Annotated in this window: 113 protein-coding genes (2 of these 113 cut by a window edge); 23 read left to right on the top strand and 90 right to left on the bottom strand. The window is 38.7% G+C overall.

Annotation, left to right across the window (positions count from 1 at the left end; translation table 11 throughout):
* The 28 genes from secY to rpsL form a co-directional block, all read right to left on the bottom strand.
* Positions 1-153 carry the beginning of a preprotein translocase subunit SecY gene (gene secY / locus IGL37_RS00810; RefSeq protein WP_002359350.1) on the bottom strand. The gene continues 1,146 nt to the left of window position 1, outside the view, so the window shows 153 of its 1,299 coding nt (coding positions 1-153); its start codon is at positions 151-153; the stop codon falls past the left edge of the window.
* The gene (gene rplO / locus IGL37_RS00805) at positions 154-594 is read right to left on the bottom strand and encodes a 50S ribosomal protein L15 (RefSeq protein ID WP_002356221.1); all 441 of its coding nucleotides are present in this window, start codon (positions 592-594) and stop codon (positions 154-156) included.
* 47 nt (positions 595-641) lie between these two features.
* Positions 642-821, bottom strand: coding sequence for a 50S ribosomal protein L30 (gene rpmD / locus IGL37_RS00800; protein ID WP_002356220.1), 180 nt, complete (start codon positions 819-821; stop codon positions 642-644).
* 14 nt (positions 822-835) lie between these two features.
* Positions 836-1,336: a 30S ribosomal protein S5 gene (gene rpsE, locus IGL37_RS00795; RefSeq protein ID WP_002356219.1), complete on the bottom strand. Its 501-nt coding sequence runs from the start codon at positions 1,334-1,336 to the stop codon at positions 836-838.
* A 20-nt stretch (positions 1,337-1,356) separates the two neighbouring features.
* Positions 1,357-1,713, bottom strand: a complete 357-nt coding sequence (rplR, locus tag IGL37_RS00790) for a 50S ribosomal protein L18 (protein WP_002356218.1) — start codon at positions 1,711-1,713, stop codon at positions 1,357-1,359.
* Positions 1,714-1,873: 160 nt separating this feature from the next.
* A complete protein-coding gene (gene rplF / locus IGL37_RS00785) occupies positions 1,874-2,410 on the bottom strand; it encodes a 50S ribosomal protein L6 (RefSeq protein ID WP_002356217.1) in 537 nt (178 codons plus the stop codon).
* Between the two features lie 31 nt (positions 2,411-2,441).
* A complete protein-coding gene (gene rpsH, locus IGL37_RS00780; protein WP_002356215.1) occupies positions 2,442-2,840 on the bottom strand; it encodes a 30S ribosomal protein S8 in 399 nt (132 codons plus the stop codon).
* 35 nt (positions 2,841-2,875) lie between these two features.
* Positions 2,876-3,061, bottom strand: coding sequence for a type Z 30S ribosomal protein S14 (locus IGL37_RS00775; RefSeq protein ID WP_002356214.1), 186 nt, complete (start codon positions 3,059-3,061; stop codon positions 2,876-2,878).
* 18 nt (positions 3,062-3,079) lie between these two features.
* The gene (rplE, locus tag IGL37_RS00770; protein ID WP_002356213.1) at positions 3,080-3,619 is read right to left on the bottom strand and encodes a 50S ribosomal protein L5; all 540 of its coding nucleotides are present in this window, start codon (positions 3,617-3,619) and stop codon (positions 3,080-3,082) included.
* A gap of 25 nt (positions 3,620-3,644) precedes the next feature.
* Positions 3,645-3,956, bottom strand: coding sequence for a 50S ribosomal protein L24 (gene rplX / locus IGL37_RS00765; protein ID WP_002356212.1), 312 nt, complete (start codon positions 3,954-3,956; stop codon positions 3,645-3,647).
* Positions 3,957-3,991: 35 nt separating this feature from the next.
* Positions 3,992-4,360, bottom strand: coding sequence for a 50S ribosomal protein L14 (gene rplN, locus IGL37_RS00760; RefSeq protein ID WP_002356211.1), 369 nt, complete (start codon positions 4,358-4,360; stop codon positions 3,992-3,994).
* A 57-nt stretch (positions 4,361-4,417) separates the two neighbouring features.
* Positions 4,418-4,684: a 30S ribosomal protein S17 gene (gene rpsQ / locus IGL37_RS00755; protein WP_002359348.1), complete on the bottom strand. Its 267-nt coding sequence runs from the start codon at positions 4,682-4,684 to the stop codon at positions 4,418-4,420.
* Positions 4,685-4,707: 23 nt separating this feature from the next.
* Positions 4,708-4,896, bottom strand: a complete 189-nt coding sequence (gene rpmC / locus IGL37_RS00750) for a 50S ribosomal protein L29 (protein WP_002383858.1) — start codon at positions 4,894-4,896, stop codon at positions 4,708-4,710.
* Positions 4,886-5,320, bottom strand: coding sequence for a 50S ribosomal protein L16 (gene rplP, locus IGL37_RS00745; RefSeq protein ID WP_002356208.1), 435 nt, complete (start codon positions 5,318-5,320; stop codon positions 4,886-4,888). The genes rpmC and rplP overlap by 11 nt, the downstream gene beginning before the upstream one ends.
* A gap of 2 nt (positions 5,321-5,322) precedes the next feature.
* A complete protein-coding gene (rpsC, locus tag IGL37_RS00740; RefSeq protein ID WP_002356207.1) occupies positions 5,323-5,979 on the bottom strand; it encodes a 30S ribosomal protein S3 in 657 nt (218 codons plus the stop codon).
* A 66-nt stretch (positions 5,980-6,045) separates the two neighbouring features.
* Entirely contained in the window at positions 6,046-6,393 is a 348-nt protein-coding gene (rplV, locus tag IGL37_RS00735; RefSeq protein ID WP_002356206.1) for a 50S ribosomal protein L22, read from the bottom strand.
* Between the two features lie 21 nt (positions 6,394-6,414).
* A complete protein-coding gene (gene rpsS, locus IGL37_RS00730) occupies positions 6,415-6,693 on the bottom strand; it encodes a 30S ribosomal protein S19 (protein ID WP_002356205.1) in 279 nt (92 codons plus the stop codon).
* A 42-nt stretch (positions 6,694-6,735) separates the two neighbouring features.
* A complete protein-coding gene (rplB, locus tag IGL37_RS00725; protein ID WP_002356204.1) occupies positions 6,736-7,566 on the bottom strand; it encodes a 50S ribosomal protein L2 in 831 nt (276 codons plus the stop codon).
* A gap of 39 nt (positions 7,567-7,605) precedes the next feature.
* Positions 7,606-7,896, bottom strand: a complete 291-nt coding sequence (locus IGL37_RS00720; protein WP_002356203.1) for a 50S ribosomal protein L23 — start codon at positions 7,894-7,896, stop codon at positions 7,606-7,608.
* On the bottom strand, positions 7,896-8,519 hold the full coding sequence (gene rplD, locus IGL37_RS00715; RefSeq protein WP_002356200.1) for a 50S ribosomal protein L4: 624 nt from the start codon (positions 8,517-8,519) through the stop codon (positions 7,896-7,898). Before rplD ends, IGL37_RS00720 begins: the two co-directional genes overlap by 1 nt.
* A gap of 25 nt (positions 8,520-8,544) precedes the next feature.
* Entirely contained in the window at positions 8,545-9,174 is a 630-nt protein-coding gene (gene rplC, locus IGL37_RS00710) for a 50S ribosomal protein L3 (protein WP_002356199.1), read from the bottom strand.
* A gap of 21 nt (positions 9,175-9,195) precedes the next feature.
* Positions 9,196-9,504, bottom strand: coding sequence for a 30S ribosomal protein S10 (rpsJ, locus tag IGL37_RS00705; protein WP_002389727.1), 309 nt, complete (start codon positions 9,502-9,504; stop codon positions 9,196-9,198).
* 348 nt (positions 9,505-9,852) lie between these two features.
* The gene (locus tag IGL37_RS00700; RefSeq protein WP_002389616.1) at positions 9,853-11,019 is read right to left on the bottom strand and encodes an SAM-dependent methyltransferase; all 1,167 of its coding nucleotides are present in this window, start codon (positions 11,017-11,019) and stop codon (positions 9,853-9,855) included.
* A gap of 271 nt (positions 11,020-11,290) precedes the next feature.
* A complete protein-coding gene (gene thiD, locus IGL37_RS00695) occupies positions 11,291-12,115 on the bottom strand; it encodes a bifunctional hydroxymethylpyrimidine kinase/phosphomethylpyrimidine kinase (protein WP_033918136.1) in 825 nt (274 codons plus the stop codon).
* Positions 12,116-12,297: 182 nt separating this feature from the next.
* Complete coding sequence (tuf, locus tag IGL37_RS00690; RefSeq protein WP_002356194.1) at positions 12,298-13,485, bottom strand: elongation factor Tu; 1,188 nt, start codon at positions 13,483-13,485, stop codon at positions 12,298-12,300.
* Between the two features lie 150 nt (positions 13,486-13,635).
* A complete protein-coding gene (gene fusA, locus IGL37_RS00685; RefSeq protein WP_002356192.1) occupies positions 13,636-15,717 on the bottom strand; it encodes an elongation factor G in 2,082 nt (693 codons plus the stop codon).
* Positions 15,718-15,800: 83 nt separating this feature from the next.
* Positions 15,801-16,271, bottom strand: coding sequence for a 30S ribosomal protein S7 (gene rpsG, locus IGL37_RS00680; protein WP_002356191.1), 471 nt, complete (start codon positions 16,269-16,271; stop codon positions 15,801-15,803).
* A 55-nt stretch (positions 16,272-16,326) separates the two neighbouring features.
* Positions 16,327-16,740, bottom strand: coding sequence for a 30S ribosomal protein S12 (gene rpsL / locus IGL37_RS00675; RefSeq protein ID WP_002356190.1), 414 nt, complete (start codon positions 16,738-16,740; stop codon positions 16,327-16,329).
* 344 nt (positions 16,741-17,084) lie between these two features.
* Between rpsL and rpiA the strand changes: the two genes are divergently transcribed.
* The 3 genes from rpiA to gpmA all read left to right on the top strand — a co-directional run bounded on the left by rpiA (position 17,085) and on the right by gpmA (position 19,243).
* Complete coding sequence (gene rpiA / locus IGL37_RS00670; RefSeq protein WP_002364531.1) at positions 17,085-17,765, top strand: ribose-5-phosphate isomerase RpiA; 681 nt, start codon at positions 17,085-17,087, stop codon at positions 17,763-17,765.
* 41 nt (positions 17,766-17,806) lie between these two features.
* Positions 17,807-18,382, top strand: a complete 576-nt coding sequence (locus IGL37_RS00665) for a recombinase family protein (protein ID WP_002356188.1) — start codon at positions 17,807-17,809, stop codon at positions 18,380-18,382.
* A gap of 174 nt (positions 18,383-18,556) precedes the next feature.
* Positions 18,557-19,243: a 2,3-diphosphoglycerate-dependent phosphoglycerate mutase gene (gpmA, locus tag IGL37_RS00660; RefSeq protein WP_002359343.1), complete on the top strand. Its 687-nt coding sequence runs from the start codon at positions 18,557-18,559 to the stop codon at positions 19,241-19,243.
* A 56-nt stretch (positions 19,244-19,299) separates the two neighbouring features.
* On the opposite strand, the gene IGL37_RS00655 is transcribed toward gpmA, so the two are convergent.
* The 4 genes from IGL37_RS00655 to IGL37_RS00640 form a co-directional block, all read right to left on the bottom strand.
* Complete coding sequence (locus tag IGL37_RS00655; RefSeq protein ID WP_033918137.1) at positions 19,300-20,502, bottom strand: iron-containing alcohol dehydrogenase; 1,203 nt, start codon at positions 20,500-20,502, stop codon at positions 19,300-19,302.
* A gap of 113 nt (positions 20,503-20,615) precedes the next feature.
* A complete protein-coding gene (locus tag IGL37_RS00650) occupies positions 20,616-21,620 on the bottom strand; it encodes a FecCD family ABC transporter permease (RefSeq protein ID WP_002363471.1) in 1,005 nt (334 codons plus the stop codon).
* The gene (locus tag IGL37_RS00645) at positions 21,617-22,627 is read right to left on the bottom strand and encodes a FecCD family ABC transporter permease (RefSeq protein WP_033918138.1); all 1,011 of its coding nucleotides are present in this window, start codon (positions 22,625-22,627) and stop codon (positions 21,617-21,619) included. Before IGL37_RS00645 ends, IGL37_RS00650 begins: the two co-directional genes overlap by 4 nt.
* Positions 22,624-23,430, bottom strand: a complete 807-nt coding sequence (locus IGL37_RS00640; protein WP_195757645.1) for an ABC transporter ATP-binding protein — start codon at positions 23,428-23,430, stop codon at positions 22,624-22,626. The genes IGL37_RS00645 and IGL37_RS00640 overlap by 4 nt, the downstream gene beginning before the upstream one ends.
* Before the next feature lie 232 nt (positions 23,431-23,662).
* Here IGL37_RS00640 and IGL37_RS00635 point away from each other — a divergent pair, with 232 nt between their 5' ends.
* Positions 23,663-24,601, top strand: coding sequence for an iron-hydroxamate ABC transporter substrate-binding protein (locus tag IGL37_RS00635; RefSeq protein ID WP_033918140.1), 939 nt, complete (start codon positions 23,663-23,665; stop codon positions 24,599-24,601).
* Between the two features lie 38 nt (positions 24,602-24,639).
* Here the strand turns inward: IGL37_RS00635 and deoD are convergent, their stop codons facing one another.
* The 13 genes from deoD to IGL37_RS00570 all read right to left on the bottom strand — a co-directional run bounded on the left by deoD (position 24,640) and on the right by IGL37_RS00570 (position 38,270).
* Positions 24,640-25,347 (bottom strand): purine-nucleoside phosphorylase, encoded by a 708-nt coding sequence (gene deoD / locus IGL37_RS00630; protein WP_002359338.1) that lies wholly within the window; start codon positions 25,345-25,347, stop codon positions 24,640-24,642.
* A gap of 17 nt (positions 25,348-25,364) precedes the next feature.
* On the bottom strand, positions 25,365-26,183 hold the full coding sequence (locus IGL37_RS00625) for a purine-nucleoside phosphorylase (RefSeq protein ID WP_002356180.1): 819 nt from the start codon (positions 26,181-26,183) through the stop codon (positions 25,365-25,367).
* A gap of 16 nt (positions 26,184-26,199) precedes the next feature.
* A complete protein-coding gene (gene deoB, locus IGL37_RS00620; RefSeq protein ID WP_002356179.1) occupies positions 26,200-27,366 on the bottom strand; it encodes a phosphopentomutase in 1,167 nt (388 codons plus the stop codon).
* Positions 27,367-27,667: 301 nt separating this feature from the next.
* Positions 27,668-28,261 (bottom strand): TMEM175 family protein, encoded by a 594-nt coding sequence (locus IGL37_RS00615; RefSeq protein WP_002359336.1) that lies wholly within the window; start codon positions 28,259-28,261, stop codon positions 27,668-27,670.
* A gap of 275 nt (positions 28,262-28,536) precedes the next feature.
* Entirely contained in the window at positions 28,537-29,490 is a 954-nt protein-coding gene (locus IGL37_RS00610; RefSeq protein ID WP_002356172.1) for an ABC transporter permease, read from the bottom strand.
* Positions 29,490-30,623 (bottom strand): ABC transporter permease, encoded by a 1,134-nt coding sequence (locus tag IGL37_RS00605; RefSeq protein ID WP_010820604.1) that lies wholly within the window; start codon positions 30,621-30,623, stop codon positions 29,490-29,492. The genes IGL37_RS00610 and IGL37_RS00605 overlap by 1 nt, the downstream gene beginning before the upstream one ends.
* Positions 30,616-32,184: an ABC transporter ATP-binding protein gene (locus IGL37_RS00600; RefSeq protein ID WP_002381361.1), complete on the bottom strand. Its 1,569-nt coding sequence runs from the start codon at positions 32,182-32,184 to the stop codon at positions 30,616-30,618. The genes IGL37_RS00605 and IGL37_RS00600 overlap by 8 nt, the downstream gene beginning before the upstream one ends.
* A 205-nt stretch (positions 32,185-32,389) precedes the next feature.
* Positions 32,390-33,475, bottom strand: coding sequence for a BMP family lipoprotein (locus IGL37_RS00595; protein WP_002356169.1), 1,086 nt, complete (start codon positions 33,473-33,475; stop codon positions 32,390-32,392).
* 53 nt (positions 33,476-33,528) lie between these two features.
* The gene (locus IGL37_RS00590) at positions 33,529-34,602 is read right to left on the bottom strand and encodes a BMP family lipoprotein (RefSeq protein WP_033918141.1); all 1,074 of its coding nucleotides are present in this window, start codon (positions 34,600-34,602) and stop codon (positions 33,529-33,531) included.
* Between the two features lie 95 nt (positions 34,603-34,697).
* Positions 34,698-35,162, bottom strand: a complete 465-nt coding sequence (locus IGL37_RS00585) for a cytidine deaminase (RefSeq protein WP_002383839.1) — start codon at positions 35,160-35,162, stop codon at positions 34,698-34,700.
* Entirely contained in the window at positions 35,131-35,793 is a 663-nt protein-coding gene (gene deoC / locus IGL37_RS00580; protein WP_033918142.1) for a deoxyribose-phosphate aldolase, read from the bottom strand. The genes IGL37_RS00585 and deoC overlap by 32 nt, the downstream gene beginning before the upstream one ends.
* A gap of 27 nt (positions 35,794-35,820) precedes the next feature.
* Positions 35,821-37,122 (bottom strand): pyrimidine-nucleoside phosphorylase, encoded by a 1,302-nt coding sequence (locus IGL37_RS00575; RefSeq protein WP_002356165.1) that lies wholly within the window; start codon positions 37,120-37,122, stop codon positions 35,821-35,823.
* A 140-nt stretch (positions 37,123-37,262) separates the two neighbouring features.
* A complete protein-coding gene (locus IGL37_RS00570) occupies positions 37,263-38,270 on the bottom strand; it encodes a substrate-binding domain-containing protein (protein WP_033918143.1) in 1,008 nt (335 codons plus the stop codon).
* A gap of 141 nt (positions 38,271-38,411) precedes the next feature.
* On the opposite strand from IGL37_RS00570, the gene add reads away from it, so the two are divergent.
* Complete coding sequence (gene add / locus IGL37_RS00565) at positions 38,412-39,443, top strand: adenosine deaminase (protein WP_002356163.1); 1,032 nt, start codon at positions 38,412-38,414, stop codon at positions 39,441-39,443.
* A gap of 32 nt (positions 39,444-39,475) precedes the next feature.
* Here the strand turns inward: add and IGL37_RS00560 are convergent, their stop codons facing one another.
* Positions 39,476-40,084, bottom strand: coding sequence for a class I SAM-dependent methyltransferase (locus IGL37_RS00560; RefSeq protein WP_033918144.1), 609 nt, complete (start codon positions 40,082-40,084; stop codon positions 39,476-39,478).
* A 14-nt stretch (positions 40,085-40,098) separates the two neighbouring features.
* Positions 40,099-40,686 (bottom strand): SGNH/GDSL hydrolase family protein, encoded by a 588-nt coding sequence (locus IGL37_RS00555; RefSeq protein WP_002356161.1) that lies wholly within the window; start codon positions 40,684-40,686, stop codon positions 40,099-40,101.
* 154 nt (positions 40,687-40,840) lie between these two features.
* On the opposite strand from IGL37_RS00555, the gene coaA reads away from it, so the two are divergent.
* The 3 genes from coaA (at position 40,841) to IGL37_RS00540 (ending at position 45,518) form a co-directional block, all read left to right on the top strand.
* On the top strand, positions 40,841-41,764 hold the full coding sequence (gene coaA, locus IGL37_RS00550; RefSeq protein ID WP_002356160.1) for a type I pantothenate kinase: 924 nt from the start codon (positions 40,841-40,843) through the stop codon (positions 41,762-41,764).
* Between the two features lie 311 nt (positions 41,765-42,075).
* Positions 42,076-43,638, top strand: a complete 1,563-nt coding sequence (guaA, locus tag IGL37_RS00545; protein WP_002356158.1) for a glutamine-hydrolyzing GMP synthase — start codon at positions 42,076-42,078, stop codon at positions 43,636-43,638.
* A 359-nt stretch (positions 43,639-43,997) separates the two neighbouring features.
* On the top strand, positions 43,998-45,518 hold the full coding sequence (locus tag IGL37_RS00540; protein WP_033918145.1) for a hypothetical protein: 1,521 nt from the start codon (positions 43,998-44,000) through the stop codon (positions 45,516-45,518).
* 517 nt (positions 45,519-46,035) lie between these two features.
* Here IGL37_RS00540 and IGL37_RS00535 read toward each other — a convergent pair.
* From IGL37_RS00535 to IGL37_RS00525, 3 genes are all read right to left on the bottom strand, one after another.
* Positions 46,036-46,686, bottom strand: a complete 651-nt coding sequence (locus IGL37_RS00535; protein WP_016626267.1) for a hypothetical protein — start codon at positions 46,684-46,686, stop codon at positions 46,036-46,038.
* 622 nt (positions 46,687-47,308) lie between these two features.
* The gene (locus IGL37_RS00530; protein WP_016626265.1) at positions 47,309-47,713 is read right to left on the bottom strand and encodes a hypothetical protein; all 405 of its coding nucleotides are present in this window, start codon (positions 47,711-47,713) and stop codon (positions 47,309-47,311) included.
* 456 nt (positions 47,714-48,169) lie between these two features.
* Positions 48,170-48,712: a hypothetical protein gene (locus IGL37_RS00525; protein WP_025193791.1), complete on the bottom strand. Its 543-nt coding sequence runs from the start codon at positions 48,710-48,712 to the stop codon at positions 48,170-48,172.
* A gap of 83 nt (positions 48,713-48,795) precedes the next feature.
* On the opposite strand from IGL37_RS00525, the gene IGL37_RS00520 reads away from it, so the two are divergent.
* The 3 genes from IGL37_RS00520 to IGL37_RS00510 all read left to right on the top strand — a co-directional run bounded on the left by IGL37_RS00520 (position 48,796) and on the right by IGL37_RS00510 (position 50,585).
* Positions 48,796-49,281 carry a thioredoxin domain-containing protein gene (locus tag IGL37_RS00520; RefSeq protein ID WP_025193790.1) on the top strand — a complete coding sequence of 162 codons (486 nt, stop codon included), beginning with the start codon at positions 48,796-48,798 and terminating at the stop codon, positions 49,279-49,281.
* Between the two features lie 265 nt (positions 49,282-49,546).
* Positions 49,547-49,888 carry a hypothetical protein gene (locus tag IGL37_RS00515; RefSeq protein WP_016622153.1) on the top strand — a complete coding sequence of 114 codons (342 nt, stop codon included), beginning with the start codon at positions 49,547-49,549 and terminating at the stop codon, positions 49,886-49,888.
* 151 nt (positions 49,889-50,039) lie between these two features.
* A complete protein-coding gene (locus IGL37_RS00510) occupies positions 50,040-50,585 on the top strand; it encodes an ATP:cob(I)alamin adenosyltransferase (protein WP_002387479.1) in 546 nt (181 codons plus the stop codon).
* Positions 50,586-50,633: 48 nt separating this feature from the next.
* Here the strand turns inward: IGL37_RS00510 and IGL37_RS00505 are convergent, their stop codons facing one another.
* Positions 50,634-51,422 carry a PhzF family phenazine biosynthesis protein gene (locus IGL37_RS00505; protein WP_002410409.1) on the bottom strand — a complete coding sequence of 263 codons (789 nt, stop codon included), beginning with the start codon at positions 51,420-51,422 and terminating at the stop codon, positions 50,634-50,636.
* A gap of 1 nt (position 51,423) precedes the next feature.
* The gene (locus tag IGL37_RS00500; protein WP_002408186.1) at positions 51,424-52,389 is read right to left on the bottom strand and encodes an ornithine cyclodeaminase family protein; all 966 of its coding nucleotides are present in this window, start codon (positions 52,387-52,389) and stop codon (positions 51,424-51,426) included.
* Between the two features lie 97 nt (positions 52,390-52,486).
* Between IGL37_RS00500 and IGL37_RS00495 the strand changes: the two genes are divergently transcribed.
* Both IGL37_RS00495 and IGL37_RS00490 read left to right on the top strand, forming a co-directional pair.
* Positions 52,487-53,899 (top strand): PLP-dependent aminotransferase family protein, encoded by a 1,413-nt coding sequence (locus tag IGL37_RS00495; protein ID WP_033918147.1) that lies wholly within the window; start codon positions 52,487-52,489, stop codon positions 53,897-53,899.
* Entirely contained in the window at positions 53,896-54,339 is a 444-nt protein-coding gene (locus IGL37_RS00490) for a MepB family protein (protein ID WP_033918148.1), read from the top strand. Before IGL37_RS00495 ends, IGL37_RS00490 begins: the two co-directional genes overlap by 4 nt.
* 49 nt (positions 54,340-54,388) lie before the next feature.
* On the opposite strand, the gene IGL37_RS00485 is transcribed toward IGL37_RS00490, so the two are convergent.
* The 3 genes from IGL37_RS00485 to IGL37_RS00475 form a co-directional block, all read right to left on the bottom strand.
* Positions 54,389-55,657 (bottom strand): RidA family protein, encoded by a 1,269-nt coding sequence (locus IGL37_RS00485; RefSeq protein WP_033918149.1) that lies wholly within the window; start codon positions 55,655-55,657, stop codon positions 54,389-54,391.
* 428 nt (positions 55,658-56,085) lie between these two features.
* Positions 56,086-58,593: an EndoS/ChiA family endoglycosidase gene (locus tag IGL37_RS00480; RefSeq protein WP_033918150.1), complete on the bottom strand. Its 2,508-nt coding sequence runs from the start codon at positions 58,591-58,593 to the stop codon at positions 56,086-56,088.
* 210 nt (positions 58,594-58,803) lie between these two features.
* Entirely contained in the window at positions 58,804-59,820 is a 1,017-nt protein-coding gene (locus IGL37_RS00475; RefSeq protein WP_033918151.1) for an NADP-dependent oxidoreductase, read from the bottom strand.
* Positions 59,821-59,999: 179 nt separating this feature from the next.
* On the opposite strand from IGL37_RS00475, the gene IGL37_RS00470 reads away from it, so the two are divergent.
* The gene (locus IGL37_RS00470; protein ID WP_002356136.1) at positions 60,000-60,335 is read left to right on the top strand and encodes an ArsR/SmtB family transcription factor; all 336 of its coding nucleotides are present in this window, start codon (positions 60,000-60,002) and stop codon (positions 60,333-60,335) included.
* A complete protein-coding gene (locus tag IGL37_RS00465; RefSeq protein WP_002367611.1) occupies positions 60,332-61,012 on the top strand; it encodes a type 1 glutamine amidotransferase domain-containing protein in 681 nt (226 codons plus the stop codon). The genes IGL37_RS00470 and IGL37_RS00465 overlap by 4 nt, the downstream gene beginning before the upstream one ends.
* A gap of 90 nt (positions 61,013-61,102) precedes the next feature.
* On the opposite strand, the gene IGL37_RS00460 is transcribed toward IGL37_RS00465, so the two are convergent.
* From IGL37_RS00460 to IGL37_RS00435, 6 genes are all read right to left on the bottom strand, one after another.
* Complete coding sequence (locus IGL37_RS00460; protein ID WP_033918152.1) at positions 61,103-62,554, bottom strand: YfcC family protein; 1,452 nt, start codon at positions 62,552-62,554, stop codon at positions 61,103-61,105.
* Positions 62,555-62,601: 47 nt separating this feature from the next.
* Entirely contained in the window at positions 62,602-63,294 is a 693-nt protein-coding gene (locus tag IGL37_RS00455; protein WP_002356133.1) for a Crp/Fnr family transcriptional regulator, read from the bottom strand.
* Between the two features lie 24 nt (positions 63,295-63,318).
* On the bottom strand, positions 63,319-64,251 hold the full coding sequence (gene arcC / locus IGL37_RS00450; protein ID WP_002356132.1) for a carbamate kinase: 933 nt from the start codon (positions 64,249-64,251) through the stop codon (positions 63,319-63,321).
* Positions 64,252-64,356: 105 nt separating this feature from the next.
* Complete coding sequence (gene argF, locus IGL37_RS00445; RefSeq protein ID WP_161299076.1) at positions 64,357-65,379, bottom strand: ornithine carbamoyltransferase; 1,023 nt, start codon at positions 65,377-65,379, stop codon at positions 64,357-64,359.
* A 26-nt stretch (positions 65,380-65,405) separates the two neighbouring features.
* Positions 65,406-66,632 carry an arginine deiminase gene (gene arcA, locus IGL37_RS00440; protein WP_002356129.1) on the bottom strand — a complete coding sequence of 409 codons (1,227 nt, stop codon included), beginning with the start codon at positions 66,630-66,632 and terminating at the stop codon, positions 65,406-65,408.
* Between the two features lie 296 nt (positions 66,633-66,928).
* Positions 66,929-67,441, bottom strand: coding sequence for an arginine repressor (locus tag IGL37_RS00435; protein WP_002392583.1), 513 nt, complete (start codon positions 67,439-67,441; stop codon positions 66,929-66,931).
* 218 nt (positions 67,442-67,659) lie between these two features.
* Here IGL37_RS00435 and IGL37_RS00430 point away from each other — a divergent pair, with 218 nt between their 5' ends.
* A complete protein-coding gene (locus tag IGL37_RS00430) occupies positions 67,660-68,139 on the top strand; it encodes an arginine repressor (protein WP_002356125.1) in 480 nt (159 codons plus the stop codon).
* A gap of 130 nt (positions 68,140-68,269) precedes the next feature.
* On the top strand, positions 68,270-69,241 hold the full coding sequence (locus IGL37_RS00425; RefSeq protein WP_002390352.1) for an alpha/beta hydrolase: 972 nt from the start codon (positions 68,270-68,272) through the stop codon (positions 69,239-69,241).
* Positions 69,242-69,256: 15 nt separating this feature from the next.
* Here IGL37_RS00425 and serS read toward each other — a convergent pair whose 3' ends face one another.
* From serS to IGL37_RS00405, 4 genes are read right to left on the bottom strand one after another with little or no spacing between them, the layout of a single operon-like run.
* Positions 69,257-70,528, bottom strand: a complete 1,272-nt coding sequence (gene serS / locus IGL37_RS00420) for a serine--tRNA ligase (RefSeq protein ID WP_002356123.1) — start codon at positions 70,526-70,528, stop codon at positions 69,257-69,259.
* 26 nt (positions 70,529-70,554) lie between these two features.
* Complete coding sequence (gene sdaAA / locus IGL37_RS00415; RefSeq protein ID WP_002356122.1) at positions 70,555-71,448, bottom strand: L-serine ammonia-lyase, iron-sulfur-dependent, subunit alpha; 894 nt, start codon at positions 71,446-71,448, stop codon at positions 70,555-70,557.
* 14 nt (positions 71,449-71,462) lie between these two features.
* Positions 71,463-72,158: an L-serine ammonia-lyase, iron-sulfur-dependent subunit beta gene (sdaAB, locus tag IGL37_RS00410; RefSeq protein ID WP_002387470.1), complete on the bottom strand. Its 696-nt coding sequence runs from the start codon at positions 72,156-72,158 to the stop codon at positions 71,463-71,465.
* The gene (locus IGL37_RS00405; protein ID WP_002368593.1) at positions 72,145-73,245 is read right to left on the bottom strand and encodes a PTS sugar transporter subunit IIC; all 1,101 of its coding nucleotides are present in this window, start codon (positions 73,243-73,245) and stop codon (positions 72,145-72,147) included. Before IGL37_RS00405 ends, sdaAB begins: the two co-directional genes overlap by 14 nt.
* Positions 73,246-73,561: 316 nt before the next feature.
* Between IGL37_RS00405 and IGL37_RS00400 the strand changes: the two genes are divergently transcribed.
* Positions 73,562-74,182: a helix-turn-helix transcriptional regulator gene (locus IGL37_RS00400; protein ID WP_025187198.1), complete on the top strand. Its 621-nt coding sequence runs from the start codon at positions 73,562-73,564 to the stop codon at positions 74,180-74,182.
* A gap of 58 nt (positions 74,183-74,240) precedes the next feature.
* On the opposite strand, the gene IGL37_RS00395 is transcribed toward IGL37_RS00400, so the two are convergent.
* The 7 genes from IGL37_RS00395 to fss1 all read right to left on the bottom strand — a co-directional run bounded on the left by IGL37_RS00395 (position 74,241) and on the right by fss1 (position 88,581).
* Complete coding sequence (locus IGL37_RS00395) at positions 74,241-75,026, bottom strand: lipoprotein (protein ID WP_002356118.1); 786 nt, start codon at positions 75,024-75,026, stop codon at positions 74,241-74,243.
* A 155-nt stretch (positions 75,027-75,181) separates the two neighbouring features.
* Positions 75,182-75,943 (bottom strand): formate/nitrite transporter family protein, encoded by a 762-nt coding sequence (locus IGL37_RS00390; RefSeq protein ID WP_002389593.1) that lies wholly within the window; start codon positions 75,941-75,943, stop codon positions 75,182-75,184.
* 176 nt (positions 75,944-76,119) lie between these two features.
* Positions 76,120-79,125 carry a glycosyl hydrolase family 28-related protein gene (locus IGL37_RS00385; protein ID WP_281517335.1) on the bottom strand — a complete coding sequence of 1,002 codons (3,006 nt, stop codon included), beginning with the start codon at positions 79,123-79,125 and terminating at the stop codon, positions 76,120-76,122.
* The gene (locus tag IGL37_RS00380) at positions 79,122-79,361 is read right to left on the bottom strand and encodes a hypothetical protein (RefSeq protein ID WP_002356115.1); all 240 of its coding nucleotides are present in this window, start codon (positions 79,359-79,361) and stop codon (positions 79,122-79,124) included. Before IGL37_RS00380 ends, IGL37_RS00385 begins: the two co-directional genes overlap by 4 nt.
* 344 nt (positions 79,362-79,705) lie before the next feature.
* A complete protein-coding gene (locus IGL37_RS00375; RefSeq protein ID WP_002385450.1) occupies positions 79,706-81,211 on the bottom strand; it encodes a helix-turn-helix domain-containing protein in 1,506 nt (501 codons plus the stop codon).
* A gap of 81 nt (positions 81,212-81,292) precedes the next feature.
* Entirely contained in the window at positions 81,293-82,207 is a 915-nt protein-coding gene (locus IGL37_RS00370; protein ID WP_033918154.1) for a diacylglycerol/lipid kinase family protein, read from the bottom strand.
* Positions 82,208-82,482: 275 nt separating this feature from the next.
* Complete coding sequence (gene fss1 / locus IGL37_RS00365) at positions 82,483-88,581, bottom strand: fibrinogen-binding MSCRAMM adhesin Fss1 (RefSeq protein WP_010815759.1); 6,099 nt, start codon at positions 88,579-88,581, stop codon at positions 82,483-82,485.
* 710 nt (positions 88,582-89,291) lie between these two features.
* On the opposite strand from fss1, the gene IGL37_RS00360 reads away from it, so the two are divergent.
* On the top strand, positions 89,292-90,779 hold the full coding sequence (locus IGL37_RS00360; protein ID WP_002381348.1) for a helix-turn-helix domain-containing protein: 1,488 nt from the start codon (positions 89,292-89,294) through the stop codon (positions 90,777-90,779).
* Positions 90,773-92,257, top strand: a complete 1,485-nt coding sequence (locus tag IGL37_RS00355; protein WP_002359246.1) for a helix-turn-helix domain-containing protein — start codon at positions 90,773-90,775, stop codon at positions 92,255-92,257. Before IGL37_RS00360 ends, IGL37_RS00355 begins: the two co-directional genes overlap by 7 nt.
* A 155-nt stretch (positions 92,258-92,412) precedes the next feature.
* On the opposite strand, the gene IGL37_RS00350 is transcribed toward IGL37_RS00355, so the two are convergent.
* The 8 genes from IGL37_RS00350 to IGL37_RS00315 all read right to left on the bottom strand — a co-directional run bounded on the left by IGL37_RS00350 (position 92,413) and on the right by IGL37_RS00315 (position 97,307).
* Complete coding sequence (locus tag IGL37_RS00350) at positions 92,413-92,592, bottom strand: hypothetical protein (RefSeq protein WP_002381345.1); 180 nt, start codon at positions 92,590-92,592, stop codon at positions 92,413-92,415.
* Positions 92,593-92,612: 20 nt separating this feature from the next.
* Positions 92,613-93,848: an MFS transporter gene (locus IGL37_RS00345; RefSeq protein ID WP_002356101.1), complete on the bottom strand. Its 1,236-nt coding sequence runs from the start codon at positions 93,846-93,848 to the stop codon at positions 92,613-92,615.
* Positions 93,849-94,214: 366 nt separating this feature from the next.
* Entirely contained in the window at positions 94,215-94,457 is a 243-nt protein-coding gene (locus tag IGL37_RS00340) for a GlsB/YeaQ/YmgE family stress response membrane protein (RefSeq protein ID WP_002356092.1), read from the bottom strand.
* A 23-nt stretch (positions 94,458-94,480) separates the two neighbouring features.
* Complete coding sequence (locus tag IGL37_RS00335; protein ID WP_002356090.1) at positions 94,481-95,041, bottom strand: Asp23/Gls24 family envelope stress response protein; 561 nt, start codon at positions 95,039-95,041, stop codon at positions 94,481-94,483.
* 58 nt (positions 95,042-95,099) lie between these two features.
* Complete coding sequence (locus IGL37_RS00330; RefSeq protein ID WP_002383483.1) at positions 95,100-95,612, bottom strand: Asp23/Gls24 family envelope stress response protein; 513 nt, start codon at positions 95,610-95,612, stop codon at positions 95,100-95,102.
* Between the two features lie 12 nt (positions 95,613-95,624).
* Positions 95,625-95,816 carry a DUF2273 domain-containing protein gene (locus IGL37_RS00325; protein ID WP_002356087.1) on the bottom strand — a complete coding sequence of 64 codons (192 nt, stop codon included), beginning with the start codon at positions 95,814-95,816 and terminating at the stop codon, positions 95,625-95,627.
* A gap of 12 nt (positions 95,817-95,828) precedes the next feature.
* Positions 95,829-96,401 carry an alkaline shock response membrane anchor protein AmaP gene (amaP, locus tag IGL37_RS00320; protein ID WP_002381343.1) on the bottom strand — a complete coding sequence of 191 codons (573 nt, stop codon included), beginning with the start codon at positions 96,399-96,401 and terminating at the stop codon, positions 95,829-95,831.
* Between the two features lie 12 nt (positions 96,402-96,413).
* Positions 96,414-97,307, bottom strand: a complete 894-nt coding sequence (locus tag IGL37_RS00315; protein WP_002361496.1) for an SDR family oxidoreductase — start codon at positions 97,305-97,307, stop codon at positions 96,414-96,416.
* Between the two features lie 273 nt (positions 97,308-97,580).
* On the opposite strand from IGL37_RS00315, the gene IGL37_RS00310 reads away from it, so the two are divergent.
* Complete coding sequence (locus IGL37_RS00310) at positions 97,581-98,234, top strand: Crp/Fnr family transcriptional regulator (RefSeq protein WP_002356081.1); 654 nt, start codon at positions 97,581-97,583, stop codon at positions 98,232-98,234.
* Between the two features lie 42 nt (positions 98,235-98,276).
* Here IGL37_RS00310 and IGL37_RS00305 read toward each other — a convergent pair whose 3' ends face one another.
* The 5 genes from IGL37_RS00305 to ruvA form a co-directional block, all read right to left on the bottom strand.
* On the bottom strand, positions 98,277-99,194 hold the full coding sequence (locus IGL37_RS00305) for a helix-turn-helix domain-containing protein (protein WP_002370616.1): 918 nt from the start codon (positions 99,192-99,194) through the stop codon (positions 98,277-98,279).
* Positions 99,195-99,741: 547 nt separating this feature from the next.
* Positions 99,742-102,081: an alpha-glucosidase gene (gene ygjK / locus IGL37_RS00300; protein WP_002401632.1), complete on the bottom strand. Its 2,340-nt coding sequence runs from the start codon at positions 102,079-102,081 to the stop codon at positions 99,742-99,744.
* 178 nt (positions 102,082-102,259) lie between these two features.
* The gene (locus IGL37_RS00295; protein WP_002370615.1) at positions 102,260-102,958 is read right to left on the bottom strand and encodes an N-acetylmannosamine-6-phosphate 2-epimerase; all 699 of its coding nucleotides are present in this window, start codon (positions 102,956-102,958) and stop codon (positions 102,260-102,262) included.
* A 141-nt stretch (positions 102,959-103,099) separates the two neighbouring features.
* Complete coding sequence (ruvB, locus tag IGL37_RS00290) at positions 103,100-104,116, bottom strand: Holliday junction branch migration DNA helicase RuvB (protein ID WP_002381340.1); 1,017 nt, start codon at positions 104,114-104,116, stop codon at positions 103,100-103,102.
* A gap of 12 nt (positions 104,117-104,128) precedes the next feature.
* Positions 104,129-104,743, bottom strand: a complete 615-nt coding sequence (gene ruvA / locus IGL37_RS00285) for a Holliday junction branch migration protein RuvA (RefSeq protein ID WP_002359241.1) — start codon at positions 104,741-104,743, stop codon at positions 104,129-104,131.
* Between the two features lie 218 nt (positions 104,744-104,961).
* Here ruvA and IGL37_RS00280 point away from each other — a divergent pair, with 218 nt between their 5' ends.
* Together IGL37_RS00280 and IGL37_RS00275 are read left to right on the top strand one after the other, a co-directional pair.
* A complete protein-coding gene (locus IGL37_RS00280) occupies positions 104,962-105,948 on the top strand; it encodes an LLM class flavin-dependent oxidoreductase (protein ID WP_033918155.1) in 987 nt (328 codons plus the stop codon).
* Between the two features lie 14 nt (positions 105,949-105,962).
* Positions 105,963-106,187: a DUF896 domain-containing protein gene (locus tag IGL37_RS00275; RefSeq protein ID WP_033918156.1), complete on the top strand. Its 225-nt coding sequence runs from the start codon at positions 105,963-105,965 to the stop codon at positions 106,185-106,187.
* A 46-nt stretch (positions 106,188-106,233) separates the two neighbouring features.
* Here the strand turns inward: IGL37_RS00275 and IGL37_RS00270 are convergent, their stop codons facing one another.
* The 5 genes from IGL37_RS00270 to IGL37_RS00250 form a co-directional block, all read right to left on the bottom strand.
* Positions 106,234-107,913, bottom strand: coding sequence for a peptide ABC transporter substrate-binding protein (locus IGL37_RS00270; protein WP_033918157.1), 1,680 nt, complete (start codon positions 107,911-107,913; stop codon positions 106,234-106,236).
* A 135-nt stretch (positions 107,914-108,048) separates the two neighbouring features.
* Positions 108,049-112,113 (bottom strand): 5'-nucleotidase C-terminal domain-containing protein, encoded by a 4,065-nt coding sequence (locus IGL37_RS00265; protein ID WP_033918158.1) that lies wholly within the window; start codon positions 112,111-112,113, stop codon positions 108,049-108,051.
* A gap of 440 nt (positions 112,114-112,553) precedes the next feature.
* Positions 112,554-113,939: a bifunctional UDP-N-acetylglucosamine diphosphorylase/glucosamine-1-phosphate N-acetyltransferase GlmU gene (gene glmU, locus IGL37_RS00260; protein WP_002356067.1), complete on the bottom strand. Its 1,386-nt coding sequence runs from the start codon at positions 113,937-113,939 to the stop codon at positions 112,554-112,556.
* Positions 113,940-114,140: 201 nt separating this feature from the next.
* Positions 114,141-114,962: a pur operon repressor gene (purR, locus tag IGL37_RS00255; protein ID WP_002381336.1), complete on the bottom strand. Its 822-nt coding sequence runs from the start codon at positions 114,960-114,962 to the stop codon at positions 114,141-114,143.
* 143 nt (positions 114,963-115,105) lie between these two features.
* Positions 115,106-115,343, bottom strand: partial view of a metal ABC transporter permease gene (locus tag IGL37_RS00250; protein WP_002383493.1) — the 3' portion only. Its footprint extends 602 nt past the window's final position; only the last 238 of its 840 coding nucleotides appear in the window; its start codon lies off the right edge, out of view — the gene reads right to left on this strand; its stop codon occupies positions 115,106-115,108.

Genomic DNA, 115,343 nt, shown 5'->3' with positions numbered 1-115,343 from the left:
GGGTAAGCTACTTAAATCAGACAATCCCTTTGCATTCACCCCGGGCACAGTAATGTGCGCACCTAGGCGAAATACAAACAAGATTAAAACTGTAAATAAGATTTTTGATCTAATGTCTTTGACTTTAAAGGCGTTCTTTAATAGCTTGAACAATTAGATCACCTCGATTGAACCACCAGCAGCTTCGATAGCTTCTTGTGCTGATTTCGAGAATTTAGCTGCTTTCACAGTTAATTTTTTCGTTAACTCACCATCTGCAAGAACTTTGATTCCCGCTTTTTCGTTTTTAACGATTCCTGCTTCTTTTAGGACAACAGGAGTTACTTCTGTTCCATCTTCAAAACGGTTTAAAGTATCTAAGTTCACAACAGCGTAATCTTTACGATTAATGTTTGTAAACCCACGTTTTGGTAAACGACGGAATAATGGAGTTTGACCCCCTTCAAATCCTAAACGAACACCACCGCCTGAACGGGCTTTTTGCCCTTTTTGTCCACGGCCAGCTGTTTTACCATTACCAGATGAAGTACCACGTCCAACACGGTTACGTACTTGGCGTGAGCCCTCAGCAGGTTTTAATTCATGAAGTTTCATAGGTTTGGCACCTCCTTAAGCAATCTTCTATTACAAATCTATAAATCTTAAACTTCTTCTACGTCCACTAAATGTGAAATAGTGTTAACCATACCTTTGATTGCTTCATTGGCAGGTTTTGTAACAGTACTATTCACTTTACCTAAACCTAACGCTTTAACTGTAGCACGTTGGTTTTGAGGACGTCCGATAACACTGCGTTTTAAAGTAATTTTTAATTCAGCCATTATTTTTGTCCTCCTTAACCGATAATTTCTTCTACAGATTTACCGCGAAGTGCTGCCACTTCTTCGGCACGTTTTAATTGTTTTAGACCTTCAACAGTTGCGCGAACAACGTTAATAGGTGTGTTTGAACCTAGTGATTTAGATGTAATATCTGCTACACCAGCTAATTCCAATACGGCACGAACTGGTCCACCAGCAGCTACCCCAGAACCTTCTACTGCAGGTTTCATAAGGATACGGCCGCCACCGAATACGCCAATTACTTCGTGCGGGATAGTAGAACCAACCATAGGCACTTCAACTAAGTTTTTCTTCGCGTCTTCGATTGCTTTACGGATAGCTTCAGGTACTTCTTGTGCTTTACCAGTACCGAAACCAACGTGTCCGTTTTTGTCACCGACAACAACTAAAGCTGCGAAACGTAAACGACGTCCACCTTTAACAACTTTTGTTACACGGTTGATCGCTACAACGCGGTCTTCTAATTCCAAATGTTTTGGATCAATATAAACCATGAATGGTGTTCCTCCTTCTCCTAAAATTCTAGTCCATTTTCACGAGCAGCTTCAGCTAAAGCTTGCACGCGGCCATGGTAAAGGTATCCACCACGGTCGAAGACTACTTTTTTGATGCCTTTTTCAGCGGCACGTTCAGCAACTAGTTTACCAACAGCTGCAGCTGTTTCTGTTTTTGTTCCACCTGAAATTTCTTTATCCAAGGCAGAGGCACTTGCTAGCGTCACACCCGCTACGTCATCAATGACTTGCGCGTAGATGTTTTTGTTAGAACGGAAAATGTTCAAGCGTGGGCACTCAGCAGTACCAGAGATTTTGTTACGTACACGACGATGTCTCTTTTGACGTGTTTTGTTTTTATCTGGTTTTGTAATCACAATTTTCACCTCTTTGATTTAATGTTTACTACTAATATTTCAAGCAGTCAGCAGATTACGGAAAAGAGAAGCTGGCAGACAAGACAAAAGCATTTTATTGGAAAAATCCCATAAAATGACAGTTGCTTGTTGTTGACTTCTGTTTTCTACACAGCTGTTATTATTTACCAGTTTTACCTTCTTTACGGCGTACAAATTCACCAACATAGCGAATCCCTTTGCCTTTATAAGGTTCTGGAGGACGAACGCCACGGATGTTAGCAGCTAATTCACCAACAACTTCTTTGTTGATGCCTTTAACGATAACTTGTGTGTTCGCAGGTACTTCAAATGTTACGCCTTCTGGTGCTGTCATTTCGACAGGATGAGAATAACCAACGTTTAAAGTTAATTTGTTGCCTTGTACTTGGGCACGGTATCCGACCCCGATAAGTTCAAGTGCTTTTTGGAAACCTTCAGAAACACCAACAACCATGTTGTTGAAGTTTGCACGAGTTGTTCCGTGGATTGTTTTCATTTCTTTTGAATCGTTTGGACGAGTGAATGTCACTTCGTTTCCTTCGATGTTCATTTTGATATCAGAAGAAAATTCGCGTGTTAATTCACCTTTAGGTCCTTTAACTGTAATGTTGTTTCCGTCTTGCTTGATTTCAACACCAGCAGGAAGAACAACAACTTTATTACCAATACGGCTCACTTAGAGACACCTCCTTGTGTATTTTTTAGAATTACCATACGTAGGCGATTACTTCGCCGCCGATATTTTTCGCTCTAGCTTCTTTGTCAGTAATTACACCCTCTGATGTAGAGATGATTGCAATTCCTAGACCGTTTAATACTTTTGGTACTTCGTCAGCTTTTACGTATGCACGTAAACCTGGTTTAGAAATACGTTTTAAGTTTGTGATAACACGTTCTTCGTTTTTACCATATTTTAGGAAAACACGGATTACGCCTTGTTTGTCATCTTCGATGTATTCTACGTCGCGGATAAATCCTTCACGTTTCAGGATTTCTGCGATATCACGTTTGATTTTTGAAGCAGGTACTTCTAAAGTTTCATGTTTAACCATGTTCGCATTACGAATGCGAGTTAGAAAATCTGCAATTGGATCTGTCATGACCATTGAACTATTTACCTCCTTTATGCGAGTTTACTTGTTTACCAGCTAGCTTTCTTCACGCCGGGAATTTGACCTTTATAGGCAAGTTCGCGGAAGCAAATACGGCAAAGATGAAATTTACGATAAACTGAATGTGGACGTCCACAACGTTCACAACGAGTATAAGCTTGTGTTGAATGTTTAGCAGGACGTTTGTTTTTAGCAATCATTGATTTTTTAGCCACGTAGTTCGCCTCCTTATATTATTTTTGGAATGGCATACCTAATTGTGCCAACAATTCGCGAGACTCTTCGTCAGTGTTCGCTGTTGTAACAATTACGATGTCCATACCGCGTACTTTATCTACTAAATCATAATCAACTTCTGGGAAGATTAATTGTTCTTTAATACCTAAAGTATAGTTACCACGACCATCGAAAGCTTTTTTGCTGACACCGTGGAAGTCACGTACACGAGGTAAAGAAACTGTTACTAATTTATCTAAAAATTCGTACATTCTTTCGCCGCGTAGCGTTACTTTCGCACCGATTGGCATTCCTTCACGTAAACGGAATCCAGCGATAGATTTTTTAGCTTTTGTGATAAGTGGTTTTTGACCAGTGATTAATGCTAATTCTTCAACAGCTTTGTCTAAGTTTTTAGCATTTGATACTGCATCACCCACACCCATGTTGATAACGATTTTATCAACTTTAGGTGTTTGCATAACTGAGCTGTAATTAAATTTTTCCACCAATGATGGTGTTACTTCTTTAATATATTTTTCTTTCAGGCGGTTCATTCAGTAAGCCCTCCTTCCGCAATTTTTATTTATCTAAAACTTCACCTGTTTTTTTAGAAACGCGGACTTTTTTGCCGTCGACTTCTTTAAACGCAACTTTAGTAGCTTCTCCGTTTGAAGGATCAATCACCATTACATTAGAAACATGAATTGGCGCTTCCACTTCAAGGATTCCACCTTGTGGGGCTGCTTGGTTTGGTTTTTGGTGTTTTTTAACGACGTTGACACCTTCAACGATAACTTTATCTTGTTTAGGAAACGCTGCTAAGACAACGCCTTCTTTGTTTTTATCTTTACCAGTGATAACTTTTACTTTATCGCCTTTTTTAACAAACATTACTGTTTCGCACCTCCTTTAACGTGGGCTCGAGATTATAATACTTCTGGTGCTAGAGAAACGATCTTCATGAAGTTGTTTTCACGTAATTCACGTGCAACTGGTCCGAAGATACGTGTTCCGCGTGGGCTTTTATCGTCACGGATAATTACCGCAGCATTTTCATCAAATTTGATGTAAGAACCGTCAGCACGACGAGCGCCAGATTTTGTACGAACGATAACGGCTTTAACTACTTCACCTTTTTTAACAACCCCACCTGGCGTTGCTTGTTTGACAGTAGCAACAATAACGTCACCGATGTTAGCAGTTTTACGACCAGATCCGCCTAGGACTTTGATCGTTAAAATTTCACGTGCGCCAGAATTGTCAGCGACTCTTAAACGACTTTCTTGTTGGATCACGATGTGTATCCCCCTTTCAGATTTTGTGCTTCAATCTATTAGGAAATTCTCGTTTTATTAGATAATAACTGCTTCTTCGACTACCTCTAGTAAACGGAAACGTTTTGTAGCTGATAATGGACGAGTTTCCATGATTTTTACGATGTCTCCAACTTTCGCTGTGTTGTTTTCATCATGCGCTTTATATTTTTTAGAATATTTCATACGTTTGCCATAGATAGGGTGGTTTTTCTTTGTTTCAACGACAACTGTGATTGTTTTATCCATTTTGTCTGATACCACGCGACCTTGGTAAACTTTACGTTGATTTCTTTCTTCAGTCATACGCGTTTGGCCTCCTTCCACTATTAGTTAGCTTGTTCACGCAATACTGTTTTGATGCGTGCAATCGATTGACGTACTTCTTTAATACGTGCAGTGTTTTCTAATTGACCTGTTGCTAATTGGAATCTTAAGTTGAACAATTCTTCTTTTAATTGTTTTTCTTTATCTAGCATTTCGGCAGTGGTTAATTCTCTGATTTCTTTAACCTTCATTCGATTCACCACCCATTTCCTCACGTTTTACGATCTTAGTTTTTACCGGCAATTTGTGAGATGCAAGACGAAGAGCTTCACGAGCTACTTCTTCAGGAACGCCTGCGATTTCAAACATGATTTTACCACGTTTAACTGGTGATACCCAGCCTTCTGGTGCCCCTTTACCTTTACCCATACGTACGCCGATAGCTTTACTTGTGTAAGACTTGTGAGGGAAAATTTTAATCCATACTTTCCCGCCACGTTTCATGTAACGAGTCATTGCAATACGGGCTGCTTCGATTTGACGGTTAGTAATCCAGTGAGATTCAGTTGCTTGTAAACCCCATTCACCAAATGCTACTTCTTTTCCGCCTTTAGCTTCACCGCGCATTTTTCCGCGGAATTCACGACGGTGTTTTACACGTTTAGGTACTAACATGATTATTTCCCTCCTTTCTCAGTGTTTTTTTTCGTTGGAAGAATTTCTCCACGATAGATCCACACTTTAACTCCTAGTTTTCCGTAAGTAGTGTCCGCTTCTTCCCATGCGTAATCAATGTCCGCACGTAATGTGTGAAGTGGTACAGTTCCTTCAGAGTATCCTTCTGAACGAGCGATATCCGCACCGTTTAGACGACCTGATACTTGAGTTTTGATTCCTTTAGCGCCAGCACGCATTGCGCGTTGGATGGCTTGTTTTTGAGCACGACGGAAAGCAACACGGTTTTCTAATTGACGTGCAATTCCTTCGCCTACTAATTTTGCATCTAAATCTGGTTTTTTGATTTCAACGATGTTGATGTGAACTCGTTTGCCAGTTAATTTGTTTAATTCTTTTCTTAGGTTTTCGACTTCAGATCCGCCTTTACCGATAACCATACCTGGTTTAGCTGTGTGAATTGAAATGTTAACACGGTTTGCAGCGCGTTCGATTTCAATTGTAGATACAGCAGCATCAGCAAGTTTTGTTGCGATAAATTTACGGATTCTTAAATCTTCGTGTAAGAATTCAGCATACTCTTTTTCAGCATACCATTTCGCATCCCAGTCGCGGATGATGCCTACACGCATTCCAATTGGATGTACTTTTTGACCCACTGATTGTCCCTCCTCTTAAATGTTTAAGCTCTGTTTTCATAAAGAAAACAGCCTATTTCATGAGACTTATTTCTCTGTTACAACTACTGTGATGTGACTAGTACGTTTGTTGATTGGTGAAGCTGAACCTTTTGCACGAGGACGGAAACGTTTCATTGTTGGTCCTTCGTTAACAAATGCTTCAGATACGACTAAGCTTTCAACGTCTAAGTCAAAGTTGTTTTCTGCGTTAGCAACTGCTGACATTAAAACTTTTTCAATGATTCCAGCAGACTTGTTCGGTGTGAATTTCAAGATTGAAATTGCATCCGCAACGCTTTTCCCTCTGATAAGATCGATTACTAAACGTGCTTTACGAGGTGAAGTGCGAACTGTTTTTGCAGTTGCTTTAGCTGATGTAATTTGTTCTGACATTTGCATATCCTCCCCTCAAAATTAGCGTTTAGTTTTTTTATCGTCAGCAACGTGGCCACGATAAGTTCTAGTTGGTGCAAATTCACCTAATTTATGTCCTACCATGTCTTCTTGAATGTAAACAGGGACATGTTTCCGTCCATCATATACAGCGATTGTGAAACCTACGAATGATGGAAAAATTGTAGAGCGGCGAGACCAAGTTTTAATTACTTTTTTCTTTTCGGCACCTTGTTGTGCTTCGACCTTTTTCATCAAATGATCATCGACGAAAGGTCCTTTTTTTAAACTACGACCCATGGTGAACCTCCTCTCAAAATGTACGACACATGGTCAAAAAAATTATTTAGTACGACGACGAACGATAAGTTTGTCTGATTTAGCTTTTTTATTACGTGTTTTGTATCCAATTGCTGGTTGACCCCATGGAGATACTGGCGCTTTACGTCCAATTGGTGTTTTACCTTCACCACCACCGTGTGGGTGATCGTTAGGGTTCATTACGCTACCACGAACAGTTGGGCGTTTACGCATCCAACGAGAGCGGCCAGCTTTACCAATGTTGATTAATTCGTGTTGTTCGTTACCAACTGAACCGATTGTTGCACGGCAAGTTGCTAAAATCATACGAACTTCGCCAGAGTTTAAGCGGATTAATACGTATTTGCCTTCTTTACCAAGTACTTGCGCGCTTGTTCCAGCTGAACGGATTAATTGTCCACCTTTACCAGGTTTCATTTCAATGTTGTGGATAACTGTACCAACTGGAATGTTTTCCAATGGTAATGCGTTACCTACTTTAATATCTGCTTCTGGACCAGATACTAGGCGCATGCCTACTTCTAATCCTTTTGGTGCTAAGATGTATGCCTTAACCCCGTCTTCGTAATGAACTAACGCGATGTTAGCAGAACGGTTTGGATCGTACTCGATCGTTTTAACAACCGCTGCGACGTTATCTTTATTACGTTTGAAGTCAATCACACGGTATTGACGTTTGTGACCGCCACCTTGGTGACGAACCGTAATGCGACCGTTGTTGTTACGACCGGCATTGTTTTTTAATGGCTGTAACAATGATTTTTCTGGTGTTGAAGTTGTGATTTCAGCGAAATCAGAACTTGTCATGTTACGACGGCCATTTGTGGTAGGTTTGTACTTTTTAATCGCCACGTCTTATTTCCCTCCTACGTTGATATTGTTCAGGACTGCTTATTCAGCAGCTTCGAATAATTGAATTTCTTTTGAATCTTCAGTTAATGTAACGATCGCTTTGCGACGTTTTTTTGTATAACCTGCATATTTACCCATGCGTTTGAATTTTGGACGCACGTTTAAGATGTTTACGTTTGCTACTTTAACATCGAATGCTGATTCAACAGCTTGTTTTACTAAAGTTTTGTTTGCGCGAGTGTCCACTTCGAAAGTATATTTCTTTTCGTCCATAGCTAACATGGATTTTTCAGTGATCACTGGGCGTTTGATTACGTCTAGTAATTCCATTATGCAAGCACCTCCTCAATTTGAGTAAGAGCTGTTTGTGTTGCCAAGACTTTGTTAGCTGACACAACATCTAACACACTAACGTTATCAGAAGTTACTACAGAAACGTTTGGTAAGTTACGAGCTGATAAAGCTGCAAAGTCGTTACCATTTTCTAAAACAACTAATACTTTAGTATCGATAGACAAGTTAGCAAGAACTTGTTTGAATTCTTTTGTTTTTGGTGCATCGAAGCTTAAACCTTCTACTGCTACCAAGTTATTTTCAGCAACTTTATCTGATAATACAGATTTCATTGCTAAGCGACGAACTTTTTTAGGAAGTTTGTAGCTGTATGAACGCGGTGTTGGTCCAAAGACTACGCCACCTCCACGCCATTGTGGTGAACGGATTGAACCTTGACGAGCACGACCAGTTCCTTTTTGACGCCATGGTTTGCGGCCACCGCCACGAACAGCGCTACGGTTTTTAACTGCGTGTGTTCCTTGTCTTAATGAAGCACGTTGCATGATGATTGCATCATAGACAACACTTTCATTAGGTTCGATTCCGAAGATTTCTTCATTTAAAGTGATTTCACCGTTTTGAGTTCCATCTTGTTTGAATAATGCTACATTCGGCATTCCTTAGTTCCTCCTTTCCCTACACTTATTTAGCTTTCACAGCTGATTTGATTGTGATTAAAGATTTTTTCGCTCCAGGAATGTTTCCTTTGATTAAGATAACATTTCTTTCTACGTCCACTTTAACAACTTCAAGGTTTTGAATTGTTACGCGGTCGCCACCCATACGGCCGGCTAGTCGTTTATTTTTAAATACACGGTTAGGCGCTACTGGACCCATTGACCCAGGACGACGATGATAACGAGAACCATGAGACATAGGTCCGCGGCTTTGGCCGTGACGTTTGATTGCCCCTTGGAATCCTTTACCTTTCGTAGTACCTGTAACATCAACAACGTCTCCTGCTTGGAAAACATCTACTTTGATTTCTTTACCTACTTCATATTCTCCTAGCTCAACATTCTTGAATTCTTTAATGAAGCGCTTAGGAGCCGTGTTTGCTTTTGCAACATGACCTTTCGCAGGTTTGTTTGATAAAACTTCACGTTTGTCTTGGTAACCAACTTGGATAGCTTCGTATCCGTCAGTTTCAACAGTTTTTACTTGTAAAACTACGTTTGGCGTAGCTTCAACTACTGTTACTGGAATTAATTCACCAGACTCAGTAAAGATTTGTGTCATTCCCACTTTTTTCCCTAAGATTCCTTTGGTCATGAGTACACCTCCATCTTAATTTTATAGTTTGATTTCAATATTAACACCAGACGGTAAGTCAAGCTTCATTAAAGCGTCAACTGTTTTTGGTGTTGGGTTCACAATGTCAATTAGACGTTTGTGAGTACGCATTTCGAATTGTTCGCGAGAATCTTTGTATTTATGAGTCGCACGAATAACTGTGTAAAGTGAGCGTTCTGTTGGTAATGGAATCGGACCTGATACGTCAGCTCCAGTTCTTTTTGCTGTTTCCACAATTTTATCCGCTGATTGATCTAAAATACGGTGTTCATACGCTTTTAAACGGATACGAATTTTTTGTTTTGCCATCTTGTTCCCTCCTTCGCCTATTTTAAAAGTAGACATAGCTCCACGAAAATTTATCCGGCATGCTCGTTCATGGCAAAGCGTCCGAGCGTGTCGCAACCTCTCGCTTCACAGCCGGCAAATCAAATCGTTGATCTACCAATGCTTTTTACACTCCTGTAAACAGCACCTTTTTGATTATACTATGAAAGGATAGTGTTAGCAAGGATTTTCTGCGTTTTTTTGAAAGAATTTTTTCTTGTTTTGAAAAGCATTTGTTTTGTTTTTCAATTCTTTTCATTCTATTTTTATAAAAAAAGAATTTGAGATTCCTTTTTTACCAGAATCTCAAATTCTTTCTTTTTTATTCTATTAACCAATCCGGCGCATTGGAATATCATTGTTATCTGGATGAACCAATAAATATTGAATAACATCAATATTACTTGCTTGGAATGAGGCTGCACATGCTTGCAAATATAAGTCCCACATTCGATAGAAGCGCTCGCCTTTTTCGTCAACAATTTCTGTTTCTATATTATGGAAGTTTTTTGTCCAATGTTCCAGCGTCAATTGATAATCTCTGCGCAAACTTTCCAAGTCAATCACTTGCAAGTCGTTTTCTGTCATATGGCCGACTAGCTCAGTGACACCAGGAATATAGCCACCTGGGAAAATATAACGATTGATCCAAGCATTTTTAGCCCCACCTTGTTGGCGACTGATCCCATGAATCAACGCCGTACCTTTAGGCGCTAAATTTCGCTGAACGACATCAAAATATTCATGTAGATTTTCCGCACCGACATGTTCAAACATCCCAACACTCGTAATATGGTCAAAAGACTCTCCTTTTAAATCACGATAATCCATCAATTTGACAGTCATTCGATCTTGTAGACCTTCTTTTTCTATAATATGGCGAATATGATGAAATTGCTCTTCACTTAATGTAATCCCAGTTGCTTTGGCTCCATATTCTTTCACCGCAGTTAAAATTAACGTGCCCCAGCCGCAGCCAATATCCAGTAAAGTGTCGCCCTCTTTGATAAACAATTTATCTAAAATATGATGAACTTTATTCACTTGCGCTTGTTCTAATGTATCTTCAGGCGTTTTAAAATAAGCACATGAATACGTCATTGTTTGGTCAAGCCATTTTTTGTAAAAATCATTTCCTAGATCGTAATGGCTGTGAATATCCTCTTGCGAGCGTTTTTTTGAATGACTTTCTTTAGGAAGCCATTTAATAAATTTAGCATTGTGTAAAAAGCTATCCTTTTGGTTATACACATCATAAATCAGCGCTTGGATATCGCCTTCGATTTCAATTTTGCGATCCATGTAGGCTTCCCCTAAAGTTAACGAAGCGTTATTCAGTAAATCCTTCACAGGAATTTTTTCATTGAATACAATTTTAAAAACCGGATCCCCCGACCCTTGCCCATACTCTTTGACGGTACCATCCCAGTATGTGACTTGTGTCTTTTTTGAAAAAGACCATTTAAACAGTTGACTGTACGTTTCTTTTTCTAACATTGCATTCCCTCCATTAAATACCATTTGAAGCCAAAACAAAAAGAAGTCGCTTTCCGGTAGTTCGTCAAAACAAACACCACAGTCCGTTCTAAACTGAAGCACAGAAAAGTTATCACCCCTTCTATGTTCCGCTTCTTTTTTTGCAATTACAGTTCTATTCTACTCCTCTTTTAAAAATTTGAACATTCTTTTAACGTAATACCTACTATTGTTATTCTTTATCACAAAAAAACTAGAGCCAGTCCTTGACAGACTCCTCTAGTTCTAAACATTATGCTTTCTTACGCATCCGTTGTTCCGCATGAGTGTAAGCGCCATGCCACACGTGCCCCACATAAGGATTAACTTGAATACCGTGTTTAATCGCCGCTGCTACAAATTTTTTCGCTAAAGTTACTGCTTCTAACACCGAATAACCTTTCGCCAAGCCAGCTGTGATTGCCGCTGAAAAAGTACAACCTGCACCATGATTATAATCAGTTGGATATAATTCATTTTCCAAAAGATGCGCGGTGTGACCATCGTAAAACAAGTCCAGTGCTTTTTCACCAGCTAAGCGATGTCCCCCTTTAACCACGACATGCTCGGCTCCCATTTGTACAATTCGTTTTGCCGCTTCTTCCATCTCCGCCACGGAAGAAATTTCGCCTAAACCAGATAAGATGCCCGCTTCAATTAAATTAGGCGTGGCCACTAATGCTAATGGCAGTAAATCGTTTTTTAGGCCTTCCACACTTTTGGGTTGCAGAATTTGTGCCGTGCCCTTACAAGCAATGACTGGGTCAATCACGACTTTTTGAATTTTCTCTTGTTTAATGTATTTGCTAGCCATTTTAATATTTTGTTCATTGCCCATCATCCCTGTTTTCAAGGCCGCTACTGGACCGCCTGCAAAAACCGAAATCAATTGTTTTTCTAAGAGCGTTTCTGGCAATTCAGTTACTTCATGTGACCAGCCTGTCGTAGGATCCATCGTCACAATCGAGGTTAAACTTGAAAATCCAAAAACTCCATACTCTTCAAATGTTTTTAAATCTGCTTGAATCCCTGCCCCTCCAGTTGAATCGGAGCCTGCAATCGTCAATACTTTTTCCATTAAATCACCTAACCTTTTTCTCCAAGTATACCGAAGAAACAAGTCTGCTAAAACAGCCAATTGGCTTATTTTTTAGCCAGCCAATTTCTAAACAAAAAAAAAGACCAGAGAATAAATTCTCTGGTCTTACGTCCGAATACCCCAGTTTTTCACGCTGGTTAAAACTATAGTTAAAAAGTTAATTATTTAACGATTTCAGTAACAACGCCTGAACCTACAGTACGTCCGCCTTCACGAATAGAGAAACGAGTTCCGTCTTCGATAGCGATTGGGTGAATTAATTCAACGTCCATAGCAACGTTATCACCAGGCATTACCATTTCAGTACCTTCTGGCAATTCTACAACACCAGTAACGTCTGTTGTACGGAAGTAGAATTGAGGACGGTAGTTAGTGAAGAATGGAGTGTGACGTCCGCCTTCTTCTTTTGATAATACGTATACTTCAGCTTTGAATTTTGTGTGTGGAGTGATTGTAGCTGGTTTAGCTAATACTTGTCCACGTTCGATATCTTCACGTGCTACACCACGTAATAAAGCACCGATGTTGTCGCCTGCTTCAGCGTAGTCTAATAATTTACGGAACATTTCAACACCTGTAACAGTTGTTTTAGATGTTTCGTCTTTAATACCAACGATTTCAACTTCGTCACCAACGCGAACTTCACCACGTTCAACACGGCCTGTAGCAACAGTACCACGTCCAGTGATTGAGAATACGTCTTCGACTGGCATCATGAATGGTTTGTCAGTATCACGTTCTGGAGTTGGGATATATTCGTCAACTGCAGCCATTAATTCTAAGATTTTTTCTTCATAAGACTCGTCGCCTTCTAAAGCTTTCAAAGCAGAACCTGCGATAACTGGAACATCATCGCCTGGGAAATCGTATTCTGATAATAAGTCACGAACTTCCATTTCTACTAATTCTAATAATTCTTCGTCATCAACCATATCCATTTTGTTTAAGAATACAACGATGTATGGTACACCAACGTTACGTGATAATAAGATATGTTCACGTGTTTGAGGCATAGGACCATCAGCAGCAGAAACTACTAAGATAGCTCCGTCCATTTGAGCAGCACCAGTGATCATGTTTTTAACGTAGTCCGCGTGTCCTGGGCAGTCAACGTGTGCATAGTGACGAGTTTCAGTTTCATATTCGATATGAGAAGTGTTGATTGTGATTCCACGTTCTTTTTCTTCTGGAGCGTTATCGATAGAATCGTAGCTTTGTGCTTCCCCGCCACCGTGTTTTGATAATACAGTAGCAATTGCAGCTGTTAATGTAGTTTTACCATGGTCAACGTGTCCGATAGTACCAATGTTAACATGGGATTTAGAACGGTCAAATTTTTCTTTTGCCATTTTGAATGTTCCTCCTAAAAATATAAATTTTATTGTTTGTTTTATATGTGATAGACGTTACTAAAAATCGTCTGATCATCATAAGCTATTTTACACGAAATCTTGAAAAAAGGATAGTTCTAAAAACAAACCTTTTATTCTCAAGGAAAATTATGCGTTGCCGCCGTTTTTCTTGATGATTTCTTCTTGAACAGACTTAGGTACGTCTTCATAGTGGTCAAATACCATCATAAATGTACCGCGTCCTTGTGTTGCTGAACGTAATGTTGTAGCATAACCAAACATTTCAGCTAAAGGTACCATCGCATTAACGATTTGAGAGTTACCGTGTGCTTCCATACCTTCAACACGTCCACGACGACTTGTTACGTGTCCCATGATATCACCTAAGTAATCTTCAGGAACAGTAATTGTAACTTTCATCATTGGTTCTAAAATAACTGGGTTTGCATTTTTAGCCGCAGCTTTCAATGCCATAGAAGCAGCTACACGGAAGGCTGTTTCATTTGAATCGACATCGTGGTATGAACCATCGTAAAGTTTTGCTTTGATATCAACTAATGGATAACCAGCAAGAACACCGTTGTTCATAGAGTCTTCTAACCCTTTTTCAACTGCTGGGATGTATTCACGAGGAACCACACCACCGACAATTGCGTTTTCAAACTCGAAGCCTTTACCTTCTTCATTTGGTGTAAATTCAACCCATACGTGACCGTATTGTCCTTTACCACCAGACTGACGAACGAATTTACCTTCTGCTTTAGTCGCAGCACGGAATGTTTCGCGGTAAGATACTTGAGGAGCACCTACGTTAGCTTCAACTTTGAATTCACGTTTCATACGGTCTACTAAAACGTCTAAGTGCAATTCACCCATACCAGAGATAACTGTTTCACCAGTTTCAACGTTTGTTTCAACGCGGAATGATGGATCTTCTTCAGCAAGTTTTTGTAGAGCCACGCCCATTTTATCTTGGTCAGCTTTTGATTTAGGTTCAACAGCGACTTGGATAACTGGGTCAGGGAATTCAATAGATTCAAGAATAACTGGTGCATCTAATGCACATAATGTATCACCAGTTGTTGTGTCTTTTAGACCAACAGCAGCAGCGATATCACCAGAGTACACTTTGTCAATTTCTTGACGAGTGTTGGCGTGCATTTGTAGGATACGACCGATACGTTCTTTTTTGCCTTTTGAAGCGTTCAATACGTATGAACCACTTTCAAGGACACCAGAATAAACACGGAAGAAAGTTAAACGACCTACGAATGGGTCAGTCATAACTTTAAATGCTAATGAAGCGAAAGGTGCTTCGTCATCAGCTGGACGAGTTGTTTCTTCGTCTGTTTTAGTATCGATCCCTTTGATAGCATCGATATCTAATGGAGATGGTAAGTAATCAAGAACAGCGTCCAACATTAATTGAACCCCTTTATTCTTGAATGCTGAACCAGCTAATACAGGGAAGAACTCAACGTTGATTGTTGCTTGACGGATACCAGCGACTAATTCTTCTTCAGTGATTTCTTCACCTTCAAGATATTTCATCATTAAGTCTTCGTCAGTTTCAGCAACAGCTTCAACTAATTTTTCGCGCCATTCTTGCGCTTTTTCTAAATAATCTTCAGGAATATCAGTTTCTTGAATATCTGTTCCCAAATCATTTGTGTAGATTTCAGCTTTCATTTTAATCAAGTCAATGATTCCAGTGAAGTCTTCTTCAGCTCCGATTGGAATTTGAATTGGATGAGCGTTTGCTTGTAAACGATCATGTAATGATTCTACTGAATAGAAGAAGTCCGCACCGATTTTATCCATTTTGTTACAGAATACAATACGAGGAACTTTATATTCAGTCGCTTGACGCCAAACAGTTTCTGTTTGAGGTTCTACACCTGATTGAGAGTCAAGAACTGTTACCGCACCATCTAATACGCGTAGAGAACGTTGTACTTCAATTGTGAAGTCCACGTGTCCTGGAGTATCGATGATATTTACACGGTAGCCTTTCCACTGTGCAGTTGTCGCAGCGGATGTAATCGTGATACCACGTTCTTGTTCTTGTTCCATCCAGTCCATTTGTGAAGCACCTTCATGGGTTTCACCGATTTTATGGATTTTACCAGTGTAGTACAAGATACGCTCAGTTGTTGTTGTTTTACCAGCATCAACGTGGGCCATGATACCAATGTTACGAGTTTTTTCAAGTGAAAATTCTCTTGCCATTTTGTATGTTTACTCCTCTCTTTATTTAAATCGATTGTAAATTGACTTTCTGCTGCCACTTTACGCGACAGACAGAGAGGATCTTACCAACGATAATGAGCAAATGCGCGGTTTGCGTCTGCCATTTTGTGTGTGTCTTCGCGTTTTTTAACAGAAGCGCCAGTGTTGTTAGCAGCATCCATGATTTCTTTCGCTAGACGTTCTTCCATTGTGTGTTCACCACGTAGACGTGCGTAGTTAACTACCCAACGTAAACCTAAAGTTGTACGACGTTCTGGACGAACTTCAACTGGTACTTGGTAGTTAGAACCCCCAACACGACGTGCTTTAACTTCAAGAACAGGCATAACGTTTTTCATTGCTTGTTCAAAAACTTCCAATGGATCGTTACCTGTAGATTCTTTGATGATATCAAATGAATTATAGATAATGTTAGCAGCAATCCCGCGTTTACCGTCAACCATTACACGGTTGATTAAGCGAGTTACTAATTTTGAGTTATAAATTGGATCTGGTAAAACATCACGTTTTGCAACAGGACCTTTACGAGGCATCCGTAACTCCTCCTTCCGAAATATGATTTTTCAAGTTGTTATTGTCTTATTATAATTAAGCTTTAGGACGTTTTGTACCGTATTTAGAGCGGCTTTGTTTACGGTCGTTAACACCGGCAGTATCAAGCGCACCACGAACGATATGGTAACGTACCCCTGGTAAGTCTTTTACACGTCCACCACGTAATAATACCACGCTGTGTTCTTGTAAGTTGTGACCGATACCTGGGATATAAGCTGTAACTTCGATTAAGTTTGACAAACGAACACGGGCATATTTACGTAAAGCTGAGTTCGGTTTTTTAGGTGTCATCGTACCCACACGTGTACAAACTCCACGTTTTTGCGGAGAGTTAACGTTTGTTTGAGTTTTCTTAAAACTGTTATATCCTTTGTTTAAGGCTGGTGAATCAGATTTTTCTACTTTAGATTTACGAGGTTTACGTACTAATTGGTTAATTGTAGGCATTCCTTGTTCTCCTCCTTCCTTACTTCGCTTCTAGTTCCACACATCCAGGTGGTTCTTTTTTCGCGATAAAAAATAATGCAATCTCTGCACTCTTTATCAAATATGCTTTGATAGACAGTCAGCACGTCCCTATAAGGAACCTGTAGATAAAGCACCTTTGTTAGGATACCACGATAAGTATCAGCTGTCAACCCTCTTCTTTCGCCTTTCGAAAAAAAGCTTTTCCTTCTATTTAAACGTACTTTTCCTTTAAAAATTTTTATGACTTTTTCAAAAACTTTCTATCTTTTTTAGTTAAATAACGGTACAATATCTTTGACTATTGAAGGGGGCGGAAAACAGCGATGAATCTGAAACAAATGGTAGGAATCGAAGCTGCAAAATATGTAGAAGACGGCATGATTGTCGGTTTGGGTACTGGCTCAACAGCAAAATTTATGGTAGACGAAATTGGTCGTCGCGTAAAAGAAGAAGGATTGTCAATCGTAGGGGTTACTACTTCAAAAGAAACAGAGAAACAAGCCTTGGCCTTGGGCATTCCTTTAAAAAGTATTGATGAGGTTCCGTATGTGGATCTTACGATTGATGGCGCCGATGAAATCAGCGCTGATTTTCAAGGAATCAAAGGCGGTGGCGCTGCCTTACTTTTTGAAAAAATTGTGGCCACTTATTCAAAGAAATGTATTTGGATTGTGGATAAATCAAAAATGGTGGACGATTTAGGGGCTTTCCCACTTCCTGTTGAGGTTGTCCCTTATGGCAGCTGCCAACTAGTGCATTTATTTAAAGAAAAAGGCTATCACCCAGCACTTCGTCTAAACGCTGCTGGCGAAACATTAATAACAGATGGAGGCCACCATATCATCGATTTGCATTTAGAAAAAATTACAGATCCAGAAGCTTTAGGTTCTTATTTAGACAACTTGGTTGGCGTCGTTGAACACGGCTTATTTTTAAATATGGTTTCTATGGTAATCGTCGGTTATGAAGATGGACCGAAAACCTTACATGTTCCCGCACGTTAAGAATGTGTGAAAAAAGATTATTTATATAGGAAGGATAATATATGAAACGAATTGGTTATGCACGCACAACTATTATTGAAGACGATTTAAAAAATCAACTAACCACTCTCCAATCGTTTGGTTGTGATGATATTTTCCAAGAGACATTTGATCCTCAAGCGGAGATCAGTGTCTTAGACGAAGTCGAAAAACTTCTTTCTGCTGGGGATACACTTATTGTTTGTAAATTGCACCATTTAGGTAAAACAACCCGCCAATTAACAGACTTTATGAAAATGTTAAAGGAAAAACAAGTTGATTTTGTCAGCATTTCAGAAGGAATTGATACTCACCTTCCAACAGGTGAAGCCTATTTCCAATTAATGGAGAGCTTATCTGCGATGGAATGTGCACTAATTAAAGAACGAACACTCGTTGGGCTCCACAAAGCTCGTGAAAACGGAAAAGTAGGTGGACGTCCAAAAATCGATGGACGCACCGTCCGCAAAATCCGTGCATTATATTACGAAAACAAAGAAACCATCCAGTTTATTTCTAATAAATGCGGCGTTTCGGTGGGCACTTGTTATAAGTACATCAATTTACCTGAAACAGATGTCGAACGGCTGTATTCCTAAGAATAAAAAAGAAGTCCTTCAGATGGGGCTTCTTTTTTGATTCGATTTCACTCTAATTTTTCAGCAACTTTCACGTTTTTTTACTATTTTCCATTGGAAATCTTGCGCAAAACGGTGTACAATAAACGTGGAAATCTTATTTTCAGAAAACTAAACTCAAAGGAGAGCTTATACATGCCAAAATTAGTTTTTTCTCGTCATGGACTTAGCGAATGGAATGCCTTAAACCAATTTACTGGATGGGCTGACGTAGATTTAGCACCTGAAGGTGTTGAAGAAGCAAAAGAAGGCGGCCGTAAAATTAAAGAAGCAGGCATCGAATTCGACGTTGCTTATACTTCTGTTTTAACTCGTGCCATCAAAACTTGTAACTATTTACTAGAATACTCAGATCAATTATGGGTGCCTCAAATCAAATCTTGGCGCTTAAACGAACGTCACTATGGTAAATTACAAGGACTAAACAAAAAAGAAACTGCTGAAAAATACGGAGACGAACAAGTCCACATCTGGCGTCGTTCTTACGATACTCTTCCTCCATTAATGGAAGCAACAGATGAAGGTTCTGCAGCAAACGACCGTCGTTATGCAATGTTAGACCAACGCGATATTCCTGGTGGCGAAAACTTGAAAGTTACTTTGGAACGTGCATTACCATTCTGGCAAGATGAAATTGCGCCAGCTTTAAAAGACAACAAAACTGTCTTAGTAGCGGCTCATGGTAATTCATTACGTGCTTTAGCTAAACACATCGAAGGCATTTCTGATGAAGATATTATGGATCTTGAAATCCCAACAGGTAAACCATTAGTTTATGAATTAAACGATGATTTAACTGTGAAAGAAAAATACTACTTATAAGAACTTGTTTCTTATTAACAAAAGCGGTTTGCCAAGGCAAACCGCTTTTTTATGGATTAAATAAATTGACTTTCGGTTAAACAATCTTTATAAATCGCTACTATGTCCGCTACATCCAATGGTACATAAGCCTTTTCGGCAATTGCACTATGGGCCACAGCTTGTTGTGCCATTTCTTCAAATTTATCTGCTTCGATGCCAACTTCTGGTAATGTCATTGGAATGCCACAAGCCACAAAGTAATCATATAATGCTTGAATACCTTTTTTCGCTGCTACTTCCTCTTCTTGTTCGACTATTCCCCAAACATTTCGAGCAAACTGTGCAAACTTGCCTACAGTTTGTTCAGACAAAACGTAATTCATCCAACGAGGCGTTAAAATTGCTAAGCCAATCCCATGCGTAATGTCATAAAACGCACTTAATTCATGTTCCATTGGGTGACAAGACCAAACACCTTGTTTGCCGCGCCCTGTTAACCCATTTAAGGCTAAACTACTTGCCCACATTAAATTAGCACGTGCATCATAATCTTCTGGATTTTCTAAAGCAATAGGACAATTTTTGATAACCGTTCGCATTAAGCCTTCTGACACAAAATCTTGGACGTCCGTGCCTGTCGAAATACTAAAATAGTTTTCAATCAAATGACTGAAAATATCCGCTGAGCCAGCTGCTGTTTGATTTTGAGGAACCGTAAAAGTATTCGTTGGATCCAAGAACGAAACTTTTGGAATCATATTCGGACCACCAAAGCCTAACTTTTGATTGGTTTCTAAGTTAGAAATGACAGCACCTGCGTTCATTTCACTACCTGTCGCTGCTAAAGTCAAGATGGTCACGATTGGTAAAGCAGGACCAGTATACCCTTTTCTGGCTGCAATGACTGTCCAGATATCTTCTTCCGAATAAAAGCCCGCAGCTATTGCTTTGGAACAATCAATGGTTGAACCACCACCAACTGCTAAAATAACATCGACTTGGTTTTCTTTACACAACTCAATTCCTTTTCTAACGGTTTCAATGCGCGGGTTTGGTTCGACACCGCTCAACTCAATCAGTGTATGCCTGTTTTTTTGGGCCAAATCAGTAATTTGTTGGTACAAGCCATTACGTTTGATACTACCGCCACCATAAACAAGTAAGACATTTTTGCCAAATTGATCTAACACAGCAGGTAATTCGTCTAAACGATCTTTCCCAAAACGGATGTCTGTTGGTACATAAAAATTAAAGTTTTCCATTCTTTCATCCTCCATTCAATGCTCTTACGCATTTATCATACTATTTTTTCAAAAATCCGCCAATCAAAAAGCCGAGCAAATGACAGTTGCTTTCACAACGATCGCTTGACCCAGCTTTTGATTCTTTTTTATAACGAATCGCTTGTTTTGATTAACAAATAAAGAAAATAAGGCGCACCGATGATCGCAACAATAATCCCTGCAGGCATTTCTCCATTGCCAGGCAATAGCCGACCAATCGTGTCACTAACCAATAAAAGTAAACTCCCAAACAACGCCGCCAATGGCAATACCTGTTTTTGTTGCGTAAAACCACATTTGCGAGCAATATGTGGCGCAAGTAAACCTAAAAAATTAATTCCCCCTGTAACGGAAATCGCTGAAGCCGCCAACATCACCGCTAACAGCAACGAAACGATTCGTTCTTTTTTCACAGCAATACCTACAGAAATAGCTGTTTCGTCCCCCAATTGTAAAATATCCAACAGACGATGACGCTTCATCGCAAAAAAGAACCCGATGACTAGCCAAGGCAACAAAGCGCCCACAAAGAACCAATTACTGCCCCAGATACTGCCTGCTTGCCACATTGTAACAAAACGGTACTTTTCAGTGTCAATTTTTGATGTAATTAATAAGGTGAGTGCTGAAATACCCGTACTCAAAATGACACCCGCTAAGACCATTCGAACTGGCGTCAATCCTAAACGATGATGATACGCGATTACTAAAATCCCAACAGCCGCTAGCAAGCCGCCAACTAAGGCCACGAGTGGAAGTGCAAACGTTGTGATACTTGTCGTCTCAACAAAACTAATAAACAAAATCACTGCCAAACCCGCACCCGCATTAATGCCTAAAATCCCAGTATCTGCTAACGGATTCCGAGTAATCCCTTGAAGAATAGCGCCGCTTAAGCCTAAAGCTGCGCCCGCTAGGACCGCAAGCACAATCCGTGGTAACCGAAAATCCCAAACTAACAGTTGTTTGGCCTGACTTCCCTGTCCCAAAAGAAGGGCTTTTAAATCCATGACGGAAACAGATAATTCCCCTTGCGTTAAACTGATACAAGCAGTTAGGATAATCCCAACTATTAAGATAGCCACCCAACGAGACACTTTTTTCTGTGTCATCCTAGTTGCCCTCCTTTACGAAATAAATAAAGAAAGAATGGGATGCCAATTAAGGCCGTGATAATCCCAAATGGTGTTTCAAAAGGCGGATTCACCATTCGAGCGATTAAATCTGCCACCAAAACGAGGAGCGCACCGCCTAACGCTGAGAACGGAATCAAGCGCCGGTAATTTTCTCCAGAAACTGTTCGCATCACATGAGGCACCACCAAACCAACAAAACTGACCGAGCCAACTACCGCCACAGACAATCCTGATAAAAGCAAAATCGTTATACTGGCAAACAACCGAATACGCTGCGGATTTCGCCCCAAACCAATTGTTGCATCATCGCCAAACCGTAAAATAGTCACCGACGGACTAATCAGAATTGCTAATGCAAATGCGCCCAGAAAGATAGGGACGACTATTTTTAATTGTGCCCAAGAAATAACGCTGACACCGCCAAGAAACCAAAACGTTAACTCTTGACTCAAATTGAACTGAATGGCTAAGAATTGACTAAATGATAAAAAAAGGGCACTAATACCAGCTCCCACTAAGGTCAGACGCATGGGGCTTGCTCCTCGAATTGAATGATTAGAAAGATAATAAATCAGTGCCACACTCACGCCGGCACCAAGAAAAGAAACAACTAAAAGCCACCAATAACTTGCCTGAGGGAGGAAAGCAAAAACAAGCGCTAAGCCCAAGCCAGCCCCAGCATTGATACCCAGCAAGCCAGAATCTGCCAATGGGTTTTGCGTAATCCCTTGCGCTAACGCCCCACTCACCGCTAAACTTGCCCCCACAAAAGCGGCCCCTAAAATCCGCGGCAACCGAACCGTTTGGATGACTTGATGCGCTTGATTGGTCGCATCGAAGTGCGTAAATGATTCAATAATCGTTTGAATCGAAACCGACGTCGCACCAAACATCAATGACAGAAGCATTGTCCCCAGTAGCAAAAAAAGACAGACAAGCAACACTTGCCATTGGTGTCTATAAAATCCGCTTATGCCTTTCATCCATCCAGCTCCATTTCCATCAACTCATAAGAAAGCACTAGTGGCCGCTGTGTCTGACTATGATAACTAATTTCTGCTTGAATAGCGAAAACATCTGCTAAGCCAGTAACAGTAATCACTTCTTGCGGTGTTCCCTCATTGATAATCTTTCCCTCTTTCATCGCAATCACGCGATCAGAAAAACGAGAAGCTAAATTAATATCATGAATCGTCATCACGATAGTTTTCTGATGTTCTTGATTAATTCGTTTTAACACATTTAAAATTTCTAGCTGATGCGCTGGATCCAAATAGGTGGTCGGTTCATCTAAAATTAAAATATCTGTATCCTGCACTAGCGCCATAGCAATCCAAACCCGTTGACGTTGTCCACCTGATAAAATTGCCACAGACTCTCTAGCTAACTCAGTTAAGCCTGTTAATTCTAATGCCCATTGTATGTACTCTTGATCTTCTGTGGTGACACTTTTCCAGCCCGATTGATAAGGATATCGCCCGAAAGAGACGAGGTCAAAAACAGATAAATCGATTGTATTTTCTTGCGTTTGTGATAAGATCGCTAGTTCTTGTGCTACTTCTTTTGAAGAAAAATGTTGAAGTTCTTGGTTCTTAATGAACACCTTGCCTTTCTCAGCTGGCAAAATACGCGCAAGTGTTTTTAACAAGGTCGATTTGCCACAACCATTTGGTCCAATAATACTTGTAATAGTTCCCGCTTCAAATGAACAGTTCAGCGCTTCACTAATCACTTGACGACCATATCCTGTAGTTAAGTCCTCTGCCTCTAAATAATTCATAACCATTCCTCTTTAATTTTTCTGTCGTTATTTTACATTTATTGAGAATCGTTCTCACTCATTGTTCCTTGATTATAAAAGACCCTTCCTTAAAAAGCAATGTTTCTTCCAATCAAAAAAAAACGAATTATCTAAAAAATGCAACTTATTTGCTCAAAAAAGCAAGCGATGATTGACAAACGGTCGTTTTTAACTGATAATGAGAATCGTTATCAACTAAAAATAAAGGAGTTACACAATGAAACTTTTAAAAAAGACGGTCCTAATTGGTACAACCCTTCTTCTTGGTTCATTCTTACTCGCAGCTTGTGGTAATACGAATAAAGAAGCCAACAACGCTGACAAAACACATGAAGTAACAGATACCTTAGGCAATAAAGTAACCGTCCCCGCGAAACCCAAACGGATTATTGCGAGTTATTTAGAAGATTATCTAGTTGCATTAGGAGAAAAACCAGTGGCACAATGGACAGTTGGACAAGGCAGTATTCAAGATTATTTAGCGAAAGAATTGAAAGATGTCCCCACTATTTCCTATGACTTGCCATATGAAGCGGTTCTAAAATTTGAACCTGACTTATTATTAATCAGTTCATCTGCTCTAGTTGAAGGCGGTAAATACAAAGAATACAGTAAAATTGCGCCAACTTATGTAGTCAAAAACGGCGAAAATGTCACCTGGCGTGAGCAATTGGAAGATATTGCCACTGTTTTAGATAAAAAAGAACAAGCGAAAAAAGTGTTAGAAGATTATGATACCTTAACCAAAGGCGTCCAAGAAGACCTTGGCAAAAAGGATGCTGGCAAATCTGCGGCAGTCTTATGGGTAACCAACAACCAAGTCTTTATGGTTAGCGATAATCGCTCAAGCGGAACCGTGCTCTATCAAGACTTAGGCCTCCAAGTTCCAAAATTAGTGGAAGAAATTTCTAAAAACGCTACTGCGGATTGGAATCAAGTTTCTTTAGAAAAATTAGCTGAGCTTGACGCAGACCACATTTTCCTTGTAAACAGCGATGAATCAGCACCTCTTTTCCAAGAAGCAATTTGGAAGAACTTACCTGCTGTGAAAAATAACCAAGTTCATACCTATGATAAAAAAAGTAGTTGGTTATACAACGGACCTATTGCGAATACTCAAATTGTTGAAGATGTAAAAAAAGCGCTCTTAAATTAAAAAAATGCTTGGATGAAAATAATCATCCAAGCATTTTTTTAATTAGCAATTGCCGTTTCTAAACCAACTTCAATCATTTCATTAAACGTCGTTTGGCGTTCTTCTGCCGTTGTTTCTTCGCCTGTCACCAAGCTATCACTCACCGTCATAATCGCCAATGCTTCTACATCAAATTTTGCTGCTAAATAATATAACATTGCCGCTTCCATTTCAATCGCTAATACCCCGTATCGACCTAAACGAAAGACATCATCTAAGCTATCTTTGTAAAAAACATCATCTGACAATACGTTACCAACATGGGTAGTAAAGCCTTTTGCTTTAGCAATTTCGTAAGATTTGAGTAAAAGGTCGAAGCTCGCAATTTGTGGAAAATCATATTTAGGAAAATCATTGCGAATCGCGGAAGAAGGTGTCGCTGCTGCTTGTGCGATAACTAATTCACGAACGTTGACTTTTTCTGAAATAGAACCACACGTACCAACACGAATCAACTTCTTCACATCATAAGAGTTAATTAACTCATGGGCATAAATACCTGCTGAAGGCATCCCCATCCCTGTTCCTTGGACCGAAACACGCTGTCCCTTATATGTTCCTGTGTAACCTAACATCCCACGAACTTGATTATAGCAGACAGGATTCTCCAAAAAAGTTTCCGCAATATATTTTGCTCGGAGGGGATCCCCTGGTAGTAAAATTTTATCGGCAATTTCACCTGGTTTTGCTTCGATATGCACACTCATTCTGGTTTACTCCTTTTTTATAAAGCTGCTAGTGTTGCTTTCACTAACTCTTTGAATTGTCCTTTAACGCGTTCAGTTGTTTCAACTACTTCTGCATGATTTAAACTACTTTGCATACCAGCTGCTAAATTCGTAATACAAGAGATGCCTAGTACTTTCATGCCACTATGCACAGCTACAATGACCTCCGAAACAGTTGACATGCCAACTGCATCCGCACCCATCGTCCGTGACATCCGAATTTCTGCAGGCGTTTCATATGTCGGGCCAGAAAAGCCCATATATACGCCTTCTTTTAAATCAATATTTTGTTCCGCAGCCACTTTTTTTGCCACTTCCCGATATTCTTGCGTGTAAGCATGACTCATATCTGGAAAACGCGGCCCGATTTCTTCATCATTTTCACCAATTAACGGATTATCGCCTGTAAAATTAATGTGGTCATTGATTAACATCAAATTCCCCGGTGTATATGTTTCATTTACGCCACCAGCTGCGTTGGTTACAATCATTGAATGAATGCCTAAAGCAGCCATCACACGAACGGGATAAGTGACCGTTTGCATCGAATGTCCTTCATAATAATGAAAACGTCCTTGCATCGCCAAAACTTTTTTTCCAGAAAGCGTTCCGTAAACTAATTGTCCAGCATGTCCAACGACTGTTGAAACAGAAAAATGGGGAATTTCAGAGAAAGGAATAGCAATCGCATCGGTTATTTCATTAGCTAATTCACCTAACCCAGAACCTAAGATTAGACCGAAGTCTGCTTGTTGCACCCCTTTTTCTTTCAAAAACTCAGTTGTTTCGTTTAAATGGTTCGTTAACGTTGTCATGTGTTGCCTCCTCGAATTATTGTAATTGATTTAAAAAGCTTTGACCGTTTTCCGTTGCAGGAACTTCAAAGTTTTCAGCAATCGTTGCTGAAATATCTGAATAAAATCCTTGTGGCAAGCTGCCTTGTTTTGTCATTTTTTTACTATAAGCCAATAAAGGTACATATTCACGTGTGTGGTCTGTTCCTGGGAAAGTTGGGTCATTCCCGTGATCTGCTGTAATTAAAAGCAAATCATCTTCGGCCATAGCTGCCATAATCTCTGGCAAACGACCATCAAAATCTTCGATGGCTTTTGCATAGCCCTTTACATCACGACGGTGGCCATACAGCGCATCGAAATCCACTAAGTTAGTAAAACTTAAACCTGTGAAATCTTTGTTCATGACCGTTAATAATTGATCCACCCCATCCATATTGCTCTTCGTGCGGATAGCTTCAGTAATTCCTTGCCCATTAAAGATGTCGTTAATTTTCCCAACAGCGATCACATCATTGCCGTTTTCTTTCAACGAATCTAAAACAGTATGGCCAAAAGGATCTAGAGCATAGTCATGACGGTTACTGGTTCGAGTGAAATTACCTGGTTCACCAACATACGGGCGAGCGATAATCCGACCAATCATATAAGGTTCGTCTTTCGTAATGTCACGAACATATTGACAAATTTTATACAATTCTTCTAATGGAATAATGTCTTCATGCGCCGCAATTTGTAAAACAGGGTCTGCTGAAGTATAAACGATTAGATCCCCAGTTTTCATTTGATGTTCGCCATAATCATCAATGACTGCTGTCCCGCTATATGGTTTGTTACAAACAACTTTTCGCCCAGAAAAATCTTCAATTTGTTTCAGCAATTCTTCAGGAAATCCGTTTGGGAATACCCGAAAAGGTTTTTTGATGTTCAAGCCCATAATTTCCCAGTGACCGGTCATAGTATCTTTTCCAACAGAAATTTCTTCTAATTTGGTGGCATAGCCATCGTGGTCTGCCACTGCTTTGACACCTGTTAAAGGAGCAATAGTTCCCAATCCAAGTTTTTCTAAATGAGGAATGGTTAGTCCCGCTTCTTTGGCAATATGACCCAGTGTATCACTGCCGACATCTCCAAATTTTTCAGCATCTGGTGCTTCACCAATACCGACTGAATCTAGTACGATTAAATGAACACGTTTAAACACACTTGCTTCCTCCTCTAAGGTCGTAAATACGTCAAGAATGACAATTATTTTACGCTAGCCTTTTAAATAGTCTCGAGAATCAAACAGAATAATCTATTTATTCTCAGCTCTTCAATTATACCATGAATCCGCTATTATTGCCTGAAAGAGCATTAAAATTTTCACTGATTCCTTCGATTTTAGCAGGGCTTAAAAACTGAAAGAAAAAAAGTCTCCCACCGTAATTAGGAAACTTTTTTATTGTTTTTTTCGAATAGCCTGCTCCTTAAAAAGAACACGACTCTTTATCCAATCGAAACTTTTAACACTCCAAGCGGTCTCCCTCTTTTGGCACATTTAAATACCAGATAACCGCTTCTGATAAAATCACACCAATGCCAATGGGCGGATAAAAATAAATGCCGATATATCCGATTGCGAAAAGACAAAGATGAATGATTTTTGTTGCCTTACTATAAGATTTCGATTTTCTTAACTTAGCTGCACCTTGTGGATCTTTCACTGCATTGTCTTCATAAATGATCCTTGTTAGCAAGAAGTAAGCAAAATCCCAAACCGTATACACAACAAGATAAAAATAAACGGGTGCCCGCATCCACCAAAATTCACTCACCCAAGCAGTTGCTACCGGAATGAAGGCCATGGAGAATAACCAAAAATTATTTGCCCAAAACGCTTTTTTAGAAAACCAATGAGTTACGGACATTATGTAATGATGATTGTACCAAGCGATACAGATAAAAATAAAACTGACAATAAACGATAAAAAATAGGGGATATTTTCTATCAAACCTGCCAAAACACCCACTTGAGGAGTCTTAATTTCTAAAATCATGATGGTCATGATGATGGCAATGACTGCATCACTAAATGCTTCTACACGTGTTTTATTCATTGAACGTCCTCCACTTTTCCTATTCTTACTACAAACAAAAGTATAGCAGAAAAACCAACGATTTTTGAAAAAAAGCTGCTAGACCTGTTTGGTTTTTTTCAAAATTTCGACACTTCCTTCGAATTGTAAAAAACAGCCAAAGGAAAAAAGTTAAGTCTCCTTTATCAACTCGCTTTTTTGCAGTGAAGCAGTGCCTAATGCCGCTTGTGTTCAACTGATTATCCTAAGAAAAGAAATGGCCCCCCGTCGCTTTGACGGAGGGCCCATTTCTTTTCTTATTTCGTTTTGACGTAATTTTTCCCGTTCGCTTTTGGTCCCGATGATTTTCCGAAGAACACAACTAGGACTAAAATGGTCAATACGTATGGTGCTGCTTGTAGATAAACTTTTGGAATTTCTGAAATAATTGGTAGGTTTTCCCCAGCAATACTTAAGTTTTGTGCAAAGCCAAAGAATAAGGCTGCGCCCATTGCCCCAAGTGGATTCCATTTACCAAAGATCATTGCGGCCATTGAAATAAACCCTTGTCCTGCAATTGTGGTAATCCCAAAACGACCCGCAATACTTTGAGCAAAGACAGCTCCGCCCATACCGCCTAAGAAGCCGGATAGCAAGACGCCAGAATAACGCATTAAGTAGACATTAATTCCCAATGTATCTGCCGCTTGTGGATGTTCCCCCACAGAACGTAACCGTAAGCCAAAACGTGTTTTATAAATGACAAACCAAGCTAAAATCGCAATCAAAATTGCTACGAAAGCTGGCAAAGAGGTTTTTGCAAAGAATAGTTCACCAATCACTGGAATTTTTGACAATCCTGGGAAAGAAAAATAGCCAAATGATTGTGTAATCATATCTGTTTGTCCTTTTTGATAAATAACTTTTACTAGGAAAACCCCTAGCGCCGGTGCCATCAAGTTAATGACAGTACCACTGATAATATGATCTGCTCGTAAGTTAATAGTTGCAACGGCATGTAAGAGAGAAAAGACAATCCCAACAACGCCTCCTACTAAACAAGCAATCCATGGTGTCGCCGCGCCAAATGTATCAGCAAACGTCAAGTTAAAAACGACCGAACTGAAAGCGCCCATTACCATAATACCTTCCAAACCAACGTTAACCACACCACTTCGTTCTGAGAACGTTCCGCCTAATGCTGTCAAGATGAGCGGAGTTGCATACACTAATGTTTGCGTGATGATTGAGGAAATTGTTGCTAAATCCATTAGATGTCTCCCCCCTCTTGATTGTTTTTGTCTGGCGCCGCTTCAATTGTTTCTACAATCGCTACTTCTTTTTTACTACCAGACGCTTTTGCTAACAAGAAACGAATTAAATAACTAATTCCCACAAAGAAAATAATTGCTGCAATAACAACATCAACTAATTCGGTTGGTACACCAGCTATCAACGGCATTCCTTGTCCACCAAGTTTTAACATTCCAAACAGTAATGCGGAAAGTAAAATCCCGATTGAGCTACCTGCTCCTAATAGAGACACGGCCATACCATCGAACCCAATGCTCAACGATGTGTTTTGAATAAAGAAGTTTTGGAAAGTCCCCAATCCTTGGACCGCACCACCTAAACCAGCCAGCGTTCCTGAAATCATCATGGATAAAATAATCGTTCGCTTGCTGCTCATTCCAGCATATTCAGAAGCAAATGGGTTTAACCCCACCGACCGAATTTCAAAACCAAGCGTTGTTTTTTTCATCAAGAACCACACAAGAATAAGGAAAATGAAGGCCAAGAAAATGCCGATGTTCAAACGAGAGCCATCACTGATACTTGTTAAAAACGGTGAGCGTAATGATGCATTCGCACCAATCATTTTGGTAATCCCTTTATTCGCCATAATACTTGGTTTCATGACATTATTAGCAATATGATTTCCTGTGTATAATAAAATATAATTCAACATAATCGTAACAATAACTTCACTCGTCCCAAAATAGGCACGCAAGAAACCTGGAATGGCTGCTGCTAAAGCTCCTGCAACTGCCCCAACAATAATCGCCACCGGCAACGCAATCATCCGGGGTGTATCAGGCATGGATAAAGCGACCCAAATACTAGCCACCCAACCACATAAGGCTTGTCCAGAAAGCCCGATATTAAAGAATCCAGCCGAATTTGCCACCGAGAATCCTAAAGCGGTAAAAATCAACGGTGCTGCGGTGACAAAAATCTCACCAATACTTTTCTTTCCTTGGAAAGCTGTTTCAAACATCGCTTGATACCCAGCCACTGGGTCATAGCCAAAGATAACCATAATAATTGCCCCTAAGAGGAAACCCATAATAACAGATAACACAGGGACTAAAATATTTCTTATTTTTTCAGAACGATTATTCAACAGTTTCACCTGCCTCTACTTTTGATAACTCAGCACGGGCTTCTTCCAATGAGTAGCCAGCCATTAACAAGCCCAATTCATTTTCTGTCGTTTCTTTCGGATCAACAATTCCGACAATTTCCCCCGCATGAATAACAGCGATACGATCAGAAACATTTAAAATTTCGTCTAATTCAAAACTTACTAATAAAACAGCTTTATTTTTATCTCTTTGTTCAATTAGTCGACGATGAATGTATTCAATAGCTCCGACATCTAAACCGCGTGTTGGTTGAGAAACAATCAACAAATCTGGATCGCGGTCAACTTCTCGGGCAATAATTGCTTTTTGCTGATTCCCACCTGAAAGCGCCCGAGCTGGTACTAGTTCATTAGGAGTCCGTACATCATATTCTTCAATTAATTCACGGGCGTGTTTGTTAATCATTCGATAGTTTAAAATACCTGTTGAACTGTATGGTTTTTGGTAATACGTTTGTAGGCCAATATTTTCAGCCAATGTCATCTCTAATACCAAGCCATATTTATGTCGGTCTTCAGGAACGTGGGCGACACCCATTTCCGTAATTTCCCGAGGTTTGCGATTAGTAATCTCTTTTTCATTCAAATGAATGGACCCGTTTTCGACTTTGGTTAATCCTGCTAAGGCTTGGATTAATTCTGTTTGTCCATTGCCATCAATCCCCGCAATCCCAACAACTTCCCCTGCTCGGACATCTAAGCTAAGATTTTTCACTGCATCTAAGCCGCGGCTTTCTTTCACTACTAAATCTTTAATTGATAAAATTGTTTCTTTCGGTTGCGCTGGTTTTTTCTCTGTTTTGAAGGAAACAGAACGACCCACCATCATATCGGCTAACTGTTGCGAAGAAACGTCTTTCACATTGACGGTGCCAATACTTTGCCCCCGGCGAATAACCGTACAACGGTCTGCTACTTTTTTAATTTCATCTAACTTATGTGTAATTAAAATGATCGATTTGCCTTCATCGGTTAGTTCTTTCAAAATAATCATTAATTCATCAATTTCTTGTGGCGTTAATACTGCGGTTGGTTCGTCAAAAATTAAAACGTTCGCACCACGATATAAGGTCTTTAAAATTTCAACCCGTTGTTGCATACCTACAGAAATATCGCGAATATAGGCATTGGGATTTACATCCAACCCGTATTGCTTAGACACTTCTTCAATCTCTTTTTTCGCTTTTTTCCGGTCTAAAATACCGCCATGGGTAGGTTCACTACCTAAGATAATATTTTCAGTCACAGTAAAGGCTTCAACTAACATAAAATGCTGATGGACCATTCCGATTCCTAAACGATTGGCTGCAGTAGGACTTGTAATGTTGACTTTTTCGCCATTCATATAAATCTCACCTGAGGTCGGTTCCAATAGCCCTGATAAGATATTCATCAAGGTCGACTTGCCTGCACCATTTTCACCTAGCAGTGCGTGGATTTCACCAGGTTTTACTTGTAAATCAATTTGGTCGTTGGCTTTGAACGTCCCAAATTCTTTGGTGATTTTACGCATCTCAATTACGTTTTCTTCTTGAGACAAGGTCTATTCACTTCCTAACAAAATTATATTGGCAATACTTTAGAGGGTAATTTTGACCCTTAACTAAGTAGTTGAAGAACCTCAACTATTTAGTTAAAAATCCAAACATCATAAAGGGTTCCCTTGGCAGCCGTCGCTGCCAAGGACCACTTTATTTTTAGAAGGAACAATAATGAGCCCTTCTTTTTTCATTTAGGAGCTTAAATTATTCTGGTTTTTCTGGGACTTTTACGTCACCTGAGATTACTTTATCTTTTGCTGTTTTAACAGCTTCTTTTGTTTTGTCGTTTAAATAGCCGTCTGTTAAGTCAACGCCACCATCTTTTAATCCATAAACTAAATGTTCGCCACCAGGGAATTTGTCTTCTAACGCACGGTTGGCAATATCTTGAACCGCTGTGCCGACACCTTTAAGCGTTGAAGTTAACGTGAAGTTGTCTTCTTTGCCGTCTTTTGTTTTGTACTTGCCATCAGCATCTTGATCGCGGTCAACGCCGATTACCCAAACTTTGTCGCCAGAACCTGATTCATTCAAGTCTTTTGCTTCTTGGAAGACTCCTTGTCCAGTCGCACCAGAAGCATGGAAGATGATATCAACGCCGTTTTGGTACATTGCAGCAGCTAAAGCTTTCCCTTTGGCAGGATCAGCAAATGAAGCCGCATATTTTGTATCAACAGTAATTTCTTTACCTAATTCTTTCGCAGCATCAGCCACACCTTTTTCAAAACCAGCTTGGAAACGGTCAATTACGACCCCTTCTTCACCACCAACAAAACCGACTTTGTTCGTTTTTGTTTCGTTTGCAGCAGCAACACCGGCTAAGTAAGCTGCTTCATTATCTCTAAATGTTGCAGAAACGACATTCTTTTTGCCATCGATTTGATCATCGATTAAAACAAAGTTTGTATCAGGGTTGGCATCTGCTGCAGAAGAAATTGCATCTTTTAGCAAGTAGCCAATACCAAAGATTGTGTTGAATTTACTTGATACCGCTTGGTCAATATTTGTTGTATAGTCAGCTGCATCATTCGATTGAATATATGCATACCCTTTTGAACCTTCTGGTAAATCATGTTCTTTACCCCAAGCTTGCAATCCTTCCCAAGAAGATTGGTTGAACGACTTGTCATCCACGCCGCCTGTATCTGTAATGATTACAGCACTATGCGCTGCATCCCCTTTGCCACCGCCGCTTTCAGCGGTTTTTCCTTTGCCACCACCACATGCTGCAAGTGAAACTGATAAACCTAATGCAATCAAACTAAAACCGAATAATTTTGCTTTTTTCATTTCTGTAAAGCCTCCTAAAAATAGTTTAATGTATTTAAACAACTAAGTTGTTTCTAAGGTTGGTCTGGGACTTTTACGTCACCAGAGATGATTTGTTCTTTGGCTTCTTTAACTGCCGTTTTGGCTTGATTGCTTAAGGCTTCTGTTGTTAAATCAACACCGCCATCTTTCAATCCATAAGTTAAATGTTCACCGCCAGGGAATTTATCTTCTAATGCAAGATCAGAGATTTTTTTCACAGCAATATTTACACCTTTAATGGTTGAAGCTAACGTTAAGTTATCATCCTTGCCATCTTTGGTTGTATATTTACCGTCTTCGTTTTGGTCACGGTCAACACCAATCACCCAAACTTTATCTTTTGAACCTGTTTCATTTAGCGCTTTGGCTTCTTGGAAGATTCCTTGTCCTGTAGTCGCCGCTGCGTGATAAATAATGTCGGCACCTGCTTGATACATAGAAGAAGCTAAGGCCCGTCCTTTTGAAGCGTCTGCAAATGTCCCTGCATAAGTAGACGTAATTTGAATATCTTTGCCTAATTTTTTGCCAGCGTCTGCTACACCTTTTTCAAAACCAGCTTGGAAGCGGCCAATAACAGGTCCTTCAACCCCGCCGATAAATCCTACTTTGTTGGTTTTCGTAGTGTTAGCTGCTGCCACACCTGCTAAATACGCAGATTCATTATCTCTAAATGTTGCAGAAGCGACGTTGTTTTTCCCATTAACTGTATCGTCGATTAGAACGAAATTCGTTTCTGGGTTGGCGTCCGCTGCATCTACTACTGCATTTTTTAGTAAATAGCCAATGCCAAAAATCGTTTTAAATTGACTTGAAATGGCTTGGTCAATGTTTGATGTATAATCAGATGCTTCATTTGATTGAATATACGCATACCCTTGAGGTCCTTCTGGAAGTTTGTGCTCTTTGCCCCACTCTTGCATTCCTTCCCACGCAGATTGGTTAAAAGATTTGTCATCAATGCCGGCTGTATCTGTGACCATTACGACACTATGTTGTGGATCACCTTTTGTGTTGGCGTTCTTTTTGCTATTGCCGCCACATGCAGCTAACCCAATGGTTAAGGCAACTGCTGCCAATCCTAGACCTAAAAATTTTGCTTGTTTCACTTTCCGAAAAGCCCCCTACTATTTTATCTATTATTTCATTCGCATTTATGCTATTGAAATCTACTTTGAGCCCAACGAAACCTTATGTCCTTTTTTTAAAAATCTTTATCTGTAAATGAATAGGGCAATAATGCCTCAACTGTCATTGTTTTAGTCGCGCCATCTTTACCAACTAGCGTGACCGGCATTTGTGGATCAAAGAATTCAGCCATTACTTGACGACAAGCGCCACATGGAGAAATGGGTGCCTCTGTATTACCTGCTACAACTAAATGTTGGAAGGTCCGTTCATCTTCTGAAATGGCTTTAAAAATCGCCGTTCTTTCTGCACAATTTGTTAAACCAAAGGAGGCATTTTCAATGTTGACTCCTTGATACATTTTCCCGTCTGTAGTCACTAAGCAAGCGCCCACAGGAAAGTTAGAATACGGTACATAGGCGTGTGCCAATGCTTCTACGGCACAATCAAGCCATTCTTGTTTTACTGTCATCTTTTTCGCCACACCTTCGTTTAATTTGAAATACGAATTAATACCCTTCGCCAGTTGCGCCAGAAACAATTGCTACACCCGTACTTGCACCGATGCGTGTTGCCCCAGCTTCAATCATTGCTAACGCTTCTTCTGCATTATGCACGCCACCAGAAGCCTTAACGCCCATGTCAGGACCAACTGTCTCACGCATTAAACGAATATCTGCTACTTTAGCGCCGCCTGTTGAGAAGCCAGTAGATGTTTTAACGAAATCGGCACCTGCTTCTTTGGCTAATTCACAAGCTTTAACTTTTTCTTCGTCTGTTAATAATGCTGTTTCAATAATCACTTTGACTAACGCTTTTCCTTTGGCTGCATCTACTACGCGTTTAATGTCTTGACGTACGTAATCGTATTGTTGTGATTTTAATGCACCAATATTAATCACCATATCCACTTCATTCGCACCATTTTTAATTGCATCAGCTGCTTCGTATGCTTTAACTTCTGGTGTATTTGCCCCCAAAGGAAAGCCAATAACGGTACACACAGCGACGTCGGTATCTGCTAATTGCTCGCTAGCAAAAGCGACCCAACAAGGATTGATACATACAGAGAAAAAGTTGTACTCCTTAGCTTCGTCAATAATTTTTTGGACAGCGGCTTCTGTCGCTTCTGGTTTCAAAATAGTGTGGTCAATCATGCGGTTTAATTCCATGATGAGAATTCCTCTTTTCTTTTTGTTTTATTCCGTAATAATATCGTGAATCAAAATAGGCTCTTCGCCGGTTGGTCCAATTTCAATATTTTTATAAAGCAATTGTTCGACTTCTGTCACGTCTTCACGATTGGCATAAATGGTTAATAATGATTCGCCTTTTTCAACTGGGCTCCCTACTTTTTTGTGAAGTTTCAAGCCAACTGCAAAATCAATCGTATCTTCTTTCGTAGCCCGACCAGCGCCCAGCAACATTGCGGCAACGCCAATTTCATTGGCAACGATTTTTTGTACCACGCCTGTTTCTTTGGCAGGTAAATCAAATTGATAAGTTGCGGTTAATAATTTTTCTGGCTGGTCAACAACGGAACTGTCGCCGCCTTGATTTTCAATCATTTCTTTAAATTTTGCGAGCGCTCGACCGCTTGTTAATGCTTCTTCTAATAAAGCCCGTGCTTCGTCTAACGTCTCGGCTTTTTTAGCTAAAACGACCATCTGACTTCCTAAGACATAGCACATCTCCACTAAATCTTCTGGCCCATTTCCTTGCAAGGTCTCGATTGCTTCAACGATTTCTAAACTATTTCCGATAGCCTCCCCTAAAGGTTGTGACATGTCTGAAATTACTGCCATCGTTTGGCGATTTGCCAGTTTCCCAATGCGAACCATTGTTTCCGCTAATCGACGAGCACTTGCTAGGTCTTTCATAAAGGCCCCTTCACCAGTAGTCACGTCTAAGACAATCGCATCTGCCCCTGCGGCAATTTTTTTACTCATAATGGAACTTGCAATTAATGGAATTGAGTCAACAGTGGCGGTCACATCACGTAACGCATAAAGTTTTTTGTCTGCTGGTGCTAGATCACCTGACTGACCAATCACTGCCACTTTTGTATCGTTCACCAATTGAATAAAACGTTCTTCTGTCAATTCAACTTTAAAACCAGGAATCGCTTCTAATTTATCCAACGTACCGCCCGTGTAGCCTAAGCCACGACCAGACATTTTTGCTACATTGACCCCGACACTAGCAACTAATGGCGCTAAAATAAGCGTCGTAGTGTCGCCTACGCCACCTGTAGAATGCTTGTCGACTTTGATTCCTTCTATAGAAGAAAGATCCACAATTTCGCCTGAATGGACCATTGCTAACGTCATTTGTGTAATTTCTTCGTCTGTCATATCTTGGTAAAAAACAGCCATTAAAAAGGCACTTACCTGATAATCTGGAATTGAACCATCTGTGTATCCGTTGATAATAAATTGAATTTCTTCGCTTGTTAGTTGATGCCCGTCACGTTTCTTTTCAATAATGTCTACCATTCTCATGAATTCGTTCCCTCCGATTTCCCGATAATGTATTATACAACAAAATCGTTCAGCTTTAAACCATTTAGTAAACCAGTTTACTATTATTTTTTTCTTGTGAAAACGCAAACAACACGAACATTCTATTTCTAAGCTGTTTTTTAAATCGGTTTTGTGCTTTTTCTAGCAATAAACGTCGCATCAAAAACTTTATTTGGAACTTTCCCTGTTGGATCTGCAATAGCTTCCACCAAAAATTTTGCTGCATAATAGCCAATATCAAAACTCGGCTGATAGACGGTTGTTAAACTCGGCACCAAATATTCGGAAATTTCCAAGCCATCAAAGCCAACCACCGAAATATCGTCAGGAATTTTCTTGCCCGCTTCTTCAATGGCTTGATAAGCTCCCATCGCCATTTCATCATTGCCACAAAAAATTGCTGTGATTTCTTCATTTTTCAAAACTTCTTTCGCCGCAGCATAGCCGCCATGCAAGTTCAATTCCCCAGCACAAACATAATGCGGACGAAAAGGCAAATTGTTGTCCTGTAACGCATGCTGATACGCCGTCACTCGTTCCGTTAAACGATAATAGCCGGCACTTTCACGCAACATGCCAATATGCTGATGCCCTTGTTGAATCAAATGATGGACCGCTTGATAAGCACCTTCGTACTCTTTAACGATTAATCGTCCACTATCTCGTGGATTAATCCCACGATCGACAAGAATGACAGGAATCGGATGTTCTCGTCGGTCTTTTAAAATATGATTTTCTGGCAAAACATTCGGCGTGGCAAAAATAATGCCATCCACCGACCGATGAATCAACTCGCTAACATATTGCATCGCTTGCTCGGAATTATGCTTTGAATTGCATAACAAAATCATGTAGCCTAACGAATTTAAATATGTTTCTACACCTTCAATCACTTTTGAGAAAAAGAAATCCGTCACATCTGGCACAATCATACCAATGGTTTTGGAATGACGGTTGATTACATTCGAAGCAAAGTAATCTGGTTTGTAATGATTTTCAGCGACTACCGCCAACACCTTGTTGCGGGTTTTTTCACTGAAACGACTCCCTTTATTATTCAGAATTTGTGAGACGGTTGTGACAGAAACACCAGCCATATCAGCAATTTCTTTAATCGTTAGTTTCATCGCGCCCCTCCCAACGTCTCCTTTTGCATTGACAGACATTTGTAGACGTGTTACAGTCTTCAAAATACTTATCGAATCTTTTACATTTTAACAAAAAAAAGACAAAAGAAATAGACTAAAAAGATTAAAAAACAAAAGAAAATGGAGGCTATTTTTTTCATGGAAGAATCCCGTGTCCGTCAATTACCAAAAATCGAGCTGCACTGTCACTTAGATGGGTCGATTCGACCAACCACTTTACGCACCATTGCTGAAAAACAAAACATTCCATTACCCCAAGACGAACAAGCCTTGAAAGAGTTAGTGGTTGCCCCTGAAAAATGCACCGATTTGAATGATTATTTAACTCGGTTCGACTTCGTGCTAACCTGTCTACAAACGGCCGAAGCTTTGCAAGCAGCGGCGTATGACGTGATTAGCCAAGCTGCCGAAGATGGCGTGGCATACATAGAGGTGCGTTTTGCGCCTTCCCAACATACAGAAAAAGGCTTACGGTTACCTGAAATCGTGACTGCTGTTTTAACTGGCTTAAAACAAGGCGAAGAAGATTTTGGTGTAAAAAGCAATGCACTGTTATGCGGCATGCGGCATGACCAACAACAAGCCATAGAAAAAATCGTTCACTTAGCGCATGATTTCAGAGAGACAGGCGTTGTCGGCTTTGATTTAGCTGGCAATGAAGTCGATTTCCCTCCATACACATTTGAAGACGTATTAGCTTTAGCCAACCAATTGTCAATTCCATTAACACTCCACGCTGGGGAATGCGGCTGTGGCAAAAATGTCGCTGATGCTGTCACTTTAGGTGCTACTCGGATTGGCCACGGTATTGCTTTGAAAGATACACCCGAATACTTGGCGCTCTTAAAAGAAAAAAAGGTTCTTTTAGAAATGTGTCCAACTAGCAACTTCCAAACAGGCACCGTCAAAACATTGGCTGAATACCCTTTTCAACAATTTATAGAGGCTGGCTTAGCCGTCTGCATCAATACCGATAATCGCACTGTTTCAGATACTACGTTAACGAAAGAATTCATGAAATTGGCCACTTGGTATCAATTAAGTTATGACGAAATGAAGCAACTCACTAAAAATGCGCTTGCAGGTGCTTTTTTATCGCCAGACGAAAAAAAACTGTTGAACCAAAAAATTGATCAAGCATATCTATTCTAAAAAAGAACCTCCACTAAAGTGGAGGTTCTTTTTTACTCTGCTTCTTTAACACTTCGTAAAATATAATAGCCTTTGTCTTTTGTCACGATTTCAACATTGCCAAATACTTCAGCCATTTTCTTCTCTGCACTAGGTGCACCTTGTTTCTTTTGAATAACCACCGTTAGTGTGCCACCAACTTTCAACAACGGAAAAGCCCCTGTTAAAATGTCATGGACAACTTTTTTGCCTGCACGAATGGGCGGATTGCTAACAATCGCCGCGTAGGTCGTTTCGTTTAAGGTTTCATACACATTGGAAGAATGGATATCCACAGTAGTAATTTGGTTGCGTTGGGCGTTCATTTGAGCTAGCCCAACCGCCCGTTGGTTGACATCCACCATTTCCACCAGTCGACCAGTCGCCGCTGCTAAGGACAACCCAATTGGTCCATAGCCACAACCAACATCTAACAAACGGCCTGCTGGTAAATTTTCCCATTCAAAGGCATCAATCAACACACGAGAACCATAATCCACTGTTCCTCTTGAGAAGACCCCGCTATCGGTCGTAAACTGAAAGGTCCGACCACGTAATGGAAAAGACCAGCTTTCTAAATCATGTGCTAATTCTGGATTTTCTGTATAATAATGATTCGCCATTTTGTTCTTCCTATCTATGCTTGTTTTGGTTTTAGTCTACCTTTTATTTCTCGAACAATCAAGGCACCTAATAATTCATAGCCCACTTGTGAAAAATGCAAACCATCCGCTTGTAAAAATTCATCCGTTCCAGGATAAACAGTCATCGCTTTATACAAATCAATAACTGGCAAGTTATGTGCCGCTCCGACTTCTTGTGCAACCTTGACCAATTCCTTGATACGCGTTTGTGGACGTTCTGGACGTCTGCCACTATCCGCATATGGTGGTGTAATTAAAATCACCTTTTCTGAACCAATTTCGTGAATCATTGTTTCAAGGTTTTCTCTAAACGTGGCTACTGTTATATTTCGATCCAGTGACGCATCATTGGCGCCAAAGAAAATCACCACCTCATCAGGTTTCTCAATTAGCACTTCTTTATTTAATCGTTTTAAACCATCTTCTGTTGTATCGCCAGGCATTCCAGCATTAATGACAGCCACTTCTTCTAGACCCATCGCAGCAATATCCCGTTTCACTAAGTCAACAAGAACAGGTGAGACGGCTTCGTCTAAATAACCAGCAGTAATGCTATCACCAAATAATACAATTTTTCTCATGGCTTTTCCCCTCTTTTCTAACAGTTTTCTCTTTTCATGATACCATTTTCATCATAAATTGGCGAAGAAGGGAATTCTTTTGTAAAATCCTGTGTTTCCCTTGTGAAATTATGGTAAAATGTACAAAGATTGAACAGGGTTTGGTGGAGGAACAATGGACGATAAAATGAATTACTACCCAATTTCCAGAGAAGAATGGCATGGGTTTTATCATGACGGCAAAGCACCGTTAACCGAAGCAGAATTGGATAACATTAAAAGTGTGAACGACCAAATTTCACTAAAAGATGTACAAGAAATTTATGTACCCTTAACGCATCTTATTCATTTGTACATGAAAGAATTTGAATCGCTAACACTTAGCAAAGGATTATTCCTACATGAATATGTCTCTGTACCACCATTCATCATTGGAATTGCCGGCAGTGTCGCCGTTGGTAAAAGCACCACCGCTCGTCTTTTGCAAAGAATTCTGGCCCGAACGTTTAAACGAAGAAACGTTCAACTCATTACAACGGATGGATTTTTGTATCCCAATAAAGTGTTAGAAGAACAGGGAATTATGGACCGAAAAGGGTTTCCTGAAAGTTATGACATGGAGAAGCTAATTAATTTCTTAAACGAAGTCAAAAGCGGCAAAGACGAAATTAAAGCACCTGTCTATTCTCACAGTGTCTACGATGTTATCGAAGGCGAATATGAGTTGATACAACAACCAGATATTCTGATTGTTGAAGGCATTAACACATTACAGTTACCCGCCAATCAACAAATTTATGTGAGTGATTTTTTTGATTTTTCTATTTTTGTGGATGCCGATCCAGCCTTAATTGAAAAATGGTACCTAGAACGTTTTGGGGCCTTATTAGATACGGCTTTCTTAGATCCTAATAATTATTATTACCAATATGCAATTGGCAAACGAGAAGATGCTTTCGCCATGGCACGGAATGTTTGGAAAACCGTGAACTTACCGAACTTGGAGGAATATATCTTGCCAACGCGCGGACGTGCGGACATTATTTTGCATAAAACGGAAAATCATTTGATTGACCAAATCTATCTACGTAAATATTAAGGGTTGACGAGCTAAGAAATATCCTGTATCTTTTGTAGAAATATCCTTGAAAATTTTCAGCAGAATGCATGACTTTCAAGGAGTAAAATGTTTTAATAAGTATAGCTAGACAAAGAAGAGTACGGAACAAAAGTGAACCACTTTTTAACCGCCTGATTCTCGGCTGTTTAAAAGTAGCCCCTGCGGAATTAAGCCAAAATTTTCTAAAAATCGTAAAACAATTTTTGAAAATCCTTTCTTAATTCTTGGTGCTGACCACTTTTTAACCGCCTTTTCTTTAGATAAATTTAAATGGATAAGGGGTAATAGACGTGACTAACGTTGCCGATTTGACATCTGTCGAAAAAATTATTGTTTTAGACTTTGGTAGTCAGTTTAACCAATTGATTACTCGTCGTATTCGTGAATTTGGCGTATTCTCTGAGTTATTAAGCCACCGAACTACGGCAGAAGAAATTCGCAAAATCGCGCCTAAAGGAATCATCTTCTCAGGTGGACCAAACAGCGTGTATGACAAAGATGCTTTTAGCATTGATCCAGAAATTTATGAGTTAGGAATTCCCATTCTTGGCATCTGCTACGGTATGCAATTAATGACTCATAACTTAGGCGGAAAAGTAGAACCTGCCGCAAACCGTGAATACGGAAAAGCAGAATTAGAAATCCTTGGTGATGCGACATTATTCCAAGGAACACCTGCGAAACAAACCGTTTGGATGAGCCACGGTGATTTAGTAACAGAAATCGCTCCTGGATTCGAAAAAGTTGGGACAAGCAACGACTGTCCAATCGCTTCTATCGAAGATGCCAACCGCAAATTCTACGGCGTACAATTTCACCCAGAAGTTCGTCATTCAGAATATGGTAACGACTTATTACGTCACTTTGCTTTTGATGTGTGTGGCTGTACTGGTGACTGGAGCATGGAAAACTTCATCGATATGGAAGTCGCTAAAATCCGTGAACAAGTAGGCGATAAAAAAGTCTTACTTGGTTTATCAGGTGGCGTTGACTCAAGTGTTGTCGGCGTGCTTTTACAAAAAGCCATTGGCGACCAATTAACTTGTATCTTCGTTGACCATGGATTATTACGTAAAGGTGAAGCAGAGCAAGTAATGGAAAGTTTAGGCGGTAAATTTGGCTTAAACATTATTAAAGTAGATGCGAAAGAACGCTTCTTAAGTAAATTAGCAGGCGTTTCTGACCCTGAACAAAAACGTAAAATCATCGGTAACGAATTTGTGTATGTTTTTGATGACGAAGCAACTAAACTTGCTGGGGAAGAAGGCGTTTCATTCCTAGCACAAGGAACTCTTTACACAGACGTCATCGAATCTGGTACAGAAACTGCGCAAACAATTAAATCACATCACAACGTTGGTGGTCTTCCTGAAGACATGCAATTTGAATTAATTGAACCTTTAAATACATTATTCAAAGACGAAGTTCGTGCCTTAGGAACTGAACTTGGCATGCCTGATGCAATCGTTTGGCGCCAACCATTCCCAGGACCAGGATTAGGTATTCGTGTGCTTGGTGAAATTACAGAAGATAAATTACAAATCGTTCGTGATTCAGATGCTATCCTACGTGAAGAAATCGCAGCAGCTGGCTTGGATCGTGACATTTGGCAGTACTTTACTGTCTTACCTGGCATCCGCTCAGTAGGCGTTATGGGCGATGGCCGTACCTACGATTACACAGTCGGTATCCGTGCTGTGACTTCTATCGACGGCATGACCGCTGACTTTGCCCGTATCCCTTGGGATGTTTTACAAAAAATCTCTGTGCGCATCGTGAACGAAGTTGCACATGTAAACCGTATCGTGTACGATATTACTTCAAAACCACCTGCAACTGTGGAGTGGGAATAAAGAGCCAACATAATATGAATGGGGAATGCCGACAAATCAACGTTTTTCAACTTTTGAAATGCTTGATTTTCATTGAAAATGATATGGTTCCCTACCAAAAAAACTGTCAGTTTAAAATTCTGACAGTTTTTTTAATACATTACTTCCAATCCTCATATGTTGAATGTTCTGACCAGTAAAACATAACAATAAAGATAGTTAGAACGACTATTACAGCTTAATGATACTTAATATAGAGTATCTACTACACCGAAAATATTTTAGTTATAGTTAAAAATGGGGATAAAGGCCTAGATTATGAGTTTTTAAAAATTTTCAGATATATATTAGAGCAACGATTAAATATGGAGGGTAAATAAATGAAAACAATTTGTTTAGGTTGTAAAAAGGAGTTTGAGAAAGATACTGGTTTTGAGAAAAGAATTGCCAAAAATATTTCTGAGGCAATAAATGAGCAAATTATGCTTGACCATAATCCAGAGGAATTAATGAAATTCCCTAAAACATATTTCATACCAGACAGAGAATTATATTGTTCAAAATGCTTAATAAAAGTTGATCTAGAAAAAGAAAGTGCTAAAAAGTTATTATTAAAATCTTCTGATTTGAATAAAAAAATCAATGAGTTACTAGACGAATACTTCGATATATATACCGAACAACTTAATCTTCTTGAATCAGAAAAAGAAAAATTTGTATTTCTATTTTCTTATATTGAAGAGTGCTTTCATTTATACTCAGAAATTACTGTTGAACTAAATTATCTATTCGATCGCTTTGAGAAGCATATCGTGCCCAATTACAGTGATTTCACATATATGTACTATTTCAGAAATATAGTGTTAAAATCTATAAGTTTGATTGAAAAAACAACTGTGTTTTATAGTGTAGTTTTTAACATAGAGTTTAGAACTCACAAGATTCAGAATAAATATGAGAGTTTACTAAAGCAATTAAGAAAGATAGATTCTTTTAAGGAAACTAAATTTTTCTCAATGATTAATAATTTTAGAGAGAAAGGAGATGCCTTCACTCTCTCTGATACAAGAAAATCTTTAGATCATGATCTATCTTACAAAAAAGGAGTTGAAATGATTGGAATTTTAGAAAGAATACAAATAATTAGAAAGCTAATCGACTCAGGTTATCATCTATTAAACGAAATGATAGATTTAGCCTATGTTGAATACCTAAATATTGATATTCCGATTGACTATACCCTTTTAGATTATAAGGAAATCTCCTCAAAAGAAACTAAACTTATTGATCCAGAGAAAATCTCATTTTTAGCTAAAAAATTTGGAGAACGAGTGTCAGAATTTAATAATTCTACTTTTAAAAATCCTAATGAAATGATGAGTGAAAATAATCAAAGAATGTATGATATTCTTAATCGTTTACATGAAATTTCTAGAGCTAATATTATTATCTATAATTTGTTAAATTATTCTGCATTAAATTACCTACCTTCAAATTCTGTATTTGTTGGTAATTTAGCTGAAAAGAACTATAGTTCATTAATTAATGACGCTATTTATCGTATTTATTCTGTAAATGATAAGTTAGCTAGGTTTTTAAAAAATCAGTATGAATTAAGTACAAGTGGTGATTATATTTATTTTGATGATTTAAAAAATGTAATTTCTAATAGCAATAATCAAGAAATCATCACGAAGAAAAAGAAACTATTTGCTAACATACATAGTTTTTTAGCTTCAGACGAATATATTTTTTTAACTGATAATCGTAATCGCCTTTTTCATGTTAGAACAGACCAGAACAACTTATCTATTACTGAAGCAGAACATTTTAATCATATCAGGCTCACTAATATTTACGTGTATTTGCATTACATTGATAACATAATTAATTCAATTTAGATTATAAAATTCGATATATGTCCCATTAAATGATCAATAAATATCATTAGATACTGTGTAAATTATCGAATTTGGTTATTGAATAATAACATCTCTTCGCAAGCTTGCTGCTCTTCATTCCTTGGAGAAAAAATATCCAGAAAAGTTAGAACAATCCACAAGATTGACTTTTATTTTCCATGTACTTTTTATTGATCTGATTGTATCCTATTTAATTGAAGTTCGACACATCATAGTTGTTAATCCAATAAATCAACATTTTTTAACTCATGAAATGTTTGATTTTCATAAAAAAAGATCTGGTTTCTTACCAAAAATAACCCCCTGCTAAGATAATACTTGGCAGGGAATTTTTGTATAGCTTAGAATTCTTTTTCATCCATATGGTGTACAGCATTTATCTCTTTCATTAACTCTACTAATACTTTTTTATTCTTTTTCAATTGCTCAGAAGCACCATTTTCTTCAGAGATTTTATCTAGTACACTGCCTATGTTAAAGACATTTCTAGTCACATTTAAATTATATTGATATTTTTCTTTCCATCTTCTTCTATCATAATTCTATGAGAAGGCGGCCATAGTACCACACTACTATAAAAATATTCCAAGTAAAATTTAGCCCATGCAACTAAGTTAATCCCGTAATCTGAATAAATGTCTTTAATATACTTTTTGGATTTTTGTGATAGTTTATATTGCGAGATTGATAGTCCACAATTTTTATCACATATTTTATAGTAATCTTTAGCAAAAGCTAACAACTCCAATGGGTAATCACTCAGAATCTTGTATTTTCCAGTTATTTTTGTATACAAATCATATGACAATCTTTCCCAATCCTTTATGTCTGAAATCAACAGAAAAAAATCCGTACTATCAAGTATTTTAGTTATTTGCCGGTTCATTTTAACATCATATTTTGTGAAAATATTTAAGAGCCATCTTTGAGTGTCTTCGCTGTATAATTCAATTTCGTATTGGTAATTAACATTTCGCCTTAACTCTTTCGTTTGGCTTTTCTTTGAACTTTGATCTTCTTCCAAAAACTTATAGTAATCAAATATATAGTCTATCAATTTATGGATATTTTCATCTTTATTTTTCCAGTGTGTTTCATCAAAGCCATCATGTTTTTTCCTAAGTTTAATATATTCTTCTATTTTCATATAGAATCACATGCTTGCTTCATATAGTCTTCACAGAGTTCATCACTTACTGGAGAAATACTTTTTTGCCAATAGTACATTACCAATATTTCTAAAATCTTCTTTCTTCCTTTAATATAGGGTAAGGTTGAAATTTGAGAGTAAATATTATCAATATTAAACTTACCCTTTTTTACTATTCAACTACTTTTCTTCCGTATTAATCAAATCTAGACTTCGATCTTAGAGCTACCAAAATAGAAATAGCTCATCAGACACAAAGTACTAACAAGGAGAAATAACAGATTATTGCCAGTCCCCTATTTAAACTTTTCATCAGAACCTTCTTCTGTTATCATATAATTACAATAATTAAAGGAATACTTATGATGAAATCCTCTAAAATAATCAATCCTAAAATGATGTTTCTATTTGGAATTATCGCACTTATAATCGGAACAATTTTATCCCCATCGATACCACTAATATGACATATGAAAAAAAATCGTATACTAAATGAATTTGCTATAAATTTAAAATTAGGCAGACAATTACAATTTTCAGCTTTTCCTTTTTTCATCCTTAGCGCCTTTTTAAAATTAAAAAAGATCCAGAAAAGAACCCACTGAATCTTTTTTAATTATTATCTCGAAATTTCTCTCACGATTTCAATTTTAAACGGTTTTATATACTCAACACGTTGTATCGCATAGGCATAGTTATTTCCAAAACCTACACCAAAATTGTTATCATAGCCATTCTGTTCCCATTTGAAGTCGAAAATATCTGTAATTTTTACTTGTGTCCAATAATTTCCATTCGCTTGTCTTCTATAGGAAACCGTATAGCTCACTCCTCTTAAAGCTGTAAGCAAATGCCCCGATGTAAAAGTATAGCTACTAGAAAACGAACCTGAAGCTCGTCTGTCACTAAATGCTTCAGCTTTTAAACAAGAGTAATAATGAGTCATTAATTCTCCGCCATCTACCATTGTTGCCCATGTATCATTTTTGTATAGTAAGTAGAAGGTATCCAGCCAGGATTCCATGTGACGTTGTCTAAGGATCTTTCAAAGAAGTTAACTGTTCCAAATAATTCTTTAAATCATAAATATCTTGTTTAGCAATCGATTTTACCAGCCGATTGTTTTCCGTCAACAAAAGACTTTCATTCTTTTTGTGGACTCACTACAACTCTCTGTTTACTTATTAAGATAAGCCTACATAAGCGAAAATCATATATAAAAATAATGTGAAAGCTACTTGTATCAAGGCTAACGTGCTAAAAACTACGTTTTCTTTGCGGAAAACGTTTTTTTTCAGAGCAAAGTTGGCCAAAGACACATTAGCGTAAATTGTACATATAGTAATTAACAAGAAAACTATAGGAATCCAAATTGTTTGGACACCTTGAAATACTGTTGCCGTGAATATAATACTCAACATAGAAAAAACTATAAGAAAATGTTTCCCTAATCTTCTCACTTCTTTTAATTCCTCCTTGATTAACAAAGTAACCCACCTAAATAATATGCTGTGGAAATGATTAGTGGAATAAGTAAAGATGCTGGCCCAGTAATACCCAAAAGATATGCTGCAGCTGAATATGAACCACCGTGAATAAGACCAATAGCACCCATGACATTGCTACATGTAATTAATTTCCCTCTTAATCTTGGATTTGAATTAGGGGTTGGTAAAACATCAGAAACATCATCTACTAAATTAGTAATTGTTCCTTCTCCATTTTCTGCAACAATCAAATAATTAAAACGATCAATAGCTTCTTTCAATTCCTCCACAGAAACAGAAGCATTTACTGCTTCCAATTCCAATTGCAGATTATCAATGTCATTAATTCTTAACTGAAACTCTCCATTTTCATCAACATAACGAGATACTCCACTTAATACAATCTCAGCAGTTTGCTTCTCTTTCTGAGTAAGCCCACCATCTTCTTTAGTTTCTGCAAACCCCAATTGTGACAAACCTAACAAACTAGCAGCTACCAAAATAAATACCGAAAAAACTTTTACAACCCTTAACATTGCACTACCTCCTTTAATATGATAAATTAATAATATCATAAAATTATGATTATTAAAACCATTTTATGTGGAGGTGACAAAAATTGAAAAAAGTTATTTTCCCGATGCTTTTGCTTATTAATACAGGATTATCATTAGCAGGTTGTACCAACAGTAATAATGTCACAACTGAGTCTGCTGTTTTTCCTATTAGTTCTGTAGAAGTTTTAAACCCAAAACAAAAAGAAGCTTATAAAAACAATACAATATCATTAAATTTGGTGTCACCTGTTGAGTTTACAGAAAAATTGAAAGAAGTTTCTGATAAAGAAACTATTTTCGTTTATTTTGGACGTGTTACTTGTCCATATTGTAGAAGTTTTGTTGCAGAGCTTAATAAATTATTAAATTCACAAAGTCCTACAATTTTCTATATTGATACAGAAAATACCGAAACTAACCTTGATATACAGAATATTAGAAAACAATATGACGTTGAATTTGTACCTAGTTTTATTAAAATCAAAAATCAGAATATTGATACTTATAATTCTGAAATAGAGAAATTAGAGGATTTTTTTAAAATCTAATTCACCTCTTCTGATAACAGTTAACAGTCTTTTAAAATTGTTCTGGTTTTAATTAAACACAAGTTACTTAAAATCCTACAGAATCAATAGTTGTACATTATATTGAATTCAATTATTTTTGAGCAAGAATAATTCCCCATAGAAATGCCTATATAATAGGTTTTATATTATGTTTATTTTTTATTGGTCACACTTTCCTCCCACCATTCTCCATTTTTCCTTTGCTCCACCGCCCTCAAAGTCCTATAATTTAATCATAAGAATAGTGGCTATTAATAAAATTCATCAATTAAAAGGAAGCGATTTCAACATGTCAAAAGCAACTTTTCTTAAGTATGGTTTTGTTGTCCTCTTCATAGGAATTTTTTTACTTCGTGCCCAAAAATTTATTTCTGAGCCCCTTTCGTACCTTTTTTCGGGTATTCTTTTGCTTATTGTTGCGTATTTAATACTCGTGAAAAAAATGAACTTTTTCTCAAGTTTGCTCACTGTTACCGACCAGCCTTCTTCTACCCAACAACGATTAGGTCAACTTTCTGGTCTTGTCAGTTTATTGATTGGTTTACTTCTGGTAATTCTTAGCTTCATTTTCTTTCTCCAACCTTGATTCCCCCCTTGACTCTCCCTTCACTCTTGGCTATGATTACCTTAGCAAGTACAATGGTGTACTGTGAACAGTCGAGCAACGGCGCTCAAAAAGATTGGCTTTCGTGCATTCTTTTTGAGGGCTTTTTATTTTTAGAAAGTAGGGAAATTGAATGGAAAAAATGTACCGCAGTCCGTATGAAGCGTACCCGTATCTATCTTCTAAACCAGAAGATTTACGATGTGATTTTGAATTAATGACTGATGAATTGGCCTCGATGACAGGTCTTCTACGAGGATATGTGCAACAATTAGACGTCCCTGAACAGCCTGCACTAACAGAAGAACTAGCTAAAATTTGCGAGTTAATCTACCATGTCAATCCAACGACCCGAACAAAATTAACAGTCACAGAGGACGAAATAGCCTGGCTTTTGGAACGTGTCAATGCTATGAATGAACTGACATACGAAGAAAATCGTCCTTTTGTTTTACCGATGGGCACAATCTGTTCCTCTTATGCACACATTTTAAGAGCCAAAGCCAAAGATATTGTTCGTTTACTTTATCGCATGGACTATGGTGGTAAAAAAATTGATCCGCAGCTGTATGATGTAGTCAACTTACTCTCAGGTTACTTTTTCATGTTAGCTTTGTATCTAAATCAGCTCGAAAATGGTGAAGAAGTCCCCTTTGTTTCTCGCAACTATTCTATTTAAAAAGTACACCGACCGCTAACGACGAATTGCTAGCGGTCGGTGTACTTTTTATACAGGCAAGTACGCTTCCCCTTTTGCAAATAGTTTAGCAGTACCACCAATAATGACTCGATTTTCTTTCACTTCACAAGTTAAAAAGCCGCCTCTTGGGGACACTTGATAGGCGGAAAGGGTCGTTTGATTGAGCCGTTTTCCCCAATAAGGAATTAAATTGGCGTGCGCAGAACCACAAACTGGATCTTCGTTAATTCTTAGTTTCGGGAAAAAAGTCCGTGAAACAAAATCCACCGAGTCTCCTGGTGCCGTTACAATGACTCCTACTCCTAAATCCAATGCTTTTAATGCAGAAAAATCTGGTGTGATTTTTGCCACTGTCTCTTCGTCTTTTAAGACAAAAAATAAATCGCGACCCAAATAAGCTTCATAAATTTTCGTGCCTAAAGCGGCTTCATACTCTGGCAAAATTGGAATCCTTTCCGGTAGGATATAAGGAAAATCTAGATAATAGTATTCCTCTTTTTTGGTCACTGCGAGCGGTCCACTTTGACTAGTAAAATGAAGCGTTTCTTCCGCAACGGAATAATAGTTAAATAACACAAAAGCCGTCGCTAATGTAGCATGCCCGCAGAGATCGATTTCTCGTTCCGGCGTAAACCAGCGCAGGGCGTAACTTTGTCCCTCCTTGACCGTAAAAGCAGTCTCTGACAAATTATTTTCAATCGCAATGTTTTGCATCACCGCTTCTGGCAACCACTTTTCCAAAACATAAACAGCGGCGGGATTGCCTTTAAAAACTTCCTCCGCAAAAGCATCGACAATATAATAGGGGTAACTCATTTTATTTCTCTCCTTGTATTTTTTGATAAATGTATTCCGCGCAACACAAATCCTCAACTGCTAAGCCAACCGCATCAAAAATCGTGCGGTCTTTCTGCTCCGCCTTTAGTTTAACTTTGCCAGTGACTAATTCGCCGAGAGAACCTACAATTTTTTCAGCTGAAAAGGCACCTTCTGAAATCGGAATTAAAAGATCCCCGCTTTCTTTTAATGCAGCCGCGTACTCATCTACAAACACTTGACTGTTTTTAACAAGGTCGCTTGTTAATTCTCTGGAAGTCGGCGTGAATGTACCAATTGCATTGATATGGGCATTCGGCAAAACGTCTTTTTCTTCTAAAAATGCGTCCTGACTGGAAGTTAGTGTACAGATAATTTCCGCTTCCTGGACGGCTTCTTGGACAGAAGAACAACCAATAAAGGTACATTCGGGGTAATTGTGCTGTTGCTTAGCGATTAATTTTCGTGCACGTTCTGCTGTGCGGTCATATATAAAAACCTTTTCAATCGCCCGAACGCTTTGTAGCGCTGCGAGATGAGATGAAGCTTGTTGACCTGCACCAATCAAAGCGATACTTTTTGCCTTTGGAGCTGCTAAATAATCGGTTGCCAAAGCAGAAACAGCTGCCGTGCGAAGCCACGTAATCGCATTGGCGTCCATCATCGCGACTGGTCTTCCAGTAGAACTATCAAACAATAAAATTTGACCAAGATGCGAGGCCAAATTTTTTTGTGGATTTTCTGGAAAAGCTGTAATGATTTTTGCCCCAAAAAAGCGATTTTTTCCTAAGTAAGCAGGCATTAATGCAAAAAGATTCTGATTTTCCCCATCTGGTAAAACCTCTACATGGCGCTCACTTTGCGAAATTTTTCCTTTTTGCAACTCTGCAAAGCAACGTTTCATCACTTGAATTGCTTCGGAAAACGACAATTGTTGAATAACCCTCTCATAAGAAATAATGTCCATCTGAATTCCTCCCTTTGCGCTATCATAAACCAGACAAACAATACACTCAATGTTATAATTGTATGGAATACAATTTTATAGAAAGGAAGTTCCCCTCATGCCGATTAATTCCTATGAGAACTATGCGTTGTCATGGCGCCCTGTTAAAGAACGTTTAACAAGACCTTATTACCAATCATTGGTTCAACAATTAGAAGCGGATATCTTATCTGGTGCACTTCAAAAAAATGTGAAATTGCCTTCGCAAAGAGAATTAGCTGATTACTTGGATCTGAATTTCACGACGATTGGTCAAGCCTATAAACACGCTATGGAAAAAGGCTTACTTTATACCAACATCGGTAGCGGCACTTTCGTTTCTCCCAACGCGTTTCACTCAATTACAATCTCTACCAACCAAGTAGCGGACCATCTAATTGATTTAGGGCTGGTTAGTTCCTTTGATATGTGTAATCAGCGGATTTTACCTTTTATTGAATCCGTTAGTAAAAATGCGGCCCTTAACAGTTTGCTAAATTATCGCGATCCTTTAGGTACGCACTTTCAACGAGCAACCGCTGCCGAATGGCTTCAGACACAAGGCGTTCGAACCAATGCCGAAGAGGTTGCCATTGTATCTGGTGTCCAGAATGGGCTGGCCGTGACGTTAGCCGCCGCTTTTTCTCCAGGTCAGCGGATTGCCGTAGATCGATACACGTATTCAAATTTTATTGAACTCGCCCAGCTTTATCATTTAGAAATCGTCCCGATTGGCTATGATTCCGAGGGGATGGACCCAGAGCATTTACTGCAAGAATGCAAAAAGAAAAAAATACACGGTATTTTCTTAATGCCCGCATGTAATAACCCGATTGGTTTCCAAATGTCTAGCGCCCGCCGAATGACTTTAGCTGAAATCATTCAGCAAGAACACTTATGGGTAATTGAAGATGACATTCATTCTTTTTTAACAACTTATGCACAGCAAGCAGTTTTACCAACGTTTCAAGAACTCTTACCTCAACAAACGATTTACTTAGCGGGGATGACAAAGTTTGTCTGTACAGGCTTACGCATTGCGTACCTTGTTTTCCCTCCGCTTCTTCGCCAAGAAATAGAGCGTGCGATTTTTAACATTAACGTTAAAACTTCTGGCTTTGATGCTGAAATTGTCACCCAAGTCTTACGCTCACCAGTTGCAGAAGAATTAGTGATAGAAAAATTGGCTTTAACAAAACAAGCCAATGACTTATTTGATACCATTTTTGGGTTAGCTAGACCTAGCAATCCTTTGCCGTACTACCGAACTATTCCCCTTTCTACCGAAAAAACGGCGCCGCAAATTGAACAAGAATTTCTCCAAAATGGGGTACGTCTTTTTCACTCGAGCCGCTTTACTGTGCAAAATCAGCCAGATGCTTTTTTACGAATTTCCTTGGTCTCCAATCAGCTTGAGGTATTGGCGAAAGGATTAACCATTATCCAAGAACTCTTACCGACATTAAACGAAAAGAAAGGACATTCCCTATGAATTCATTGCCAATACTTGAAAAAGCAGTGGGCGCGATCACCCTGCTTTCCGAAGAAAAACAAAATGCCGAATATGAAGGCTTTTTATGTCAAGTTAATGAATCGCAACAACTTATCCGCAGTCGCTTAGCCAAAAAAACGCCGAAAAAAGAAGGCTATTTTGCAGCCTTCTGGGAAAAAAATCAACAAAATCAGAACGAAGCCTTTGATGCTACGGAAGCCCCTGAAATGTTAGCAATTGTCATTGACGATCAGGAAAAGCAAGGTCTCTTTCTTCTGCCGAAAGAATGTTTAATCCAACAAAAAATTCTCAAAACGCATCAACAAAAAGGCAAAATGGCGTCCCGTTTTTATCCTTCTTGGTGCCAAAATCTTAATCAAACCGCGAAAAAAACACAAAAATGGCAACTAGCTTACTTTACTGATTTATCTAAATACTAAAAACGTCAGCTGGCTTCAGAAGCCAGCTGACGTTTGTTTATTTTACTGTTTAGCCAATTGGTGGCGTACCTTCTGCGTTCCCAGCAATCGCTTCGATTTGAATCTGGGCACCTTTTGGTAAATCCGTCACACCAATCACTCTTCTGGCAGGCGTGCCTTCAGGGAAGTACGTTTGGTAGACGTCATCTACTGCCGCCAGCTCTTCAATCTCTTTCACAAAAATGTTCACTTTCACCAGATCAGCTAAGCTGTGATCCACACTTTCAATAATCGCTTTGATGTTTTCTAAACATTGCGTCGTTTGTTCCTTGATTCCGCCAGCGACTAACGCATTTGTTTTAGGGTCCAATGGTAGCTGAGCTGATAGATGGTTGTAATGAGAAAAAGCAACAGTTTGTGTCGAAAATGGACACTTCGGTGCGTGATCTGTATTATTTGCTTCAATAATTAATCCATGTCGATCTTCAATCGCTTGTGGTGGCGTACCATCCCCATGAGAAACCACCGCTTCTACTTGCACCGCCGCGCCCATTGGTAAATCAGCAACAGCAATCACTGTTCGTGCTGGCATGTAATTGACCGTACGCGCAATTCCTGAATCTGGGAAAAAAGCGGCATATACTTGATTGACAGCTTCTAGCTTAGATAAATCTTTTAAATAAATATTGACCTTCACAATATCATCAAAAGGCACATCAATACTGGTTAAAATGGCTTTTATGTTTTTCAAACATTGTCTTGTTTGCGTTTTAACACAGCCAGCCACAACTCTGCCCGTTTGAGGATCTATAGGCAATTGTGCAGACAGATTGTTATAGTGAGAAAACGCGACCGTTTGACTGGCTAGAGCATCAATTGGTGCCTGAACAGTCTGATTTGTTAATTTAATTAAATCCCCAGCTTGAGGTGCATTAGGGATAGTTCCTTCCCCATTTGAAACAAGTGCCTCCATTTGAACAGAAGCGCCTAACGGCAAATCTGCGACGGCAACCACTGTTTTAGCTGGATAATAATGGGTAAAGAAGGCCGCATAGACCTCCTCAACTGCGGCAGCATCCCGCATATCTTTGACAAAAATGGTCATTCTGACAATGTCACTCATCACATGGTTAATACTTTCAACAACCGCTTGGATATTTTTCAAACATTGTGTCGCTTGGGCCCGAATGTCACCTTCTACCAATTGTCCAGAGGTTGGCTCAATAGGTAACTGTGCCGACAAATGATTATAGTGGGAAAATGCGACTGTTTGGGCTGCGAGAGGATGCTTTGGTGCACGCTCTGTATTTCTTGCTAAGACGATATTTTCATTACTCATAACTCTACTCCCTTTTTTAGCATTCCAACAAAAATGATTCCGCTTACATTTCCAAGCATTAAACTTCCAACAAGATCCTTTTTATTTTCCTGCTTTTCTATTAATGGTGATAGCTTTCCACCACCACTTCTTTCAGTCTACAATAAGAACAGGAACATTTCAATAAGGCATTCCTAAATTGATTGTTGGCCCTCAAACAAATCTTCTTCCGTTAAAGAAGGCTGAGGTCGGGAAAGAACCGTTTAGCTCCGAGAAATAAGAAGAAATTTCCGAAAATTGCTCTTTAATTTTTGGAGAATTTCGGCTTATTTCCGAAGGAGTTGGTTCTGTTCCCGCCGTTTATCAGGTTTTGATCCTGGGACAAAAATCCAAAGTGATTTTTGTCCCAGGATCAGTCTTTATAGATAACTCGTTAGCTTTAACTAGTTTTATTTAACCACCATATACTCACGATAATTTTCCGAGAACGTATCCATTAGCGTATAAATTCGTTCAAAATCATAGTCACGACGAGGGTCATCATACCAAACACATTGAATACTTCCAATAATTGGAAGATTCGGGCTACCTGCTGGCACATCTGTAAATGCTTTTTTCGACATATTTGCTAAAGCATCATCATATTGATAAATGCCAGAATCAACATTGCCAGCGACCCAATACCACGCATCATTGGTATTAAAAATTTTGTGTCCTTTTTGAACAAAGTACTCAGGTTTGGCTACGTCATATCCGCTCCAACCGGCTGTCCAATAAGAAATAATAATCTCTGGGTCAAATGTACCGAAAGAATCGTCGCTGTTGTAATAAATGCCATCATTAAAGCTCATTGGCTGCATGCCCGCATCTTTAATTATTTTAGCTAAATCATTCGCATAAGCGACAAAATCCTTGTAGCGCCCAGAAGATTGCAGTTTCGCCCAACCGCCTGTGTCGACATCATTTGCATACTCATCGCCACCAAAATTGAAAATTTCACTATGCGCGGAAAAATAAGCCACGTACTTACTGATAATCGCCTTTGTGAAATTCACTGCCTTTTGGTTTCCTAAATCTACTGTTCGTTTTGAGCCATCAAAAGCAGGATTTTTAATCGCTAGTTTTTCCATGGCCACTAACAAGGCATCCATATGTCCTGGACTGTTAATCACGGGAATGATGTTGATGTTGCGCGCTTTCGCAAAAGCCAACAACCGATCCATTTCTTTTTGTGTTAACGCGTTGCCATTAGGATCATTGTAATACGCGTTGTTGCCTCGTTGGATTGCTTTTGAAACCCGGTTGTGGTTGTATTTTTTACCATTCACATTGACCGACATATCATCCAAGATAAACCGTAAGCCATCATTTCCTAAAATTAATTGGACATCTGTGTACCCATTTTGACTGGCTTTGGCCACTAATTCTTCCAGTTGCTCCACGGAAAAATATTTTCTTCCCGCATCAATGGAAAAGACACTTTTTAAAGGTTGTGTTTGTTTCTCTTTTAAATTATCCAAAGCTGTTTGGACCTCCGTTTGCCAAGTAGTCACTTGCGCGGCTGTATACGTTTTTCCCGCAAGTTCTGTTGCGACTGTCTCTTTTGTTGTTTGTAGTGCTTGAATCGTTTCTGGTGTATAGCTTTCTGCCTTTTCAATGGCTGCAACTGCTTGATCCAACGCACGATATAAAGTGGTTAAGTCAATGGCTAACAGGCCGTTTTCTAATTCAGCATCATAGGTATTTGAAAGCCCTTGGCCATAATCGCCACCTAAAATAGCTTTATTCACATCATAAAGCGTTGTTGCTTGTGTCACTGCTTCTGCGGCTTTATTTTGTGCTTCAAGGTCTGTGTTGGCGTAGCTAATTCGTTTTAAATAGTGTTGCGCAGCCGCTTTCATCTCTGCAAGAGAAACGCCTTTACTCTCTGCAATGGCCGTTTTTGTCCAAAGTAAATTAGAAGGTTTTATCTGATTTAAATCGTCTTCATTATAGGTGCGACCATCGCGATCTAAGGCATAGAGGAACATGCCCCCTAAATTATTTTCATAAGAATAACGAGCTACTTTATACATGTTACTTTCCATATACGGCTCTTTTGTGTCATACCAGCGGTTGCGATCTTGCTCTTCTGGGAAAGTTAATCCTGGAACAAATCGTTCCCCATTGAGAACCGGACTTAAATTATTTAATGCTCGTTGCGTGCGTTGGTCATCGCTACCATACTGTTGATACGCGAGAAAATCGAAACAGTCACTGACATCTTGTAAAGGTGGTAAATATTCTGCATTGGTATCATACAAAAATGGACGATCCGTTCCCGACTTCGGTCCAATGTATTTTGATAATGCACGAATGACACCATTAGATAGAACAATATCTTTTTCACTTGGACGAGTTTCCATGTCAATATCTAACCCATCAATTCCTAAATCATCGACAAATTTGGTTAACAACTCTTTCGCATAAGCATCAAATTCTGCTTCTGTAGGCGTTGTTCCTGCGTAAGGAACTTTTAATAGCTCGCTGTAATCAATCCCACGAACTAAACGAACACCTCGTGCATGCAGTGCTGGCGCATACTCATTTTTTAACGTATCATAAAATGGCTGTGCAAGTGCTTCTTGTCCTTTTGGCACATAACTAAAGACATTCACAATGTCAATACCATAAGGAATATCGTGCATCGTTAGCCAATTTTCATCTGGCAATGTTGTATTAACTCCTTGCATCGTTTTGTCACGCCAAGCCCGATAATAAACCATAAAATGTTTCTCTTGGGTCGGCTCATTGGCTTGGCTGATCATTGGTTGATGAAACAGACTAAATAAGATAAACGCCAAGCCAACCAATAACGAAAGACCCATCCAACTGACAATTGTTTCTCTGTTTTCTCCTTTTCTTGTCGATAAATTGTTCCCCACTTTGAACACCATTCCTTTCTGCACTCCGTTCATTTTTGTGTATCCGCCTAAAAAGAAAACGCATACACAACCATCAATAGAATAACAAAAAATAACGAATTTGCAAAATAGAAACTGGAAAAATGAGGATTTTCTATAAAAATCTTTTCCCGCCTAAAATCACTTTCGTTAGGCGGCGTTTAAATGGTAAACTTTGAGACTTGCAAGAAAAATGGGCCTATTTTTCTTGCAAGTTTCCTTTACTTAGTCGTGATTAACATCGGCGATTTTCACAACAATTTTCCCTTGCGCTCGTCCTGTCAGTGAATAGTCCACCGCTTCTTGAATTTGGCTAAAAGGTATGACTCGGTCAATTATCGGCTGTAATTTTCCCTGTTCAATGAACTCAGTGAGTAAAGCTAATTGCTCGCCATCGGGACGCATAAACAAAAAATGATAACTAACATCTGTGTCTTGCTCCAATCGATGAATCTTGCGGGTAGCTATTTTAAAGGCCCATTGTTTCCAAAGCGGCAAGCCATACTCTTTAGCAAAACGTTCGTTGGGAATGCCTGACAATGTAACAACTTTTCCCTGAGGTTTAACCACTGAGAAAGCTTTTTCTAAGATTGTCCCCCCCATTGTATCAAACACATAATCATAGTCGGATAAAACTTCTTCAAAATTTTGTGTCCGATAGTCAATCACTTCATCTGCTCCCAACGCTTGAACCCATTCTTTATTTTTACTACTCGTTGTGGTGACAACGTAAGCGCCTGCTAGTTTTGCTAATTGAATCGCAATGGTTCCAATCCCTCCTGAACCTGCTTGAATCAGGACTTTCTGGCCTGGCTGTACATTCATAATATCATGTAGCGCTTGATAACTTGTCAAACCGACTAACGGAATGGCCGCAGCTTCTTCAAACGTTAAATTTTTCGGCTTCATAGCTACAGCCGCTTGATCCACTGCAATATATTCAGCAAAAGTTCCCACGCGATTTTTGGGTACTCGCCCGTAAACTGCATCGCCCAGCCTAAAATTTTGAACTTTTTTTCCAACAGAGACAACAATCCCAGCAAAATCACTGCCTAAAATCAGTGGCATTTGATAATTTAAAAGCATCTTTACTTTGCCATCTTTTGTTTTTAAATCAATCGGGTTGATACTGGCAGCGATAATTTTGACCAAAACATCGTTGTCATGAATGGTGGGTAAGGGCACCTCCTCGATTGCTAATTCTTTTTGTCCGTATTTATGAATTAAAGCGGCTTTCATCATTGAATCTTTCCTCTCTTTCTATCCCTTTTATTGGTTTAAAAGTTTAAACCTTTAATCAATTAGTATCTTAACGAAAAATGGGATCCACGTCAAGTTTCAGCCCTCAGCGTATTTTATTGACAAAAAACACGAAAAATGGTTTAATCGTTTAAAAATACGAACCAAAGAGGCGAAAGAATATGAAAGAATTAGAAGAAATTCAAACAGAATTTACTGCGCTTAGTGATTTTTTAATCGCATTGGGTGATGAAAAACGCCAAGCAATTATTATTGCACTGTTAGAAGACCAGGCCTGTGTTGGCCGTCGTGTCACTGAGTTAACAGAGGCGACACAACTCTCACGTCCCGCTGTTTCTCACCACTTAAAAATTTTGAAACAAGCCAAATTAATTGATTGTCGCAGTGAAGGAACTAAAAATTATTACTCACTTTCTCACGATACCACCAAAATTGAGCAACTCCAACAACTATTGACCCACATTACGTCGATTATGCCAGGGAGGAAGCAAGCATGAAAAAAATTCTCGTGGTCCTCACAAACGTCTCCCGTTATCACGGCACCGAAGAACCAACGGGCCTCTGGCTAGGTGAAGCCACGGAGTTCGTGGAAGAAGTAACCAAAGCAGGATTTTCAGTTGACTATGTTAGTCCCCAAGGAGGCTATGTCCCTTTGGATCCCCGGAGTATGAAATATGTAGATTCATCCATTATGGCGGTTTATGAAAGTGCCGATTTTCAAGAACGAGCGCTAGCGCATTCCCTCTCTCTTGAAGAAATTGATCCAGATGAATACGCAGCGATTTACTTTACAGGAGGCCATGGCGTTATGTGGGACTTTCCTGATAATCCTCAGTTGCAAGCAATCACTCGTAGCCTTTACGAACAGGGCAAGTACCTAACTTCTGTTTGTCACGGAATTGCTGGTCTTTTAAATGTCAAAGATGCGTCAGGAAATTATTTGATTGCAGATAAAACCATTACTGGCTTCACTACTGCAGAAGAAATTTTAGCCATGAAAAAAGCAGTTGTTCCTTTCTTAAACGAAACAATTGCCAAAGAACATGGTGCTACTTTTGCGAAAAAGCGTCCCTATAAAGAATTTGCGTATCAAGATGGCCGTATAATCACTGGGCAAAATCCTTTTTCTGTCCGCGCTGTCGCAAGATTGTTAATTCAACAACTATCAAAATGAAACAACAGCGACTACTTTTAGGTAGTCGCTGTTGTTTCATTGCTTCTTCTTTTTTCCGAAAGCCGAAGCCCTAACATAAAAAATTTTTGATTAGCTAAAGAGTAACATCGCGCCAATTAAGATAATTAGGTTAATTAAGCCTAAGACAATCATTGGTTTGGCCATGAATTTTGTCCAAGTGGCATATTGAACTTTGGAAATTTCCAAACCACCCATTACGACACCAGATGTTGGCGTGATCAAATTAATCAAGCCACAACCTGAAGCAAAAATCATAACCATCACTTCTGGACTTAAACCAATGTTTTTAGCTAACGCACCCATTACAGGAATAGAAACGTACGCTAAACCAGAAGTTGAAGGAATTAGGAAAGATAAACCTAAGTATAAAACAAAGGCACCGATGACAAATAAGACTGGGGAGAGTCCTTGTAATAAGCCTGCCGCTTTATCAAGGATAAATGAATCTAAATACGTTTTAGACATCAAAACAGATGCCCCGCGAGCAACTACGATAATTAAAACAACGGATAACATATCTTTGGCACCGTCGATAAATGCTTCAATGGTTTCTTTTTCAGTAAAGCGACCAATCAAGGCAGCAATGATCCCTAAAAGGAAGAACCACATCGCTAAGTCGCCAAAGTACCAGTCACCGAAATTGTTGCCTGTTAAAACAGACGTCCAGCCTTTGAAAATCGTCACTCCAAAGTCGTTCCATGGAATTAAGGAAACAATCATAATGACAAAACAGAAAGCGAATACCATTAAGATTTTTTTATGACGATTCGTAAATGGCATTTCTTTCGACGCTGCTTGTCCATACGTTTTTTCCATATCCTCTTGTTCTTGTAAAGATAAAATTGTTGAACCTTTGTCCGCCTTCACTTTTTTCGCATAACGCATCACAATGAAAATAGAATAGCTAGTAGAGGCCGCCCACAAAATAGCACCGACAATTAAAATAATTCCTGTATTCGGCTGAATGCCAATACCTCGCAACGCATCCATCGCTACCCCTGTGGAGAAAGGGTTAACCGTTGAACCGATAACACCTGATCCTGCACCCAATAGTACAGTACCCACTGCGACAAACGTATCAAAACCAGCGGCGACCATGGTGGCACTCAATAAACCATAAAAAGGAATTGTTTCTTCTGCCATTCCATAAGTCGAACCACCAATAGAAAATAAAATCATTAAAATCGGAATGATTTTCAATTCGTTCCCTTTTAACTTTTTAACGACTGATTGAATCCCTGCTTCAAGAGCCCCAGTTTGTGTCACAATATTTAAAAAGCCACCGAGTACTAAAATAAAAATATTAATTTCAATGGCATCTTTAAACCCATTGAATGGAGCCATGATAATATCCGATAATTTGGCCCCTACCACGTGGTCAACCATTTTGCCATCAATTTCTCTTGGGGTAAATGGCTGGCCATTTAGCAAGACCGTTACGATACCTAAAACAATTAAAATAATAAATAAAATACTAAAAGACGAAAGCTGTTTTTTGTTTTTCTTCTTTTTTTCTGCCATATCCTTTTATACAGGAACCTACTTTCCTGTATCTCCCTTCTCTATGATTAATTACTCAATCGATCAATAAAGAATGGCGTATCTAGAAAAGTTAAGAATTTATGACTGTAGCTAATACGGTTCATTTGGACTAATTTTTTCATAACACTGCTTGCTGTTTCCCGCGTAGTTCCACTCATCCGTGCAATGTCATTAATGGTAATTGGACAAGTAATTGCAACGCGTTCCCTGTTGTCAATTCGTTCTCCTAAATCATTTAATAACATCGCCAGTGATGTCACAATCCGTTCACATGCATCATTGGTTGTTCCTTTTTGGATTTTGATCATGCTTTCTTTTAAAAGGACCGATTGTTCTTGAATCCAATGAATCAATTGCTGGGGATTATTTTGGAGAAAACGCTCAAACAGTTTAACTGGCACAAACACAACCTCAATATCCGTATAGGCAATCGCGGAGTCGTAATGAACCTCATCTTGAAACAGTCCGATTCTCGGAAAAAGAGCCTGCTTTTTCATAAAATGCAGATAGGAAAAATTACCACTGCGATCATTTTTTTCAATTTTAATGACACCTGAAACCAATAAAATTAAATGATTTCTCGGATCACCTGGATAAAAAAGGACTTGGCCTTTTTTATAGGAGCGAACGAAACTCTCGTTGCGCAATTCTGTTAGTTCTGATTCAGAAAAGTATTGAAAATCTTGATTATTTTTAGTGATTATTTTCTCTATCATCATCTTAATTCTCCTAAATACTATACTTTATTTTGTCACAACCGTTCCTACGATTTCATCGCCGCTCATACTTCCTAAGTTTTCCAAAGAAGTGATAATTGCTTGTTTATTGGGTTGGCTTTCTACAAACTGAATGGCGGCTTCAATTTTCGGTAACATACTACCTGGTGCAAAATGACCCGCTTGTTTGTATTCTTCCAACTCTGCTACAGTGACATTGGTTAATTGTTTTTCATCTGGTTTGCCATAATTAATACACACATAATCCACGCCAGTTAAAATAACTAGTGCATCCGCATCCACTAATTCTGCCAGTTTTTCAGAAGCAAAATCTTTATCGATTACTGCTTCGACACCTTTTAATTCTTGTCCTACGACAGGGATGCCACCACCACCACATGAAATGGTAATTATATCATTTTTTATTAAGGTATTAATAGTCTCAGCCTCGTGGATGTCAATTGGCTTAGGACTTGGAACGACTTTGCGCCAGCCACGTCCTGCATCTTCTTTAAAAATAGCACCTGCTTGCATTGCTTCTTTGGCTTCAGCTTCTGTTAAAAATGGACCGATCGGTTTTGTTGGATTTTTGAATGCCTCATCTGCTGGATCTACGACCACCTGTGTTAAAACAGTAGCCACTTGTTTCTTGATTCCTGCTTTGTTTAATTCTTGATTAAGCGCATTGGACAACCAGTAGCCGATACTTCCTTGTGTCATAGCAACACACGTATCTAGCGGCATCGCTGGATTTTTTTCAGAATCAGCTGCTTGTTGTTGCAATAATAGATTACCGACTTGTGGACCATTGCCATGTGAAACAATCAACCGATGCCCTTGTTTAATTAAATGAACTAAATAGGCAGATGTTTGAACTAATGCTTGCTGTTGTGCGTGTGCGCTAGCATCATTTGAAAGGATGGCATTTCCGCCTAGTGCAACGACCATTTTTTTCCCCATTACAAATCCTTCTTTCCTATCATAATAAAGAATAGGCCGCCCTTCAAAAGAATCTCTTAAAGGGCGAAACAACTATTCTTTTTTCAATGTTTTTTCAGTTGCTTCCTACACACGAGGAATGAATAAGTTGCCTAAAGTAGCTGCCATGATCGCTTTAATAGAATGCATTCTGTTTTCTGCTTCTTCAAATTGACGACCATATTTACTGCGGAAGACTTCATCCGTAATTTCCATTTCAGTAATGCCAAATTTTTCAGCAACCATTTCACCGTATTGTGTTTTCGTATCATGAAAGGCTGGCAAACAGTGTAATACGATTAAATCGCCATCCATGTTTTCGGTTTTTTCTAACATAGCCATATTAATTTGATAAGGTTTCAACAGATTGACACGTTCTTCAAATTTATCTTCTTCACCCATGGACACCCAAACGTCTGTATATAACACGTTGGCTCCTTTAACACCTTTAGCAACGTCGTCTGTAATCATTAATTCTGCACCAGATTCTTTCGCAAATTCTTTTGCATAATTAACGACTTCATCAGAAGGGAACAATTCTTTTGGTGCACAAATGCGAACATTTACGCCTAAAATAGCACCTGTCACTAACAAGCTGTTTGCCATGTTGTTACGGCCATCGCCGACATATACTAAAGTGATTCCTTCTAAACGACCAAAGTTTTCTTTCACTGTCATAAAGTCCGCAATCATTTGTGTTGGATGCCATTGATCCGTTAAACCATTCCAAACAGGAACACCAGAATATTTCGCTAAATCTTCCACTACTTCTTGACTAAACCCACGGAACTCAATCCCGTCAAACATACTACCTAAAACAATCGCTGTATCTTCAACAGATTCTTTTTTACCTAATTGAATATCGTTGGCGCCTAAATACTCAGGATGTGCCCCTAAATCAATCGCTGCTGTCGTGAATGCAGAGCGTGTCCGTGTCGAAGTTTTTTCAAATAAAAGAGCGATATTTTTTCCTTCTAAATAGTGATGTGGAATCCCTTTTTTCTTCAATTCTTTTAAGTGAATACTGAAGTCTACCAAATACTCTAATTCTGCTCTTGAAAAATCTTTTTCTGCTAATAAACTACGTCCTTGAAATACTGAATTCATGATGATTCCTCCTATTTTTGGGTGTTTTTTTAAAGATCTTCACGGTAAAGTGGCATACTCATACAACGAGGGCCACCACGGCCACGTACTAGTTCACTTCCTGGAATGTAATTCAATTTCACGCCTGCTTCTTCTAGCGCTTTATTCGTAATCGTATTCCGATCGTAAACAACAACTTCCCCAGGGGCAATTGCTAATGTATTTGAACCGTCGTTCCATTGTTCACGGGCTGCTGCTGTTAAATTTCCAGCACCGCAACGGATTAATTGAACATTGTCTAAATGCAAGTATTTGCATAAAATGTTATCTAATGTATCTTTTTCTTTTGTAATTTGGATGTCTCCATCTGCTTTTTCAGTGATTGAGTAAACAACCAAACCACCTTCGATTTCTGGATGAATCGTAAATTTATCATAGTCAATCATGGTAAAAACGGTATCTAAATGCATGAATTTACGATGTTCACCGATATCAAAAGCCAAGATATTTTTGAACCCTAATTTTTGTTCAAAAATATTTCTCGCAATTTTTTCAATTGACGCGGCATCCGTTCTTTGAGAAATCCCAATGGCCACTACTTCTTTTGAAAGAATTAATTCATCGCCACCTTCAATTCTGGTTGATTCTGAACGATCATAGACTCTAGGAACCTCTTTTCCAGCAAAACGAGGATGATAATCAAAAATGTATTGCCCAAAAATGGTTTCCCGTTGTCGAGTTACTGAATACATATGATTTAAAGAAATCCCGTGCCCCATTGTCGCAAAGTTATCACGCGTGAAGTATAAGTTAGGCATTGGATCAATAATGAATGGATAATCCGCTTCAACCATATCTGTTAAAAATTCTTGCTCATATTTAGGTAATTCTTGTTTTTGAATGCCAGCAATCGCTTTTTGAATCAGTTCTTCGTTGTCGTCAATTTCTAACATTAACTCTCTAACTTTTTCTTTTGCTGATTCACTGCGAATATTGGCTTCTTCTAAGAATTGGTCAATAAATTGTCGGCGGACCTCTTCATTAATCAACGCTTCAGCAGCTAAGTCCTCTAAATAGACCACTTCGATATCTTTTGATCGTAACAACTCTGCAAATGCATCATGTTCTGCTTGTGCTTTTTCTAAAAACGGAATATCATCAAACAACAGTCTCTCCAGATAATCTGGCATTAAATTTTCTAATTCCTTACCTGGACGATGTAACATCACTGTTTTCAATTTCCCGATTTCAGAAAATACATTAATTGGATGACTCATGTGAAATAACCTCCTCAACTTAATTACAAACACAGAATAACAGACCTGATTAACCTAGGACGTGAGCCATTTGCCAAACAAAATACCAAATATACAACGGTATTCTTTCTTATGCATATTTCCAGCCTAAAAGAATGCGCTTTCATAGATATTCTAAAAAAATAATGCATAATTAAATAAAAAAAAATGCATTTATTCAAAAAAAATTATTTCTCCACACACTTCATAAAGTTATAATCTTATAGAGGTAAAAGGAAGGGAGCCAGAAGTCAAAACGACTTCTGGCTCCCTTCCTTTTATGCGTTACTTTTTGACAAAGGTGTTGGCTGAATAAATTGTTGAAAATACTGCTCTAGTTCTTGTGCTTTTTCCTCGGATGATGAAACAATAATAACAGTGTCGAAGCCAGCGACAGAACATTTCTTTTCACACAAAGACACTTCATCAAGTACAGCTGAAAACAATGTTGCGTTGTCTGGTAATGTATGAACCAATAGTAAAAAGGCGACACGTTCAACTTTGGTCACTACCTCACGAATTGCTTGTATCAACTGTTCTTTTTTTCGTTCTTCTAAAGAAGTGAATTGTTCAAAAATCGTTAACCGCATCTCGCCAGACTCATCTAATGCTTTGACGACTTTTAATTCCCATAAATCCCGTGAAATCGTTGCTTGTGCGACATTTATCTCGCGCTTTTTTAATTCTCTTAACAACTCATTTTGACTATGAATTACGGTTGTTTGAATGATTTCTTTAATCAAACTTTGGCGTGTTTGCTTATTCACAAATAACACCCTTCCTCCAGACATTTACAAAGCAATACTAGCAGAATCTCTCTAATTAGAATAGAAAAAGGGTCGTTTAGCCAAAAGATTCTCATTGATTTTGTCGGATATTTCGCATTTAAAAAAGTGAGACTTGCACAATTTAGTAAAACGTTGTACAGTGATTTTAGGGAATTACTGGCACCGTTTTAAATAACAGCAATGATGTTTTTTTGCATGATTAACTGAACTGGAGGAAAGTAATGAACCGATTAAAACGCCAAACGATGATTAAGCGATTGGTCACAGAAAATGAAATCCATACACAAAGTGAATTACTAGCATTATTGGAAAAAGAAAATATTCACACCACGCAAGCAACTATTTCTCGTGACATTCGTGAGCTGAATTTAAACAAAGTAGACAATGGTCAAGGAGAAGCCTATTATCGTATCTTGAATAATTCTGCCCTTCGTCCAAAATATAAAACAGATGAAGAACGTCTTGTTGACATTATTATTGAAACTGGTGTTTCTTTAACACAAATAGAGTTCACAAATCTTTTAACCGTCTTACCTGGCAACGGGCAAGCCATTGGGGTTTTAATTGATCGCATACGTATCCACAACCCTCATATCTTGGGCTGCATCGCTGGGGATGATACCATCTTAATTCTTTCAAAAAATAAAGAAGATGCCCTTGAAGTTAACAACTATTTCCAGCAGTATTTGTACCACCCATAATTCATCACTTAGTAAAATCGACTATTCTTTGACATCATTGCTATTTTTATTAAAGATAAATAAAAAAAGGCGTCTCAGTGAAAGCTGAGGCGTTTTCTCATGAGTTTTTCTTTTGAACACCGTCTTTTTTTTGTATAATAATCAAAAAGCAAAGAAAGGGTTTCTTATGACTGAACAATTCATACTCACTTCAAACGATCAACAAACTCAGCTCAATGTACGTCATTGGCCCTGTCCTTCACCCAAAGCCGTAGTTCAATTGATTCACGGCATGGCAGAGCATATCCAACGTTATGATGAATTTGCTCGTTTTTTAAATCAATTAGGGTTTGCCGTAATTGGTCATGATCATCTAGGTCATGGCGAATCTGTACAACCAAGCGCACCAATCTATGGTTTTTTTGGAGAACAAGGGCCTGAAAATGTCGTTACAGATATTCATCAAGTGAAACAATGGGCTGTGAATCGCTATCCACAATTGCCCTATTTTATGATGGGTCACAGCATGGGGTCTTTCGCCTTGCGCAACTATCTGCAAGACTATCCTGTGACTGTGCAAGGAGTCATTTTCATGGGCACTGGAACAAGTCCGTTACCTTTAACCGCAGCATTGCCTTTTATTAAAAAAATGGCCGAGAAACAGCCGAAAAAACCAGCTCCGTTCATTGATAAGCTGGCATTTGGTTCTTTTAGTAAAAAATTTCCTGAAGCAAGTTCCTTTAATTGGCTTTCTAAAAATCAAGCCAATGTCGCTGACTATGAAAATGACCCATTAATGGGCTTCGTATTTACCAATAATGGTTTTGCTACCCTTTTTTCGCTTGTTAAACGAGCCAATCAAAGGAATTGGTACCAAGCGATCCCAAAAGAATTGCCTATTTTAATCATTAGTGGCGCTGAAGACCCAGTTGGTGATTTCAGCAAGGGGCCAGCGAAAATTCAAAAGCAATTAAAGCATGCAGGTTTTCAGCACGTGACGTTACGACTATTTCCCACATTGCGTCATGAAATTTTATTAGAAACGGAAAAAGCTACAGTTTTTCAAGAAATTGGGCATTGGTTAACGGATTTAACGAATAAAAAAAGAAGGTTGATGTTGTGACATCAACCTTCTTTTTTAATCTATTTTCGTTAAACCGCCCATATAAGGACGTAGAACTTCTGGAATCGTTACGGTGCCATCTTCATTTTGATAATTTTCCAAAATGGCAGCCACTGTTCGACCAACAGCAAGTCCTGACCCATTAAGAGTGTGGGCATATTGAACATGACCCGTTTTATCACGATAACGAATCAACGCCCGACGTGCTTGGAAGTCTTCACAGTTTGAACAAGAACTAATTTCTCGATACGTTTTCTGTGCCGGAATCCAAACTTCTAAATCATAGGTTTTCGCTGCCGAGAAGCCCATGTCACCTGTCGAAAGAGTAATCACTCGATAAGGGAGGCCCAATTTTTCTAAAATGTCTCCAGCATTGTTGGTCATTTTTTCTAATTCTTCATAGGAGTGTTCTGCATCACTAAATTTAACCATTTCTACTTTATGGAACTGGTGTAAACGAATTAATCCTCGGGTATCACGACCTGCACTACCCGCTTCCGAGCGAAAAGAAGGACTTAAAGCAGTGAAATAAATCGGTAACTCTTGCGCATCTAAAATTTCATTATTATAGTAGTTAGTTAATGGGACTTCCGCTGTGGGGATCAGCGTCAAATCACTTTCTGCAACTTGGAAGACATCTTCTTTGAACTTAGGAAACTGACCAGTGCCAAACATTGCTTTGCTATTGACCAAATAAGGAGGAATCACCTCGGTATAACCATGTTCATTAACATGTTGATCTAACATAAAATTATAGACCGCTCGTTCTAAACGAGCCCCTAAGCCTTTGTAATAAAGAAAACGGCTACCAGATACTTTCGCGCCTCTTTCAAAATCTAAAATTCCTAAGGCTTCACCGATTTCCCAATGTGGTTTCGGTTCAAATGAAAAAGTTTTCGGCGTACTCCACCGCCGAACTTCTACGTTGGCGGCTTCGTCTGCGCCAACAGGTACGCTCTCATGAGGTAAGTTAGGCAAACGTTCTGCAATGGCTGTGCATTGTTCTTGCAAATGAACAACTTCTTGATCTAAAACTTTAATTTGCTCGCTAACTTCTTGCATATTTAGCAATTGTTGTGAAGCATCTTTTTGTGCACGCTTTAATTGTGCAATTTCTCCTGACACCTGATTACGGTGTTTTTTCAGTTCTTCAACTTTAACAAGTAACGCTCTCCGTTCTTCATCTAAAGCCAAAAAGCGCAATAAAACTTCCTCGTCCACACCACGTGTTTTTAACTTTTTCTGTACCACTTCTACATTTTGGCGAATTTTTTTCATATCCAGCATCTTATTTCCCTCTTCATGATTAAATTTTAAACAATGGTGAATTTTACTTTTTCAAAAATTTCATTCTTCATTCGTTGGCCAGTCGCTGTGCCAGCTAAGCCACCTAAACCCGTTTCTCTCAATTCTCGTGGTAATTGACGGCCGACTTTATTCATGGCTTCCACCACTTCATCTGCTGGTATTTTATTTACAATTCCAGCTAAAGCCATATCTGCAGCGATTAACGCATTGCCTGCACCTACTGTATTTCGTTTGACACAAGGAATTTCGACTAACCCAGCCACTGGGTCACAAACTAAACCTAATAAATTCCCTAAAGCCATAGCAAAAGCTTCAGAAGATTGGCGTGGTGTTCCGCCAGCCGCTTCAACAGCTGCAGCGGCGGCCATCGCTGAAGCACTGCCTACTTCGGCTTGACATCCACCAACAGCACCAGCAATCATCGCATTGTTGGCTGTGACCATTCCAAATAAAGAACTGGTAAATAAGAAACGAATTTGTTGATCACGCGTTAAATTCAAGGTATTTTTAATCGCTGTTAAAACCCCTGGTAAGGTGCCACTTGCACCAGCAGTTGGCGTTGCGCAAACAACGCCCATTGCTGCATTGACTTCATTAGTACCTAGTGCGGCTTGAACTGCAGACATCATTAAATCACCTGATAACGTTTTGCCAGCTGCGCGGTATTTTTTTAAACGCGCTGCATCACCGCCCGTTAACCCAGTAGGAGAAAAAACGCCTGCTCCTTCTTGCGAGCGTTTGACAGCAGCATCCATGACATCCAAATTTTGACCCATCTGTGTCCAAATTTCTTCATAGCTTTTTTGGCTACGTTCCATTTCTTGCTCAATCATTAAATCAGAGATTTTTTTTCCTGTTTTTTCAGCTTTATCGATAAATTCTTCAATCGAAAGGTACATATGTCAAACTCCTATCATAATAAGATTATTTTCGATGTGTCATCTAGTGAAAACAGTTGTTCTTTCACCGAGGAAATTGGTGCCGAATCTAAGTCAAAGATGAATAAAATTTGATTCCCTTCCACATAACGAGACACCGCATTCACTTGAATATTATTTTTTTGTAACGTATCTTTAAAAGCTTGCATCGCCTGCTCTTCTTGATTAATGACTAACAAAATAGGTAAAGGACCATGTAGTTGGACATTGAAACCGTCTAATTCAATGTATTTCACCTCGATAGTGCCGCCACCTACAGAAATTCCTGTTAAATGAATTTCGTGCGTTGCATCACTGAGTGTCACACATGCTGTATTAGCATGCTTCACTGGACTTTCTTCACTCATTTCTAAAAATTGAATCTCAATTCCTTGTTCTTCCGCAAGTTCAATGGATTGTGTTACGTTGGCATCATCTGCTGCTAGTCCAAGAATTCCGCCAATAATTGCAAAATCAGTTCCATGTCCTTTATGCGTGTCTGCAAAAGATTCATAGTATTTAATCACAATTTTTTCTGGCGTTCCGCCGAATAACTTTCTTGCCGCTAAGCCAATCGCTAAGGCCCCAGCTGTATGCGAACTAGAAGGACCAATCATAATAGGACCGATAATGTCAAAACAACTTTTGTAGTTCATTACTTTGTTCACTTTTTTAGGTTTATTGATGGCCATAGCTGTGTTCATACGTAACTCCTCCTTTGGTTTTTACTGCTTCTTTTTCACTGGTTACTTCCGTCGTTCCTTCAAATTCTGGTGTATTATCCACCGCTTCAATTCTGTAACGTTTAAAGACCAGCGCACCTAAAAATCCAAACATCAGACTGACCACTGTGATAATCGCTACTGCTAGTAAAGTCGTTTGAATGGCATTGTTACCTAATGTCACAAGTAAACCAGCCCACGGCGTTGCCATTCCTGTCACAGGTACTTTTAAGCCAAAGAAAGTCACTACAATACCACTAACCATTCCTGAAATTAAATTCGTTGCGTAAATAGGAATTGGATTGGAGCTGATGATATCGACTTGTGTTAATGGCTCAATTGCCACAGCTAACGGGGTTGAAGCTGTGCCTAGTTTTAACTTTTTAAATAGCGCCGCATTGACAATGGAACTGCCGTAACAAGTCAACGCACCGACAGCCATTGGTACACCAGTCAAACCAATCAAGGCAGTTAAAACCATTGAACTTAACGGTGTCATACCAACAATCGGGATAATAGCACCTAAAATTGCGCCCATCACATATGGATTGCCATCTACTGCACTTAAAATCGTGCCCCCAATAACTTCTAGGACACCTAATACAACGGGTTGAATAAAACCAGCAACTAACGAAGCAGCGACTGGAATGACTAAAATAACGACTAATAAGTCAATCCCTTCTGGAATACGTTTTTGCATCTGCTCAACAACAAAAGATAAAAGATATGCGGTAATAAAGGCTGGTAACAAGCTGACTTTAATCAATGACAGACCTAAAATAATTGAAAAAACTGGACTAATCCCGAAAGCGAGCGGCACAAGAGCTCCAGCTGCTAAACCACCTAGACTACCCATAGTTTCACCAATTTGCGACACATAATCTAAATGAAAAACGCCGCCTACTGCATATCGCAAAAACGCCTCTGGTAGAAAGGTGGCACAAGCTGCACCAGACAAAGCACTTAAAGATTTTTTCCCTCGCGGTGCTTTAAAAGAGAATAGGGACATGCCACATAAAACTAAGACTAACATCAAGATTCCTGATAACGTTTTCATTTCTTTGCCTCCAACTATATTTTTTTATAACGGATGGTACTCCTGAATAAAATTTTTATTGCTCAACAAGTGAAAGAATGAGCGAGCATTCCGATGAACTAAAGTACAATGAGTAACAAAAATTTCATTCCACATTCAGAGTATACGACTAAACAAAAGTTTAGTCAATGTATTTTTTTAACGTAAAGAATCTTATTGCTTTTCCATTAAAAAAGTATTACACTAAAATTAATTTCAGTGTAGGGGAGGATATCACTTGGAGTCATATTTACGTTTAAGTGAAGTAGATAAACAAATCTTACATTCACATGCCTTAATGCTTGATGGATTAGGGAACTTCTTTGGTAGTACCCATGAAGTCATTCTTCATAGTTTAGAAAATTTGGAAAGTTCAGCTATCAAAGTCATCAATGGCCATTTCAGTAACCGCAAGGAAGGTGCCCCCATTACTGATATGGCGTTAAAAATGTTAAGTCAAGTAGAGTCGGAACATGATTACGCTGTGAAACCCTACTACAATAAAAATCAAAAAGGGGTTATTTTAAAATCTTCCACTATTCCAGTTATCGGTGAAAATGATCGTATTATTGGATTAATCTGTATCAATATGCATTTAGAAATGCCATTAATTGATTACTTGCAAGACTTATTACCTTCAGGACAACAAAATGATATGTCCCAAGAGCTTAAAAATTCTGAACATTTTTCTGACAATATTGACGAATTAATCACTACTTCACTGACAAAAGTAAAACAAGCAGTAGAAAGCGATCCAAATGTATCACATTTGAATCAAAATAAAGAAATTGTTATTCGTTTATATGATCAAGGAATTTTTAATCTCAAAGATTCTGTCATAAAGATTGCCAATCGATTAGGTATTTCAAAAAATACCATCTATTTACATATCCGCAATCATAAAAAAGAAGAAGCTTAAAACATCAAAGCCACCAACGCTAACTAGCGTTGGTGGCTTTGATCACTTCTCTTCTATTTTAATTTGGTAAATCAAACAAGTAAGGTGTCCCTATTTCTCCATTTAACGTAACATCTAAGCGATTTTTTGTGCCGGGAACTAAATTACTGGCTGTGAAATTCCCTTGGGCATCCGCAGTAAAACTTGCTAAAATCACCCGCGCATCATCTGCACGTGACACTAAAATAGTTGCATTAGGTGCTGTTTTACCAGAAATTGTCCCTTGTTTCGGATCAATCGTAATATTGCTAAAAGAAAGCGCTGCTTCTTGTCCTGAACTTGGAATATCAATTTGGACAGGTGCACTATTCCGTTGATCAACGGTTGCGATTAATTGAGTAGTCGCTCCCGCTCTGGGACTAATTACTGTAAAATTGCCATTGGCATCCGCATAAAAAACACCTGCTTGTGCAGAAGCATCACCGACTACCGTTGCTGTAATGGTTGCATTAGGTAATGTAGTACCATTAATTTCATTTCTTTCAGGATTGAAAACAACATTGGTAATTGTAATGTTTGTATCAGGTGCTTGGTTTTGAGGGACTTCATTCGTTTCATCAGTTCCTGCAGAAGGCTGCGTGGCATTTTCTGACGGATTTTCCCCTGTCACATTAGAATTTTGACCCGTGACAGACGAATGACTACTTTTCATTTCTTGTTGACTAGAGGATTTCTGCGTGGCTTTCTTTGTTTCTTGCTTTGGCTTAGAATCATTTGTGCTTGCTGTTTTTTTGTTTCCACATCCTGCTAGACTTAAAGACAATACACTGAACGTTAACATACTGAACAAAGCAATTTTTTTCATTTTTCGTTACCTCCAGAAATCTTTTTGTAACATTAATGTAACATTGTTTTAAAAATCTAGCAATAATTTTTCAACCGTTTTCCTTTTTGTTTAAAAAGAAAAAACCTGCACAAAGGCATTTAGCCTTTGTGTAGGTTTTTATCTGCTAAATGGATTTAATGTTTGCGATAGCTTAAATAGTAAAAGCCAGAAACAAAAATGGCACCACCAATGATATTACCTAAATAAACAAAAATAAAATTACGGAAAAAGTCTCCCCACTGAACGCCGCCTTCAAAAATTGCGGCTGGAATGATGAATGCATTCGCCACACTATGCTGAAAGCCAATTGCAACAAAAATCATTACTGGAAACCAGATGCCTAATAGTTTCCCCGCTGCATCTTTCGCACCATAACAAAGCCATAAGGCCAGACCTACGAACCAGTTACAGCCAATACCTGAAATAATTGCTTGAAGCCAAGTTGCTGCAACTTTATGTTCTGCAAGAGAAAGAACCTGATTTAAATAGGCGCCGCTACTGGTTAAACCTAAATAATGACCAAAAAAATAGGCAACAAATAAGGCGCCAACCATATTTGCCAATGTAATTGTGACCCAGTTCACGAGTAATTCTCTGAAAGAGACCTTTTTAGCAAACCAAGCCGTACTCACTGCCATCATATTTCCTGTGATTAACTCACCACCAGCCATTAAAATAACAATTAGACCAATTGGGAAAACCGCAGCTCCCACTAAAGCTTGAACACTGGCTAAATCTGCTGGAATAGAGGCGGAAACACGCACATAAGCCAAATAGCCGAGGGAAATCATGGCACCGCCGATAAATCCTAAAATGAGTTTTGCTACCAAAGGCTTTTGAATTTTTTTCTGACCATTTTCAATACTAATACTTAAAATTTCATCTGGTGTATACAAACATTTCACTTCCTTTGTTTTTTGTCCTCCTTTACTTTACCCTTATATCACAGAATTTCAAGTACTTTTGTGTATTTTTTCACTAAAAACTGTAGTTCTTTTAATTTTATATGAAAACATCCTGAAACAAGTCCTATTTCTTGTTTCAGGATGTTTACTTATCCGTTTTTAAAGAGTTATCTTTTCACTTTAAAACAATAGGTTGCTATGGCTAACGATAAAAAGCTCAGGCCTAGGAAGCTCCCAACTGCTGAAGATTGTTCCCCTGTTTTGGGGAATTTTTTCTTGGCAATTTTAGTCGTATTATCCGCTTTTTTGACTGTTCCTGACGATTCTTTATTTGTCTGTATCTGTTTAGTTGCTTGGTTTTCTGCTACTGATTCCTTTGTTTGACTAGCCTTGGCAGAGGGCTTTGAATTACTTTGAGCGTCATTAGGATCTTGATTAGACTCTACCGCGTAAATGACAGAATTCTGGCCTTTGCTTTGACTGTTTTCGTTTAAAGTGCTTGGGGTGCTACTCTCACTTGTACTGTTGGTTGCGCTGGTCGTACTTGAAGCACTACTTTCGCTGGTACTACTGGTTTTACTGGTTGTACTTGGTGTGTTGCTTTCATTTGTATTGCTTGTTTCACTTGTCGTGCTTGGCGTGCTGCTTTCGCTGGTACTACTGCTTTCACTTGTCGTGCTTGAGGTACTACTTTCGCTGGTACTACTGCTCTCACTTGTCGTGCTTGGCGTGCTGCTTTCGCTGGTATTACTGGTTTCACTGGTTGTACTTGGCGTGCTGCTTTCGCTGGTACTACTGCTTTCACTGGTTGTGCTTGAGGTGCTGCTTTCGCTGGTACTACTGCTCTCACTTGTCGTGCTTGGCGTGCTGCTTTCGCTGGTATTACTGGTTTCACTGGTTGTGCTTGAGGTGCTGCTTTCACTTGTGTTACTAGTTGTCTCTGTTGATTTTTCAACTAACAGAAGTAACGCCGTTTTTATGGTTTGTGTTAATTGGTTAATACGCTTTTGTGCATCTGCAGGCGTTTTAAAGCCACCAAGTGTTGGCTCTAATAATTCTTCATCTGACCAAGCAAGCAGTTGTTGTAACTGCTTAGAACTTTCTTCGCCAGTTGTTGTATCTATTAAGGCTTCTTGCATGGCTTGCCAAGAGTCTGTGGTATATACAGATTCGTCTAATTTATGAACGCTTGCCAGTTCATTTTCTGCTTCTGCACGCTCTAGCGTGATATCGGCTTTTTTGACTAATACTTTCATTGCAGATTGCAAATTACTTGTTAACTGATCCACTTGTTCTTGAGTTTTGTTCCCACTCACCTGACCTTCTGCTAACAATTGTGTCGCCTGCTGATAATAGGAAGGAACAATCGTTTTAGGCCCAATGGCAGTGAATAGCTGCCAAGAGTAAACTGTATATTGGTTTGCTTCACCAATCAAAGCATAAACGGTTTGTAGCTGGGACAAATCAAGCTTTTTTGCAGGGGCCTCTACCGTCACCGGTACGTTCACTGTTACCAATGACCCTGTTTCATAAGTTAATTGAACAGTCACTTTTTGTTGGCCGATTTCATTTAAGACCTCTGGATTGACGATTTTAGCGGCTGGGACTGCTTCATCCGCGTCATTTGTATTAGCAACCAGTTGCTGCGGATCGATTGATTGTCCTTGCACAATCGTTGTAGCCACAGGGGTTGCTAAAGTATTTCTAACCGGAATTGGCGTATTTTTATATTGCTCATAAAGTGTTGGTGAAATTAACGATTCCCATGTTGCTGGCATTAAGCGATAGTCCGCCTCTGTCCAATTTTCTACCAATAATTGGCCGTTTTTAAGGCCATCATCTCGAGTATTGTCTTTCACAAAACTCGTTTCTGGTCGGAAACCACCGCCACTAGCGATTAACAATTCCCGACGTCGGTTTTGCGGAATATTATGGTAGTTAACAAACTGATTGTTGATAAATACGCCATTGAACACATTGTTATTTCCTGTATGTCGATTGTATTCCATTCCAATTGCATATTGATTGTTCCAATACTTCCAATCAAAAATGTTATTAGCCACTAACCAGTTAGAGAGTTCTGAGATAGCACCCTCTGCTTGCGTTTCTGCCAAACCAATCTCTGGTGTTCCATACATAATGAGGCCTGTATTTCGCAAATAATTATTCATAATCGTAATATTACGGCCTGATTTAAACTTAAATCCGCCAGCTGGACCATTTTGTAGTCCACGTAAGTGATTCCCCACCACCGTGATATTTTGGGCACCACGGAAATAAATCGCATGATCGCCACCTAAGCCGTTTAAGTTTTCATTGTCATAGGGTGAATAGAAAAAATTATGTTGGACAGTTACATCCTTCAACATATTAAAAGAATTAACCCCGGTGGATAGATAATTTTGTTCATTAGGTACTGAAATAGCACCTGCTTCAATGGCTGTTTGTAAACGTGTAATAGTTGCTGCTAAGTCTGAACGACTGGTGCTTTTAATCGCATCTAATTCCGTCACTTTTAACCCAAATAAATTGTCCACGATGTCTACATCTGACATATACTGGAAGCGACTTGGTGTTGAATAACCACCAATGTAAATCGCTCGGTTAAAATCAATCCCTGGCTGCATATGTGCTGTGTCTCGCATGAAAATATTACCTGAAATTTTAACGCCAATATCTGCATTTAAATTGACCACGAATCCTTTTAATGGATTATAAAAGATATTGTTTGCTAGCGTTAATTGATTCGTCAATTTTAAGGTCACATTGATGCCGTCAAAAGCAATATTTTGAAGTCGTACATTGGTTTTCGTCCCGTACGTTGTGTCTGTTAGCTGAATCGGTGCACCTGTAGCATTATGTAAAATAGTGGCTCCTGTTGTATCGCCAATTAATTGATAATTTGAAGAAATCGCAATATCTTTTGACAGAGCATAACTTCCCTGTGGTAAAAATAATGCCCGTCCTTCCTTTGCTGTCTGACTCAGTAATGTCTGTAACTTATCTGTTTGATCCTCTGTGCTATTAGGTACCATCGCTTGCGCACCAAAAATTGTTGCATCTGTTGCATCAACTGGTTCAGCCGCTTCAGTCACCATTGGTAGACCAACCACCGTCAATAAACCAAATAGAAGAATAAGTATTGTTTTCTTCATGTGTTTCCCTCTTTTCATTCCGTTACTTCCAACGGCTTATTTTGTAAAAGTTGATACAGCGTAATAACACGACTGTCTTCGTATGCATAAATTTTTTTGAATTTTGGATTCATATGTAAGATACTTGTTACCTTTAACAAGTTTTGATTTGTGACTTCTAATTCTAAGGCCTCAACCAATTCCTTTAATCGAACACCGGCACTATTTTCTTCACAACTTAAGATTTCTTCAATTTGTTCCATCCGTTTTTTCATTCTATCCCGCCTTCCTTCCCTTGCTCTTTCTATTATATAGAAAAATTCTTGTGAGAACCCTCAATATTTTTTAACCGCCTGTTAAAAAAAGTAGTAGTTCCTTTACTATCAATAGCTAATCATCTATTATTTACGATAAAAAAAGCAAAAAAAGTACCTTTTTGACATAATTTTCAGAAGAATTGACGCAGTATTTATTAAAAAACAACGAGAAAACGTCAATAAGTAGGTGTTGATTACCTACTTATTGACGTTTTCTTCTTGTCTTTTTTTACTTTTTAGAAAAATTTTTTTACAATTTATCGGACATATACCTCAAAAAAGCCCATTTTTTTGATTTTTTATTAAAGTGACGTGGTTCTTTTCTCGTTAATTTTTACTATTTTTTGGTTCAAACGATTATATTGTTCAAACGTTAACTCACTTGAAAGTAAAAAGATCTCTGGATGGCCCGTTTCTACATCTGTCAAAGAAGTCACTAATAGTAAATCAATATTTTGCCATTCTTCTTTGCTTGCTTCACTGTATCGTAAGACTTCCAATGCATAAAACCGACGAAAATTATTTTCAATCGAAAGTTTCACCCGTTCTTCTTCCAGTACTGGCAAGCCTGATTTTAACCCTAAAACAATTTTTTGTTCACGATGAATTAAATCATTAGAAAGCGCCAAAACACTAGAATAACGCAAAGCCAAAAATTCTTTATTTGTAAATAATTCATTGCCTGTTTGTTCGTAAAGTTGATTTAAGCCTTGGCTTAATTCTTCTAAAAGAACTGGATATTTTTCTTTGACTTTATTCCAAAAGACATTATACATTTTCACATTTTGGACATAGTAAAGTTCGGCAAATAAATGTGTAGCAAACAAATAATAAAAAATTTGCGGACGAATTTTCTCCAATTGCGGCGTCATGTGTATTTCTTCTAATAAGAAATGTTGGACTAAATGAGTCAACATGTAAACAGGCGCTTCAGTCTCATCAAAATGCGCTAAAATTGCTTGTGCAGTGGCTTCATCTTGATAAAATTGGTCATTGGCTAACAAGAAAAAGTACACAAAAGTTAAATCGTTTTTGTTAAGGAAAAGGGTTGTAGCTGTCATCTCTTCTATAAAGGCTTGGTAATGTTTATTACCTTCTAAATAAGTTTCTTGCTCGGCTGAAGGTCGATATTCGGCGCCTTGCGCACTCCGGACTTTTGAGATAGCGACCATATATTTAACTCGGCGTGTCACCGTTTCCGCAACTTCTACGTTGAAAAAAGCCATCATTTTTTGGACAGTTTGTGCGACTTCCGTTTCTTGTATATAGTCAAAAGGCCAAGTATCACGGATTAAGTCCATAAAAATAGTGTAAGCAAAATGGCGCAAATACGCTTCATTGCCTTCAATTTTCCAGGTGCTTTTATTAATCACTAACCCCAATGGCGCTAAAATTTCTGTAAACCCTTTGAGCAAGCGCCGAATCGTGGCATCACTGGTATGATATTTTGCTGTCGCTGGCACAATCCCATTAAATCGACCCCAGAATAAATCTTCCATTACTTGATAAGTTAAACTATCCCGAAAAATTGCTGTATAAAGTTTCTGGAATGCTTGACTGGACGCCAAGTTCAAGCGATAGCCATGCCCCTTTTCAAAAGCCAAAGAAGCATCATTATCCACAGCATAATACGTAATGTCATCTTTTAGAAGTTCTACGTATTTTTTGACTGATTTTTTGTTTAATTGTAATTCTTCTGCTAACTCATTGATGTCAATCCAACCTTCATTAATTGGCAAGTTTCTTAAAATAATAATTTTAGAAACGACATCTGTATCGAATATATCAACATATTCATCCCATTTCACTGTTCACTCAACTGCCTCTCTTCTGTTCTATTGTACACAAAATGAGAAATCTATTCCACGAAAAAATAACAGTTGTTTCTTTTATTCTTTCGTAGATGTGGACGTTTCAGGAACAAACACGTTGAGTCCCCCAGCTTCCACCGTTACTTTAATCGGTAAATTATCAGTAGGGTCGCCATCTGTTCGTGTTTGGACTTTCTTGTCTTTTTCGCCACTAATTTTAAATTGACTCCCAGAGAAATACACGACACCAGGAATTTCATCTAATTGTCCTCTGATAATTTTAGGTAAATAATAGACAAACTTGTAAAAAACTAACTTAGGTAAAATGATAATGTGGACTTCGCCGTCATCTGGCGTGGCATTGGCATCAAAATTGGTAAAGCCGCCAGCAGAATTCGTCATGGTCATCGTTAATAATTGGGCTTTGCCATGCCAACGTCTTTCATCGCCATCAATTTTTAGTTTGTATTTTTTCTTTTTCATTAATAAGCGGAAAAATTGCTTTGTAAAGGCTAAAGGACCATATTTTTGTTTCTCCTGTTGGGTCACATTTGCTGCTGTGTCCGCTAATAGTCCAATCGTTAAGGTCGAAATCATCACATCTTGATTTACCATCCCAAAATCAACTGGCGTGGTCTGTCCTGCCAAAATGGTCTCAAAGGCGTCTTCTTCTTTCAAAGGAATACTTAACACACGTGCAAAATTATTGACTGTTCCACCTGGAATAATCCCTATTTGATAGTCACGAATGGTGTCTTTAAAATTTTGAACGGCATGATGAATGGTCCCGTCACCACCAATGACGACCAAGACACCCACTTGATTTTCTTGGGCATTTTTCCGCATTTCTTCAGGATCAATGTCTGGATTGGAAGGTTGCAAAATAACCGCTTCCCCTCTCGCTTCTGCAGCTTTTTTAAAGCGTTCTGCAATCTCTTTACTTTCACTACTTCCTGAAGTTTCGTTGTATAAAACCATCATCTTTTTCATCATTCTATCCTCATATCTCTAACTAAATTTCTTGCACATGTAAAGTGTACAATATTTTAGCCAAAATACCTAAAGATAGCATCGAAAAACAAAGGCTGAGGCACAAGCGGTTATCTCCAAGAAACCAGTAAGTTCTGTTCAAAGGCTAAACTGAGATGAAGGGTTACCTGAGAATGTCAATAAGAAGGAGCTACTTTTGTTCAGTTGATTAGCTTAAGATGGAAAAAAATAGGCCATCCGTCGAAAGGACGGATGGCCTATTTTTTTATAGTTTTTGCTTATTTCTTGCTCTTTTTATAGAAGAGCCAACTTGCCAAACCGACCAACAGGAGGCCGATAAAGACAAAGAAGTAATTGACTTGTGTGTTGGTTTTCGGTAAACCAAGCCAACCTGTCTCTCTAGCTGCTTGTTTCGTTGTTGGCTGATTTGGTTTTGTTTTTTTGGATACAGGTTGTTTCTCGTTAACAAACGTGCCCGCATCCACGAGTTCAGGTTTGTCTTTCGCTGTTGCCGCAATAGTGAATGCGACAGCTTGCTTAGACAGTTGGTAACCATCCGGTGCTTTTGTTTCCACAAAGGTATATTTTCCTGGTTGTAAGTGGTTCACTTGAACTAACCCTTGGTTGTCAGAACGTAATGAACGAGCGACAGTTTGCCCTGTCTCTGCATCTGTCACTTTAAATTCAGCACCTGCTAAGGCATTCTTTTGCTGATCAATTTTCACCAGCTTGGCAGCACCTTGGTAATTAATAAAAGGTGCTTTAAGTACCACAGTGACTGGTTTGCCTTGGTTGTCTTTCGCAATCGTAAAGCTTGCGCTTGGCGTTTCATTAAGAAGATAGCCAGTTGGCGCTTGTGTCTCCACAAAACGATACGTTCCCGGTGCTAAGTTTTTCGCAATGACTTTGCCTTGCTTGTCAGACATCAGATTGGCTTGTCCAGCTACGGTTTGCCCTGTTTCATCAATGACCTTAAACACCGCACCTGCCAATGCTTCACCTGTTTCGTTTTCTTTGGTTAATTGAGCAGTTCCTTGATAATTGATAAGATCGCCTAAAGCAATTGGCTGCTCTTTTCCTAATTGGGCGGTTACATCAAATGGATGTGGCGTTGTGTCTAACAGATAGCCTGTTGGTGCTTTCGTTTCCACTAAAACGTAATGCCCTTCATTCAGCCCTTTAGCGTAAATTTCGCCAGTCTTGTCCGTTGTTATTTCAGAAACTTTCTCTCCTGCACGATTCAAGAATGTTATTGGTGAACCTTGTGGCTGATTCTGATTATCGGCGTTGTAAATTGCAAAAACTGCACCCGCTAAGGTTTGACCTTGCTCATTGACTTTACGTCCCGTTACTTCCGCTTGATAATTTACAAACTCTAACTCATCTAGTGGTTGTTTATCATTTGAATTCTTCTTCACTACAAAATAAATGGGTTGTTTATTGACGATATAGCCATCCGTTGCATCCATTTCATCTAATTCATAACTACCAGCGCCTAAATCCTCCATAGCCAATGAACCATCTTTTTCAGCAGTTACTTCTCTTTCAAAGATTTTTTCCCCGTTTTCGATTCGATACAATTTAAAAATCGTTCCTGGAAGTGGGTTCGCATTGGCATCAATTTTCTTAAAGACGGCGCGTCCTTTGAAATTGGCGAAGGCCCCTAATTGGAAGATCTCCGGATCGCCTTTGAAATCACCACGAATTTCTACTTTTACTAATTCAGGATAAATAATATAATCTGCGCCATCTGGTAATTTTGGTGCTTTGATTTCTTTGTAATAATAGGTACCTGGCGCCAAGTCTCTAAAGATAATTTTGCCATCTTTGCCACTCGTTGCTGTAATCCCTAATGATTGTTTATTGTGATCATATAGTTCAAAAACAGCACCTGCTAATGGTTGGTCTGCGCTATTCGTTTTCACGATTTGGAAAGCCCCTTTGTAATTCACAAAGTTGTCACTAGCAACAACGACCGCTGGTTTACCAGCATTTTTCTCAGCAATTTCAAATGGGACTGGCGTGGTATTTAACAAATAGCCTGTTGGCGCTTTGGTTTCTACAAAGCGATATTTACCTGGGGCTAAGTGCTCTGCAATAATTTTCCCTTGACTATTTGTCGTCAAGCCTGTTTGAATCGTTTGTCCCTTCGCATCAAGCACTTTAAATGTCGCACCACTTAATAAGTGTCCATTCACATCTTTTTTGATTAATTTAGCTGCGCCTTGATAGTTAACAAAGTTAGCCGTTGCTATAACTGTTGCTGGTTTGCCCCGATCGCTTGCTGCAATCGTGAAAGCACTTGGTTCAGTGTTTAAAAGGTACCCTGCTGGCGCTTTGGTTTCCACAAATTGATATTTGCCTGGGGCTAAATCCGTCACTGTGACTTTTCCGTTTGCATCCGAAACTAAGTGTTCTCGAACCGCTTGTCCTGTAGTATCAAGGACTGAAAATTCAGCACCTGCTAATGGATTGCCTGCTTGGTCTTTTTTAATTAGTTCAGCAGAACCTTGGTAATTAAGCATTTTAACATGAACATCATGAATTTGTCCGCTCGTGTTTTGTGTCACAATGAACCGTTTGGGTGTCGTGTCTAAAAGATAGCCTGTCGGTGCTTCGATTTCTGTGAACTGATAAAGCCCTGGTTTTAAACTATCCACCTCTAACTGGCCATTCGCGTTGGTTCGATCCGGCGCAAGGGGAACTTCTTCCCAATGAGTAAACGGCGTGGTTACGGCATGCTCTAATTTAAAGCGAGCATTGACTAACTTTTTACCCTTCTCATCCATTTTTTCTAAAAATACTTTATTGACATCGTTTTTAATAATGGTTGGTTGTGCTCCTTCGGCTGAAGTTTCTTCATCAATAGTAATGACTCGGCCTTTAGCTAATTCGTCCGAAACTGTATAGCCTTCTGGTGCTTTTGTCTCCACCAAAATGTATTGCCCTTGCGGCAACCCACCAAATGTGATAACCCCAGTGGCGTCTACTGTACCTTCACGTAGGACTTGTGTTTTAGCTTGGTCCCAAATTTGGAAATGGGCGCCTGCTAAAATAGTCGTCCCATCCATGGCTGTTTTCTTCAGCTGAATTTTGCCTTTAGTCCCTGTGGCATGCCCGCCACTGTGATCAATGTCAACGACCACATCGCCATTGTCATCCCCATGAACGACTTCTGAACCATTTCCAGTAATTGACACTTGGTTGGATACCGTGTCTGTACTCCCCGCCGCTGAAGAAGTCACTAAACTACGATATTCCATATAATAAGGTGCTTCAATATGGGCCATTTTAACGACAATTTTTTGTTGTCCTGTTTCATTATCGGTGGTAACTTCCAGTGTGTAATCTTTTCCTTCTTCTAAAATAACAGATTTATCTGGCGTAATCGTTCCGTCTTCTTTTACGTTGGTACCGTAAATCACCAATGACTCGGGATCTAACACTTGGTTTGGTGAGGGTGTATCAGTAATAACCACATCGTCTAAAACCGATTGGGCGCCATTGATCATTACATGCCAGTACACATGATCTGAATCATCTTTGTGGTATTCGCCACCTTTTTTCACTGATTCGCCACCATGTTGAATGGAAACTTTTCCTGTCACATCACGTGAAGAACCTTGGTTTGTATAAGATGCGGTATTGTCATAGCTAGCCGAACCTTCGATAACTTTTTCATCAACAGACGTCTTAAATTCAATCACATACGTACGACTATCATTAGGAAAATCAACACGCCAAGTATTTTGGTTTTTCTCGCTTGGTTCTTCCGTTTTGATATCCGTCAACGGTTGCGTTGGTTTCACTTTTTCAACCGAACCATCTGGCTTTGTATTGCCTTCATAGACTTTCAAGCTCCCAGCCAAATAGGTTTGATTGGCTAAAATTGGATCCGTCAAAAAGGCGTCGACTAAACGATTATTACTTAAATTAACCGCAATCGTCCAAGTGATTTCTTTGGTGACGGCATTGTAAACACCGCTTTTTTGCGCATTTAAATCAAAAGCAGGTAAAGGTTTAAACGGTTTACTATCTTTTGAATGATGATTGTTTCCTGCTTCATCCATCCAATCAATGGCAGCGGTATTTCGGTAATGGTCCAATGCAGGATTGTTAGCATCTAACTCGGTAACATCGAAAAAGGTATTATAGGTTACGTAAAAGGCATCACTTGTTTTGGCATACGCCCCCATGAAACTTAACTTAAAGCCTGTTTCACCATCTGCATTACGAGTTATTTCTACCATGAAATCCTTGCCTAACGTCAACTGAGCACCAGTGGTTGTATCTTTGACAACCAACGAATTGGGTACCATAGTTAAGCCAGGAACTGGTTCGTACGTATCCGTAATCACGGCATTTTCCATCAAATAATTATTTTGATTCACAGCTAACGTCCAACCAATCGTTGAATTTTGATAATCAACTGCGCCAGTGTTTTTAATAATATTTTGTTGACTGGCTGTGCCATCACCTTCTGAATGCTGACCAGTGCCAACATCCACACGATTATTCACGGCAACATCGCCTTCGACAATTCCATCAACTTTGGTTTTATAATCAATCTTGACTGCGCCATTCACATCATGTAAAAAGTCAATTGCAAAGGAACCGTCTCCGTTGATTACCACTTTGTAATCTTTTCCTTCCACAAGTTCTGCTCCAACGACTTCATTTCCTTTGTCATCAAATGTCACTGAATATAAATGTAAAGAATCTGGTTCAAACGTTAAATTATCGCCCATTGTGTCTGTAATGACTGCTTGGTCTTTTGGAATGGTTTGTTCACCATAGTTGTAGTTAATTTCCCAAGTGAATTCTTGATTGGCTTCGTCGTAATCTATATTGCGCTTGTCTAACATTTTGCCATATGTGGCGGTAACAGTTGCTTCAGCATCTAACCCATTTGGATTATTATCACTTGTTAACGTCGCGTGATTTTTAAAAGGCACATCGCCGCCGCCATCTGGAATAACCGACTCGTCAATCGTCGTTTGGTACTCAAGACGATACGCTTTATTGGTGTCACCTTTAATCGTCACATTGCCATTTTTATCAACGGTATATTCATCTGAACTAAGTTCGCGACCCACTTCTTTAATTGTTCCATCAAGATTCATCACTAACTCATAGACTTTCACTGACTTAAAGGTATTCCCTGTTGGCCATGTTTCCGTCACAGTTGGATTTGTTTGATCTTTCATCGCTTGATTGATATCTATCGTCCAAGTAATCGCACTAGGATTGGGCGTTCGATCAAAATGGCCTTGTTTATCAATTTGTTGTTCGGTATCTGGGACAATTGGAATCACTACAGGCGGCAAATCTTCTTGTGTAGGAATATCAATCACCCAATCTCCTGGGCCCCGCCCATCTGAATCATTCAAATGAGTATCTAAAGAAAAGTCCCCGTGAATGTCACTTTCAGACGTGATTCGCTCATTAAAGGTAAAACGAACCGTACCATCTTCACTAATTGTGTAGGTTCCATAGACATTGCCTTCTGCATCAACTAAATCACCTGAACCTGGTTTATTAGGTTTCAAATTGCCAGGTAATTGAAACTCGAAGTAATCGCCTGCTTTCATTTGTTCTCGCACATCTTCTGGAATCGACCAGTTAAAGTTCCAATGAATGGTCACATCTTCTTTATACGGCGGTGTTGCTGGTGTGCCATCAGGATTTAAATAAATCGGATCTTCAAAATTATCGATAATCGTTGTTTCATCACCTGTAAAATAATCACTGATATCTGTTGGTCCTGCTACGCGCGGTTTGACAGTCGTCGATTCAGTTGTTTTACTTTCTACCGCCTTCGTCGTGCTGGCGACAGTTTCTTCGGACGAACGAGGAACAGAGGAGTTTGTAGATGCTTCTTCTGTTGAACCTTCATTCGCTGATGCGGCTGGCGAACTCGTGATTGCCGTTGATTCTGTCGGATCAGTACCAGTATTTAACGTCAACGCTCGTTGCTGTTGTCCATAAGAAAACGTCACATCTTCTGTAGCTGTAGGGTTCAACGTTAAGACTAACGTATCTGCTAACGCTTGCTGATTCAATTCAATTTGAATCTGTTTCTTCTGGTCATCCACTTGAATCTTGCGCGTATTATTGGGCGCTGCCCAATGTGCAGCTTTGATTGACACATTGGCACTATAATGCACTACAACCTCTTGTGTTACTGGTTGTGCTTTTCCTTGAAGCGCTAAGGTCATTTCTTGTTGGCTGGTTTGCTTCACTTCTCCTAACGTTAACTGGCCATCGCTGTTAACATCTTCCGCCAAAGCCATGAGTGGTGTGCCATAATTTAGAACAAGTAACAAACACATCAACCCGTAGAGCCAACGGTTTACCATTGGACCATTCTTTCTCATTTCTTTCATCCTTCCTCTACTAACGACACATAGAAGAGAACGTTCACTTCGTACCAATTTTTTATTTTAAACCAAATAAGTGAGTGCTCTTCTGTTGTCTTTCTTCCTTGCTAAAACAGACAGCCAACACACCTTTTCTTTTTATCTCCTCAAAACGCACTCTTACTTCGAATGCGGATTCATTTTCTGCTTTTTCCTATAGACTCTTCTATAAGAATAAGAAGAGTATAACGAGATTTTTCAGCAAAAATTATCAACAACTTCTCCTCCAAATAGAAAAAGTTGATGAAATCCCAGAAACCCTTTTCATCTTTATGAAAACACGTCCTTATCCTTTCTTATTTTTACTATTCCTTCTTCCACTATACCGTTTTTTTTAATTTTTTTCATAAGAACTAACCAGACAAAAAAGCCTATTTGTATAAGCTATTTAAGCTAAAAAATCAATAGACTCAAATTATCATTTTTGTTATTTAAATGTTTTATATAAACTGGTTGTTTTTCTTAATAATTTTTTGCTCTACCATTTTTTGTCCATGTTTTCTTCCGTTTGACACATTCAGTTCTTCTTGATTTTTAAGAATAGATACAGTAGCATAAGAACAACTAGTTCTTTCACTGGCAATTGTCAAATGTCGTTTAGAAAAGAATGCCCTATCTGTATTATCTGAAAAATCAAACAATCATAACCAATTAGAAAGGTGGTTATTATGTATAACTTATTAACCAAACAGGAAATTCAGTTACTTTCCCTAATTGAATACTTGTATGACAGTAAAGAAAAAGTCCCCATGCAAGTACTCCGACGAAAATATGAATTTTCCCATTACAATATCAACAATTTATTGAATCAATTAACTTTGTTAATTTCTCGAGTCAATACACATGAAAATGTACATATTCGCATCATTAATAATCAACAGTCCATAGAATTAGTTGCCGATGAAAATATCCCGATTGAGTTAATGAAAGAAGCTGTTGTCCGCGGGTCACTAACCTATATGTTAGCCCTGGATTTACTTTTAAAACGCTACACATCAGCCAAAGATTTTTGTGAAGAGCACTTTATTAACTTTTCTATTTTTAAACAAGTCAGTGACCGTTTAAATAATCATCTAGCTAGATTTAATTGTTATTTAAACTTAAAAAGACGAGAAAAAATTTGTGGGAACGAGAAAGATTTTCGCAGTTTCTTTTATTCCTTATTCTTCATTTCAGGAACTTCTCTAGTACCATTTCTATCTAAGACTAATCAAGCACAATTGCAGAACTTCATTGAAATCATCAAAAACCGTTACCCTTACTTTACATATACTGATTTACGCAAATTAAAATTAATTATGTCCATAGGTTTACTCCGTTATCAATCCGGTTTTACAATCACCAATTATCCAGAAGTTGCTGCTATTAATTTGGCCTTTCCTTATTCAGAATTCCAACTATTAGTGAATGATTGTTTTATTGATGAACAAAAAGAACCTGACACTTGGCAAGCTGAGATTCATTTTTATTATGATTTCTTCAGCACATTAACGATGTACTCTCTGGTCCAAATGGAAACCATCAACTTTGCCAACTTAGCGATCATGGGAATGGATAACAGTCCACACGCTACTTGGATTTTTGAAAAATGTACGCAATTACAGTTGGATTTAAGCGCAATAGAAGTGGTCTTTTTGTTGGTTAATTTATCCAATGCCAGTGAACGACTGATTCATTTCCCTGTGGAAGAGGAATTGAGCTATGAGGTTGCTAATGTCTCTTTGTATGAAAAACAATACCCAAATGTTTCACGAACAACCAACTATTTCTTAAAGCGTTTGCCTTTTGACAAACAACATCCACTAGATGCGTTATTTAAAGAAACCATTTTTTTAATTATTCGGAGCGTTTTATTAAATAAACAAATTCCTGTTAAAATTTTACTTCATTCATCTATTAATCAGATACAAGAAAATTGGTTAGCGAAGGAAATCAATAATTATTGCGATGTTCCTTTGAAATTTGTTAATCATATTCAAGAAGTGCCTGACTTAGTCATTACTGACAAAAATAATCCGCTTTTTCACGCCAGTAAAACTTTTTATTGGCATCCCGTTCCTTATTTAGATGAATACTATAACCTAAAACAAGTAGTTCGCAAAATTTATTTTGCCAAATTGCGTGGGGAAAACAGTTTGGAGGGAATCGGATGTTAACAGGGTTACTTGATGTACCTTATCGTAAAAGTTTTGCTCTTTTAGAAGAGTTACTCGAACGTCGTGAAGCAGAAGAACAAACATTGGCGATTTCTACTTTAGCGACTCAATTAAAAATGCAACAAAATACTATTCTACAATCTGTGGCTTTGCTCCAAACAGAAATTGAAAAAAACGGCTGGGAGAACTTATTTTCTTTATCAGCAAACGCCAAAGAAATCACATTTTGGTTTGCACCCTATTTCCAACTGTCGTTTTTGATGCCCTACTTTGTCAAAAAAAGTTTCGCGTATCAAGTACTGACCTATGCCTTTAACCATAATGCAATTGATAGCAAACATTTTGAAAAAGTCCTAGAAATTTCTTCATCAACCTTTACGCGAAAAATTGGACAATTAAACCAATGGCTCCAAAAATATCAGATTGAAATCAATTTAAAACGTACCAATGTGTTGGTGGGCAAAGAAAAAGATATCCGGATTTTCTTTATGATGCTTTTTTGGAACAATTACTCTGAAGGGGATTGGCCGTTGCACACGATTACTAAAAAAGAAGTCCATAGTCTCTTTCGACGTTTAAAACACTCTGTTTCTTTCAATACAACACAAGATTTTACAAAAGACTTAATTTTTTCTGCGGTGATTTTAGCGCGTTGGAAAGAGGGCTTTTTTATCAAAGAAACTTTCGTGGAGGAAGAAGCGATTGTTAATCCCTTTGTTAATCTGAGTGAATTTGAATTGTTTTTTAAAGAAGAAGCCTTACACCAAGTTCCAACAAAATTTATACAAAAAGAAGGCCTTTTTGCCTTTTTCTTATTGACGATTAGTGTCAGCTACGCCACACAAGATGTCTTGGAAATTCCAGCAGCACGGATGCATATGGTCCAGCTATTAGGCTCACCCATTAAAGAGATCATTTATCAACTAACGTCTTTTTATCAAATTAAATTGACATTTCACGAGTATCTTTATCTATATACTTCTATCCAAAATTTAAGTGTCTTTTTTAAGACCTTTGTCACGATTGCCAATCCATTTGTGCAAGAAAGCTTTTTAAAAGAAGCACTTCAAAAAAATCCAAGTCTCTACAAAGATGTGAAGCGCCTTACAATTGAAATGCTTCCGACATTGATTGGCAATGAAAAATTGTTAGTTGACTGCTTGTTTATTCTTTTTTGTACACTGAAAACGAAATCTTTACCACCGATTCGTGTCTTAGTAAGGACCAATCAAAGTAACTTAATTTTAGATACCCTTTATGAAAAGCTAAGTAAAGCCGTGGATAAAAAATTAATTTTTGTCGCTTCACCAGAAAAGCCTTTCGATGTAATTATTACAGATATCTTTTCAGAAGTTAGTGTCAAATCAACGGTTCCCACTTATTATGTTGATTTTTCTGCTAGCATTGGTGAACTAGCGCAAAGCTTAGAAAATTTAAATACACAAATTGTCACCAAACAAAGTCCACGCCACTTTTAAAAGTTTTCACGTGAAACATTTTAAGTGATAGAAATTACAAAAAACGCCAAAAGGTAGCAGAAAAACTGCTACCTTTTGGCGTTTTTTACGAAAACTTTCAATGTTCCACTCTAGTGATACCGAAACGTAGAACATTCATTTACTAACTACTCACTTTACATGACGTTGTTATTTTCTGTCACCAATTCTAGCTCTTGCAAGTAATGATCCAAAGTCGCGTGATGTTGATCGACATCGGCTAACTCTGTTTCAATTTTAGCTAAACGCGTGTTCATGCGTTGAATTTCCGTTAGTGTTTGTTGTAAAACGTTTAAAATCCGTTCATCGTTAGGCATTGAAATCACTCCTTGTCCATTTATAGTTCTGAGCCGTGTTCAATCTCTTCAATCGTTTCAAGAGACAAATCTTTGGCATCATTTTTAGCTTTGTGGAAGACCATATATAAAATAGTACAAACGATTGGGATACAGCCTGCTAAGAAGTACATTTGTTGGAATGACATAAAGTTACGTAATTCACCTAAAACGTACGGACCAACCCCTAATCCAAGGTCTAAACCGATGAAATAAGTCGATAAAGCAATCCCGATACGGTGAGGACTTGGGCTTTCTTGAAGACAAACCGCTTGGCCATTTGACATGAAAGTACCATAACCTAAGCCAATTAACCCACCTGAAACTAATAACATCCAACCAGACGTAGTCATACTTAATAAGAATAAGCCTAGTGTTAAGAAAATGTAGCTCGGATACATGACGTAGCGTTCACCTTTGACATCGAAAATCCGACCTGTCGATGGACGTGTTAAGGTAATCACGACCGCATAGACGATAAAGAAGAAGGTGCTGACGTCAACTAAATCGATTACTTTGACATAAGAAGATAAGAAAGATAAAACACTTGAATAAGCAAGACCCATTAAAAAGGCGATAAATGTAATAAATAAAACTTTCTTTTCAACAAAACTATCAAAATTCCATTTAGATAAAGCTTCACGATGTTCAGGTGTTAACTCAATATTTTTCACTGGGAAAATGAAGCAAGCAATGGTTGTTAACAAAATTAAAATAATTGAAAAGTTAATAATGACATGGAAGTTGGAAACATTTAACAATAACATCCCAATAAATGGCCCAATGCCGGCTGCTAAACTAGTACTCAAACCATAATAATTGATCCCTTCCCCTTTTTTGTTTTTAGGGATATAGGCGGTAACAATTGCGTTGGTCGCTGTCGAAACGGTTCCGTAACCAAATCCATTTAAAAAACGGACCAGATAAAGAATGCCCATACTTGGCATATACATATACGCAACAGTCGTTAAAAGATAAAACAAAGCCCCATAACGTAAGACTTGTTTGCGCCCAATCAGTTCAAGGAGTTTCCCCATGAAAAGTCGTGCAAGCAATGTCCCGATGATGTAAATTCCTGAGGCCAAACCCGCTTGACCTAAAGTAGCGTGTAAGCTATCTTGCGCAATCACCGCAATAATAACCATTAATAAATAATAAACAAGATAGACAATGAAATTAATCACTGTAATACTGATAAAGCCTTTATTCAAAAGCTTTGTTGGTGTTTGTTCTGTCATAATTCTTTGAATTCCTCTCTCTTTTGTTCTGTTTATTTTGTGTTGCTATTTTTCAATAAAAGACCGCTATCCCCTCACTTTGATGACTTATCAAAAAATTTTCTGAAATTCATTTGCAGTTATTACTATACGAGATATCCGTTACAAAAAAATGTAAATTTGTGAATGATAAACGTTATCTACAAATAACTTCAACAAATGTTGTTGATTTTTGTTGAAAAGCCAAAATGACTAATGATTTTAATTAAAATAAGCTCTTGGCTAATTGCTCAAAATTTACTTTTCATACGAAACTTCCTCATACATAGAAAAAGAAAAATAGGGCATAAGCCGAAACGACTTATGCCCTATTTTTTTAAACTTTCTCTATTTTCGTCCTAAAATCCATGAAACGATGGCAACTAAAATCACTGCCCCGATAATCGATGGCACAATAGCCATCCCAGCTAAGCTTGGTCCCCATGTGCCTAAAATGGCTTGACCAATTGTTGAACCAACTAACCCTGCAATGATATTGGCAATAATGCCCATCGATGATCCTTTTTTAGTAATTGCTCCAGCGATTGCCCCAATGACACCACCGACAATTAATGCCCAAATAAAGCCCATGATTGTTTCCTCCTTTTAACCGTTTATTCTACACGTGGTTCCATGTTTTCTTTGACTTGTTCTGTTCCTTTATTCACAGCTTTTTTTGCTTTTTCTGTTTGTTCAGAAGCAAATTCACCGGTACTTTTGGCAGCGCCTGTGACTTTATCTTGAACCGTTTCGCTATCTTCTTCGTATTCTTCTTTTGATTTGATATCAACTACGTTAACATTCACTTCAATCACATCTAAGTGGGTCATTTTTTTCACTTCACGGCTGATTAATTCTTTCATTTTTTCGTAAATGTCTTGAATATCTTTGCCGTATTCTACTACGATATCCATATCAACAGCGACTTGTTTTTTACCAACTTCGGTATCAATACCAGCTGTGACGTTATCTGTGTTTACTAATTTTTCAGCAATATTTGAGAAAAAGCCGCCATCGACTGTTAATAGACCATCGACATTTTCTAAGGCTAAACCGATAATTTTTTGAACGACTTTATCTTCAAATGTTAATTCACCTTTGATTGCATGATCTTCTGGTGTGTGTGGTCCGTTTCCTGCTGGTTTTGGTACATTATTGAATTTTTCGTTACTCATGGTTCATTCCTCCTAGTTTCTTCTATTATTGCTTTATTTTTAATAAAATAATAACCAATTATTGAACACGAGGTGCCGTGTTTTCTTTGACTTTTGTCTTGCCTTTAGTTACCGCATGTTTGGCTTTGTTGGTTTGTTTTGACATAAAACTACCTGTCGCTTCAGCGGCGTTGCCAAGTTTATCTTGGACCGTTTCACTTTCTTCTTGGTACTCTGCTTGTGTTTTGATATCTACTACGTTGACATTGACTTCGATTACTTCCAAGTGAGTCATTTGTTGGACTTCGCGAGTAATAACCTCTTTCATTTGATCATAAATGGTCTCGATATCTTTCCCGTATTCGGCTACAATGTCCATATCCACTGCGACTTGTTTTTTGCCGACCTCGGTGTGAATGCCTGTTGTAACATCTTCACTGTTAATCATTTTATCTCGTAAATTCGAGAAAAAACCACCGTCCACAGTTAACAAACCGTCGACTTCTTCCAAAGCAATGCCAATAATTTTTTGGATTACTTTATCCTCAAACGTCAACTCACCTTTAACAATCGATACATTTGCATTTTCCATAGCCAAAACCTCCTATTTATGATGAAAATAATTTTTGACAATGCCTGTCTGTTCCAAATACAAACCTAGCCAAATACCTAGTCCTGTCAGGAGTACTACTAACAATGTTTTAAAGAAGCCGATTGACAGAAACAAGATTGCAAAAACCAAGCCGACTAGGCCACCAATTAACGGAACGGCATATTGTTTTATCCATTCAACCATTGTACATCCCTCCTACTCCACACGTGCTTGTGTTTGCTGTTGTTGTGGTCGTTTCATTGATTGAATATCTTCAAAATGAACATCAATCGTAATCTTGTGACCAGTTCCCACCAAACGAGCAAGCCGTTCTTCCATTGTTTTTGACCAAGCTTCTGTTTGTCCAATTAAATCTGCCGTTCGTTTCAGTGTGCCTTTAACATTGACCTTAATGCGCCGTTTTGTCGCCTTTACACGAATGGTTGGTGCTTCCAGAAAGTCACTGTCTTGCAAGCTAGAGCGTACAAATCCTTCGATGGCTTTACGGTGTAACACTAACTTTCCTTGCTCTTCTTTTAATTCAAACGTGCCTTTTCTTCTTGGGAATAAAAGAATGAATAAAAAGAGAAAGAGCATAATTCCTAGTAAAACCAGCGCTACCCAAAAGATTGCTTGACGTGCGTACTCGTTGTCTTGCAAGAACCATTGGACATTATCTGGTGGTTGCCAAGCTGTATCGGCTGACCAAGTGGTGATGGCCACCGCGCCAAATAATGCCATTAAAATCAGTGAACCTAGAAGCAAAAGTATTTTAACAACTTTATTCACGGAACATCCCTCCTAAAGATTAATTGCTTCTCCACCAGTTACGCCATAAACTTGAGCCGTAACATAACTTGCATCATTGGACGCCAAGAAAACATAAACAGGGGCTAATTCAGCAGGCTGACCCGCACGTTCCAGTAAAGAATGTTGCCCAAATTCTGGCAACTCTTCAATTGGTTGTCCATGATCTAACTGTAACGGTGTCCAGATTGGTCCTGGAGCCACGCCATTTACCCGAATGCCTTTTGGTGCCAGTTGTTTTGCTAAACCAACGGTAAAGTTGGCAATTGATGCCTTCGTTGCTGCATAATCCAACAAATGCTCACTGGGATTAAAGGCTTGGACGGAAGTCGTTGTCACAATACTACTTCCGGCAGGCAAGTGAGGCACTGCTGCTTTGACAATGCCAAACATCGCAATAATATTGACATGGAAAGTGTCTATCACTTGTTCCATTGGTAATTCTTCAATAGCGGCACAGGAAATTTGTTGGGCTGCATTTAAAACGAGGGTATCCAAGCCGCCTAATGCTTCATGAGCTTGTGCAACCAATTCTTCAGGTGCCTGTTTATCTCTTAAATCTGCTGGCAAAAGAACGACTTTTCGGCCAGCTTCTCGTATATAGTGCGCCACTTCTTCGGCGTCTTTTTCTTCACCTGGGAAAAAATGTAAGGCGATATCTGCGCCTTCACGAGCAAAAGCAATCGCCGCAGCTCGTCCAATCCCAGAATCACCGCCTGTAATTAATACCCGACGATTTTCTAATTTGTGATTTCCGACATAGCTGTCTTCCCCACAATCTGGTTTAGGGACCATTTTGTCCTGTAATGCGGGAGTTTCTTGATCTTGTTGCGGAAATCCATCACTATAAAATAACTTTCTTGGGTCTTTTAAGTTTGGTTCTGTCATTAAATCTCCTCCCTTTCTACTATTACCTTAATACAATTTTTTCTTTTTGAAAAATATTTGAGCACATAAAATAAAAAAAATATTTTTAATACTCATTAAGCGAAATTTTTGGCAAAATTATCTAAAAGCTGATTTTATTTTTCAAAATAGCGTTTAATTGACCTTTTTTATCAACATTTGTTATTGACATATGATGTCCAATTCGCTTAAATAAGAAAGAAGCCCAACAGGCAAAAACAAAAATATTTAGAGATAATTGAGGAGTTACCGCCAATGAGAAATGTTTTACAAGACTACTTAGATGAACATTCCTTTCGAGTCGTTGTAAAAAAGAAGAAAAATTATTTAACTTATGAAGGACTGCAAGATCGTTATGCCTATATTTTAAAAAGTGGCATCATCAAAACTAGCGTTATTTCCAAAGACGGTCGTGAATTTAATTTACGTTATATCAACAATTTGGAAATTGTTTCATTGCTACGTGATGAATATTCAGAATTTATTGATGCACCTTTTAATATTCGCATCGAATCTCCACAAGCAGAACTTTACCAAATCGACCGTGTTCAATTTTGGCGGGATATCAATAATAGTAAAGACTTGCAAATGTATGTCAAAGAATACTATCGGGACCGTTTAATGCATTCCATGAAAAAGATGCAGCAAATGTTGATGAATGGCAAATTTGGGGCCGTTTGTACACAAATCTATGAAATGTACGATTCATTTGGCGTAGAAACAGAGGAAGGTATTTTAATTGATTTCGTGGTGACCAATGAAGAAATTGCACATTTTTGTGGGATAACTTCTGCTAGTAGCGTTAACCGGATGATGCAGCAACTAAAAGAGTTAGGGGCAATTGAACTACGTAACCGCAAAATTTTGATTAAAGATTTAGATATGATTAGAGATAACATTATTGTTTAACATCAGCACCCCCCGCAAGTTTGACCTTGCGGGGGGTGCTTTTTATTTTTCAGTGACAATATTCAATGGAAACTGACCTTTTTCTAAATTAAATGTCCGACCAGCCGTCAGCTGAAGCATTTCTTTTTTCATGCCTTCCGCCAAACGTACATCGCCAAAGCTTTCAATCATATCAATAACGGCGATTACTTCTTTATAATATCTCATTTTGCCAGTGTACAGATAATACGTAAGGTTTTTTAAGTAACGTAAGTTAAAATGAATATAGTAGATTTCAGCAGGAATCGTGGTAACACTCATTAGCGCTAAATATTCCCGGGCTTTCGCATAATTTTTCTTATAAAGTTGCGCTGTAATGATATTTAGGTAAAAACCATAGGCGACATTTAATGTTTGGGTATCACGTAATTCAGCATCTTTGACGGGAAACATCTGCTCAAGAATTTGAAGGACTTCGTTTTCAGAAAACAAGGCGGCAGGATTAGTCACCATTTGATAATCGTAGTATGTATAGTAGCTTTTGCTAGAGATAAGCGCGAGAATTACCATTCGATCGGTTTCATCAAATTCTGGAATTTCCTCCCAATCATTACTAAACGTTAATTTAATATCTGTATAAATAGACATTTCCAACGCATTTTTATGAGGATTGCGCTCTAATTGATAAAAATAATGAATGAGATTCTTTTTTTCACTTGTATTGTTCAACCCCAGTTGACAACACTCAATTTGATGTTTGACTTCTGAAGAAGCCATGATTCTCGTATCAGATACCATAAAAAAAAATTCATTAAAGGTAATCCCCAGTGACTGCAACGCCGTCATTAAATCCTCGTAACTTAGCTTGGCTTCACCAATTTCGATTCTTCGATAGGTTTGTTTCCCCTTTTTTGGCAAAACATCTTTCTGAGCAATTTTTTTCTTTTTTCTAAAATATTTTAGAGCACCTAGCACATCCATAATATCCCCCTTTTATAATGAAAATAATATTAAATATTATTTTTTTATTAACTTAAAGATCCAACAATACCTGTACAAATTAAACAAAATCAGCGAAAACATTAATAAATATTTCAAAATATTCATTTTTATTATTTCAGTAATTATAATATTGTAATATTTTGATAATCATAAAAACTTATATACTTAACTTCCCTTGAAAAAACCAAAAGAAATGTTCTATAATAGAAGTCAATATAGCTAACAGAGAAGGAGGTTTTGCATATGTTTGGTTTTGATATCAGCTTATTCCTTATTACACTATTCCGTTAAACACACTCTTCATTAACCATTGTACAATCAATTTCATTGAATATCTATTTCATTTTTATTAAATAACATTTTTAATAAAAGTACATATCGTTTATTTTTAGATATTTTATTTAATTATATTAAATATATTTATTTAAACAAATAAATTACATTTAATTAAATCAGAAGGAAACAGATTGTAGCAAGTGAAGAAAAAAAATAGCTCTTGAGAGATATTTTCTCAAGAGCTGTTTTTCTATTTTATTTCAAAAGCGGTTTGCGTTGTGGGGTTATTACTTAATAAGGTGTTTTTATACAGTAAATAGTACGCTGCCGCTGACCAACTAAAGTTTTTCGTACTTAGGCCCTTCCCTGTTAGTGGATCATAATTTTCATGAATAGGTCCTTCTCCCATCAATCCTTCGGCATGTAAGAAGAGTTTTTGTGTCATTTCTTTCGCTTCTTTTGTATAGTCATAGTTTTGAAGAGCTTCTACACCAAACAAGGCTTGATCAAGCCAAACTGGTCCCCGCCAATATTTCGTTGCAGCAAATTTTTCATTGTCTTTAGATGCCGTTGGGAATGGCATAAAGGTATTGAACATTTCTTGATTCATCATGTTTTTCTTAACTGCCGCCGCCTGTTCTTTGGTCGCTACTTTTGCCCAGAGCGGCAACCAGCCTTCTGTTCCTTTGCCACGATTGACTAACAATTTTGTTTTCGAGCCGTCTTCATTTATTTGTAAGTCATAGAAGAAGCCCGTTTTTTCATCAAACATATTTTCTTGAATATATTTTTTTAGTTTCTTCGCTTCTTTTTGATAGTTCTTATAGTCCTCTTTTTTGCCTAGTTCCTCTGCTATCGAAGCTAAATAGCCCTTTTCAGCGTAGAGATACGCATTCAAATCCACTGATTCTTGATTAATCGAATACCCCACTACTTTTCCTTTATTTTTGTTTTCAAAAACTTTAACTCCAACGTCGCCTTTGCCCACACCTTCTTTGTCAAACCGTGTAGCGTTATCCATGCCACTTTCCCATGCGGCTGCTTCAATAACAGCATCATCGTCCACTTTAGGTTGGCCATTTTTATCTTTAATGATTTGATCCTTGTCGTCTTTTTGCCAGTGAGCATCACTGACCATGCTTCCATATTCTGCTATCCCATTTTTATTGTGGTCTCTGTTGGTATACCACCAATTATGATAAGCCACAAGTTTGGGATACATTTCTTTTAAAAATTCCTTATCTTTGGTTTCTTGATAAATATGCCAAACTGCCCATGCAGCCAATGGTGGTTTAGAATTTCGTTCATTCCAGTTGCCACCTTCACCACCACGCGCACTGTCTTGATTGTAAAAGACAGCATCAATGATCGCTCCTGCATCTTGTGGACGTACGGTATCATCTTTTTGAATTTGATAATCAAACAAGGCCCGCATATTATTTTTAGCTAACTCAGGATTAAAATCAGCCGTTGCTACATCCGCTTTCCACGAATCCCAAGCCCACATACCAATAAACCATTTATAAGACATGGACGGAACAATCCCGTCATGCTTAAAGGCACCTGCCGCACTTCGCCAATTGGTATTAATCGTTTCAATCGATTTGACTAGCGCATTTTGATATTCAGGAAATTCTGCTGTTTTCTTTTGATCAAACGTTTTATCTAGATATCCTTGCCATCTTTGCTTGTTCTCTTTGAAATAGCGCGCCGCATTTTTGGTATATTCGGGTGCTTGTTGTTGTTCCTTTGCCTCTTCTTCTTTTGTAAAAGTATAGCTTTCTGTCGTATAGGTGTTGTACGTTTGTTTAGGCTTCAATTCAATTGGTTCAGCGGTTGCTGTATAATTCCGATTATCAATTTTTGTTGAAACTTTATCCGCATGATGAATCGTATATTTTGTGTCTTTCGTAGCAAAATAATTCCACGTTTCTCTGACTTCACCAAAATTCACTTGAATGTCATTGTCTTTAGCAGTTAAACGAGTGCCAATATCTAAGGTTTCCGTTCCCTCTTGAATTTTATCAAAGACCGCACCTGTCCAGCTTGCTTCAAGTGACAAGGGCTCTTCACCAGTGTTTTCAAGTGTCGTTTGGATAAGCGCCGTTCGATTGCTGACAAAAATTAAAGCTAAATGAATCGTTAGATCGTCTAATTCATAGATTTGCTCTAGGCGCCCAGGATAATAAGACAGGTCCATGCGATTGCTTTGGCTTAAATCATAGGTTTCTCCCGTTTTTTTATTTTTGACCGTTAATTTGTTTAAACTTGCCGCCAAGTTTACTGGATATTCTTCCGCAATAATCAATGGCCCCGCAAAACCACCCAGTAGCTCTTTATTGCTTTTTTCAGGTAAATAGTAGCCATGCCATGCACCTAAATCAGAAAAATTATTAAAATAATTGGTATCGTATACGCCATTCGTCCGTTCGGTTGGTGATGCACTCACATCTAAAACATTTGCAAATTCATCAACTTTTGTTCTTTCAACACTTGCTTGCACTTCCCCGCTTAACGCAAAACAGCTGACTACGGTGATTCCTAACGCTAACCAAGTAGACACCCGTTTCTTTTTTGATAAACCCTTCATAAAACCCCTCCTATAAAAATGATAGCGCTTTATACACTGATTTATTATCAGCAAGGACTATGCCAAACGGAGTGTATCCCTTTTTATTATTGGAAGATTCAACTTTCTCTAGAAAAAAAGCGACCGTATCGAAGTGTATTGATCAAAAAATAACGAGTGTATCGATAGTGTATTTAGTTTATGCTTGATTCTGTTTTATTTTCGTAGCTTCCACAAATTTTTCAGTAATTTTTTGCGGTCGTGTAATAACAGATCCCACCACCACGCTATAAGCACCTAGCTCCAGAACACGTTGGACTTTTGCTGGCGTATCAATCATTCCTTCTGCAATAATTGGTGTAGTAAAATGCTTCTTTGCTTCTCTTAACAGTTCAAAATCATTTTGTTCAATCCGCTGATTTTCACTTTGCGGCGTATAGCCGACTAACGTTGTGCCAATATAATCAAAACCTAACTCCGCCGCTTCAATCATCTCTTCCAGTGTGGAACAATCCGCCATCCATTCTTGGTTAGGATACTTTTCTTTTATTCTTTTGAAAAATGTGGCTAACGTTTCGCCATTTGGTCGTTTCGAATGGGTTGCATCGAGAGCGATAATTTCTGGCTGAACAGCCATTAATTCATCTACCTCACGCATAGTTGCAGTAATATATACTTCTGCATCAGGATAATCTCGTTTAATAATCCCAATGATTGGTAAATCAACCTCTTTCCGGATTGCTCGAATGTCTACCACAGAATTTGCTCGAATACCTTTAGCCCCTCCTTGTTTAGCGGCCAAAGCCATCTTGGACATGATAAAAGAACTATGCAACGGTTCGTCTGCCAACGCTTGGCAAGAAACAATTAATGCCCCTTTGATTTCTTTATTCAACATTGATCCCTCCAATTTAAAAGCGATTACAAACACAGTATACCTACAACAGCTGAAATATGCCACTCTTCTAAATAAGAACAAACGTTTCACGTGAAACAAAAGAAAGCAAGCGGTTAAGGCTTGCTTTCTTTTGACTTATTTTTAATTTTTACGACCCTCTAAATAATCATACCCAAAATGTGCATACGCAAATGGCGTTGCAATTCGTCCTCGTGGTGTTCGTTTAATGAAACCTTTTTGAATAAGATAGGGTTCATACATATCTTCCACCGTTTCGGTTTCTTCACCGATGTTTACAGACAAGGTACTTAAACCAACTGGACCGCCGCCGTATAAATCAATCATTGTTTTCAACAATTTTTGATCGACATAATCCAAGCCTTGATGGTCCACTTGCAGTAAGGTTAACGCTTTGTCTGCAATCGCTCGATCGATTTTGCCATCTGATTGGACTTGGGCAAAATCACGGACACGTTTTAACAAACGATTAGCAATTCGGGGGGTTCCTCTTGAGCGGCGCGCAATTTCAAAGGCACCTTCCTCAAAAATCTCCGTTTGAAAAATATCCGCGGAACGGAGAACGATTTCTTTTAAATCCTGCTCTTGATAATACTCCATGTGAGAAATAATCCCAAAACGATCTCGTAATGGCGCTGAAAGCATCCCTGCCCGTGTGGTAGCGCCCACTAAAGTAAAAGGCGGTAACGGAAAATGAACGGGATGTGCCGTGGTTCCTTGACCGACCATGATATCAATGTAAAAATCTTCCATTGCGGAATACAGCATTTCTTCCACAACTCGCGGCAAACGATGAATTTCATCGATAAATAACACATCGCCAGGCTCTAATTCGTTCAAAATAGCGACTAAATCTCCCGCCCGTTCGATGGCTGGTCCACTTGTGGTACGAATGTTCACATTCATTTCATTGGCGATGACCATCGCCATTGTCGTTTTCCCTAAACCTGGCGGACCATAAAGAAGGGTATGATCCAACGCTTCATTCCGATTTTTCGCCGCTTCAATATAAATCGTTAGTTCTTGTTTTACTTTATCTTGACCAATATATTGTGCTAAAAATTGTGGACGTAACGATTTTTCAATTGAAGCTTCTGCTTCTTGACTTGCAGCTGAAAGCAACCGTTCTTCTTCTGTCATCGTTATTCCTCCTTAGCGTTTCATCATGAATTTTAACGCATTGCTCAAATAAACATCTGTCGTTGTCTCACCTAACGCTTCCAATTGCTTAGTGATACGCTTAATCTCTCGGTCACTGTAGCCTAGGGCACTTAATGCTTCTAACGCTTCTGCCAATGCTTGATTGCTTGTTGTCACCGCTTCGGTTGCGGTCATGGCAGCCACCGCTGCTTCGGAAGACTCTAATTCGCCTAGTTTTCCTTTTAAATCTAAAATCATTTGTTGGGCTGTTTTCTTGCCAACACCTGGGAACTTCGTTAAATATGTAACATCTTCCCCTTCAATTGCATTGATTAAACCACCATGATCAGCCACAGAAGCCATGATAGCTAAACCACTTTTAGGGCCAATTCCAGAGACACTGATTAATTTTAAGAACAATTGTTTTTCTTCTAAACTGCCAAAACCAAATAATAGCTGTGCATCTTCCCGCACGACTTGGTGAAGATATAGTTTAATGTCCGTATCCATTTTTCCTGAATAGCGGTACGGGTTATCGACTGAAATCTGATAGCCAATGCCATTTGTTTCAACGACAATATAGTATGGGCTAACAAACGTTACTTTTCCAATAATATATTCGTACATGTTGTCACCTTTCCAATTGCTGATTGCGTACATATGTTCCATTTTAACACAAAGCATCAAAAAGCCATAGCGGAGAATTTTTTATCATCGACCTTGGCTACATCTATTTGTTACTTTTCGCTCACTAGGGAATTAAAAAGTGCGTACTGTTTTTTTTGACATGCTTGCGTGATAATAGCGGTAGCTTCAAAAAAATAACCAAGAAGGAGACTACATACATGAAATTAAGTATCTTAGATCAATTAACGGTTCCTAAAAATCAATCAGCAAGCGACACATTACAAGAAGCCAAAGAGCTCGCTCAATTAGCGGAAAAACTTGGTTACACAAGAATTTGGTATGCCGAACATCACGGCTCAGACGCCTTTGCCAGTGCAACGCCAGAAATTTTAGTTGCACATATTGCTAGTGCCACCGAACAAATTCGTGTTGGCGCGGGTGGCATCATGACCATGCATTATGCGCCATTTAAAGTCGCAGAAACGTTTAAAACATTAGCAGCTTTATATCCTGATCGAATCGATTTAGGCATGGGCCGCTCGCCTGGCGGCAGCCCTTTGACTACGTTAGCGTTAAATAATGGTCAGCCACCACAGCTAGACCAATTTGATAAATTACCTGAAATTTTACTCTTTTTAAGAGAGGAATTTCCTGAAGATCATTTATATTCTAAAATTTCAGCTGTTCCGCGGGAAGTTCTATTACCACAACCCTGGTTACTAGGTGCTAGCAAAGAAAGCGCACGTTCAGCTGGTGAATATGGCATTAATTTTTCCTTTGCGCAGTTTATTCATGGACATTTGCCCAAAGAAGTATTGTCCGCATATTACAAGCATTTCCGACCAGTAACTGAACAACAAGAGCCGCAAGTGAGCGCTGCGTATTTCACTTTTGCCGCCGACACGAAAGAAGAAGCAGAATACCATGCGGCTAGTTTCGAGCATTATATCTTTGCCACCGAACATGGGCTTCCAAATAAATTTTTATCGCCAGAAGAAGCCCTAGCTTTCCCTTACAGTGAAATGGACAAACTGGTTTTAGAACAAAATAAACAACGCTTTGTCATTGGCAGTAGCCAAGAAGTTGCGGAGTTTTTCCACCAACAAGAAGAACTAGGGTTGACAGAAGCGATGCTAATCACCCCAGGTTATGACAAACAAACGCGCTTTCAATCATTTGAACGCCTAGCAAAAGAATTATTATAGAAAGGAAATGAGAAATGTTAGAGGTTTTAAAAAGAATTAATATGCTTGCACAAAAAGAGCGTGAACAAGGTTTAACATCTGAAGAACAAGCTCTTCGTGTCGATTTGCGACAAGAATATTTGCGGACCATTCGTGAACAATTCAATAAAACATTAATGGGCGTCACTATTTATGATCCTACTGGTGAAGATGTGACCCCAGAAAAATTAAAAGAAGAACAGCAGAAATATTTTGATTAAAAGAGACACAGAACAGTCGATTTGACTATTCTGTGTCTCTTTTTAACTACTCTTCTGTTATATATGTCCACTTATAATCATATTGTGCGCCCGCACCATGGGCAACGACGCCTTTCACTTCTTTACTGCGTAGATGGGCAGTCGCCTTTTGATAAAGTGGTGCTAAAGCGGTCTCTTCACCAATCAATAACTTCTCAGCCTTAACCATGTCTTCCCAACGTTTTTCAAGATCTGAAGCATCTCTTGTAGCTGAAGCCTCGATCAACTCATCGTAGGCTTTACTTGAAAAACGCCCGCGATTATAGTTATTACCAGTAACAAAAAGGTCTAAGAAACTACTTGGATCTGCGTAATCCGCAGCCCAACCACCTAAGATTGTCTCAAAATCGCCGCGACTACCTCGATCAATTCGAACTGAAAACGGCACTGGGCTCACTGTTACATCAATGCCCTCTAAAGTATCCTTTAACGTACCTTGAATATATTCCGCTAACTTTTTCGTAGAATCGACATCATCGGCAACAATATCCATTTTGAGTGTTGTTATGCCCAATTCTTTCTTCGCTTTTGCCCAATATTCTTTTGCTTTTTCTGGGCTATATTCAACAATTTTTTTATTTTCATCAGCAAAATCTGTGTCATCTGTCGGCGAATACGACATCCCTTCTGGAATTAAGCCGGTAGCGACTACTGAGCCGTCGCCTAAAATTTTATCTACTAATGCGTTGCGATCAATCGCTGCTGAAATTGCTTTGCGTAAATTCACATTATTATACGGTGAATTTTTATCTCGCTGATTAAATTCCAAATAGCTGGTTCGTGCTTCTTTTTCGATAACCAATTCTGGATCCTTCGCCATTTGCTGGGCCAATTCGCCACTTAAAATAACATCGTCTGCTTGACCATCTTGAAATAAGTTCAAGGCAGTTGGCGCCTCCTTGACAACATCAAAATTGATTTTATCTAATTTGACATTGTCTTTATCCCAATAGTTTTCATTTTTTTCCAAAGTCCAATTGGTATCTGAGCCAGCCCCTTCAAAGTTAGCTAAGACAAACGGACCATTATAGACTGCTTTTTCACTGGAAGCAGCGTAATCTTTGCCATATTTCTCTACGGTTGCTTGATGTTGCGGGAAAAATAGTGGAAAGGCCAGTAAATAATCAAAATATGGTGTTGGTTTTGCCAGTTTAATTTCTAGCTCGTAATCTCCGTTTGCTTTAATGCCTAATTCAGAGACTGGTTTCTTACCAGCTACAATGTCTGCACCGTTTTCAATCATTTCTAGAAAATAAGCATACTCAGCGCCAGTCTGAGGATCTGCTGTACGTTGCCAACTAAAAACATAATCGGCAGCTGTGACAGGATCACCATTGGACCATTTTGCTTCTTCTCTTAGTTTCACTGTGTACGTCAGACCATCATCACTGACTTGCACTTTTTCTTTAGCCCCTGCTGGTTGCGGCTTGCTTTTATCATCTAAACGATAAATTCCTTCATACGCATTATTCAGTGCCGTAAAACTAATTGTATCTGTTCCTAAAGATAAATCTGCAGAAGGCATTTCTTGTTGAACTACTACTTTAAATTCTTGTTTAGCGGCAGTTTTCTCTGATCCGCCCTTTGCTTTTTCGGCGCCAGCTCCCCCATCACCACCACAAGCAGCTAAAACTAACAGCGTTGTTAAACTTAACCCGATAAGTCCTTTTATACGTTTACTTTTCATGCCTTTCTCCCTTCACAGAAAAAACTCTTCATTTTTTAATTTTTAGAATATTCTTATAATACTAAAATTAAAAACAAATGGCAAGCATTAAAATAAAAAAAGAACCAATCCCGAAGGACGGTTCTTAAAAAATGACTAACTAGCTTTGTTACGTCGTTTATAAATATACCAGCCAGAAGAAGAAAGTCCAACGAACAGTAAACCATATAATGCAAGCGTTTCTGTTTCTGTACCCGTTTTAGGTAAAAAGCCGCCATACTTTTTCTTCTCTGTTACGGATGGATTGCTCTGTCTTGCTCCCGCTTGGTTTTGTTTATTGGTTGCTACTGGTGTTTCTGGTGTTGGTTTCGGGTCTGATTTTGGATCTGATGTTGGGTCTGGTTTCGGGTCTGGGTCTGTTTTTGGATCTGGTTTTGGATCTGGTTTCGGGTCTGGTTTTGGATCTGGTTTCGGATCTAGTTTCGGATCTGGTTTCGGATCTGGTTTCGGATCTGGTTTCGGCGTCTCTCCTCCACCGATTAACTCTTTGTAAGCTTCTTCCGAAATAGAAACAATTCGTTCGCCTGGGAATGGTTCTTTATATTGTGCTAAATCAATCGTCGTTGCTGCACGATACAACCGCAAGCTGGTTGCACTTTTCAAGTATTCAATTAAGACAGCATCTAGTGAAATCCCTTCTTCTCGTTCACCACCTAGCATATCGTAACCATCACCACCAGCAGCTAAGAAATCATTGGTAGCCATCCGGTATTGTTTCTTCTCATCCAATGGTTCAAACTTTTGCGTTTGCCGATTTTTAATTTCTATTCCTAATACGCGACTACCGACAATCGTTTGTCCTGTTTCATTGCCTTCGTCACTAGCCAAGCGAGTACCTGGTTTTGTGGAATCATAGTGGATACGAATGGAGCTTGAAACATGTAGGAAACCACCATTTGCGCCAAGTTTTGGTTGGCCAGCATCATCTAGTAAAATTGTGCCATTCTCATCTTTTTGTGGAATCGAACGAACAGACATTTCAAACATTTCTTTAACTTGAGCACCGGTTACTTGAATTTGCGCAATGCTATTGCCAAAAGGTAACACAGCAATGACATCCCCAACTTTAATCGGTCCTTGCTTAATATCAGCGCGAATGCCGCCACCATTAGTTACTGCAAAATCAGCAGGTTGACTAAACGCGTCTTGGCCATATGACATAATCGCATCACCAATCAAATTCCCTAAGTTGGTCTCTCGTGTGCGCACATTTTCCCGTTGTCCATCCAATGTGAATGGAATATAATCGACAATTACTTTTTCATTTTCAGCGTTAAAATTCGTTCGTGCTTCATCAACGATGGCTTTAACTGCCGGGTTTTCTGGCAATCCTAGCAACTCTTCTGCTGGAATCAATTTTGCTGTTTTCTTAGTTGGTTCATTCTCTGGTGCTGTGACAATTCCAACATTATTTAAATAATTACCTGTTTGAGCATAGATCACTTTGCCATAACGTTTGCCACTTTCGACGGCTGTATGCGAATGTCCATCAATCACATTAATATCTAACTCAGGATATGTTTGACTAAGGGTTTCTGCTAGCGTATCACCACGCCAGATATGCGGCGTCGTTTCATCTACGCCTAAATGCCCAGTAACCACGAAAGCTTGAATATCCGCGTACTTCTCTTTAATTTCATTAATCACTGCTTCTACTTCTGGAATCGGGTCTTTAAATGTCACCTTCTCCACGTTTTTCGGGTGTGTTTTCGTTGCTGTTTCTGGGGTCGTCACACCTACAATGGCAAACTTTTTCCCGGCTTTTTCTACGATTGTATACGGATCAAAAACCCGTCCACTGCCATCTTTGTAATACGTATTACTAGATAAAATCGGAAAATTCAGTTGGTCTTTATAACCTAGTGCAATCTCTAAACCAAAATCAAACTCGTGATTTCCCACCGCCATGGCATCATAACCAACTTCATTCATTGCTTTGGCCATATCCGCGCCTTTGGAGAAATTGGAGATTGGTAATCCTTGGAAAACATCCCCTGCATCCACCATCAAGGTTGGGTTTTCTTGGTCTTTAAAGGTTTTTAGACGCGCCATACCTAATTCGCCTTTCCCTGCTTCTAGTCGGCCATGAACGTCATTTGTGTGCATAATGGTATATGCATTATCTAAATCAAAGCCCGCATTACGGACATCTTGTTTCGTAATAGCGGCGGCGTTTGGTGTACGTCCATCAGGAGAAGTCGGAATTTGAAGAGTGCCGTCATTCACTAATTCGATTGCTTTGGCACGCCATTTTTCATCAAAATTTGTCCCAATAATTGACCAATTTCGTTCGATTTCTTGTTCTGGATCAAGCGTTCCTTTTTTCTTAATATAATCAACAATCATTCCTCGTAAGGTTTCTGGATCAGAATTTTTAATAGGTTCCCCTACTTGAATCCCTTGGCTAGCTAAACCGCCGTAACGATAATTATTCATAGCAAGCGTATATTCTTTGGCAGGATCCAACGGTTGGCCGTCAATTTTCGCATCTACAATTCGTTCACCCACTGGTTTTGAAATGTCAATCTTGTAGTCCACTCCAGAAATCATGTCATAGTTATATACACGAATGTTTGGATTAAAACTAATGGTCAAATCATCTGGCTGTGTTTGGTTATAGTACGCCCCTTGTTTTTCTAAATACTTCAGTAAGTTTTCACCGTTAATGGGAACACTCACTAAGGTATTCGGGTATTTGTAGATATCAAAAATCGTGGCATAGGAAATCTTCCCCGCAGGTAATTTACTGTCGTATTTAAACAGCGCTGCCGCACTTAATTGTGCGCCCGTTACTTCTTTTTGAACGTTATTAATTAAAGAAATCATCGCTGTTGGTTGTAATTGTGCTTCGGGAATTCCTTTAATTTCTTGTTTTGGTAAAAAATCAGCTGTTGCTGTGCCGATCTCCTCCTGAATAAACGCTCGCGTTTTTTCATGGTATTCTTTTGTCGCTGCCTTAACTGCTTCATCTGCTGGAACATTCGTTGTTGGTACAATCGTTGCTGTACCTTCTTGCACTTCCCACTTATCGGCATTTTTAGCAACTGAAAGATCAATCTTAACAACTTCTGTTCCTGTATCTTTAGGTCCCCCTACCGGTACAGTTTTTCCATTCGGCGCTGCTCCTTGCTTGGTAAAAGAAAGGTGGTCATGACCCAGAATATACGCATCAATCCCCGCGACATTTTCAATTACTTGGTCGGCACTGGCAGCCGGATCACTATTTTGTTGTCCCGCATGAATCGAAGCAACAATAATGTCAGCCTGATCGTTAGTTTTCAACTCAGTAACTGCTTTTTCTGCTTCTTCTTTCAAAGGTAAAAAATTAAGCGAAGTAACACGAGGGCCATCCCACAAAGGAATGTGCGGGATTGTTAAGCCGATAATCCCAACTTTTAAATCTGGCTGCCCATCTTGATTAAGATCAAGTTCCTTCGTGGTAGTCCCTTCAACAAAACGACTACCATCCTTATTGTAGGTATTCGCAGACAAGATTGGAAAAGTGGCTTCTTTTTGAATTTTTTGGATTAACGGTAAACCAAAATTAAACTCATGATTTCCCAAAACCATTGCATCATACTTCATCACATTCATGGCGGTAATCATTGGATGGGTCTTTTCATTCACTAAAGGCGCTTTATTATACAAGTCATCTGTTAAAATAGTACCTTGAATATTGTCGCCATTATCAATTAAAACGGTGCCTGCTGGGTTTTGTGCCCGGACTTGGTTGACGACTGTACTTACTTGGGACAAACCAACTGGTAATTCTTTATCATCTTCATAAGACCAATTCCATAATTGACCATGAACATCTGACGTACCTAAAATTGTTATTTTTTGCGGCGTGCTCGTTGCTTCTTTTTCAGCGGTTGACGTTTCTAAATTCGTCGTCTCTGTTGGTGCCGTGGTTTCTTGTGACTGCTTGACACTGTCACTCGTAGCCTGATTTGGTGCTTCTTGTTTGATATCTGTTGTTTCCTGTGTGATGACTGGTTCTTGTTTTCTACTTGAATCGGTGGTACTTGTTACTGCTTCTGAACTTTGTTGACTCGTTGTTTCTACTGCATATGCCGTACTAGTAACGCTTGGCGCTATCAACGCAACAGCCATTAAAAAATGCATGCCCCACTTCACTTTTTTAAAGCTCAACTTTTTCACAAATTTCCTCCTTGTGTTTCAACCCATTTGCAACAAACAATTGTCAAAGTAACAAACAACAAAAAGAGCCTTCCCCCATCACGCTGCTCTTCTTTTCCTATCATAATATATCCGTTAAATAAAAAACAGTAAATTCCGTTAAAATAAGATGTTTTTCCTGTAAATTGTTTTTATTTTTGGACAATATAGCGGATTTGTTTGTGAAAAAAATAGTAATTTTGACCAAAACACGAACTTTATAAAAAAGAAAGTCTTTTTATATTGGAAAAGCGGAACAAAAACTATTTTTTTGAAAAAAATAACTAAAAATACCGAATAAACAGCATTGGTCTAGTCCTTGAATACCTCTAAACAAATATTAGCAGCAATTGATCTAGTCTTTAAGGAGGAAAAAGAACGCTCTTTTGCTTAAGCAAAAGAGCGTTCTTTTTTATTTGAGATTAATCCTTCATATAAGGTAACTTTTTAGCATAACCTTCTTTATTCACTTGACGTGCCCGGGCAATCGCCAAATCTTCTGAAGGGACATCTTCTGTGATGGTTGAACCAGCAGCAGTCACCGCATGATCACCAATCGTGACTGGCGCAACAATGTTCGTTGCAGAGCCAATAAACGCGTGATCACCCACGACTGTTTGGTGTTTATTTTTGCCATCATAATTAACAAAAACAACGCCGCAACCGACATTAATATCTTTGCCTAAAGTTGCATCACCAACGTATGTTAAATGGCCCACTTTTGTGCCTTCATCGATTGTTGCATTTTTTACTTCCACGAAGTTACCAATGTGTACGTTTGCCCCCACATCTGCTTTAGGACGTAAATGTGCATACGGACCCACATCGGCCCCCTCGCGAACCACACTTTCTTCAATCACAGACTGTTTAACAACCACTTGATTGCCGATGTGACTATCAACGATTTCTGAATGTGCGCCAATCAAGCAATCTTCGCCAATCACTGTTTTTCCTTTGATAGTGACTCCCGCTTCAATGACTGTGTCTGAACCAATTACCACGCCTTCATCAATATACGTTGTGTCTGGATCAATAAATGTAACACCATTTCGCATATGCATTTCATTTAAACGACGATGCATAATTTTATTAGCAGTGGATAACGCGACACGATCATTTACACCCATTGCTTCGTCAAAGTCTGCCATTTGATAAGCAGCGACAGCTTTGCCTTCTTTTTTCAAAATTTCAATGATATCTGTTAAATAGTATTCCCCTTGTGTGTTGTTTGTATCTGTTTTCGCTAACGCTTCAAACAATGATTCATTATCAAAACAGAAGGTTCCTGTATTAATTTCTTGAACACGTGCTTCTTCTTCACTGGCATCTTTTTGTTCCACGATTCGTTCAACAATGCCCACATGATCACGAATAATTCGACCATAGCCTGTTGGGTCTTCCGCATGCGCTGTTAAAATAGTCGCACTTGCATTCTTACCTTGATGGTAATCGAATAAATTTTTCAAGGTTTCCGCAGTTAATAACGGCGTATCCCCTGTAATAACTAATGTCGTTCCTTGTTTACCACCTAATAACTCTTGTGCTTGCATGACTGCATGCCCAGTTCCCAATTGTTCAGCTTGTAAGGCATATTGACTACGTTCGCCTAAATGGCTTTTAATCATTTCCGCCCCGTGTCCAACGATCGTCACGATTTCTGTTGGTTCTGTTTGTTCTACTTGATCTAAAATATGTTCGACCATTGGTTTACCAGCAACTGGATGCAATACTTTATAAAGTTTAGATTTCATGCGTGTTCCTTTACCAGCTGCTAAAATAATTGCGTATCTATTTTCCACGTTTGCCACCTCAAATTAACTAAATTGTTTGATTTTCTTCTAAATCGTCCTCATTATACCTTTTCTAGTTTATCTTACTCTTTTGTCTTTTTCAACAAAATAAGGCATTTAAAAGGTAGACCAATTTATTTTCTCATCTTTTTTTAAAGGAATAAAACAGAAAAAAAGAACCTGAAAATGGAATGGACCATTTTCAGGTTCTTTTTCAAATTATTTCTCTGTGAAATAGTTTCCTGGGACTACGCTAATCGTTTTTGTTTGTGTATCCACATCTTCCACGTACAATAGCGAAGTATAGTCATCGATTGCACGACGGCCATTGAATTTTGACTCAGCAAAAACGGTAATGCCCACAAGTTCTGCTTCAAATTCTTCAATCATACTCTTCATACCATTGACGGTGCCGCCGCCTTTCATGAAGTCATCCACGACTAAAACTTTTGAGCCGCGTTTTAAACTGCGTTTTGAAAGTTCCATTTTTTCGATACGTTCTGAAGACCCTGATACATAGTTCACGCTCACCGTTGAACCTTCAGTAATCTTAGAATCGCGACGAACAATCACAAACGGAACATTTAAGTAATAAGACACAGCTTGCGCAATTGGCACTCCTTTAGTCGCAACGGTCATTACCGCATCAATTTGTTTGCCTAAATATTTAGAAGCAATAATCCGGCCCACTTGTCTTAATAAATTCGGTTCCCCAAGTAAATCTGAAAGATAAACATAACCCCCAGGTAATAAGCGATCTTGTTCTGACAAACGATCACATAAATCCATAATCAACTGCTCCGCTTCCTCATAAGGAATTTCAGGGATAAAGCGGACACCGCCTGCAGCGCCTGGAATCGTTTCTAAAATACCTGTTCCACGTTCTTTAAATGTTTTTTTAACAATTGCTAAATCTTCACTAATGGAAGACTTGGCAGATTGGTATCGGTCAGCAAAATATGTCAAAGAAACCAATGTATGGGGATGATCTAAAAGATATTGGGTCATATCGATTAATCGTTCACTTCTCCGAATTTTCAAATTCGTCACTCCTTTTCATTCTATCGTTCCTTATTATAAGGGGTTTAACCGAAAAATTCGAGGATTTTTTTCAAATAACTGAAAATAGTTCGCCATTTCTTTTAAAAAAAAGAAATAAAGGAGAAAAACTTTCGTTTTTCTCCTTAGTTTCTTTGCATTTTTTGTTTTCGTTGGACCATGACAACCACTCGGCGATAAATATTGACTAATAAGAATAAACCAATAAAAATTAGGGTAATGCTTGCACTCGGTGGTGTTTCCAAATAATACGAGCTAGTCAACCCTGTTAGCATGCCAATCAAGCCCATAAATACACTGATAATAATCACCGTGTTAAAGCCTTTACCAATTCGCATACCTATTGCAGCTGGTAAGACCATA

It is taken from the genome of Enterococcus sp. AZ119 (assembly GCF_050546175.1).
Taxonomy (GTDB): domain Bacteria; phylum Bacillota; class Bacilli; order Lactobacillales; family Enterococcaceae; genus Enterococcus; species Enterococcus faecalis.
This window is presented reverse-complemented; position numbering and strand designations above follow the sequence as displayed.

Excerpts from the sequence above, each read along its gene's own strand:
- rpsG (WP_002356191.1), bottom strand. The coding sequence starts at position 16,271 with ATGCCTCGTAAAGGTCCTGTTGCAAAACGTGATGTTTTACCAGATCCA.
- IGL37_RS00275 (WP_033918156.1), top strand. The coding sequence starts at position 105,963 with ATGTTAGAGGTTTTAAAAAGAATTAATATGCTTGCACAAAAAGAGCGT.
- IGL37_RS00350 (WP_002381345.1), bottom strand. The coding sequence starts at position 92,592 with ATGCCTAACGATGAACGGATTTTAAACGTTTTACAACAAACACTAACG.
- rplV (WP_002356206.1), bottom strand. The coding sequence starts at position 6,393 with ATGTCAGAACAAATTACATCAGCTAAAGCAACTGCAAAAACAGTTCGC.
- rplD (WP_002356200.1), bottom strand. The coding sequence starts at position 8,519 with ATGCCGAATGTAGCATTATTCAAACAAGATGGAACTCAAAACGGTGAA.
- rpsS (WP_002356205.1), bottom strand. The coding sequence starts at position 6,693 with ATGGGTCGTAGTTTAAAAAAAGGACCTTTCGTCGATGATCATTTGATG.
- IGL37_RS00430 (WP_002356125.1), top strand. The coding sequence starts at position 67,660 with ATGAACCGATTAAAACGCCAAACGATGATTAAGCGATTGGTCACAGAA.
- IGL37_RS00720 (WP_002356203.1), bottom strand. The coding sequence starts at position 7,896 with ATGGAATTACTAGACGTAATCAAACGCCCAGTGATCACTGAAAAATCC.
- coaA (WP_002356160.1), top strand. The coding sequence starts at position 40,841 with ATGGACGATAAAATGAATTACTACCCAATTTCCAGAGAAGAATGGCAT.
- IGL37_RS00540 (WP_033918145.1), top strand. The coding sequence starts at position 43,998 with ATGAAAACAATTTGTTTAGGTTGTAAAAAGGAGTTTGAGAAAGATACT.
- IGL37_RS00475 (WP_033918151.1), bottom strand. The coding sequence starts at position 59,820 with ATGATGAAAGCCGCTTTAATTCATAAATACGGACAAAAAGAATTAGCA.
- IGL37_RS00280 (WP_033918155.1), top strand. The coding sequence starts at position 104,962 with ATGAAATTAAGTATCTTAGATCAATTAACGGTTCCTAAAAATCAATCA.
- IGL37_RS00470 (WP_002356136.1), top strand. The coding sequence starts at position 60,000 with ATGAAAGAATTAGAAGAAATTCAAACAGAATTTACTGCGCTTAGTGAT.
- IGL37_RS00665 (WP_002356188.1), top strand. The coding sequence starts at position 17,807 with ATGAAACGAATTGGTTATGCACGCACAACTATTATTGAAGACGATTTA.
- IGL37_RS00505 (WP_002410409.1), bottom strand. The coding sequence starts at position 51,422 with ATGAGTTACCCCTATTATATTGTCGATGCTTTTGCGGAGGAAGTTTTT.
- fss1 (WP_010815759.1), bottom strand. The coding sequence starts at position 88,581 with ATGAGAAAGAATGGTCCAATGGTAAACCGTTGGCTCTACGGGTTGATG.
- IGL37_RS00295 (WP_002370615.1), bottom strand. The coding sequence starts at position 102,958 with ATGTTGAATAAAGAAATCAAAGGGGCATTAATTGTTTCTTGCCAAGCG.
- IGL37_RS00610 (WP_002356172.1), bottom strand. The coding sequence starts at position 29,490 with ATGGATTTAGCAACAATTTCCTCAATCATCACGCAAACATTAGTGTAT.
- IGL37_RS00340 (WP_002356092.1), bottom strand. The coding sequence starts at position 94,457 with ATGGGCTTTATTTGGGCATTAATTGTCGGTGGTGTCATTGGGGCAATC.
- IGL37_RS00360 (WP_002381348.1), top strand. The coding sequence starts at position 89,292 with ATGTATAACTTATTAACCAAACAGGAAATTCAGTTACTTTCCCTAATT.
- IGL37_RS00645 (WP_033918138.1), bottom strand. The coding sequence starts at position 22,627 with ATGAAAGGCATAAGCGGATTTTATAGACACCAATGGCAAGTGTTGCTT.
- IGL37_RS00525 (WP_025193791.1), bottom strand. The coding sequence starts at position 48,712 with ATGTTAAGGGTTGTAAAAGTTTTTTCGGTATTTATTTTGGTAGCTGCT.
- rpiA (WP_002364531.1), top strand. The coding sequence starts at position 17,085 with ATGAATCTGAAACAAATGGTAGGAATCGAAGCTGCAAAATATGTAGAA.
- IGL37_RS00400 (WP_025187198.1), top strand. The coding sequence starts at position 73,562 with ATGCTTGATGGATTAGGGAACTTCTTTGGTAGTACCCATGAAGTCATT.
- rpmC (WP_002383858.1), bottom strand. The coding sequence starts at position 4,896 with ATGAAGGTTAAAGAAATCAGAGAATTAACCACTGCCGAAATGCTAGAT.
- IGL37_RS00510 (WP_002387479.1), top strand. The coding sequence starts at position 50,040 with ATGGAAAAAATGTACCGCAGTCCGTATGAAGCGTACCCGTATCTATCT.
- IGL37_RS00335 (WP_002356090.1), bottom strand. The coding sequence starts at position 95,041 with ATGAGTAACGAAAAATTCAATAATGTACCAAAACCAGCAGGAAACGGA.
- IGL37_RS00345 (WP_002356101.1), bottom strand. The coding sequence starts at position 93,848 with ATGACAGAACAAACACCAACAAAGCTTTTGAATAAAGGCTTTATCAGT.
- tuf (WP_002356194.1), bottom strand. The coding sequence starts at position 13,485 with ATGGCAAAAGAAAAATTTGACCGTTCTAAATCCCATGTTAACATTGGT.
- IGL37_RS00305 (WP_002370616.1), bottom strand. The coding sequence starts at position 99,194 with ATGGATGTGCTAGGTGCTCTAAAATATTTTAGAAAAAAGAAAAAAATT.
- arcC (WP_002356132.1), bottom strand. The coding sequence starts at position 64,251 with ATGGGGAAAAAAATGGTCGTTGCACTAGGCGGAAATGCCATCCTTTCA.
- IGL37_RS00485 (WP_033918149.1), bottom strand. The coding sequence starts at position 55,657 with ATGAGTAATGAAAATATCGTCTTAGCAAGAAATACAGAGCGTGCACCA.
- IGL37_RS00465 (WP_002367611.1), top strand. The coding sequence starts at position 60,332 with ATGAAAAAAATTCTCGTGGTCCTCACAAACGTCTCCCGTTATCACGGC.
- IGL37_RS00270 (WP_033918157.1), bottom strand. The coding sequence starts at position 107,913 with ATGAAAAGTAAACGTATAAAAGGACTTATCGGGTTAAGTTTAACAACG.
- rpsL (WP_002356190.1), bottom strand. The coding sequence starts at position 16,740 with ATGCCTACAATTAACCAATTAGTACGTAAACCTCGTAAATCTAAAGTA.
- IGL37_RS00460 (WP_033918152.1), bottom strand. The coding sequence starts at position 62,554 with ATGGCAGAAAAAAAGAAGAAAAACAAAAAACAGCTTTCGTCTTTTAGT.
- IGL37_RS00530 (WP_016626265.1), bottom strand. The coding sequence starts at position 47,713 with ATGGAATCCTGGCTGGATACCTTCTACTTACTATACAAAAATGATACA.
- rplO (WP_002356221.1), bottom strand. The coding sequence starts at position 594 with ATGAAACTTCATGAATTAAAACCTGCTGAGGGCTCACGCCAAGTACGT.
- deoC (WP_033918142.1), bottom strand. The coding sequence starts at position 35,793 with ATGGAATTAAACCGCATGATTGACCACACTATTTTGAAACCAGAAGCG.
- rplX (WP_002356212.1), bottom strand. The coding sequence starts at position 3,956 with ATGTTTGTTAAAAAAGGCGATAAAGTAAAAGTTATCACTGGTAAAGAT.
- IGL37_RS00330 (WP_002383483.1), bottom strand. The coding sequence starts at position 95,612 with ATGGAAAATGCAAATGTATCGATTGTTAAAGGTGAGTTGACGTTTGAG.
- IGL37_RS00640 (WP_195757645.1), bottom strand. The coding sequence starts at position 23,430 with ATGGTTATGAATTATTTAGAGGCAGAGGACTTAACTACAGGATATGGT.
- IGL37_RS00650 (WP_002363471.1), bottom strand. The coding sequence starts at position 21,620 with ATGACACAGAAAAAAGTGTCTCGTTGGGTGGCTATCTTAATAGTTGGG.
- IGL37_RS00385 (WP_281517335.1), bottom strand. The coding sequence starts at position 79,125 with ATGAAAAGAGGGAAACACATGAAGAAAACAATACTTATTCTTCTATTT.
- IGL37_RS00455 (WP_002356133.1), bottom strand. The coding sequence starts at position 63,294 with ATGATGATAGAGAAAATAATCACTAAAAATAATCAAGATTTTCAATAC.
- IGL37_RS00575 (WP_002356165.1), bottom strand. The coding sequence starts at position 37,122 with ATGAGAATGGTAGACATTATTGAAAAGAAACGTGACGGGCATCAACTA.
- rplC (WP_002356199.1), bottom strand. The coding sequence starts at position 9,174 with ATGACCAAAGGAATCTTAGGGAAAAAAGTGGGAATGACACAAATCTTT.
- sdaAA (WP_002356122.1), bottom strand. The coding sequence starts at position 71,448 with ATGTACCTTTCGATTGAAGAATTTATCGATAAAGCTGAAAAAACAGGA.
- serS (WP_002356123.1), bottom strand. The coding sequence starts at position 70,528 with ATGCTGGATATGAAAAAAATTCGCCAAAATGTAGAAGTGGTACAGAAA.
- IGL37_RS00535 (WP_016626267.1), bottom strand. The coding sequence starts at position 46,686 with ATGAAAATAGAAGAATATATTAAACTTAGGAAAAAACATGATGGCTTT.
- rplE (WP_002356213.1), bottom strand. The coding sequence starts at position 3,619 with ATGAACCGCCTGAAAGAAAAATATATTAAAGAAGTAACACCATCATTG.
- thiD (WP_033918136.1), bottom strand. The coding sequence starts at position 12,115 with ATGGAAAAAGTATTGACGATTGCAGGCTCCGATTCAACTGGAGGGGCA.
- IGL37_RS00405 (WP_002368593.1), bottom strand. The coding sequence starts at position 73,245 with ATGAAAACGTTATCAGGAATCTTGATGTTAGTCTTAGTTTTATGTGGC.
- rpsH (WP_002356215.1), bottom strand. The coding sequence starts at position 2,840 with ATGGTCATGACAGATCCAATTGCAGATTTTCTAACTCGCATTCGTAAT.
- gpmA (WP_002359343.1), top strand. The coding sequence starts at position 18,557 with ATGCCAAAATTAGTTTTTTCTCGTCATGGACTTAGCGAATGGAATGCC.
- IGL37_RS00395 (WP_002356118.1), bottom strand. The coding sequence starts at position 75,026 with ATGAAAAAAATTGCTTTGTTCAGTATGTTAACGTTCAGTGTATTGTCT.
- IGL37_RS00655 (WP_033918137.1), bottom strand. The coding sequence starts at position 20,502 with ATGGAGGATGAAAGAATGGAAAACTTTAATTTTTATGTACCAACAGAC.
- IGL37_RS00480 (WP_033918150.1), bottom strand. The coding sequence starts at position 58,593 with ATGAACGGAGTGCAGAAAGGAATGGTGTTCAAAGTGGGGAACAATTTA.
- IGL37_RS00570 (WP_033918143.1), bottom strand. The coding sequence starts at position 38,270 with ATGAAACTAACGATTAAAGAAATTGCTGATATGGCTGGTGTTTCTGTC.
- IGL37_RS00595 (WP_002356169.1), bottom strand. The coding sequence starts at position 33,475 with ATGAAAAAAGCAAAATTATTCGGTTTTAGTTTGATTGCATTAGGTTTA.
- fusA (WP_002356192.1), bottom strand. The coding sequence starts at position 15,717 with ATGGCAAGAGAATTTTCACTTGAAAAAACTCGTAACATTGGTATCATG.
- IGL37_RS00435 (WP_002392583.1), bottom strand. The coding sequence starts at position 67,441 with ATGTCTGGAGGAAGGGTGTTATTTGTGAATAAGCAAACACGCCAAAGT.
- IGL37_RS00500 (WP_002408186.1), bottom strand. The coding sequence starts at position 52,389 with ATGGACATTATTTCTTATGAGAGGGTTATTCAACAATTGTCGTTTTCC.
- rpsJ (WP_002389727.1), bottom strand. The coding sequence starts at position 9,504 with ATGGCAAAACAAAAAATTCGTATCCGTTTAAAAGCGTATGAACACCGT.
- rpmD (WP_002356220.1), bottom strand. The coding sequence starts at position 821 with ATGGCTGAATTAAAAATTACTTTAAAACGCAGTGTTATCGGACGTCCT.
- ruvB (WP_002381340.1), bottom strand. The coding sequence starts at position 104,116 with ATGACAGAAGAAGAACGGTTGCTTTCAGCTGCAAGTCAAGAAGCAGAA.
- IGL37_RS00355 (WP_002359246.1), top strand. The coding sequence starts at position 90,773 with ATGTTAACAGGGTTACTTGATGTACCTTATCGTAAAAGTTTTGCTCTT.
- IGL37_RS00700 (WP_002389616.1), bottom strand. The coding sequence starts at position 11,019 with ATGTTAGAAAAAGAAACGTACAGTCAACTGTTTAAATGGTCTTTTTCA.
- rplP (WP_002356208.1), bottom strand. The coding sequence starts at position 5,320 with ATGTTAGTACCTAAACGTGTAAAACACCGTCGTGAATTCCGCGGAAAA.
- IGL37_RS00615 (WP_002359336.1), bottom strand. The coding sequence starts at position 28,261 with ATGAATAAAACACGTGTAGAAGCATTTAGTGATGCAGTCATTGCCATC.
- ygjK (WP_002401632.1), bottom strand. The coding sequence starts at position 102,081 with ATGAAGGGTTTATCAAAAAAGAAACGGGTGTCTACTTGGTTAGCGTTA.
- IGL37_RS00625 (WP_002356180.1), bottom strand. The coding sequence starts at position 26,183 with ATGACAACGTTAACGAACCATTTAAACGAAACAACTGAGTTTTTGAAA.
- IGL37_RS00310 (WP_002356081.1), top strand. The coding sequence starts at position 97,581 with ATGAGAAATGTTTTACAAGACTACTTAGATGAACATTCCTTTCGAGTC.
- IGL37_RS00635 (WP_033918140.1), top strand. The coding sequence starts at position 23,663 with ATGAAACTTTTAAAAAAGACGGTCCTAATTGGTACAACCCTTCTTCTT.
- deoD (WP_002359338.1), bottom strand. The coding sequence starts at position 25,347 with ATGAGTGTGCATATCGAAGCAAAACCAGGTGAAATTGCCGATAAAATT.
- add (WP_002356163.1), top strand. The coding sequence starts at position 38,412 with ATGGAGGCTATTTTTTTCATGGAAGAATCCCGTGTCCGTCAATTACCA.
- IGL37_RS00370 (WP_033918154.1), bottom strand. The coding sequence starts at position 82,207 with ATGATGAAAAAGATGATGGTTTTATACAACGAAACTTCAGGAAGTAGT.
- IGL37_RS00315 (WP_002361496.1), bottom strand. The coding sequence starts at position 97,307 with ATGACAGAACCAAACTTAAAAGACCCAAGAAAGTTATTTTATAGTGAT.
- rpsE (WP_002356219.1), bottom strand. The coding sequence starts at position 1,336 with ATGGTTTATATTGATCCAAAACATTTGGAATTAGAAGACCGCGTTGTA.
- arcA (WP_002356129.1), bottom strand. The coding sequence starts at position 66,632 with ATGAGTCATCCAATTAATGTATTTTCTGAAATCGGGAAATTGAAAACA.
- ruvA (WP_002359241.1), bottom strand. The coding sequence starts at position 104,743 with ATGTACGAATATATTATTGGAAAAGTAACGTTTGTTAGCCCATACTAT.
- IGL37_RS00325 (WP_002356087.1), bottom strand. The coding sequence starts at position 95,816 with ATGGTTGAATGGATAAAACAATATGCCGTTCCGTTAATTGGTGGCCTA.
- rpsQ (WP_002359348.1), bottom strand. The coding sequence starts at position 4,684 with ATGACTGAAGAAAGAAATCAACGTAAAGTTTACCAAGGTCGCGTGGTA.
- IGL37_RS00495 (WP_033918147.1), top strand. The coding sequence starts at position 52,487 with ATGCCGATTAATTCCTATGAGAACTATGCGTTGTCATGGCGCCCTGTT.
- IGL37_RS00555 (WP_002356161.1), bottom strand. The coding sequence starts at position 40,686 with ATGAGAAAAATTGTATTATTTGGTGATAGCATTACTGCTGGTTATTTA.
- IGL37_RS00490 (WP_033918148.1), top strand. The coding sequence starts at position 53,896 with ATGAATTCATTGCCAATACTTGAAAAAGCAGTGGGCGCGATCACCCTG.
- sdaAB (WP_002387470.1), bottom strand. The coding sequence starts at position 72,158 with ATGGCCATCAATAAACCTAAAAAAGTGAACAAAGTAATGAACTACAAA.
- IGL37_RS00380 (WP_002356115.1), bottom strand. The coding sequence starts at position 79,361 with ATGAAAAAACGGATGGAACAAATTGAAGAAATCTTAAGTTGTGAAGAA.
- IGL37_RS00560 (WP_033918144.1), bottom strand. The coding sequence starts at position 40,084 with ATGGCGAATCATTATTATACAGAAAATCCAGAATTAGCACATGATTTA.